The organism is Planctomycetota bacterium, from assembly GCA_035384565.1.
Taxonomy (GTDB): Bacteria; Planctomycetota; PUPC01; order DSUN01; family DSUN01; genus DAOOIT01.
On the sequence record DAOOIT010000005.1, the window covers coordinates 43,893 to 136,502 of the forward strand.

At 68.9% G+C, this 92,610-nt stretch carries 68 protein-coding genes; 33 read left to right on the plus strand and 35 right to left on the minus strand.

From position 1 onward, the window contains the following. Positions 1–695 precede the first annotated feature (695 nt). Positions 696–1,754 carry a DUF2961 domain-containing protein gene (locus tag PLE19_03170; GenBank protein ID HPD13918.1) on the minus strand — a complete coding sequence of 353 codons (1,059 nt, stop codon included), beginning with the start codon at positions 1,752–1,754 and terminating at the stop codon, positions 696–698. A gap of 179 nt (positions 1,755–1,933) precedes the next feature. Between PLE19_03170 and PLE19_03175 the strand changes: the two genes are divergently transcribed. From PLE19_03175 to PLE19_03185, 3 genes are read left to right on the plus strand one after another with little or no spacing between them, the layout of a single operon-like run. Continuing rightward, complete coding sequence (locus PLE19_03175; GenBank protein HPD13919.1) at positions 1,934–2,248, plus strand: hypothetical protein; 315 nt, start codon at positions 1,934–1,936, stop codon at positions 2,246–2,248. A gap of 50 nt (positions 2,249–2,298) precedes the next feature. Continuing rightward, positions 2,299–3,459: a serine hydrolase domain-containing protein gene (locus tag PLE19_03180; protein ID HPD13920.1), complete on the plus strand. Its 1,161-nt coding sequence runs from the start codon at positions 2,299–2,301 to the stop codon at positions 3,457–3,459. A 56-nt stretch (positions 3,460–3,515) separates the two neighbouring features. Then, positions 3,516–3,992, plus strand: a complete 477-nt coding sequence (locus PLE19_03185; GenBank protein HPD13921.1) for a hypothetical protein — start codon at positions 3,516–3,518, stop codon at positions 3,990–3,992. A 150-nt stretch (positions 3,993–4,142) separates the two neighbouring features. Here PLE19_03185 and PLE19_03190 read toward each other — a convergent pair whose 3' ends face one another. The 7 genes from PLE19_03190 to hemL form a co-directional block, all read right to left on the minus strand. Further along, positions 4,143–5,132: a DUF1080 domain-containing protein gene (locus PLE19_03190; protein HPD13922.1), complete on the minus strand. Its 990-nt coding sequence runs from the start codon at positions 5,130–5,132 to the stop codon at positions 4,143–4,145. A gap of 89 nt (positions 5,133–5,221) precedes the next feature. Continuing rightward, the gene (locus PLE19_03195) at positions 5,222–5,845 is read right to left on the minus strand and encodes a tetratricopeptide repeat protein (protein HPD13923.1); all 624 of its coding nucleotides are present in this window, start codon (positions 5,843–5,845) and stop codon (positions 5,222–5,224) included. A 73-nt stretch (positions 5,846–5,918) separates the two neighbouring features. Next, complete coding sequence (locus tag PLE19_03200) at positions 5,919–6,224, minus strand: hypothetical protein (GenBank protein HPD13924.1); 306 nt, start codon at positions 6,222–6,224, stop codon at positions 5,919–5,921. 30 nt (positions 6,225–6,254) lie between these two features. Next, positions 6,255–7,127, minus strand: coding sequence for a type II secretion system protein (locus PLE19_03205; protein HPD13925.1), 873 nt, complete (start codon positions 7,125–7,127; stop codon positions 6,255–6,257). Positions 7,128–7,217: 90 nt separating this feature from the next. Further along, positions 7,218–8,717: an Asp-tRNA(Asn)/Glu-tRNA(Gln) amidotransferase subunit GatB gene (gene gatB / locus PLE19_03210; GenBank protein HPD13926.1), complete on the minus strand. Its 1,500-nt coding sequence runs from the start codon at positions 8,715–8,717 to the stop codon at positions 7,218–7,220. Continuing rightward, positions 8,714–10,204 (minus strand): Asp-tRNA(Asn)/Glu-tRNA(Gln) amidotransferase subunit GatA, encoded by a 1,491-nt coding sequence (gatA, locus tag PLE19_03215; GenBank protein ID HPD13927.1) that lies wholly within the window; start codon positions 10,202–10,204, stop codon positions 8,714–8,716. Before gatA ends, gatB begins: the two co-directional genes overlap by 4 nt. Before the next feature lie 76 nt (positions 10,205–10,280). Continuing rightward, positions 10,281–11,585, minus strand: coding sequence for a glutamate-1-semialdehyde 2,1-aminomutase (hemL, locus tag PLE19_03220; GenBank protein ID HPD13928.1), 1,305 nt, complete (start codon positions 11,583–11,585; stop codon positions 10,281–10,283). Positions 11,586–11,737: 152 nt separating this feature from the next. Between hemL and purM the strand changes: the two genes are divergently transcribed. The 3 genes from purM to PLE19_03235 are packed head-to-tail and all read left to right on the plus strand — an operon-like array spanning position 11,738 to position 15,157. Continuing rightward, positions 11,738–12,778 (plus strand): phosphoribosylformylglycinamidine cyclo-ligase, encoded by a 1,041-nt coding sequence (gene purM / locus PLE19_03225; protein HPD13929.1) that lies wholly within the window; start codon positions 11,738–11,740, stop codon positions 12,776–12,778. A 37-nt stretch (positions 12,779–12,815) separates the two neighbouring features. Then, a complete protein-coding gene (locus PLE19_03230) occupies positions 12,816–13,760 on the plus strand; it encodes a hypothetical protein (protein ID HPD13930.1) in 945 nt (314 codons plus the stop codon). A 17-nt stretch (positions 13,761–13,777) separates the two neighbouring features. Further along, entirely contained in the window at positions 13,778–15,157 is a 1,380-nt protein-coding gene (locus PLE19_03235) for a hypothetical protein (protein HPD13931.1), read from the plus strand. On the opposite strand, the gene PLE19_03240 is transcribed toward PLE19_03235, so the two are convergent. Beyond that, the gene (locus tag PLE19_03240) at positions 15,154–16,392 is read right to left on the minus strand and encodes a Gfo/Idh/MocA family oxidoreductase (protein ID HPD13932.1); all 1,239 of its coding nucleotides are present in this window, start codon (positions 16,390–16,392) and stop codon (positions 15,154–15,156) included. The two genes, PLE19_03235 and PLE19_03240, sit on opposite strands and share 4 nt — an antisense overlap. Before the next feature lie 240 nt (positions 16,393–16,632). Beyond that, positions 16,633–17,763 (minus strand): Gfo/Idh/MocA family oxidoreductase, encoded by a 1,131-nt coding sequence (locus PLE19_03245; GenBank protein ID HPD13933.1) that lies wholly within the window; start codon positions 17,761–17,763, stop codon positions 16,633–16,635. A 351-nt stretch (positions 17,764–18,114) separates the two neighbouring features. On the opposite strand from PLE19_03245, the gene PLE19_03250 reads away from it, so the two are divergent. The 3 genes from PLE19_03250 to PLE19_03260 are packed head-to-tail and all read left to right on the plus strand — an operon-like array spanning position 18,115 to position 22,105. Further along, the gene (locus PLE19_03250; protein HPD13934.1) at positions 18,115–20,412 is read left to right on the plus strand and encodes an Ig-like domain-containing protein; all 2,298 of its coding nucleotides are present in this window, start codon (positions 18,115–18,117) and stop codon (positions 20,410–20,412) included. Positions 20,413–20,424: 12 nt separating this feature from the next. Continuing rightward, complete coding sequence (locus PLE19_03255; GenBank protein HPD13935.1) at positions 20,425–21,111, plus strand: hypothetical protein; 687 nt, start codon at positions 20,425–20,427, stop codon at positions 21,109–21,111. Then, positions 21,101–22,105 carry a site-specific DNA-methyltransferase gene (locus tag PLE19_03260; protein HPD13936.1) on the plus strand — a complete coding sequence of 335 codons (1,005 nt, stop codon included), beginning with the start codon at positions 21,101–21,103 and terminating at the stop codon, positions 22,103–22,105. Before PLE19_03255 ends, PLE19_03260 begins: the two co-directional genes overlap by 11 nt. A 388-nt stretch (positions 22,106–22,493) precedes the next feature. Here PLE19_03260 and PLE19_03265 read toward each other — a convergent pair whose 3' ends face one another. The 16 genes from PLE19_03265 to PLE19_03340 form a co-directional block, all read right to left on the minus strand. After that, complete coding sequence (locus tag PLE19_03265) at positions 22,494–24,080, minus strand: radical SAM protein (GenBank protein ID HPD13937.1); 1,587 nt, start codon at positions 24,078–24,080, stop codon at positions 22,494–22,496. Between the two features lie 40 nt (positions 24,081–24,120). Beyond that, a complete protein-coding gene (locus PLE19_03270; protein HPD13938.1) occupies positions 24,121–25,677 on the minus strand; it encodes a radical SAM protein in 1,557 nt (518 codons plus the stop codon). A gap of 136 nt (positions 25,678–25,813) precedes the next feature. Next, on the minus strand, positions 25,814–27,361 hold the full coding sequence (locus tag PLE19_03275; GenBank protein ID HPD13939.1) for a radical SAM protein: 1,548 nt from the start codon (positions 27,359–27,361) through the stop codon (positions 25,814–25,816). After that, positions 27,361–28,212 carry an ATP-dependent sacrificial sulfur transferase LarE gene (larE, locus tag PLE19_03280; protein HPD13940.1) on the minus strand — a complete coding sequence of 284 codons (852 nt, stop codon included), beginning with the start codon at positions 28,210–28,212 and terminating at the stop codon, positions 27,361–27,363. The genes PLE19_03275 and larE overlap by 1 nt, the downstream gene beginning before the upstream one ends. After that, complete coding sequence (locus tag PLE19_03285) at positions 28,209–30,575, minus strand: sulfurtransferase TusA family protein (GenBank protein ID HPD13941.1); 2,367 nt, start codon at positions 30,573–30,575, stop codon at positions 28,209–28,211. Before PLE19_03285 ends, larE begins: the two co-directional genes overlap by 4 nt. Further along, complete coding sequence (locus tag PLE19_03290; protein HPD13942.1) at positions 30,569–31,402, minus strand: hypothetical protein; 834 nt, start codon at positions 31,400–31,402, stop codon at positions 30,569–30,571. Before PLE19_03290 ends, PLE19_03285 begins: the two co-directional genes overlap by 7 nt. A gap of 28 nt (positions 31,403–31,430) precedes the next feature. Beyond that, a complete protein-coding gene (locus tag PLE19_03295) occupies positions 31,431–31,580 on the minus strand; it encodes a hypothetical protein (GenBank protein HPD13943.1) in 150 nt (49 codons plus the stop codon). 55 nt (positions 31,581–31,635) lie between these two features. Then, positions 31,636–32,436, minus strand: coding sequence for a sulfide-dependent adenosine diphosphate thiazole synthase (locus PLE19_03300; GenBank protein HPD13944.1), 801 nt, complete (start codon positions 32,434–32,436; stop codon positions 31,636–31,638). Between the two features lie 113 nt (positions 32,437–32,549). Continuing rightward, a complete protein-coding gene (locus PLE19_03305; protein ID HPD13945.1) occupies positions 32,550–33,854 on the minus strand; it encodes an O-acetylhomoserine aminocarboxypropyltransferase/cysteine synthase in 1,305 nt (434 codons plus the stop codon). Further along, positions 33,844–34,728 carry a PEP-CTERM sorting domain-containing protein gene (locus PLE19_03310; GenBank protein ID HPD13946.1) on the minus strand — a complete coding sequence of 295 codons (885 nt, stop codon included), beginning with the start codon at positions 34,726–34,728 and terminating at the stop codon, positions 33,844–33,846. The genes PLE19_03305 and PLE19_03310 overlap by 11 nt, the downstream gene beginning before the upstream one ends. Next, positions 34,725–35,633 carry a HesA/MoeB/ThiF family protein gene (locus PLE19_03315; protein ID HPD13947.1) on the minus strand — a complete coding sequence of 303 codons (909 nt, stop codon included), beginning with the start codon at positions 35,631–35,633 and terminating at the stop codon, positions 34,725–34,727. The genes PLE19_03310 and PLE19_03315 overlap by 4 nt, the downstream gene beginning before the upstream one ends. A 14-nt stretch (positions 35,634–35,647) precedes the next feature. After that, positions 35,648–36,637 (minus strand): cysteine synthase A, encoded by a 990-nt coding sequence (gene cysK, locus PLE19_03320; protein HPD13948.1) that lies wholly within the window; start codon positions 36,635–36,637, stop codon positions 35,648–35,650. Then, a complete protein-coding gene (locus tag PLE19_03325) occupies positions 36,634–37,407 on the minus strand; it encodes a substrate-binding domain-containing protein (protein ID HPD13949.1) in 774 nt (257 codons plus the stop codon). Before PLE19_03325 ends, cysK begins: the two co-directional genes overlap by 4 nt. A 31-nt stretch (positions 37,408–37,438) precedes the next feature. After that, a complete protein-coding gene (locus tag PLE19_03330; GenBank protein HPD13950.1) occupies positions 37,439–38,155 on the minus strand; it encodes a phosphoadenylyl-sulfate reductase in 717 nt (238 codons plus the stop codon). A gap of 16 nt (positions 38,156–38,171) precedes the next feature. Then, positions 38,172–38,489, minus strand: coding sequence for a DUF2061 domain-containing protein (locus PLE19_03335; protein HPD13951.1), 318 nt, complete (start codon positions 38,487–38,489; stop codon positions 38,172–38,174). Positions 38,490–38,655: 166 nt separating this feature from the next. After that, a complete protein-coding gene (locus PLE19_03340) occupies positions 38,656–39,105 on the minus strand; it encodes an Rrf2 family transcriptional regulator (GenBank protein ID HPD13952.1) in 450 nt (149 codons plus the stop codon). Positions 39,106–39,633: 528 nt separating this feature from the next. Here PLE19_03340 and PLE19_03345 point away from each other — a divergent pair. The 5 genes from PLE19_03345 to PLE19_03365 all read left to right on the plus strand — a co-directional run bounded on the left by PLE19_03345 (position 39,634) and on the right by PLE19_03365 (position 47,431). Further along, positions 39,634–40,521 (plus strand): sugar ABC transporter permease, encoded by an 888-nt coding sequence (locus tag PLE19_03345; protein HPD13953.1) that lies wholly within the window; start codon positions 39,634–39,636, stop codon positions 40,519–40,521. 75 nt (positions 40,522–40,596) lie between these two features. Next, the gene (locus PLE19_03350; GenBank protein HPD13954.1) at positions 40,597–41,799 is read left to right on the plus strand and encodes a carbohydrate ABC transporter permease; all 1,203 of its coding nucleotides are present in this window, start codon (positions 40,597–40,599) and stop codon (positions 41,797–41,799) included. Positions 41,800–41,811: 12 nt separating this feature from the next. After that, the gene (locus PLE19_03355) at positions 41,812–42,873 is read left to right on the plus strand and encodes an exo-alpha-sialidase (protein ID HPD13955.1); all 1,062 of its coding nucleotides are present in this window, start codon (positions 41,812–41,814) and stop codon (positions 42,871–42,873) included. A 54-nt stretch (positions 42,874–42,927) separates the two neighbouring features. Next, complete coding sequence (locus tag PLE19_03360; GenBank protein HPD13956.1) at positions 42,928–44,400, plus strand: sodium:solute symporter; 1,473 nt, start codon at positions 42,928–42,930, stop codon at positions 44,398–44,400. Positions 44,401–44,524: 124 nt separating this feature from the next. Next, a complete protein-coding gene (locus PLE19_03365; protein ID HPD13957.1) occupies positions 44,525–47,431 on the plus strand; it encodes a prolyl oligopeptidase family serine peptidase in 2,907 nt (968 codons plus the stop codon). A gap of 191 nt (positions 47,432–47,622) precedes the next feature. Here PLE19_03365 and PLE19_03370 read toward each other — a convergent pair whose 3' ends face one another. From PLE19_03370 to PLE19_03380, 3 genes are all read right to left on the minus strand, one after another. Continuing rightward, the gene (locus PLE19_03370) at positions 47,623–47,757 is read right to left on the minus strand and encodes a hypothetical protein (GenBank protein HPD13958.1); all 135 of its coding nucleotides are present in this window, start codon (positions 47,755–47,757) and stop codon (positions 47,623–47,625) included. A 26-nt stretch (positions 47,758–47,783) separates the two neighbouring features. Beyond that, on the minus strand, positions 47,784–48,701 hold the full coding sequence (locus tag PLE19_03375) for a S49 family peptidase (GenBank protein HPD13959.1): 918 nt from the start codon (positions 48,699–48,701) through the stop codon (positions 47,784–47,786). Between the two features lie 300 nt (positions 48,702–49,001). Then, on the minus strand, positions 49,002–51,101 hold the full coding sequence (locus tag PLE19_03380) for a PQQ-binding-like beta-propeller repeat protein (protein HPD13960.1): 2,100 nt from the start codon (positions 51,099–51,101) through the stop codon (positions 49,002–49,004). 384 nt (positions 51,102–51,485) lie between these two features. Between PLE19_03380 and PLE19_03385 the strand changes: the two genes are divergently transcribed. The 4 genes from PLE19_03385 (at position 51,486) to PLE19_03400 (ending at position 58,762) form a co-directional block, all read left to right on the plus strand. Next, a complete protein-coding gene (locus PLE19_03385; protein ID HPD13961.1) occupies positions 51,486–55,691 on the plus strand; it encodes a hypothetical protein in 4,206 nt (1,401 codons plus the stop codon). 1 nt (position 55,692) lies between these two features. Next, positions 55,693–56,742, plus strand: a complete 1,050-nt coding sequence (locus tag PLE19_03390; GenBank protein ID HPD13962.1) for a prenyltransferase/squalene oxidase repeat-containing protein — start codon at positions 55,693–55,695, stop codon at positions 56,740–56,742. Positions 56,743–57,402: 660 nt separating this feature from the next. Next, positions 57,403–58,140: a PEP-CTERM sorting domain-containing protein gene (locus tag PLE19_03395; GenBank protein ID HPD13963.1), complete on the plus strand. Its 738-nt coding sequence runs from the start codon at positions 57,403–57,405 to the stop codon at positions 58,138–58,140. Positions 58,141–58,471: 331 nt separating this feature from the next. Beyond that, positions 58,472–58,762: a GlsB/YeaQ/YmgE family stress response membrane protein gene (locus tag PLE19_03400; protein HPD13964.1), complete on the plus strand. Its 291-nt coding sequence runs from the start codon at positions 58,472–58,474 to the stop codon at positions 58,760–58,762. 54 nt (positions 58,763–58,816) lie between these two features. Here the strand turns inward: PLE19_03400 and PLE19_03405 are convergent, their stop codons facing one another. After that, positions 58,817–59,308 carry a hypothetical protein gene (locus PLE19_03405; GenBank protein ID HPD13965.1) on the minus strand — a complete coding sequence of 164 codons (492 nt, stop codon included), beginning with the start codon at positions 59,306–59,308 and terminating at the stop codon, positions 58,817–58,819. Positions 59,309–59,470: 162 nt separating this feature from the next. On the opposite strand from PLE19_03405, the gene PLE19_03410 reads away from it, so the two are divergent. From PLE19_03410 to PLE19_03455, 10 genes are all read left to right on the plus strand, one after another. After that, the gene (locus tag PLE19_03410; GenBank protein HPD13966.1) at positions 59,471–60,286 is read left to right on the plus strand and encodes an aldolase/citrate lyase family protein; all 816 of its coding nucleotides are present in this window, start codon (positions 59,471–59,473) and stop codon (positions 60,284–60,286) included. Between the two features lie 519 nt (positions 60,287–60,805). Further along, entirely contained in the window at positions 60,806–61,804 is a 999-nt protein-coding gene (locus PLE19_03415; protein HPD13967.1) for a MoxR family ATPase, read from the plus strand. Between the two features lie 122 nt (positions 61,805–61,926). Continuing rightward, positions 61,927–62,868 (plus strand): DUF58 domain-containing protein, encoded by a 942-nt coding sequence (locus tag PLE19_03420; GenBank protein HPD13968.1) that lies wholly within the window; start codon positions 61,927–61,929, stop codon positions 62,866–62,868. Further along, positions 62,868–65,927 (plus strand): PA14 domain-containing protein, encoded by a 3,060-nt coding sequence (locus tag PLE19_03425; protein ID HPD13969.1) that lies wholly within the window; start codon positions 62,868–62,870, stop codon positions 65,925–65,927. Before PLE19_03420 ends, PLE19_03425 begins: the two co-directional genes overlap by 1 nt. After that, a complete protein-coding gene (locus PLE19_03430; GenBank protein ID HPD13970.1) occupies positions 65,924–69,145 on the plus strand; it encodes a hypothetical protein in 3,222 nt (1,073 codons plus the stop codon). Before PLE19_03425 ends, PLE19_03430 begins: the two co-directional genes overlap by 4 nt. Before the next feature lie 72 nt (positions 69,146–69,217). Then, entirely contained in the window at positions 69,218–69,607 is a 390-nt protein-coding gene (locus tag PLE19_03435) for a hypothetical protein (GenBank protein ID HPD13971.1), read from the plus strand. A gap of 1 nt (position 69,608) precedes the next feature. Beyond that, positions 69,609–71,576, plus strand: a complete 1,968-nt coding sequence (locus PLE19_03440; protein ID HPD13972.1) for a hypothetical protein — start codon at positions 69,609–69,611, stop codon at positions 71,574–71,576. Between the two features lie 193 nt (positions 71,577–71,769). After that, the gene (locus PLE19_03445; GenBank protein HPD13973.1) at positions 71,770–72,744 is read left to right on the plus strand and encodes an aldo/keto reductase; all 975 of its coding nucleotides are present in this window, start codon (positions 71,770–71,772) and stop codon (positions 72,742–72,744) included. After that, complete coding sequence (locus PLE19_03450; protein ID HPD13974.1) at positions 72,737–73,918, plus strand: Gfo/Idh/MocA family oxidoreductase; 1,182 nt, start codon at positions 72,737–72,739, stop codon at positions 73,916–73,918. Before PLE19_03445 ends, PLE19_03450 begins: the two co-directional genes overlap by 8 nt. A 28-nt stretch (positions 73,919–73,946) precedes the next feature. Next, positions 73,947–76,964, plus strand: a complete 3,018-nt coding sequence (locus PLE19_03455; GenBank protein HPD13975.1) for a hypothetical protein — start codon at positions 73,947–73,949, stop codon at positions 76,962–76,964. Positions 76,965–76,977: 13 nt separating this feature from the next. On the opposite strand, the gene PLE19_03460 is transcribed toward PLE19_03455, so the two are convergent. After that, complete coding sequence (locus tag PLE19_03460; protein ID HPD13976.1) at positions 76,978–78,078, minus strand: DEAD/DEAH box helicase; 1,101 nt, start codon at positions 78,076–78,078, stop codon at positions 76,978–76,980. Between the two features lie 310 nt (positions 78,079–78,388). Between PLE19_03460 and PLE19_03465 the strand changes: the two genes are divergently transcribed. Then, a complete protein-coding gene (locus PLE19_03465; GenBank protein ID HPD13977.1) occupies positions 78,389–80,641 on the plus strand; it encodes a pyruvate formate lyase family protein in 2,253 nt (750 codons plus the stop codon). After that, on the plus strand, positions 80,638–81,534 hold the full coding sequence (locus PLE19_03470; GenBank protein HPD13978.1) for a glycyl-radical enzyme activating protein: 897 nt from the start codon (positions 80,638–80,640) through the stop codon (positions 81,532–81,534). The genes PLE19_03465 and PLE19_03470 overlap by 4 nt, the downstream gene beginning before the upstream one ends. Positions 81,535–81,541: 7 nt before the next feature. On the opposite strand, the gene PLE19_03475 is transcribed toward PLE19_03470, so the two are convergent. Further along, positions 81,542–82,468, minus strand: coding sequence for a metallophosphoesterase (locus PLE19_03475; GenBank protein HPD13979.1), 927 nt, complete (start codon positions 82,466–82,468; stop codon positions 81,542–81,544). A gap of 163 nt (positions 82,469–82,631) precedes the next feature. Between PLE19_03475 and PLE19_03480 the strand changes: the two genes are divergently transcribed. Beyond that, positions 82,632–84,239, plus strand: a complete 1,608-nt coding sequence (locus PLE19_03480; GenBank protein HPD13980.1) for a hypothetical protein — start codon at positions 82,632–82,634, stop codon at positions 84,237–84,239. 4 nt (positions 84,240–84,243) lie between these two features. Further along, positions 84,244–85,359: a sialate O-acetylesterase gene (locus PLE19_03485; GenBank protein HPD13981.1), complete on the plus strand. Its 1,116-nt coding sequence runs from the start codon at positions 84,244–84,246 to the stop codon at positions 85,357–85,359. A 381-nt stretch (positions 85,360–85,740) separates the two neighbouring features. Here the strand turns inward: PLE19_03485 and PLE19_03490 are convergent, their stop codons facing one another. Continuing rightward, a complete protein-coding gene (locus PLE19_03490) occupies positions 85,741–86,544 on the minus strand; it encodes an amidohydrolase family protein (protein ID HPD13982.1) in 804 nt (267 codons plus the stop codon). Next, positions 86,531–88,444, minus strand: coding sequence for an oligopeptide transporter, OPT family (locus tag PLE19_03495; protein HPD13983.1), 1,914 nt, complete (start codon positions 88,442–88,444; stop codon positions 86,531–86,533). Before PLE19_03495 ends, PLE19_03490 begins: the two co-directional genes overlap by 14 nt. A 239-nt stretch (positions 88,445–88,683) precedes the next feature. On the opposite strand from PLE19_03495, the gene PLE19_03500 reads away from it, so the two are divergent. Next, positions 88,684–90,888, plus strand: a complete 2,205-nt coding sequence (locus PLE19_03500; protein ID HPD13984.1) for a glycoside hydrolase family 2 TIM barrel-domain containing protein — start codon at positions 88,684–88,686, stop codon at positions 90,886–90,888. Positions 90,889–90,916: 28 nt separating this feature from the next. Here PLE19_03500 and PLE19_03505 read toward each other — a convergent pair whose 3' ends face one another. Then, positions 90,917–92,227 carry a Gfo/Idh/MocA family oxidoreductase gene (locus PLE19_03505; protein HPD13985.1) on the minus strand — a complete coding sequence of 437 codons (1,311 nt, stop codon included), beginning with the start codon at positions 92,225–92,227 and terminating at the stop codon, positions 90,917–90,919. Between the last annotated feature and the right edge of the window lie 383 nt (positions 92,228–92,610).

The following is a 92,610-nucleotide window of genomic DNA, read 5'->3' on the forward strand; positions in this document are numbered from 1 at the left end:
TCCCGCGGGTTGCCAACCCGCGGGAGGTTGGGGTCGGGAGGTTGGGGTTGGACGCAGGAGCGTCCGGATCATCGCCCCCACGCGGAGCGTAGGGGCGAGAAGGAGAAGGTGACGGAGCATAGGGGCGAGAAAGAAAACCTCCGCAAGTGGGACGCTTGCGGCTGCTCTCCCTCGTCCCCGCGCTCACCCCCCTTTTTCCTCGTCCCTACGCTCTGCTCCTTTCTCTCGTCCCAACGCTCTGCGTGGGGACGGGCCTCTTGGCCGCTCCGCGGCCTCTTCGTCAGCGAAAAGAACCTCCCGCGGGTTGCCAACCCGCGGGAGGTTGGGGTCGGGAGGTTGGGGTTGGACGCGGAAGGGCTGTGCCGAGCGGCTGGCGGGCGCCGCCTGCCCATGCTGTATCAACCCTGTGAGGAGGAAGGTGATACAGCATGGGTAGATGGGCGAGAATGGGCGATTCTCGCGGTTCCGGCCATGCTGGCTCATCTGCGGGATGAGCCAGCATGCGGCGGGGAACGCCTTGGAGCGTAAGGCGTTGCGGCATAGCGAGTTATGTGGCGGCCCTCGCCGGCGCCGCAGCACCCGCGCCATGCTTCCCGATGGCGGCTGCGCGGGGGTGCCAAACCCTGATGAGCCCAAGTCCAGATGGCCGTTTCGTGTGCCGCGCGGGGGCCGTCTCGGCGACCCTGCCGCAGCCCTCACCGCGAGTAGCGCTCGTGCACGGCAGGCATGGCGGGGAAGGGGGCGTGCGGCTCGGCCTGGTACCAGTAGGCCACCGAGGCAATGTCGTCGGTGAGCGGCTGGAACTTGCCGCCCGGCCACCAGCCCAGGGCCTGCATCGTGACCTTCAGGTCGCGCTTGAAGCGGATGGGGTCGAGGATGTGCCAGCGGTAGAGGCCGTGCCGCGGCACCTGGCCCTCGGGCTTGCTGTAGAGGGGATAGCCGAGGAACGGGGTCGAGTAGGTCTGCCCGCCGAAGCCCCAGGCGCCGCAGAAGTAGTCCTCGGTGCCCGTGCCGCAGATCGTCGGGAATCGGCCATCGCCGTCCATGTAGAACTTGATCTCGCCCTCGCCCCACCAGCCGTTGGAGAGCTGGGTCCAGGCCATGAAGGTGCCGACGTAGTGCCCCCGCCCCTTCACGCCGTCGAGCAGAACGTGCTCGGGGTACTCGCGGGTGGTGAGCGAGCGGCGCCATTGGGCGTGGAGGTAGGCTGCCTCATCGGGCACGGGCTGGAGGGCGTAGGTGATCTGGTAGAAGAAGCCGCCGATGGCCTCCCAGCGCTGGTTCTCGATGGTCACGCGGGCGCGCCGGCGGAAGGGCATGGGGAAGTAGCAGTTGAAGCCGCCCGAGGGGTTGACGCAGATGGGCAGCGAATTCACGTTGTAGCGCAGCGCGTGGCCGTTGCAGAAGAAGTCGCCCAGGGGCACCTCGATGGAGGGCGCCTCCTCGCCGTCCCAGGCGAAGCGCAGCAGGCAGTCGCGATAGGCCTTGGGGTCCACCGTGATCCAGATGTGCTGGAGGACGCCGGGGCCTTGGATGTCGGCAAGAGTCACGGTCTGGCCCGGCTCGAGGGTGATGCAGGGCCGCACCTTCCAGCCCTGCCCGAGCATGGAGGCGGGGCCTTGGCCATGGGGGTCCTCCTTCGCCCCGCCGCCTTTTTCCCCGGTGGGGTTCTCCGCCGAGATCGAGCGCGTCTCGGCCTCCGACAGCAGCGGCAGCGTTCCGAGGCCCAGGCCCAGGCGAGGCAGTGCGTCCATCCGGCATCCTCCAGCAGCAGGGGGAGTGTCTGGCAACACGCGTGTAGGGTTACCACAGGATCTCTCCGCTGTCAAGACGCGGATGGCCGTCTGCGTGAGAGTCTGCTTGACCCTGTACGCCATCGGGTGTTGACTACATGTAGCAGAGGAGAACGGGCACAGCCGCAGGAGGGTTGGCCATGAGGATGATGCTGAGGGTGAACTTGGCGACCGAGAGGGCCAATGCGTTGGCTCGGGCAGGGAAGCTGTCGAGCACGATTCGCTCGATCCTGGACGACTTGAAGCCCGAGGCCGCCTATTTCGTGGCGGACGAGGGCCAGCGCACGGGCTTCCTGTTCATCAACGTCGCCGACAGTTCGGAGATTCCTCGCATCGCCGAGCCCTGGTTCCTGGCGCTCGATGCAGAGGTGGACCTGCGCCCGGTCATGAACACTGACGACCTGGCCAAGGCCGCCGCGCACATTGACCAGGCCGCGCGCAAGTATGGCGCGTAGGCCGCCGCGCGCTCCTTGACTTCCCCGTACCGCGTGGTATCCTGGCAGGAATGACAGAGGGAGTATCCGCTTCAGTCGTCTGTGCCCTCGCCGCCCTGCTGGCGGTCGCGCCCCGGGCCATCGCCGCGGGGGCGATCGCGGGCACTGAGGGGCCGGCCCCGCTCGCCGACGTGCTCGAGCCCATCCGCGCGAAGCACAAGCTGCCCGCCCTCGCCGCAGCCGTGGTGCTCAAGGGGCAGGTGGTCGCGCTCGACGCTGTCGGCGTGCGGAAGGCGGGCACCGACGTGGCCGTGACGCGGGACGACCAGTTCCACATCGGCTCGTGCACCAAGGCGATGACGGCCACGCTCGTCGGCCTCCTGGTCGAGCAGGGGAAGCTGAAGTGGGAGACGACCCTGGCCGAGGCGCTGCCCGGCCTCGCCGAGGCCATGCACCCCGACTTCCGCCCCGTGACGATCCGCCAGCTCCTCTGCCATCGCGGCGGCGTCCACCCCAACCTGCCCGAGGGCAAGTCGTGGGCCGACGCCGCGCAGGGCGACACGCCGCGCGAGCAGCGCGCCCACTTCGCCCGCGCCCACCTCACCCAGCCGCCCGCGTACAGGCCGGGCACAAAGTACCAGTACTCCAACGCGGGCTATGGCATCGTGGGCGCCGTCCTCGAGCAGCTCACCGACACCCCCTTCGAAACGCTGATGCGCACGAGGCTCTTCGAGCCGCTGGGCATGGCCTCGGCCGGCTTCGGGGCCATGGGCACGCCCGGCAAGGCGGACCAGCCCTGGCAGCACCGCGTGAACGAACGGGGCGAGGCCGTGGCCATCGAGCCCGGGCCGCGGAGCGACAACCCCGACCCCCTCGGCCCCGGCGGCAAGGTGCACTGCTCGCTGGCCGACTGGGCGAAGTTCGTGATGGAGCACCTGCCCACCAGCCCGCGCTCGCCCCGGCTGCTGAAGCCTGAAACCCTGGCCACGCTGCACGAGCCGCCCGAGGGCGGCGTCTATGCCCTCGGCTGGAACGTGATGGGCCGCCCCTGGGGCGGCGGCCGCGTGTTCATGCACGCCGGCAGCAACACGATGAACTACGCGGTGGCCTGGCTGGCCCCACTGCGCGACTTCGCCGTGCTGGTCGCGACCAACCAGGGCAACGGCGGCGCCGAGAAGGCCGTGGATGAAGCCGCGGGAGCGCTCGTGCGCAAGTTCCTGGAGCCCCGATGACCACCCGCCGCCGCATCCCCCGCGAGCAGAGGGACTGAGAGCACGCCGAGCCGGCCGTGCGCGTGTGGGTGCAGTACGCCGAGCGCAAGTTCGGCGTCGAGTTCCGCCACCACGAGTGCCAGGTGCATCTCGACGAACTCGTCGCCACCCAGTCCGAGATCGAGCGGGTCAAATACCAGCTCGTCCGCGACGAGGGCTATCGCGCCGACGAGCCGATCATGGTCTACCGCGGCCGCCTCGGCACACCGTTCATCGTGGACGGCCACACCCGCGCCCGCGTGAAGTGGGACCTCGGGGAGCGCGTGGTGACGGCCATCGTGCTCTCGGCGACGAACGTGGAGCTCGACGCGGAGTTCGCCCGTATCGCCGAGGCCGTAGGCGGCGGCAAGCCGATGCACATCCGCGACGTGCCGGTGGTGGACCGCATCGGCGAGGGCACCGAGGCCTGGGCGAAACGCCGCGCCGAGCTGCACCGCGAGCGCGAGCGCGGCCTCGCCCGCAAGCGCGCCGCCTCCCAGCAGCGCCAGAAGTAGCCGCCACCGCCGCCCCACCCAGGCCGAGCGAGCAGCCGCCCCGAGCCTCTCGCGGGGCGCGGCGCACTTCTCCTGCGGCCCCCAGGCCCCGAACGCGCCGGCGCGCTCCGCCCGCGTGCACTGCCGGGCTTCGCCACTCGGGGGGTGAGCCTACATTTCGCCCTTGGTTTCGACGACCCAGATGTTGCGGTACTGGACCGGGTTGCCGTGGTCCTGAAGGTGGATGCCGCCCGGCTCCTTGGGGTCGCCGCCCCAGTGCGCGGCCGTGGGGTTGGGCACCTCGGTCTTGTCCTGCACCAGCACGCCGTTGTGGAGAACGGTGAGGGTGGCGTTCTTGATCTTCTTCCCCTCGGCGTCGAAGCGCGGGGCGGTGAAGGTGATGTCGTAGGTCTGCCATTGCATGGGCGGAGCGCACATGTTGACGAGGGGCCGCCCGCAGCCGTAGATGCCGCCGCACTCGTTGCTCTCGCCCGAGAGGCCATAGCTATCGAGCACCTGCACCTCGTAGCGTCCCTGGAGGTACACGCCGCTGTTGCCGCGGCCCTGGCCGCGGGCCTTGGGCATGAAGGGGGTGCGGAACTCGAGGTGGAGCTTGCAGTCGCCGAACCTCTTGCGCGAGATGACGCCGCCGCCGCGCACCTCCATCGCCTTCTCCTCGGGCAGGAGCTTCCAGGGGCTGTCCTTGCCGTCGCGGGTCTGCCACTCGTCGAGGCAGGTGCCGTCGAAGAGCACCACGGCGCCCTGCGGCGGCTTGGCGCCCAGCGTGGGCGAGAGGCGCACGACCTTCTTCATCTCGAACGTGCCGCCGGGCGTGCCCTGGATGGTTCCCGTGAATCGCTCGCCCTCGATCGTGCCCGTCCACTCGGTGCCTTTGAGCTTGCCGTCGGCGGCCTTGCCACTGAACGCCACCTTGCCCTCGGCCTCCTTGCCCTGGAGGACGACGAGGGCGGGAATGCGCTTGTCGAACTCGTCGAGCAGATTGGCCTGATAGGCGCCGTCGCCGAGCGCGATCACCTGGGCCACGAGCGGCGCCTGGGCGCCGTTGGCCGACTTCCACGTGCCCTGCCAGTCGCCCATCGCGGCGTCTTGGGCGAGGGCGCTGCCCGCCATCAGAGCCACGGCTGCCAGCACGGTGCGCATCGTCTGCCTCCTGTCGTGTGAGGGAACTTGCCTGGGCCGCGGTGCTAGGGTACTGGCCGAGGCCGCGCGTGTCAAGCGAGCGAGGGTTCTCAGGGGGCTTTGGCCTTGGGCGCGGCGGGGCCGGGGCCGAGCGCGCCGAGCAGCGCCTTGGCGCTCTCGACGAAGGGCGAGGAGGGGAACTTGGCGACGACCTCGGAGAGCCGCAGGCGCGCGAGCTCCGGCTGGCCGATCCGCAGCAGGCTCTCGCCCCCCCAGAGCAGCGCGAGCGGGCGGAAGGGCGACTCGGGGTGGCGGCGCAGGAACAGCTCGTAGCCGTCGGCCGCCTCCTTGGGGCGTTTGGCCAGGGTGTGGCATTGGGCGATGCGCAGCAGGGCCATTTCGGCCGGGCCCCCCTCGGGCCAGCTCTCGAGGAAGTGGGTGTAGGCGGCGATGGCGGCGTCGAAGAGCGATTCGCTGGCGAGCGTTTCCCCAGCCTCGAGCAGGCGGAGCGCGTCGGGGTCGGCCGGCGTCGTCCGCTCGTTGAGCGGGGGCCATAGGGGCGCACGCTCGGGCCCGCCTGCCGTCCCTTTGCCGGGCGAGCCGGCCGGCCGCGTGAGCTTGGGCCGGGAGCGTGAGGCGGCGGCGCCGATCGGGGCGGTGAGGAACCGCACCGTGGCGCCCAGGATGACCAGGAGCGCCAGGATCAGGACGACGATGAGCTCTTTCCTCGCCATGCTCGGCGACCCTGAGGGGGCGGAGCGGCCGGTTCCCGAGGCGCACCCAGGCTACCAGAAGCGTCGCGGGCGCTCAAGGGCCGGGCGTGGCCGGCTCGGCGCCGCGGGGGTCCAGGGGCGCGCGCACGTAGCGCCGCTGGCAGGCCATGCAGAGGTCGAATCGGAACTCCTTGTAGACGCTCTCCTCGAGTTCCTCGGGGTCGGCGTGCCGCAGGCGCGCGAGGAGGGCGCGGAGCTCGCCTCGCGTGTCGCGCCGGAGGTCGTCGGGGGTGAGCTCCAGCGGGTCGTAGGCGGCGTAGACCTGGATGCGCGCCTCGTAGCGGGCCGGCTCATCGGCCAGGAGGGGCTTGCCGCACAGGTCGCAACTCAGGTGGTCCATCGAAGCCCGGCGCCGGTGCGCCGCACGGGGTCACTGGGGCTTCTCGGAGAGCCAGTACCAGCAGTTCTTGTCGTGGATGGCGGTGAGCGTGAGCCCCTGGGCGTGGCCGTCGAAGAAGGCCCAGTTGCACTTGCGGTTGTCCATTCTGCCGGAGCCGTGGCGCGCGACGACCTCGCCGGCGTAGATGCTGCCGCTCTTCGTGAAGTCGGTGGCGAGGCGCGGGTACTTGGGCTTGACGGCCCAGTGGCTGTCCCAGTTCTCGCCGATGTAGAGGGTGTTGGTGGCGTCGGGGATAACGTCAATGTGGCCCGCCGCGATGCGCCCGTCGTCGGCGTCGGGGTCGCGCAGCCGCTGGGGATTGGTGAACATGGCGGTGTAGGCATTCATCCCGTAGTACTGCATGCCCACGGCGCTGTAGGGCGGCGGGCTGTAGACGACCGTGCACTTGAGCACGGCGTAGAGGTCCTCGAAGGCGGCCTTGACCTCGTAACTGCCGCCCTTGGCTTTGAGCGCATCGCTGACCTCGACGCCGCGCGCGCCCAGGTAGGGGATGATCTTGCCGCGCCAGTTGTGGGACTTGTACCAGTAGTACGTCGTGCCGCTGTCGGTCACCTCGGTGCGGTCGCCGTAGTAGTAGGTGGCGTTGTCCACCGAGTCCCTGGGCTGGGTATCGGCATAGGGCGGCGAGGGGAGCCAGCCTTCGTGGCCCACCGAGTAGGTGATGATGGCCTTCACGACCTGGCCGACGTTGGACAGGCAGCGGGCCGCTCGGGCCGCGGCGCCGCCCGAGAGCAGGGCGGGCATGAGCATGGTGGCCACCAGCATGATCAGGGCGATCACCACGAGGAGCTCGATCAGGGTGAACGCGGACCGTCGGCGACGCGATCTGTGTCCGAAATGCATCATCCGCTCCTAGTTGGGCTCAGCGGGGGCGTGCGGCGGGCGTCGTGCCTCCATGAACATGTTACCATAACGCCAGGGTTTTGCAAGCGCCTATGCCGGGAGATCGGCCAGCTTCTTCGCAATGAGCTCGCCGACCACCTGGGGATTGGCCTTGCCGCGCGTGGCTTTCATCACCTGGCCCATCAGGAAGCCCTGGGCCTGCTTCTTCCCCTCGCGCAGGTCAGCGGCGGCTTTGGGGTTCTCCCGGAGCACTCGGAGGACGACGGACTCGAGTTCCGCGGTGTCCGAAATCTGCCGCAGACCGCGGCTTTCGATGATCTCCGGGGCGCGGCGGCCGGTGGCCGCCATCTCGGCGAAGACCTCCTTGCCCGTGTTGGGGGCGATGGTGCCCGCGCTCACGAGCCCCATCAGTTCCACCAGCGCCGCCGGCGGCACGGCCAGTTCCCCGATGGCAAGGCTGCGCGTCTTCAGCTCGCGCAGAACCGGGCCCATCACCCAGTTGCTCGCGGCCTTCGGCTCCGCGCCCAGCGCGACGCAGGACTCGAAGTAATCCGCCAACGCTCTGTCGGCCACGAGCACGCCGGCATCGTAGTCGGGCAGGCCCAAGGCCGCAACGAATCGCCGCCGCCGGGCGGGGGCCATTTCGGGCAGTGAGGCCCGCACGCGTTCCAGCCACGCCTCGTCGATCTCCACGGGCACGAGATCGGGCTCGGGGAAGTAGCGGTAGTCCTGCGCCTCCTCCTTCGAGCGCATGGGAGCCGTGCGGCCGGCCGCGTCGTCCCACAGCCGCGTCTCGCGGGCGACCTGTTCGCCGTGGGCCAGGCGGTCCGACTGCCGCCGGGCCTCGTATTGGAGGGCGCTGGCGACCGCTTTCATCGAGTTGACGTTCTTAATCTCCACCCGGTTGCCGTACTCGCGTGCGCCCACGGGCCGCAGCGAGATGCTGGCCTCGAAGCGCAGCGAGCCCTCCTGCATCTTGCAGTCGCTCACGCCCAGGTAGAGGAGCATGCTGGCCAGCGTTTCCATGTAGACGGTGGCTTCCTCGACGCTTCGCAGGTCGGGCTCGGTTACGATCTCCACGAGCGGCGTGCCCGCGCGGTTGAGGTCCACCAGTGTCGCGCCGGCCAGCGCCGCGCGCTCCGCCTCCGACAGGTCGAACAGGGTGGTCTGCTGTAAGTCCTCAGGGTGCAAGAGCTTGCCGGCATCCTCTTCGATGTGGACGTTGTGGATTCGCACGCGCCGAGTGCGCCCGCCCACGTCGAGGTCCACATGGCCATTGACGCCGAGGTTCCGGTAGTTCTGCGAGATCTGGTAGTTCTTCGGCAGGTCGGGGTAGTAGTAGTTCTTGCGGTCCAGCGCCGTGTTTCGGCTGATCGAGCAATTGAGCGCGAGGGCGGTCTTCAGGGCGTGCTCGAATGCCGTGCGGTTCAGGACGGGCAGCACCCCCGGGTGGCCGGTGCACACGGGGCACGTCTGGGTGTTGGGCGGTGCGCCGAAGCGGGTGCTGCATCCGCAGAAGAGCTTGGTCTTTGTGGCCAGGTGCGCGTGGGCTTCCAGGCCGATGACCACCTCGTAGGTGCTCTCGCTCACAGCGGCGGCCTCCGCAGATGGTGGTCGGTGGCCCGCTCGTGCGCGCGGGCGAGTTGCAGGAGGCCCAACTCATCGAACGGCTTGCCCAGAAGCTGGAGGCCGATGGGCAGGCCCCCGCTCGTGAAACCACAGGGCACGGCGATGCCGGGGATGCCGGCGAGGTTGCACGAGATCGTAAACACGTCTCCCATATACATTTGCAGCGGATCATCGGCCCTCTCACCCACGCGGAAGGCCGCCGTGGGCGCAGTGGGGCAGGCGATGGCATCCACCTTCTTGAACGCCTCGTCGAAATCCCGCTTGATCAGCGATCGCACCTTGGAGGCCTTGAGGTAGTAAGCGTCGTAGTAGCCGCTACTTAGGGCGTAAGTTCCGAGCAGGATGCGGCGCTTGACCTCGGGTCCGAAGCCCTCGGCCCGCGACCGCGAGACCATCTCGATCAGATCCGCCTGGTCACCGGCGCGGTGGCCGTAGTGCGCGCCATCGTAGCGCGCCAGGTTCGAGCTGGCCTCGGCCGTGGCGATCACGTAGTAGACCGCCACGGCGTAAGCCGATAGGCTACCATTCTTTACGTCAATCCTGCTGTGCGGCAGCGATATCTCGGTTACCTCGGCGCCCTGCCCCGCCAGCACCTCGACCGCATGACGCACAGCGCCCTCCACGTCGCGGTCCATGCCCTCGATGAAGAACTCCCGCGGCAAGCCGATTCGGCGGCCACGGATGTCAGCCTCCAGTTGCCCAACGTAGTCGGGCACGGGCTCGGGGGCGGAGGTGGAGTCGCGCGGATCATGCTGCGCGATGACGCCAAGGAGGAGCGCCGCATCGGTCACATCGCGTGTCATCGGGCCGACCTGGTCGAGCGATGAGGCGAAGGCGATCAGGCCGTAACGCGAGACGCGGCCATAGGTTGGCTTCATGCCCACCACGCCGCAGAAGCTGGCCGGCTGGCGGATGGAGCCGCCCGTGTCGGAGCCGAGGGCCATCGCCGCCTCGCCGGCGGCCACGGCCGCGGCCGACCCCCCGCTCGAGCCGCCGGGCACTCGGTCGAGGTCCCACGGGTTCCGCGAGGCGCCGAACGCTGAGTTCTCGGTGGACGAGCCCATCGCGAACTCGTCGAGATTGGTCTTGCCGACGGGCACGGCCCCCGCGGCAAGGGCTCGCTCGACCACGGTGGCGTTGTAGGGCGGCACGTAGCTGGCCAGCATCTTCGATGAGCACGTGGTGCGGGTGCCGGCCGTACACAGGTTGTCCTTGATGGCGATCGGGATGCCGCACAGCGCCCCGGGCTTCTCGCCTCTGGCCAGCGCCGCGTCAATTTCCCGTGCCCGCCGCAGCGCCCCTTCGGCGTCCACCGACACGAAGGCGTGGAGCTTGCCCTCCACCGTCCCGATGCGCTCCAGGCATGCCCTCGCCGCCGCCTCGGCCGTCAAGCCGCCGGCGACGATCTTCTCGCGTATCTGGTGTCCGGTCAGTTCGTGGGGTGTCAAGGTTCAGCCCAGCCCCTTTGCCTTCTCTGCTCGCTCTCTTCGTCCTCTCCGCTCTGCGTGCCCTGCGTGAGACTCTTCACGCCTTCGCGATCACGCCGAGAACCTCCTGTGCCGCCGCGATGGTGGCGTCAATATCCGCCTCGGTGTGCGCGGCGGAGACGAAGCCTGTCTCGAACTGCGAGGGGGCGAAGTAGAAGCCCCGGTCGAGCATGCCGTGGAAGAAGGCGGCGTAACGCCTGACATCTGCTCGCTTTGCGTCGGCATAGCTCCACACAGGGCCTGGACAGAAGAAGGTGCAGAACATGGACTGCACCCCGACGCCATGCGTCGTGAGGCCAGCCTTGGCGGCGGCCTCGGCCATGCCGCGGCACAGCCGTTCGCAGAGAGCGTTGATCCTCTGGTAGACCGCGCCATCGCGGAGGCGCTCCAGCGTGGCCAGGCCCGCCGCCACGGCGATGGGGTTGCCCGACAGCGTGCCCGCCTGATACGTCGCGCCTACGGGGGCCACATGGTCCATAATGTCCGCCCGTCCGCCATAGGCACCCACGGGCAGCCCGCCGCCGATGATCTTGCCCAGGGTCGTCAGGTCGGGCGTCACGCCGTAGAGCGCCTGCGCCCCGCCCCAGGCTGCACGGAAGCCCGTGATCACCTCGTCGAAGATGAGCAGAATCCCGCGCTTCCTCGTGACCTCCCGCAGTCCTGCCAGGTAGCCGGGCTTCGGGGGGATCAGCCCGACGTTGGCCGCGATCGGCTCGATGATGATGGCCGCGATCTCTTTGCCGCGGGCGTCGCACAGGGCCTTCACCGCATCCAGGTCGTTGTAAGGCAGCACGAGCGTGTGCCGAGCGAAGTCGGCCGGCACGCCGGGCGAGGTGGGGATGCCGAACGTCAACGCCCCCGACCCCGCGGCCACCAGCAGGCCGTCGGCGTGGCCGTGGTAGCAGCCGTCGAACTTCACAATCGCGTCGCGGCGCGTGAAGGCCCGGGCCAGGCGGATCGCGCTCATCGTCGCCTCGGTGCCCGAGTTCACCAGCCGCACCTTCTCGATGGACGGCACGGCCTCGACGAGCAGTTCGGCGAGGCGCGTCTCGGCCAGCGTGGGCGCGCCGAAGCTCGAGCCCTTCTCGGCCGCCGCCTTCACCGCCGCCACCACCTCGGGCGCGGCGTGGCCCAGAATCAGCGGGCCCCACGACGCCACGTAATCCACGTACGCGTTGCCGTCAATATCCGTCAGCCGGCAGCCCTGGCCGCTGGCCATGAAGACCGGCGTGCCGCCCACGCCCCCGAACGCCCGCACCGGGCTGTTCACCCCGCCAGGGATCAGCTTGCGCGCCGCCTCGAAGGCCGCCGCCGACTTCGCATGCTCTTGCCTCTCGCCCATACGGTTTCCTCGCCCGGCCGGGTTGGGAGTCGCGGATGCGACCGATCATACCCCGCTGGGCGCTCGCAGTCAAACGGGCCGCCTGGCACTTGGCATCCCTCCCCTCGCCGGATACAATGGCGGCGCCCCTGAACACGAAAGGCGCCGCCCCCATGGACGACAAGCTTTCCTACCAGAAGTCCGGCGTGGACATTGATGTGGCCGACGCGACGAAGCGCGCGATGGCCAGGAGCCTGGAGACCCGCGACCCCCGCGTGCTCAACCGCCTGGGCGCCTTCGCATCGCTCTTCGACGCGTCCTTCCCCGACCTCCGGCACCCCGTGCTCGTCCTCAAGATCGAGGAGCCGGGCAGCAAGCAGAAGCTCGCCTTCCAGCACCGCCGCCCCGTCGGCATCGCCTACGACCTCATCAACCACCTGGTCAACGACATCATCGTACTGGGCGCGCGGCCCCTGGCAGTCCTCGACGTCATCATCTGCGGCAAGCTCGAGAAGGACGTCGTCGCGCAGTTCGTGGACGCCCTGGCCAAGGCCTGCCGCGAGCAGGACTGCTCGCTCGTGGGCGGCGAGACCAGCGAACAGCCGGGCGTGGTCGAGGCGGGCGTCTACGTGCTGGCCGCCAGCATCGTGGGCGTGGCGGACCGCGACCGGGTGATTGACGGCTCGAAGATCGCCCTCGGCGACACCGTGCTGGCCGTCGCCTCCAACGGCCTCCACACCAACGGCTACTCCCTCGTCCGCGCCCTGATGGCGAAGAAGCCAGGGATTCTGGAGAAGCAGGTCGGCGGCGAGAGCTTCCTCGACGCCATTCTCCGCCCCCACAAGTGCTATTGGCAGCCGTTCCGCGACCTCTTCGCCTGGCCCGAGCTGCACGGCCTGGCCCACATCACGGGCAGCGGCATCGCCGGCAACCTCAACCGCATCCTCCCCCCTGGCCTCGACGCCTCGATAGACCTCTCCGCCATCCGCGTCCTGCCCCTCTTCAAGCTCATCCGCGGCGAGGGCGGCGTGGAGGACAGCGACATGCTCCGCACCTTCAACCTGGGCGTGGGCATGACCCTCGTCGTCGCCCCCTCCGCCGTCCCCCGCATGCAAGCCCACCTCGCCGCCAAGGGGTGTGAGAGCTATCCCATTGGGGAGATTGTCGAGGGGAGGCAGGAGGTCACATACCGTGGCAGCATCCAGTGGTCATAGGACCTGGGCAACCCAATACCGTGCCAGGAGCGCTTCAATGCGGAAGTGGTCTGTGTGGGCACTCTCAGCCGTCGCAGTCGCGCTCGCGTTCACCCCGGGCCCCTCGCCCGCCGGCGAGGCCGATCCCTGGGCGGGCGAAAACGACGAGACTCGTGAGAAAATGGAGGAACTGGCGGAGGAGGAGATCACGGGGCGACTCGACGACGAGCAGCGCGACATGGTCCACAAGTACTGGGCCAGCCATCTGCGCCGTTGCGCGATGGACGGCGTGGACTCGGCCCGCTACTCGATCGCGGAGCTGAAGCTCCAGCGCGGCGATGCCAAGGGCGCCGTGGCGGCGCTGGGCGAGATCGCGGCCAGCACGGCGAACGCCGAGGTGCGCAGCCTCGCTCACCTGAACCTCGGCGAAATCCACCGCCGGCACCTCAACGACGCCGATGGGGCGGTGAAGCACTATCTCCAGGTGGCGGGCGTCCAGCGGCACATGGCCCGCCACTGCCTGCTGCGCATGTGCGACGAGATGGGCAAGGCCGACGTGGCGGCGAAGGCCGTGGAGGCCATCCTGCCCGGCGTGAAGGAGAAAGGCGAGAAACTCGCCCTCCTCCACCAGCTCGCCGCGCTCTACAGGCGCCTGAACCAGGCCGACCAGGCCCTGGCCACCTACGAGCGCATCGCCAAGGAGTTCACTGCCGCCGACGCCAGGGAGATGCGCGAGGCGGCGGTGCGCGAGGTGCGCGAGGCCGTGGACAAGATGATCGCCCTGCGCCAGCGCGACCGCGACGGCGATGATGAGGCCGCCGAGAGGATTGCGGAGCAGCTCGAGGCCCGCCGCCGCGAGCTTCGCCTCGCCCGTCGGATGGACGAGTTGAAGGCCTTCGAAGAAGCCATGGAGCAGGGCGAAGCAAAGCTGCGCAAGGCCGAAGAACAGCGCGAACGCCGCGAAGAAGAGAAGGACGCCCCCAAGAAGGAGGGGGAACTGTAAGAGCGCACAATGGGGGAATGACGGTGCCGAAGCCCACGATTCTGGTTCTCGGGCTCCTGGCGTCCTTCGCCTCCGCGACGGAGCCCTGCCGCATCGAGGTGGTGGAGAAGGGCAGCGGCTGGCCCGTGCCGCTGGTCGAACTCCGCACGACGCATCAGGTGCGATTCCTCACCGACAATGCGGGCGTGATCGCCTTCGACCTGCCCGAGCTGATGGGGCGCGAGACGTGGTTCGACGTGCTCGGCCACGGCTACGAGGCGCCCAAGGACGGCTTCGGCTACCGGGGCGTCCGCCTCACGCCTCAGCCCGGCAAGACGCTCAAGGTCGAGGTGGCGCGCACCATCATCGCGAAGCGCCTCGGCCGGCTGACGGGCGGCGGCCTCTTCGCCGAGAGCCAGAAGACGGGGCGCGAGGGCGACTGGCCCGAGTCGGGCGTGCTGGGCTGCGACAGCGTGCAGAACGCCGTCCATCGCGGCAAGCTCTTCTGGGCCTGGGGCGACACCACGCTGGCGCACTACCCCCTCGGCATCTTCCACATGAGCAGCGCCACCACGGCGCCCCAGCCGCTCGCATCGTTCGAGCCGCCCGTGCGGCTGAAGTTCGACTACTTCCGCGACGCCCAGGGCCGCCCCCGCGGCGTAGCGCAGATGCCGGGCACCGGCCCCACCTGGGTGAGCGGCTACGTGAGCCTGCCCGACAAGAGCGGCGCCCCCCGCCTCGTGGGCGCGTACGTGAAGATCAAGCCGCCGCTCGAAGCCTACGAGGCCGGCCTGTGTGTGTGGAACGATGCGGCCTCGGCCTTCGAGCGGCACAGGGTCGTCTGGACGAAGTCCGACGCCGAGCCGAAGAAGCCGCCGCTGCCCGAGGGCCATCCCGCCCTGTGGAAGGACGCGGCGGGCCAGGAGTGGGTGCTCTTCGGCGACCCGTTGCCGAGGCTCCGCTGCCCCGCGACGTTTGAGGCGTGGGGCGACCCGTCGCAGTGGGAGCCGCTCACGCCGCAGGAGAGCCTGGTCGCCGCCTCCGATGGCAAGCCCGTGAAGCCCCACAGCGGCTCCATCGCGTGGAACGCCTTCCGCAAGCGCTGGGTGACCGTGTTCATGCAGCACTTCGGCCAGCCGTCGGCCTTCGGCGAGCTGTGGTACGCGGAGGCCGACTCGCCCACCGGCCCCTGGGGCAAGGCGGTGAAGGTGCTCAGCCACGACAACTACACCTTCTACAACCCCCGCCTGCACCCGGAGTTCACGCCCGCCGAGTCGCCGATTCTGCTCTTCGAGGGGACGTATACGCAGCAGTTCGCCGACAAGCCGCACCCGACGCCCCGCTACGACTACAACCAGATTCTCTACCGGCTCGACCTCGACGACCCGGCCCTCAAGCCGGCGCGCCAGGCGCGCTAGAGCGCCCACGGCTCGCGCATGGGCCGCCGCATCAGGCGGTTCGCGTCGGGGTCGTCGAGGAACTGCTCCTTCACGGGGTCCCAGCGCAGCTTGCGGCCGAGGCGAACGGCCAGGTCGCCCACGTGGCTCACGAGGTCGGAGCGCACGGCGTCCTCGATGAAGCTCACGGGGTCCACGCGGGTGCGGACGGCCTCGAGGAAGTTGCCGCCGTGGCTGTGGCTGACGGGCAGGTGGATTTCGTCGGGGCCGATGGGGCTCTTGAGCAGTTCCTCGGGCTCGGCCTTGAGGTAGCCGCGCGAGATGCCCACCCAGCCCTGGGTGCCGATGAAGCGGGTGTGGTCGCCGCCGGGGGTGAAGCGCAGCCGGACGCCGTTGCCGAAGGTGATGCGCACGTCCCAGTCATAGACGGCGTCGTGGCGGCCCTCGGAGGCGATTTTGCCGGTGGCCTCGACCTCCCAGATGCCGGCCTTGTGGATGTCGTAGCCCCACACCAGGATGTCGAGGGGGTGCGCGCCCCAGCCGGCGATGAAGCCCAGGGCGTAGTCGTAGCAGTGATACCAGTTGCCGCCGCCGAGCGGGCAGCCGGTGAACGGCGTCCAGCGCGCGGGGCCGAGCCAGAGGTCGTAGTCGAGTCCCTCGGGCACGGGCATGGGCTTGGTGTTGCCGCCGGGGCCGCTGTTGGGCGCGATGACGATGATCTCTTTGACCTCGCCGATGCGGCCGTTGCGCACGAGTTCGCAGCCGTAGCGGCAGTGGGCGCTCGAGCGCTGCTGGGTGCCGTACTGGAAGATGCGGCCGTAGCGCCGCACGGCTTGCCGGCACACGAGGTCCTCGTGGATGCTGACGCCGAGGGGCTTCTCCACGTACATGTCCTTGCCCGCCTTGGCGGCGGCGACGGCGATGGGCACGTGCCAGTGGTCGGGCGTGCCGATGGTCACGGCGTCGAGGTCCTTGCGGTCGAGCAGTTCGCGGAAGTCGGCGTGCGGCGTGGCGCCCATGCGCTGGGCGAGGTTCTCGCGGCGGTTGCGCCACGTGTCGCACACGGCGAGCACGCGCCCGCAGCCCAGGCCGCCGCCGCGCCCGCCGCAGCCGATCATGCCCACGGCCACCTGGTCGCTGGCGGGCGGCTGCCCCTGCGCGCCCAACGCGCCCGAGGTGAGCGCATACGGCGCCACGAGCCCCGCGCCGCCCAGGGCCAGAAACCCCCGACGACTCATCGCGCTCTTCCCTGCCATCGCCTCACCTCCTGCACTGCCCCCCCCAACCCAAGCAAAGCACATTGCCCTGTGTGATGCAAGTGCGGGGGAGGAAGCCCCTCTTGCAAGAGGGGCTTCCTCCTCCGAGCCCCTACCTTCCCGGGAACTCTCACTCGGGCTGTCGCCTTTGAGCCGCTCAAAGGCGGCAGCCCAATCTGAGAGTTCTTGCGGAGGGGTGCGGGGAGGAGCTTCTTGCAAGAAGCTCCTCCCCACATCTCTTCACACCCGCACCGCTTGGCCGCACTCGCGGCTCTGGATGCCGGCGTGGGCGAGGCGGCTGGCGGCCAGGCCGTCGCGGGCCGTGGCGTTCTCGGGCGTGCGGCCTGTGAGGACGCACTCGGCGAAGTGGTCGAGCGCGGCGAGCCAGCCTTTGTCCACCATGTAATTCCACATCTGGCCGCTCTGGAGGAAGCGCTGGCGTTCGGCGTGGTCGGGGAAGGCCTCGGGGTGCTCGGCCGTGGCGATCTCCCAGGCCGTGCGGCGCATCGCGTAGAGGGCCTCGGCGCCCACCTTGGCGAACAGGTGCTTGTGCGAGTACTCGCGGTCGGGGTGCGAGTGGCCGGCGTAGCGTGCGACCGGCTCGACGCCCCGGAAGCCGAACGCGCGCAGCTCGACGAACTCCTCGACGATCACCGTGCCCTGGTCGCTGATGAGTTCGAGACGTTCCTTCGGCACGTCGGTCGTCACGTAGCCGCTGCTCGTGATCGAGGCCACGCAGCCCGACGCGAAGGTGAGGGTGAAGATCTCATCGTCGTCGCGCGACTTGACGGTGTAGACGGATGCCACCTCGGACCGCGTGAGCCAGCGCAGCAGGTCGAAGACGTGGCAGACCTCGTGGATGACGCGCACGCCGGGCGGGCAGCCGCGCCCCCAGCCGCGGACGTAGGTGTCGCTGATGCGATAGTGGATGTTCCGCGGCCCGCCGTCGCTCCAGGCCAGCTCGGCGGCGCGGCGATAGGCGGGCGCGAAACGGCGATTGAAGTCCACCGCCGCCCACTTGCCGGCCCGCTGCTGCGCGCGAACGACCGCCTCGCAGGCCTCGACGGTCTCGGCGAGAGGCTTCTCGACGTAGACGTGTTTGCCCGCCTCGAGGCACTCGATGGCGAGCGGCGCCTGCTGGTCCTCGCGGGTGGCCACCACCACGGCCTGAATCTCGGGGTCGGCGAGCAGGCGCCGGTGGTCGGTGGTGCGGTGGGGGACGGCGTACTTGTCGGCCATGGCGGCCAGCAGGTCGCCGCGGAGGTCGCAGGCAGTCTTGAGGCGGGCGTGGGGCGCCCGCGCCAGGTTGGGAAGGTGTTGCGACTGCGCGATGCCGCCGACGCCGATGAGGCCGAAGATTGCCTTGTCCATGGCGCCCCCGAGGAATGAGTGCGGGACGGCCTCCCGCTTTCATTCTAGAGTCGGCGCGCCGGATGTCAAGAGATGCAAGAAGGGAGAGACCGCGAATCGGGCGAATCAGGCGAATGGAGACAGAAGAGTCTCACGCAGAGCACGCAGAGGCGGATGGGAAGGGGCCGCAGCGAGGAGAAGGCAAGCACGGAGGGCACGAAGGGGACTTGACCGGCCCCATGTTCTGTCGGCGCCTGTTGTGGCCTTGCGCACGGTCGCTGCCTCACTTGACATCCTCGGCTTGACACGGTATCCTCACCTCACCTTGAGTGGTAGGGTTGGGGCTGTCACACCGGCGCGGAGGTCAGGCACGTGGCAGATTTCAAGTATACGCCAGACGATGAGATCCCGATCCACCGCGAGGGCGCCATCAAGCAGCTCTGTCGCCCCTTCCTCTCGCACGAGAATGGCCTCCCAGAATGGGTGAAGAACTCCGCGGCAGCCTATCTGAGGGATGGGCGGGGACCCGGGGAGCGGGTGGTTGTAGTGCTCTTCTGCCATGGACGGGGGGCAAGGCCGGCCACTATCGCCTGTCTCGATCTCGTGGGCATGACCAGCCTTCAGATAGAGAGAGACTTTAGGCGCTGGGCGGATCCCGAGGCCGCAACGCGTTCATCAGACACCAAAGTGCGCCTCGGGGAACTTGGTGGTCATGGTAACGGCGGGAAATGTTACATGACCCAGATGTTCGAGGACCACTGCCTCCTGTACACCGTCAGGAGCGGCCGGGGCTGTCGGTATGGAGTGGCAGGGGGACACGTCGCTTTCGGCTATGTACCGGACGCCCGGACAGGCAGGGATTTCACGGTGGACGATGTTGCTTCGGAGATCAACATATGCCTGGGAACAGCCGGAGCAACCCTGAGTGATCTGCCGCAAGCTGCTGCTGAGGCGGTCAGAAGGGCATCGGGCTTCTCATTCATATGTGGTTTCAGGCCCCGGGACTATGGTAGCAGAATCCCGGTTCAGAGCCTAGTCGAGAGCCTGCTTTCGCACCCGCAGATGGTCAGCCCGCTGCAGCTTTGCAGCATCTATGTCCTCGCAAACGGACAGGCGTACAATGCCGGGCACCCCTTGTCGTTGCCTGTAATCGAGCCCATGCACGGGTACGAGGAGCCAAGGGTGATCGTGATCCCCGGTTCGCTGAAGGACCCAATGTCGGGGCAAGCAGTTCCGATCACTGCGGAGAATGGCGGCACCCAAGGTAAGCTTGAGATCCGGACGTCGGAGAAGAACATGCGCGTCGGTAGGGGGGGCAAGCGGAAATGGCGCCACACAGTGACATTCCACACGCTGGAATCAGGCGTGATAGGCAGCATCCCGATGACGAGCCTCGTTGTCGACTCCAGCTTCCGGGACTTCATGTACTGCGACTGCTACTTGGAAAGTCTGGATAGATACCAACGCAATGAGCGAGGCGCCTTGGCCGAGAGCCCGTTGACACGTGCCGTGCAAGACTGGATTTCCGGACAGGTTCGCGCATACTGCCGAGAGTTTGAGGTCAGGGAACAGCGAAGGCTGCGAGATCAGGACCGCGACGAACTCAGCCGCATCAACGAGTGGCTTGACCAGTGGAAGAACCAGTTCATGCAGGAGTTCATGCATGGCCTGTATGGACAAGGTGAAGGAGCGGCTCAGCGCGAAAGGGCTAGCCTACCGTCTGGAACACCTGCCTCGATGGAGCTTGGTGGCGTGTACCCCAGAGCCGGCCTGGGGGTCTACTTCAGGCCATCCCTCAGGTTCTTCGACAAGGACCGACGTCGAATCAGGCCGGTCCCCTACAGATGGGTCAGCGAGGATAACAATGTGGCCATGGTCGACGAGGATCTCAACCTGATTCAGACCTTCGCGTTCGGCAAGACAGGAATCTTCGCCCAAACATTGGACGGCCAGCTCTGCTCCAACCAGATTGCTCTGGAAGTCGTGAGGATCATCGATATACGAATCGTCCCCCGAGAACTGGTCGTCCCGGCTGGCACCCGGAACAAGCTCCAGGCAATGTGTCGCCTCCCAGACGGCACGGAGATACCGAACGTTCACTTGACCTGGATGGAGGCGAACTCGGCGGTCGCGAGGGTGAGTTCCAGGGGCATGGTCTACGGTTTTGCCCCGGGCGAGACTGAGGTGACGGCTCTTGATGAGAGCTGCAGATCCGACGCTCCGGCTCGGATCACCATCACGCCGTCGGATGGCAGGGGGGCCGGCAATCAGAGAGGCCGTGGTTTCCCAAGGATCCTGATCTCCGAGATAGACTGCCTCCCTGGCGAGGCTTCGCCACCGCAGTTCCGCAAGGATGAGCCACCCATATGCCAACGTGTCCAGGACACTGATGCAAACGTCTGGTGGATCAACCTGGCCTCACCATTCGCTCGGCTCTACTCCGATCAGGAGGGAGGCTACGGCGTCAAGTCTGAAGCATGGCGCATGTACCACGTCGAACGTCTCATTGACGTGATCATCCAGATCGCGCTGACGCATGGCCCAGATAGCGACCAGTCCCTGGATTCCAACGACTGGGCGTTGCGTGCTGCGGAGATCGAGGCGGAGATTCGGGGCAAGGCCATCGAGTCACTCGTACACTTCATAACCTCTGGCGAAACCGAAGACTGACGGGAAGAGCCAGTGACCGGACAACTCACTATCGGTGATAAGCTCCTTGCTGCTGCACTCGCGCTGGAGCAGTCAGGGAAAAACCACTTCTCGGCAGAGGACCTCGTGGTAATGGCCTGGCATCGGTTCCCACATGCCTTCGGCCTCAGCGGCCACATGGACCAGCATGGGACGCCCATGTACCCTGACTCCAACAGAGTCTACATGGAAATCATGGGAAGCAAGCCCCTACGCAAACAGGGTCTTCTGAGGAAGGTTGGCAGTAAGCTGTACGCGTTGACTGATGCTGGCCGTCAGCGCGCAGCGATGGTATCAGAAACTCCTCAGGAGACGTTGCCTGAGAAGTGGTCGCTTGCCAGAGAGAAGATCGATCAGATACGGAGGCTATTCGATTCGAGAGCCGCTGCCAAGCTCAGAGAAGGGCAACCCGAGGAACTCTCGTTCTTCGATGCGTGTGGCTTCTGGGGGATCAACCCCAGGAGCCGGGCCAAGGATCTGTGGAGCCGTTTCGCACACATCGAAGCGCTTCTTGACGCTGCGATCGAGTCGCTTGGTGACAGGGACCGCGCGGCCTCGCGCCATGGCTCTTCATCATATGGTGTTGAGGACATTCGCACGTTGCGGCGGACACATGACTTCCTCTGCGATAGGTACTCCAGGGAGATCGCCGTGATCAAGGCAAGGACAGATGAACGATAGCCCCGCAGGGCAACAGAACTGCCCACCCATCGAGCCCACGCCATGCTATGAGACGAAGTACGGGGGGGCCTTCTGCGCTAACTCTCTTGAGTTCATGGCCGGCCTCCCGCCGCAGTCGGTGAACCTCGTGCTTACATCCCCGCCGTTCGCATTGCGTAAGAAGAAGTCCTACGGGAACGTCTCAGCTGACCAGTACATCGACTGGTTCATGCCATTCGCTCAGCAGATTCACCGCATCCTGAAACGAAATGGTAGCTTCGTTCTGGATATTGGGGGCTCCTGGAATCAGGGGCAGCCGACGCGGAGCCTCTACCATTTTGAGCTGTTGCTCAAGCTCTGCGGCGAGAAAGGGTTGTTCAGCTTGGCTCAGGAGTTCTACTGGTACAACAGAGCCAAGATGCCAGCTCCCGCCCAATGGGTCACGATCGAGCGTGTCCGCGTGAAAGACGCCGTCCAACCGATCTGGTGGCTTTCGAAGACGCCCCGTCCGTACGCCAGCAACACACGGGTTCTAACTCCGTATTCGAAGAGCATGAGGAACCTGCTGAAGCGGGGGTACAATGCGGGTCCAAGGCCTTCGGGTCATGTAGTGTCAGTGAAGTGGGGCAGAGACCAGGGCGGGGCCATCCCTACGAACCTCATCGAGGCGTCGAACACGAGCAGCAGTGATCCATACCTGAGAGCGTGTAGACAGCACGGGCTCGTTGTACACCCAGCTCGTTTCACAGAGAAGGTCCCCGAGTTCTTCATAAGGTTCCTCACCCGACCGGGCCATCTCGTTCTTGATCCCTTCGCCGGCAGCAACATGGTTGGGGCGGTTGCAGAGAGGCTTCGCCGCCGATGGGTTGCTGTCGAGATCAATAGGGATTACGTGGTAGGGTCCGCCTTCCGCTTCGACGGGGTGGGTGTGTCTTTCGTCGCAGGGGCGCTCTGCCGCGGCGATGTCCCCCAAGGGGCGCAAGCCGCTCCTGCGAAACCGGAGTGTATGTGCTAGCCTCGCTGGGGCGGCTGACACTACTCCCGCCCAGTCGACAACGCCTTCACGAGTCCTCTCTCGGAGCCTCGACGAAGTTCACCCTGAGCGTAGTCGAAGGGCTCGGGCCGGGGTCTCGCGGGCGGGCTCTTCGGCGTCCATCGGTCGTCGGCTTCTTCTCTGCGTGCTCTCGCCGGCGGCCTCTGCTGGCTCTGCGTGAGACTCTTGCCGCCTTGATTCGCGGCGATTGGCGAGATTCGCGGTCGCGGAGCTCATGTGTGCTTGGGAGCTAAGTTGTAAGTTGCGGCCTGACCCCCTGGGGCGCGAAAACCGGGAAGTCTGGGAGACTCTGGGAGACTTAGGACATGTTGTGGTGCCCCCAGGATGCAGCCGCTACCTGTAGTGGGGCTCATGCCTGGGGCGTGGCGGCGACTTCGGCCGGCTGCTCGGCGGGGGCCTGGGCGCCGGCGGCGTTGTAGTGCTCGGCCAACTCCTTGAGGATGGCCTTGTTGAAGAGCCGCCAGGAGCAGACAGGCACGTACTTGAACTCCTGGGTCTTGGGGTCTATGTAGACGTGTACGCTGGGGCAGCGCTCGAGGCGCTCGGTTTCGAGGATCGGGTCGTCCTCGAGGGGCAGGATGACGACGCGGAGCATTTCGCGGGCGAGCATGTGGCGGTCGCGGACTTTGCTGGACTTGCAGCCGACGGCGAGCTCGAGCATGGTCATGAGGCCGTGATAGAGCTTGCCGAGGCCCTTGCCCTTGAAGAAGCGGCCCAGGCGGATGTGAGGGCGCAGGGTCCTCACCAGGCCGATCTTGCCGGAGAGGTGGAAGAGGGCGTTCCGCAGGCGCAGGGCGCCCAGGAACCTGCCGAAGGCGTTCTTCTGCCAGCGCTCCTTGCGGGCGAGCAGGCGGTTTTCGAGGGCGATGAAGGCCTCGACGACCTTGTTGAGCGGGACCTTGAGGTAGTGGTCGGCGGGCAGGTAGCGCTCGCCGTTCGAGACGAGCAGGTAGAAGCTCTCGCAGTTGGGGTGGCCGCCGTAGTAGGGCATGGGGTCGTGGCCCAGGCACTCGGCGAGGGCGACGAATTGCGAGGCGAGGCCCAGCGAGATGAACTGCACGTCGTAGTCGGGGTAGCAGTCGGCGAGGAACTGCTCGACGTCCTCGGTGGTCATGCGGGGGGGCTGGAACTCGAACTTGCTGGGGTCCCAGGTCTGCACGAGGGGCATGAGGTAGATGCCGTGGAGGATGCGGCGTTGGCGGTGGCAGAAGTCGAGGATCTCGGGCAGGTCCTTGTCGTTGAGGCCCCAGGAGAAGCAGGTGACGTAGCTGACCTTGGCTCGAGGGAGCTTGTTGAGGTTCTCGATGGCCTTCTGCTTCTTCTCGAGCACCTTTTCGTTGGCGCGGAGCTGGAGGTAGGTGGACGGTTTGCAGCCGTCGTACGAGACGAGCAGGTGGGGCCGTGCGGCGACGAGTTCGCGGCAGAACTCCTCGTCGGCGAGGCGGATGCCGTTGGTGAGCACGCGGGTCTCGAAGCCGTAGGAGCGCGAGAGCTTGACGATGTCCACGATGTCCTTGCGCACGGTGGGCTCGCCGCCGAAGAGGGCGACAGCGGGCAGGGGGTCGAACTGGGCGAGGTGGTCGAAAATCCTGCGGAAGTGCTCCATCGGCGGGTCGAAGCTGAAGCCGTGGCCGGGCACGCTGTCGGCGCACATGGGGCAGTTGAGGTTGCAGCGGTTCGTCACGTCCACGAAGGCGTAGCGTGGGCGGCGATGGTGGTTGCAGGTGGCGCACTTGACGGCGCCGCAGGGGGTGAAGCGGTGGCCGGGGTCGAGGTCGCGCTTGGCGAAGTGGCGCCTGGCGTCGGACGAGAGCAGGTTCTCGTTGGTGCCGCAGTCGGGGCACTCTTTGATGAGGTAGACCTTGCCGTCGCGCTGGTCGCGGCGGATGGGGACGAGTTTCTTGCAGGAGTTGCAGAAGCCTCGGTTCTTGGCCATGTTGTCTCCTCGTTCGTGGCGGGTCTTCAGGTCGGATGACTCAGACGGCGCTCACGGCGTCCACGGGCTTGGGCTCGGGGGCGCCGCCTTGGCTGTAGTGGCTCATGATGGCGCGCATGACGGGAGTCTTGTGGATGCCCCAGGCGCACACGGGCACGTGCTTGACCTCGCCGTCGCGGGGGTCCCAGAAGGCGAAGCCGCTGGGGCAGCGCTCCAGGCGCTCGGTCTCCAGCGTGTAGCGGTCCTCGAAGGGCAGGACGATGATCTGGAGGACGCCCTGGACGTTGGTGTGGCGTTCGAGGGCGGTCTGGCTCTTGCGGCCGAAGGCGAGGGCGAAGGGCAGCGCCAGGGCGTGCCAGGCCTTGCCCAGGCCCTTGCCCTTGAGCACGCGGCTGAGGCGGCCGTGGCGCAGCATGACGCGGGCGACGGCGAGAATGGTCCGCAGCTTGAGCAGGCGCTGGCGGAACGTGGGCTTGCCGCCCTTGGCTCGCACGAGGCCCACGCGCAGGTCGCGGCGGGCGAGGCGCTCCTCGACCTTGGTGAGGGCGCGGGCGAAGTCCTCCACCGGACTCTTGAGGAAGTGGCCCAGCGGGCGGTAGCGCTCGCCGTCCGAGACGAGCATGTACATGCTCTCGCAGTTCGGGTGGGCCCCCGCGAAGGGCAGCGGCTTGACATTCAGGTACTTGACCAGCGTGGGCACCTCGCCCAGGAACATGGCCGGCAGGAAGTGCACGGGGTCGCCGGGGAAGGCGTTGGCGATGATCTGCTCGATGTCCTCGCCCGTGATGCGGTCGGGCTCCAGCTCGAAGCGCTCGCGGTTCCAGGTGTGGGCGAGGGGCATGAAGTAGATGGCGCGGATGGTCTCGCGGCGGTCGTGGCAGAACTGGAAGAGGCTGGGCAGTTCCTCGTCGTTGAAGCCCTTGGCCGCGAGGCACATGAGGGTGACCTTGGCCTTGCCGATGCGCTGGATGTTGTCGAGGGCCTGCTGCTTGAGGTCGAGCGCCTTCTCGCTGTTGCGCAGGACGCGGTAGGCGTCGCGGTTGGCGCCGTCGTAGGCGATGAGGATGGTGGCCTTGGTCTCGATGAGGGCGCGGCAGTAGGCTTCGTCGGCCAGCTTCAGGCCGTTCGTGACCACGCGGGTGGCCAGGCCGTACGAGCGGGCCTTGCGGATGATGTCGAAGAGGTCGTTCCGCACGGTCGGCTCGCCGCCGAAGAGCTGGATCGAGGGGGGCGGGTTCATCGCGGCGTAGTGCTGAAAGACCTTGTCGAAGTACTCCAGCGGCGGCTCGAAGAGAAAGCCCATGCTCGGCGTGTTGTTGATGCAGATCGGGCAGTTGAGGTTGCAGCGGTTCGTGATGTCCACGAACACGATGTTGGGCTTCTTGTGGCGGCAGCCCAGGCAGTTGAGCCCGCAGCCGTGGTAGTCGAACCCGGGGTCGAGGCTCCGCTTGCGCTGGTAGCGCGCCGCGTCGCCCGAGATGAGCGTCTCGGACGTGCCGCACGCGCGGCAGCTCTTCACCAGGAACACCTTGCCGTCGCGCTCGACGGTCGAGGCAGGGACCAGCTTCTTGCAGGTATTGCACGTGCTTTGGTTCAAGCGACGGACTCCTTGTTCAGGCGACGAACACAGCCGATGCATTCAAGGAGCAGAACCGGTCGGACGGGTCGGACTCGTCCGACTCGTCTGCCCCGTCTGACTTGTCGGGCCTTCGGGCCACGGGGCGCCGCGCCCGCTACCTCGCCACCGGCGCGGCCTCCTTGGGGGCCGGCGCCGGGCCGGGGACCGGGGAATACTTGGCCGCAATCTTGCGCTGGACCTCGGTGCGGTAGAGCGACCAGGCGCACACGGGGATGGTCTTGATCTCGCCCGTGTCGGGGTCCTCGAAGACGAAGCCCGACGGGCAGTTCTCCAGCCGCGCGCCCTCGATCGAGTGGTACTCCTCGAAGGGCAGCACGAGCATGTGCAGCACGGCGTCAATCGTGGTGTGGCGGCGGAGCTGGTCCTTGAGCCGGCGCCCGAGCAGCACGCCGCCCAGGATGCGCAGCAGCGCCCACGCGGGCCGCCCGCGGAAGATGCGGCGCAGGTTCAGCGACCGCCGCGCCGGGCCCCACAACGTGCGAACCACCGCGATGCGGCCGCGCAGGCGCTGGAACCCCTTGGCGGGGTTCAGCCCCGCCAGCCGCTTGTCCAGCTCGCGGCCCAGCACCACGATGTCGCCCGCCACGTCGTCCACCGGCCGCTTGAGGTAGTGGCTCAGCGGGCGGAAGCGCTCGCCATCGGAGAGCAGCATGGTCATCGACTCGCAGTTCGGGTGCGCGCCGCCGAAGGTGAGGCGCGGCGAGCCGAAGAAGGCCATGGCCGTCTTAAGGTAGCTGCCGATGCCGGCCGACATGAACTCCACCTTGGCGTCGGGGAGGGCCTCGGCGACGATCTGCTCGACGTCCTCGATGGTGGTCGTGACGTCGGTCTCGAACTCGCCCTCGCCCCAGGTTTCGGTGAGGGGGATGAGGTGCATGGCCGAGATCATCTCGCGGTTCTCGTGGCAGAAGGCGATCAGGTCGGCCAGATGCCTGTCGTTGATGTGCCGGGCGACGCAGCACATGATGATGTTCTTGCGCTGGCTGTGCTTCTTGAGGTTCTCGAGGGCCTGGAGCTTCTTCTCATAGGCCCCGTCGCTCTTGCGCAGGCGGCGGTAGATCTCGGGGTCGCGGCCGTCGAAGGCGATGAGCACCGGCACCTTGAGAGCGCAGACCTTCTTGCAGTACTCCTCGTCGGCCAGGCGCAGGCCGTTGGTGACGATGCGCACGCGCAGGCCGTGGCCGCGCAGCAGGTCTATGATCTCGAACAGGTCGTCGCGCACCGTGGGCTCGCCGCCGAAGAGCTGCACCGTGGGCTTCGGGTCCATCGCGGCCAGGCCGGCCGCCACGTGCTCGAAGTAGGCCAGCGGCGGGTGGAACTCGAAGCCCATGCCCGGGATGTTGGCGATGCAGATCGGGCAGTTCATGTTGCAGCGGTTGGTCACGTCCAGGAAGACCATCTTGGGCTTGTGCTCGCGGCGGCAGCGCTCGCAGTGCAGGTGGCAGGCGAGGGCCGCCTGGTCGTCGTAGCGCCAGACCTCGCGCTTGCGCTTCCACGTCGCCTCGTCGGAGCTGACGAGCGACTCGGTGATGCCGCACGCGGGGCAGTTCTTGGTGACGTAGACCTTGCCCTCGCGGAACGTGTGGGTGATGGGGATGCGCTTGCTGCATTTGACGCAAACGCCGTAGTTGGCGGAAGCCATCAGCACTCCTTTCCCGCGGCCACGAGGGCCGGCGCCTCCGGCAGCGTGGCGTTCATGCTGCCGGTGCGGTAGCCCTCGAGGTCGAGAGTCACGTAGCGGAAGCCGAGCGACCTGGCGAACTCGACGATGCCGTGGCGGACCTCCGGGCGGGCGATCGCCGCCATCTCGGCCGGCCCCAGCTCCAGGCGCACGAGGTCGCCGTGATGGCGGGCGCGGTAGACTCGGAAGCCCAGCCCGTGCAGCAGGCCCTCGAGGGCCTCGACCTGCGCCAGCTTGTCGCGCGTGATGGCCGCCCCGTAGGGGAAGCGCGAGGCCATGCAGGCCATGGCCGGCTTGTCGGCCATCGGCAGATGGTAGACCTCGCGGGCCAGGGCGCGGATGTCGGCCTTGGCGAGCCCGGCGTCGCGCAGCGGCGTGAGCACGCCCAGCTCGGCGGCGGCCCGGGCGCCGGGCCGGTAGTCGCGCGCGTCGTCGGCGTTCGTGCCGTCGGCCACGTGGGCCAGGCCGCGCACCGCCGCCTGCTCGCGCACCTTCGTGAACAGCTCGCGCTTGCAGTGATAGCAGCGGTCGGGCGGGTTGTCGCGGAAGCCGGGGATGTCGAGTTCCTCGGACTCGATGACAACGTGGGGGATGCCGCGTTCCTGCACCCAGGCCACGGCGGCTCGGCCCTCGCGCTGCGCGTAGGTGGACGAGGTGGCGATGACGGCGAGACACCGGTCGCCGAGCACCTCGCGCGCGGCGGCGAGCAGCAGCGAACTGTCCACCCCGCCCGAGAAGGCGACGGCGCAGCCGCCGGTGTCGCGGAGAATCTGCCGCAGGCGTTCGAGCTTGGCGGCGAGAGCCGGGGTCATCGGCCGCCCCCTTTGCGGATCACCAGGCGGTTGCCCTCGGGCAGGCGCGTGAGCGAGACCACCTGGTGGCCATCCGCGATGGCGCTGGCCGGCACGTTCGCCAGCCCCTCGTCGCCGAGGATCAGGGTGAGTTCCTCGCCCGGCTGCATCTTCTCGAGGGCCAGCTTGGCGCGCACGTAGTTGAGCGGGCAGGCCACGCCGCGGTAGTCCTCGGTCCTGCCCTCCGCCGCGGCCGGGCCGGCCACCGCCGCCTCGGCGGGCGCGGGGGGCTTCGGCGGGGTGAAGCGCAGCGAGTTGTCCATGTTCTCGTACAAGGCCTTCACGGCTTGCACGAAGACCGCTACCACGTCAGACCGCACAAGGAATGAGCTCTCGGGGTCGGGGTCCGACGCGACCTGGATGGCGTTCTCGACGATCGGCGCGAGCGCGGCCTCGACGAGGCCTGGGGCCACGAAGTGTTCCTGGAAGAGCTTGAGGGCGTCGCGGTCGTCGCGCGGCTGCACGCCGCGGGTGACGAGCAGGGCCCGGGCCGCGAGCACGGTCGCCGCGTGGCGGTGCCCGCGCTCGAGGGCCTGGGTGGCGCTGGCGAGGTCCACCTCGATCAGGTCGAACACCCCGGCGCTGCATTCGCCCGGGCCGCGGCCGGCCAGCGAGAAGGGCGAGCACGAGCCCCAGTCGTACTGGGGCCCCGAGCAGCAGGCGCAGGCGTCGGCGGCCTCGCGGCGCGGCCGGCCGAACCGCGCGAGCAGCGTTCGCACCGCCTGCCGGCCGCCGGAGTCCAGAAACGCATGGAAGTCGGGGTGCTCGGGCGACCGCTCGAATTCCCCGAGCAACTGGGCGAGGAAGGCGGGCACGTTGCGCGCCGGGATGGCGGTGGTGCCCTCGGCCAGGCGGGTGAGCCCTTCGCCCACGCGGCCGCCGAGCTGCACGACGTAATGTGGAATCAATTGGCCGTCCACCCGCCGCGCGGCGCCGTAGAGGCCGATGTCGCCCACGGGGTGCCGCCCGCAGGCGTTGGGGCAGCCGCTGATGCGGATGCCGAGCGGGCCGAGGCCGTCGAGGTCCAGGCCGTCGCTCGTCAGCGTCTGCTCGATGGCCTGCGCGAGGCCCCGCGACAGGCAGATGCCGAGCCGGCAGGTCGAGGCGCCGGCGCACGCCACGAGTTTGCGCAGCACGGCGGGCCGCGGCTCGGCCAGGCCGAGCGCCGCCAATTCGTCGTGGACCTCGGGCAATTCGTCCTCGGCCACGAACCGCAACAGGCCGTTCTGCTCCTGGGTGGTGAGGAGCAGCCCCTCGCCGTGGCGTTCGACCACGTCGGCCAGGCCGCGCATCGTCTCGGCCCGAATGTCGCCGAGGGGGAACGGGACCTCGACCAGGAACCGCCCGTCCTGCTTCTGCGGTTGCACGTGGCGGGCGCGCCAGGCCGCGAATGTCTTCGCGGCGGCCGCCGAGGGGCGTGGGGGCCGGGTTCCACGGTGACCCTCGGCGGCGCCAGCGAAGTCTCGGGGCGGCGGGCACGCGGGCGCCTCCCGCCGCAGAATAGCCATTTCCGCATCGTAGAGCGCGCGAAAGCCGTCGAGGCCGATCTGTTCCAGCACGAAGCGCAGGCGCGCGCGGTTGCGGTTCTTGCGGTTGCCGTGTTTGTCGAAGACGCGCTTGACGGCTTCCGCGACCAGGTGGGCTTCGCCGACTGGGACGAACTCCTCGAGCAGGTCGGCCACGCGGCTCTGGTTGCCCATGCCGCCGCCCACGTAGACGGCGAAGCCGCGCTGCCCGCCCCGCGCGCGGGCGATGAAGCCCACGTCGTTCACCGTGGCGCTCGCGCAGTCGCGGCCGCACCCGGAGAACGAGAGCTTGAACTTGCGCGGCAGTTGGTACGACAGCGGGTCGGGGAGGAGAAACTCGGTGACGGCCACAGCGTAGGGCGCGACATTGAAGGTCTCGTGCGGGCACACGCCGGCGTGGGGGCAGGCGGTGATGTTGCGCACGGTGTTGCCGCCGCCGCCCTTGGTGGCCAGGCCGGCCTGCGCCAGGCCCTCGAGCGCCGGCGCCACATTCGCCAGCGGCACGCGGTGCACCTGGATGTCCTGCCGCGTGGTCACGTGGAGCGTGCCGTTGCCGTAGCGCTCGGCCGCGTCGGCCATGGCGCGCATCTGGTGGGGCAGCACGCCGCCCGCGGGCACGCGGATGCGGAGCATGAAGGTGCCGTTCTCGCGCTGCTCGTAGACGCCCATCGGCACGCGGAAGGCGCGCAGGCGCTCGGGCGCCAGGTCGCCCGCCTGCACCTGGGCGATCATCTCGCGCAACCTGGCCAGGTCGGCGGCCAGCGATTCGGGAAGCTGGTAGGTGCTCTGTGCTAGCATGAAGCAAAGTCCTCGGTCATCCGGCCCGGCCCGGCCTGCCAGGCTTCGAGCATCTGCGCATGGCGCGGGCAGAATTCGCTGCCTTCGAGCTGCGCGGCGAGCATCTCGCGCTGCCAGTGGGCGTTGAAGAGGCGGCAGCCGGCCTCGTCGCAGAACGGCTCGCCCGTGAACGCATAGAAGAGGGCCTGCATGGCGTAGCCCTTGGCCACCTCGGTGGTGCGCGGGTCCTCGTGCCGCAGCGCGCGCTCGCCCGGGTCGGCTCCCTCGCCGAGGCCGAGACGGCGCGCGAGGTAGAACGAGCGCTCGCGCGCGGGCGCCTGGACCATCCCCTCGGTCGAGAGGATCGAGGGGAAGCCGTAGAGGCTCACCCGCGCGTGGTAGCGGCGGTCCGCCTCGTCCCACGTGGCGATGAGGCGTTCCGTGAGCCACAGGTGCACGGCGCGCTGATGGCGTTCGGTCTCGGGCAGCACGTTGAAGGCCAGGCGCTGAAGCTCCAGGCCGTCGTAGGTCACGCCCGCGGCGGGCCGGGCGGCGCCCGTGATGAGGCGCCTCTCGTAGTCGAGTTCGGGCTTCAGCGGGCGCCTCCGCCGCTCGGCCCACGGGCGCATCGGGTCGTGCACGCGCACGCGGCACAGGTCCTCGGCCAGGCCGGCCAGCGCCTCGTGGCCGCGGGCCGCGAGGAGGGCGTGCTGGAAGACATCCGCGCGCACCTCGACCCGCAGCCACGGCAGCCAGCGCGCCACGTAAGCGGCCACGGCCGCGGCGTCGAACCACGGCTGGCGCACCCCGTCGTACAGGATCACGTGTTCGGCCCCCGGCGCGGCCATCACTGTCTCCTCGGCACCTCGCGCGCGCTCACGGCTGCGCCGTGAGAGGCCGGCTGGCCGACGGCTCGGCGGCCGCCGCCCCGGAACCCAGCCGGAGCGACCGGCAGTGCGAGCAGCAGCCCTGGGCCGCCAGCGCCAGCGTCAGCAGCAGGCCGACACATACGTAGACGAATCTCATCCGACATCTCCTTCGTCGCTGCGGGGCGCCGCCCGGAGCCCCGGGCAAACCTGTGTCACTTCTGCTCGAGCAACGCCGCCACGACCTGGGCGCCGCGCTGGCCCGAGAGCAGCATGGCCCCGAACGTGGGGCCCATGCGCGGCAGGCCGAAGACGGTGGACACGGCCATGCCGATGGCCACCAGCCCGGGCTGGATTTCGCCCGTGTGCTCGACGACGGCGTCCTCGGAGCGCTCGACCCACATGGGCGCGCAGCCGGGCAGTTCCAGGAGGCCCCGGTCGGCCAGCGTGCGGCACACCGAGGCGTCGTGGCCCGTGGCGTCCACCACCACGCGGGCCTCCATGGCCACGGGGTCCACGCACGTGATCTCGCGGGGCATCGCCTGCACGGGCGTCCAGTTGATCACCACGCCGGCCACGCGGCCGCCCTCGCGCAGCACCACGTCGTCCACGCTCGTGAGGTTGGCGAACTTCACGCCGGCGTCGCAGGCGGCGCCGATGAGCTTCGAGCAGGCGTGCGGCCCGTCGGCCACGTGCAGGCCGGGGCTCACGCGGGTGTGCGGCACGCCGAGCGCGTCGAGCACCTGGTCGGCGGGCTCGCGCACGGTGACCTTGTTCATCAGGTAGCCGCCGATCCAGAAGCCGCCGCCGAGGTAGTTGTTGCGCTCGACGATGAGCACCTTGCGCCCCTGCTCGGCGAGCAGCTTGCCGCACATGAGGCCGCTGGGGCCGGCGCCGGCGATCAGCACGTCGCTCTCGACGTAGGTCTCGAGCTGCTGCGCGAAGGCGCGGACGATGGCCCGCGTGACATCTTTCTCGCCCGCCTGACTGAAGATGGGGGCGGCGTGGTCAGCCATGCGATCGGTCTCCTTATCGCGTAGAGAGCCGCTCGTGGCCCCGCTTTAGCGTAGCCCTGGGCCGGGAAAGGGCCGCGCCGACGCGCGGGGCCACGAGCACAGCTCGGTGTTTCTCACTCCTGCGACGCGCGCAGGGCCTGGTCGAGATCGGCCAGGATGTCCTCGATCTCCTCGATGCCCACCGACAGGCGCACGTACTCGGGCGTCACGCCCGTCCGCGCCTGCTCCTCGGGGGTGAGCTGCGAGTGGGTGGTCGTTGCCGGGTGAATGATGAGCGACTTGGCGTCGCCGATGTTGGCCAGGTGGCTGAAGAGCCGGACGCGGTTGATGAGCTTCTTGCCGGCCTCTTTGCCGCCCTGGATGCCGAAGCCCACGATGGCGCCGGCGCCGCGCGGGAGGTACCGGCGCGCGCGGGCATGGTCGGGGTGGCTCGGCAGGCCGGGGTAGTTCACCCACGCCACGGCGGGGTGTTTCGAGAGGAATTCGGCCACCGCCTGGGCGTTGCGCGCGTGGCGCTCCATGCGCAGAGGCAGCGTCTCGACGCCGAGCAGGGTGAGGAACGCGCCGAAGGGGCTCTGGCAGCCGCCCGTGTCGCGCAGCCAGTGGGTGCGGATGTGGATGATGTAGGCGATGTTGCCCACGGGCCGCAGGGCTTCCTCGAGCACGACGCCGTGGTAGGCGGGGTCGGGGGCGCAGAGCTCGGGCCACTTGCCCGGGTTGGCCGCCCAGGGGAACCGCCCGCTGTCCACAATCGCGCCGCCGATGTGCACGCCGTGGCCGGCGAGGAACTTGGTGGTGGAGTAGACCACGATGTCGAAGCCGTGCTCGATGGGGCGGAAGAGGGCCGGCGTGAGCACGGTGTTGTCAATGATCGCGGGCAGGCCGTGCTGGTGCGCGAGGCCGGTGATCTGGCGGTAGTCGGGCACGTCGTTCTTGGGGTTGCCGGGCGTCTCGAGGTAGACGGCGCGGGTGTTCTCGTCCACCAGGGCGCTCAGGGTCTCGGGCTGGGCGGGGTCGAAGAAGCGCACCTCGACGCCGAGCTTGGGGAAGGTCTGGGTGAACAGCGTCCAGGTGCCGCCGTAGAGGCTGGTGGCGGAGAGGAAGTTCTGGCCGGCGTGGGTGAGGGTGAGGATGGCGGCGGTGATGGCGGCCTGGCCGCTGGCGAAGACGAGGCCGGCGGCGCCGCCGTCGAGGGCGGCGAGGCGCTTCTCGAGCACGTCGTTGGTCGGGTTCATCAGGCGGCTGTAGATGTTGCCGAACTCTCGGAGGGCGAAGAGGTCGGCGGCGCGCTCGGTGCTCTTGAAGCAGTAGCTGGTGGTGGCATAGATGGGCACGGCGCGGGCCGTGGTCGTGGGGTCGGGTTCCTGCCCCGCGTGGAGGGCGAGGGTGCCGAGACCTGGGGTGCGCTCAGCGGTCATGGTGGTCTCCATTGGGGCGGCTGGCTCGGCGGCGTCGGCGCCAGGCGGCGAACGCCAGGCCGGCGGCGACGAGCGTGCCGGTGGCTGGCTCCGGGATTGCGTCTTCCTCGAGCACACGGGCAATCTGCGTGCGGAAGATGAGGAACTCCTGGTGGCCACCGGGGCCTTCGCCGCTGTACGCGAAGGGGTTGTTGAAAGTGAGGGGGTTCTTGTTGTACCACATCCAGCGCGAGTTGGAGGAGATGCCCTGGATGATCCAGGAGTTCACGCCCTGGAAGCCGGGGAAGTCGTTGTAGTCGCCGAGCGCCAGGGCGCCGACGCCGGGGTTGTTGCTCGGCATCATGCCGAACTCGTCCACCCAGCCGATGCTGGTGCCCGCCACGCCGGCTTCTGCGTTGGCGATCGCGATCTGGCTGTTGATGAGCGGGAGGTCGGCCACGGTCAGCGTGTCGCCCTCGATGTAGGAGTTGCGGTTGATTCCCGTGGCGAAGACCTGCCAGGTGCCGGTGCCGCTGAGCAGCGGGCCGTTGGGGAGCTGGAAGCCCGCCAGCGCGCCCTGGTAGCTGTTCTTGTCGCTCCAAGCCACCAGGTACACGTAGTCCAGCACCGAGGGCAGGGTCAACTGGTAGCGTTCCGGCCCTACCCCGGGGTTGGTGTAGGGGGGGACGGAGGGTCCGGCGAAGAGGACGGGCGGGCCGGTGAAGATCTCGCCGGCCGTCACGTTGCGAATGCCGCCGAAGTACGAGGTCATCTGCGTGGCGTCGCCGAAGCCGAAGCCGTAGGCGTTGTCCGCCGTGATCACCACGTCAATCTGCACCGCCCAGGCCGTGCACGCGAGGAATGCGGCCAGCATACCCAGTAGCGCCCGCCTCATGTCAGACACTCCTTTCTTTCCCCTTCCGGTGGAATGCCGGCCCTTGAGGTCTCGTTCGGCCAGGGCCGCGCCCGTCGGGCGGCCCCCGTTTCGTCGCCGCGCGCAGCGCAGCAGGGGGCCTCGCGGGATTCGGCCGCGTCGCGGCTCGCGGGGCTGCCGCCGCACAGGGCGCAGGCGGGGCGGACGGCTCGCGGCGCGCGGAGGAAGCTCCAGTCGAGGGCATCCACCACGAGCGTCGCGTGGGTGAGCAGGTCGCCGAGGCCGAGCAGCAGTTTGAGGGCCTCGGTGGCCTGGAGGGCGCCCAGTGTGCCGGCCAGCGGCCCGAGGATGCCGGCCTGGCCGCAGGTGGGCACGGCCTCGGGCGGCGGGGGCTCGGGCAGGAAGCAGCGGTAGCAGGGGTTGCCCTCGCCGGGCAGCACGGTCAGGAGCTGCCCCTCGAACTGCACGCAGGCGGCGGAGACGAGGGGCACGCGCTCGAGCCAGCAGGCGTCGGCGACGGCGAAGCGGGTGGCGAAGGTGTCGCTGCCGTCGAGAACCACGCTGTGCCCTCGCACAAGATGGCGGGCGTTCCGGGCGTCCAGGCGGAGCGGCAGCGCGCGCACCCGGCAGTCGGGGTTGATCCGGGCCGCCGCTTCGGCGGCCGAGAGGGCCTTCGGGCGGCCCACGTCGGGCGTGCCGTGCGCGATCTGGCGGTTGAGGTTCGAGAGGTCCACGGAGTCGCTGTCCACCAGGGTGATCTGGCCGACTCCCGCGGCGGCGAGATAGAGGAGCGCGGGCGAGCCGAGGCCGCCGGCGCCCACGAGGAGGACGCGCGCGGCGAGGAGGCGCTCCTGGCCGGCGCCGCCGACGCCGGGCAGCAGGAGATGGCGCGAGTAGCGCTCGGTTTGCTCCGCGGTGAACGGCACGAGGGGGCTCCTGGTCAGCGGGCGGCGGCGCGCTCGAGCGTGGCGGCGAACGGCCGCGGGTCGTGGGCCGCGGCGCGCGGGCCGCCGTTGAAGGTGTCGGTCGTCAGGTAGCGTTCGCCGGTGTCGCACAGGATGGTGACGATGAGCTTGCCGCGGCTCTCCTCGCGCCTGGCCACGTCGAGGGCGGCGCGCACGGCGGCGCCGGCCGAGATGCCGGCGAAGATGCCCTCCTGGAGGGCCAGCTCGCGCGCGGCGGCTTTGGCCTCCGGGGTGGTCACGTGGAGGACCTCGTCAATGATCTCGCGGTCGAGGACCTTGGGCACGAAGCCGGCGCCGATGCCCTGGATGCCGTGGGTGCCCGGCTTGCCGCCGGCCAGGATGGGCGACTCGGCGGGTTCGACGGCGACGGCGCGGAACGAGGGCTTGCGGGCCTTGATGACCTCGGCCACGCCGGTGATGGTGCCGCCCGTGCCCACGCCGGCCACCACGATGTCCACCTGGCCGTCGGTGTCGCGCCAGATTTCCTCGGCCGTGGTGCGGCGGTGGACCTCGGGGTTGGCGGGGTTCTCGAACTGCTGGGGGATGAAGTAGCGCGGGTCCTCGGCGGCCATGGCGAGCGCTTTCTGGACGGCGCCGGTCATGCCCTCGGTGGCGGGCGTGAGGACGATTTCGACGCCGAAGGCCTTGAGGATGCGCCGCCGCTCCTCGGTCATGCTCTCGGGCATGGTGAGCACGAGCTTGTAGCCGCGCGCGGCGCACACGAAGGCCAGCGCGATGCCGGTGTTGCCCGAGGTGGGTTCGAGGAGGATCGTGTCGGGCTTGATTCGCCCGGCGCGCTCGGCCGCCTCGATCATGGACAGGCCGATGCGGTCCTTCACGCTCGAGGCGGGGTTGTAGAACTCCAGCTTGCCGGCCACGCGGCCCGGCAGCCCGGCGGCCAGGCGGTGCAGCCACACGAGCGGGGTGTTGCCGACCAGTTCCGTGATGTCGCCCGCGATCTTCATTCGGTTCTCCTCTGCCGCCCGTTGGGCACGACCCAGCCGAGGCGCTCGTAGCAGGCGCGCGCCGCGGGAGTCGTGAGAAACTCCATGAACCGCCTCGCCGCCTCGGGCTGGCGCGCGAAGCGCAGGAGCCCGATGCCGGTGCCCCGGTGCACCTGCTGGGCTTCGGGCAATTCGACGATCTCGATGCGCCCCGGGGCCAGGTGGGCGAAGGCGGACCAGCCGAACGCCGCGTCCACCTTGCCGCCGGCCACGGCCTCGACGATGGCGATGCAGCCGTTGGCGCGGAAGGTGATGTTGCGCCGAATCCCCTCCACGAGGCCCAGGCGCGTGGCCACGTCCTCCCACAGGCCCTTCAGGCAGTCGAGCACCGAGATGCCCACGCGCACGCCGGCGCGGGCCAGGTCCTGCACGGTCCGCACGTTTTTCGGGTTGCCGGCGGGGACGATGATGGCCGACCTGCGGCACGCAATGGTGCGCCGCTCTCCCGTTGCGACAATGCCTCGCACCTCGCCATCATCGAGCAGGAACTCGGCCCCGCCGATCGCCAGGTCGTGCACGCCGGCCTCGGCGATCTCGTCGAGGAAGTCGTGGCGGCCGTTCTGGCCCGCGGCCTCCTCGGCCACGGGCTGCGCGCAGTGGCGGCTGCACACGCTGACGGCCACGCGGATGCCCGAGTTGCGCTCGAAGAGGCGCGCGGCCTCCTCGAGCGGCGCGGCGCACGCGCGCGCCGAGAAGACCTTCAGGGTGGTTTCGCTGGCTTGCGCTGTCATCCCGGCCTCCAAGTGCCTGACCGCCTGCGGGTCAGATCTGGTAGTTGCCCTTCAAGGGGCGGGTGTGGATGCCGCACTCGCCGCCGCACTTGCTGGTGCCGATCCAGCGGCCGGCGCGTTCGTCGGGGCTGCTGCTGATGTGGGTGCAGGGGGCGCACCCCAGCGAGCGGTAGCCCTTGAGGTACAGGGGGTTGACCGGCACGCGGTGGAGGGCCAGGTACTGCCAGATCTCGCGCTCGTACCAGATGAGGATCGGGTTGAGCTTGAGGAGGCCCTGGTCGCGTTCCTCGATCTCCTGGAAGTCGGTGCGCGTGCGCCCCTCGGTGCAGCGCAGGCCGGTCACCCAGCACGTCACGCCCATCTCCTCGATGGCGCGGCGGGTGGGCTGGACCTTCAGGATGTCGCAGCAGCGGTCGGGCTCGGTGGCATAGAGCTTGTCCGGGATCGGCTCGTTGTTCTCGAAGACGCGCAGTTCGGGGTAACGGGCCACCTCTTCGCGCATGAACTGCTTGGTCTCGGCCGGCTTGAAGCGGGTGGTGACCACGAAGCCGCGGATGGCGGGGCTCACGCGCTTGGCCAGGTGCCACACCACGCTGGAGTCCTTGCCCAGGCTGTTGGCCACGACGAGGCCGTCGCCGAACTCCTTGTGCGCCCACTCGATGAGGTCGAGCGAGCGCTCGACCTTCTCGGCGAAGTTCAAGCCGTCCACCAGCGCCTTGATGTCTTCTTGCACCGCCGCCACGGCCATACGTCAGCTCCTTTGCTCAGATTTGGTACTCGGGCGCTTCGTGCAGGTACTCCGCCTCGGCAAGGAGGCGCCGAATCGCCTCGATGTCCTCCCGGTCCAAGTCGGGCCGCAAGGTGAGGTGGGCGAGAGGATGGACCTTTCGCCCCCAGGTGATGCGCTCCCAGGCCCGCTCGTGGAAGTAGTAGAGAAGGAAGCGCAGGGTCTGAAAGATGCTCGTGATGCCCAGGGTGTTGCTCCAGTCGCGGGTGAAGGCGTAGGTGATGAAGAGTTGCATGATGATTCCGATGATTCGCCAACTGACAGACTTGGTCAGGCTGCGGAGTCGGGATTCCATCGGTGCCGCCCTATATGATTATCCCGACTGGCATAGTCGAGATAGTCTCCCAAAACAAGACGCGCCCAGCCTGGCTCCCGAGGCACAGCCTCACGTCGCCCACCGTAGCCCAAGACCGTCGCCCGGCGACGGCCTCGAGGCGTCCCCCGCGCGGTGAGTTGATGCCTCAGATCGCATAGCTGGCCACGTACTCCGCGGACCTGCGGGCGTCTTGCTCGACCAGGCTCTGAAAGGTCGTCTGGTCGTAGACGCCCGAGACGGCTGACCGGACGCGCTCCCACATGGGCAGGAACACGCAACCCCCGTAGAGCGGGCACTCGTTGTGGCTGCTGCCCATGGCGCACACGACGGGACCGACCGGCCCCTCGATGAAGCGGATCACGTCGCCCACAGCCAGTTCGGCCGGCGGGCGCGCCAGCGCGTAGCCTCCTCGGCTGCCACGCTGCGAGACCACGAAGCCCGCCTGCTTGAGCTGGTTGAGGATGACCTCGAGGAATCGGGCGGGGATGGCCTGCGCCTCCGCGATGTCTGCGATGCGCACGGGGCCGGCGCCATAGCGCTTCGAGAGCTCGAAGACGGCACGGACCGCGTACTGGCATTTCTGCGAGACGAACATCGGCGCTCCATCCTGACTAAATCTATCGAGATTGTATCAACGCTGCACCGCCCTGTCAAGCTTTTTTTCTGCAAGCCGCTCACGGAGGGTACTTGGGCATCTCAAGAATGGCTTTTCGAGGTGTTGGCGGTCTCGACTCGACTGGCCTGGTGCGGGGTGCGAGCGTGCCTGCCCTCTCCGGGCTTGGCGGTTCTTGCGGGGGCTCTGCCGAGTGGCTGGCGGGCGCATTCTGCCCATGCTGTATCAATCCTGAGAGGGGGAGAGTGATACAGCATGGGTAGACGGGCGAGAACTGGCGATTCTCGCGGCTCCGGCCATACTCGCTCACATTGGGGATGAGCAAGTATGGGGGCTGGAACGGCCTGAGCGCGTAAAGCATTGCTGCATATGTGGTTATGTGGTGGAACCCGCTGGCGGTGGGAGACCCGTCCCGCGCTCCCCGGCAGCGGCCGCGTGGCCTGAGGGGAGCGAGCGCGAGGAGCCAAATCGCGCTTGAACCGGGAGGGGGCTCTCCGTATGATACGCGCCATGACTCGGAACCAGCGACGCGATCTGCGCAACGGCCTCCTCTTCATCTCGCCCTGGATCGTGGGCTTCTGCGTGTTCATGGTCTACCCCGTCGCCTCGTCGCTGTACTTCAGCTTCTGCGACTACTCGGTGCTCGAGCGCCCCGTGTGGATCGGCGCCGAGAACTTCACGGAGCTCGCCCATGACAGCGTGTTCTGGACTTCGCTGGGCAACACCCTCTACTATGCGGTGATCGCCCTGCCGCTGGGGATGATGCTCGCCATCGGGGTGGCGCTGCTGCTCAACACCAAGGTGCGCGGCATGGCCGTCTACCGCACGATCTTCTTCCTGCCGTCCATCGTGCCCGTGGTGGCGATGGCCATTCTGTGGCTGTGGATTCTCAACGGGCGCTACGGCGTGCTGAACTACTCGCTGACGCTTCTGGGCCTCCCGGCAAAGAGCCTGCCCGCGTGGCTCGAGAGCAAGCACTGGGCCATGCCTGCCCTGATCCTCATGGGCCTCTGGGGGATCGGCCACGCCATGGTCATCTACCTGGCCGGCCTCCAGGACATCCCGGTGCACCTCTACGAGTCGGCGGAGATTGACGGCGCGAGCTGGTGGCAGAAGACGGTGCACATCACCCTGCCCATGCTCTCCCCCACCATTTACTTCAACCTGATCATGGGCATCATCGGCACCTTTCAGATCTTCGCGGCCCCCTACATCATGACCAACGGCGGCCCCGAGCGGGCCACGCACTTCTACACCTTCTATCTGTATAACCTGGCGTTCGAGGACCTGCGCATGGGCTACGCCTGCGCGATGGCCTGGATTCTGTTCCTCATCATCCTGGGGCTCACGCTGCTCGCGACCAAGGTCTCGGCGAAGCACGTGCACTACGAACGCTGACGGCGAGCCCTGCGCTCGCCCGGCGGCAGGGCAACCGCCGCCCGTGCCGAAGCGCGGCCGAGTTGGAACTTGCGTATGAAACTCACGACGCCCAAGCGCATCGCCATCCACGCCGCCCTCGTCGTGGGGTCGTGCATCTTCATCTTCCCCTTCGTCTGGCTCATCACCACGTCGCTGAAGCCGGTCGAGCAGATCATGAAGATGCCGCCCGACTGGCTGCCGCGGGCCTACTACGCCCCCGTCGAGGGCCAGCGGCTCAAGGTGGTCAAGGAGCGCGAGATAGGCGAGCCCTCGCTGATCGTCCACTATGCTGTGGGCGGGACGGCTCCGTCCCGCGTCCTCCTCCCGGCCTCCAAGTACGCCGACGGCAGGGCCGAGGTGGAGGTCCGCGTGGCCGACCGCACGGAGCTCGTGCGCGTGCCCGCGGTCGTCGAGAAGGAGGTCCCGGGAGGCTGCTGGCTGGTGCGCGAGAAGCTCGAGCGTCTGCCCCAGGACCCCGGCCCGCCGGCCCGTTGGGACTGCGTCAGCCCCGCCCAGATCGAGGAGAGGATCGAGCCGGCCTGGTGGAACTACCGCGGCGCCATCCGCTACACGGGCTACTACGAGGGCTCGTTCCTCGGCCTGAAGTACCGGGTGCCGATGTTCCTCGTCTACCTGCGCAACACCCTCCTCGTGGCCATACTGGGCGTCATCGGCACCACGCTGTCGAGCGCGCTGGCCGCCTACGGCTTCGCCCGCATCCCGTGGCCGGGGCGCGACAAGGTGTTTCTCGTCGCCCTCTCGACCATGATGGTGCCGTTCGCGGTCACGATGGTGCCGCTGTATGGGGTGTTCCGCGCGCTGGGCTGGATCGGCACGCTCAAGCCGTTGTGGGTGCCGGCCTTCTTCGGCAGCGCCTTCAACATTTTCCTGCTGCGCCAGTTCTTCCGCACGATTCCGCAGGACCTCTCGGAGGCGGCGCGGATTGACGGGTGCAGCGAGTTCGGCATCTTCTGGCGCATCATGCTGCCGCTCTCGAAGCCGGCCCTGGCCGTGGTGGCCCTCTTCCACTTCATGTGGGCGTGGAACGACTTCATGGGCCCGCTCATCTTCCTCACGAAGCAGGAGACGTATACCCTGTCGCTCGGCCTCCAGTTTTACCAGAGCCAGCACGGCGGCTCCGAGTGGCATTTCCTCATGGCCGCCTCCACCCTCATGATCCTGCCCATCGTGGTGCTGTTCTTCTTCACCCAGCGCACCTTCATCCAGGGCATCTCGACGACGGGGATGAAGAACTGAGGAGGCCCCGCAATGCTCCTTGGCCTGCTGTGCGCCGCGGCAGCGGCGATGCCGGCCGCCTCGCCGGCCATCGTGAAGGCGGAGTTCATCTACGACAGGGCCTCGTTCCCCCAGTGCCACGCCTCGACGATTGCCGAGTCGGGCGGGGGCCTCGTGGCCGCATGGTTCGGGGGCACGGCCGAGGGCCGGCCCGACGTGGGCGTCTGGCTCTCGCGCCACGACGGCCAGGCCTGGTCGCCGCCGGTCGAGGTCGCCACGGGCGAAGCCGCTGTGGGCGGGGCGTCTCTGCCCCGCGAATCCGCCGAGAAACGCTTCCCCTGCTGGAACCCCGTGCTCTTCCAGCCCAGGGGCGGGCCGCTGATGCTCTTCTACAAGGTCGGACCGAAGCCCAGCGCCTGGTGGGGCATGGTGATGGCGTCCCACGATGGCGGCAAGACGTGGTCGAAGCCGGCGCGTCTGCCCGACGGCATCCTCGGCCCGGTGAAGAACAAGCCGATCCAACTGGCGGACGGCACGCTCCTGTGCGGCTCGAGCACCGAGGATCAGGGCTGGCGCGTGCACTTCGAGCTTTCACCCGACCTGGGCAAGACCTGGCAGCGGATCGGCCCGGTCAACGACGGCAAGGCGTTCGGGGCCATTCAGCCCACGCTGCTCACGCACGCCGATGGCCGCATCCAGGCCCTGTGCCGCAGCCGGCAGGGGCGCGTGGTCGAGGTTGCCTCGTCGGACGGCGGCAAGACGTGGGGCGACATGGCCGCGACCGCGCTGCCCAACCCCAACGCGGGGATTGACGGCGTGACCCTCGCCGACGGCCGCCACCTGCTCGTCTACAACCACACGCCGCGGGGGCGTTCGCCGCTGAACGTGGCGGTCAGCCGCGACGGCAAGACGTGGCAGGCCGCGCTCGTTCTCGAAAGCGAGCCGGGCGAGTACTCCTATCCCGCTGTCATCCAGGCCGGCAACGGACTGGTCCACATCACCTACACCTGGAGGCGGCAGCGGGTGCGGCACGTCGTCCTCGACCCCGCGAAGTTCGTCCTCCGCGACCTGCCCGACGGCCAGTGGCCGAACTGAACCCTCTTGCCCCCCTCCCGAGCCCCAATGCCCTCGGGAGGGGAGAGTTCGCCCATGCACGAGCTGCCGCTCCTTGATGTCGTGGTGCTGCTCGCATATACGGCGGGCGTGGTGGGGCTGGGGTGCTGGTTCGTGCGGCGGAGCCAGACGACCGACGCCTTCATGGCCGCGGGCCGCCGGCTGCCCGGCTGGGCCGTGGGCCTCTCGATCTTCGGCACCTATGTGAGCAGCATCAGCTTCCTCGCCCTCCCCGGCAAGGCCTATGCGGCGAACTGGAATCCCTTCGTCTTCAGCCTGTCGCTGCCATTGGCGGCGTGGCTGGGCGTGCGGTTTTTCGTGCCCTACTACCGCCGCCTCGGCAACGTGTCGGCCTATCACGCCCTCGAGGCCCGCTTCGGCTCCTGGGCGCGCCTCTATGCCGTTGCCTGTTACCTGCTCACCCAGGTGGTGCGCGTCGGGGCGATCCTGTTCCTCGTTGCCCTGCCCCTCGAACGCCTGCTGGGCTGGGACATGCGGCTCATCGTCCTGGCCACCGGCGTGCTGGTGACGCTCTACACCCTCCTCGGCGGCATCGAGGCCGTGATCTGGACCGATGTGGTGCAGAGCCTCGTGCTGGGCGCCGGCGCCCTCGCGTGCGCCCTGCTGCTCACGTTCGACATGCCGCAGGGGCCGGGGCAGCTCTTCGAGATCGCCGCGAAGCACGCGAAGTTCAGCCTCGGCAGCTTCGGGCCGAGCCTCGCCGAGGCGACGTTCTGGGTCGTGCTCATCTATGGCCTGTTCATGAACCTCCAGAACTTCGGCATTGACCAGAGCTACGTGCAGCGCTACCTCACGGCCAGGAGCGACCGCGAGGCCCGGAAGTCGCTCTGGCTCGGCGCCTTGCTCTACCTGCCCATCTCGGCGCTGTTCTTCTTCATCGGCACCGCGCTGTTCGCTTACTTTCAGGCGCGGCCGGGGCTGCTGCCCGAGGGGCTGAGCGCCGACCGCGTGTTTCCCCACTTCATCGTCGAGGGGCTGCCGCAGGGTTTCACAGGCCTGCTCATCGCGGCCATCTTCGCCGCCGCGATGAGCTCGGTGGACAGCAGCCTCAACTGCTCGGCCACGCTGACGCTGGCGGACCTCTGGAAGCGCCACGTCCGCCGCGAAGCGTCCGAGCGCGAGGCGATGTGGGTGTTGCGCATCAGCACCGTGTTCTGGGGCGTGCTGGGCACGAGCATCGCCCTCGCGCTGGCCGTCTTCCACGCCGACGAGAGCACGCTCGACCTGTGGTGGAAGCTTTCGGGCATCTTCAGCGGCGGCATGCTGGGCCTGTTTCTCCTCGGCCTGATCGCTCGGCGGGCAGGCAATGCCGCGGCGGCGGCCGGCGTGGCCTGCGGCCTCGCCGTCATCGCTGCCATGACCTTTCTGCGCACTCCGTTCCACACCTTCCTGGTCCCCGCCTTCGGCGCGACAAGCATCGTCCTTGTCGGCTGCGCTCTGGGCGCGCTCACCCGCGCCGCGCGCGGCGGGGACGGGAGCCGCGCTTGAACCCCGCGCGGGGCGCTGGTAGAGTGGCGGGGCGTGGAATGAGCGAGGAGTCTCACGCAGAGGCAGCGGAGGGAGCAGAGGACAGAGAGGATTTGGGTTGAAATCGCAGATTGCAAATCGCAAATTGCAAATCCCCACAGTCGCGCTCTGTCTCACGGCAGCGCTGGCCAGGATGTGCCCGCTGTCGTGGGGCGGGGCGGCGGAGGCACCCGCCGAGGTGCTCTTCGCGCCCGGCGCGGCGGGCTATGTGACCTCGTGGCTGGTGGCCGGGCCGTTCGGGTTCTTGCGCGACTCGCAGCTCGACCAGGACTTCCTGGGCGGCGAGGCGACCGTTCGCCCAAGGGATGGGGATGTGGTGGGCGGCGTGTCCCCACGCCGCGATCCGCGGGACGGAGACGTCCCGCCCACAGTTCCCGAGAAGCGCGTCGCGTGGCAGGCGGTCGCGTTCGCCGACCCCGTGCTGAACTTCAAGGAACGCTGCCTGCCGCTCGGCAGGTCGGCCTTCTACCTCGCGGCAGCCGTCGTGGCGAAGAAGGACGTTGACCTGGCCCTCGTGCTGACCCACACGGGGCAGGCACGGGCGTGGCTCGACGGCAAGGAAGTGGTGCGAAGCGACAAGGACGCCTACAGCCTGGGGCCGAAGACGGTCGAGCATGCCTTCGCGCTCAAGGCGGGCCAGCGGACGCAATGGCTGCTGAAGCTGGGCTCGGATGGGCGCTACCTCCAGATCCTCGTGCGGCTGAAGTCGGGGCCACGAGCGGCGCAGGCCGACGAGGTGGCCATCGCACTGCCGCTGGCCGCCGGCGCGAAGCCGAACCCCGAGGCATTCCTCCTGCCCTCGTTGAGCCTGGGCCTGCCCCGCCAGCGCTTCGTGGAGCCGGGCGAGAAGGCCAACCTCGCCTTCGGCTTCGAGGGCAGCTACCCGCTGTGCGAGGGGCAGGTGGCCGCGGCCATTGCCGTTGCGGATGCGAAGGGCCAGACGGCCGGCAAGCTCGAGGTGCCGGCGACCAAGCTGCCCGAGCTGGCCCTCGCGCCCGCCGAGGTGGCGTGGACGCCTCCCAAGGAGGGCGGCTCGCCCTTCTTCACCCTCACGGCACAGGTGACGCTCGACGGGCGCAGCCTCGGCACGGTGGCCAGGAAGGTCTACGCCCCCGCCAACATCGGACACTGGACCGGCGACCTGCACAAGCGCCTGCTCGCCCTGGCCTCGGCGAAGAAGCTCGCCTCGGACGACCTGGCCTGCGTGCTGCTGAAGATCGAGAAGGCGGCGATGCTCCAGCAGGGCGGCGACGTGCGCGCCTTCGCGCCCGACACCGTGACCGAGCAGCTCGATACCGCGAGCGACTGGCTCGCGCGCCTCGAGGCAGGCCAGGGTCTGCCGCCCCTCGAGCCCGGCGTGCACGAGCTGGCCTACCTCGCCCCGCAGGACGACTCGGCCCAGCCCTACTACCTGCACGTGCCGCCCGCGGCCAGGGACGCCAAGCCCCTCCCCGCCATCGTCTACCTGCACGGCTACGCCCCGTGGCTCGACAAGACCAACTGGTACGAGGTCTCGGCCGGCCTCACCGCGCAGGCCGACGCCCGCGGCTACGCCGTCATCGTGCCCTTCGCCCGCTCGAACACCGACTTCCAGAGCATCGGCGAGTGGGACGTGATGCACGTGCTCGGCCTCGCGGAGAAGCGGCTCAAGCTCGACCCCGACCGCGTGTTCCTCATCGGCTACTCGATGGGCGGCGCGGGCGTCTACACGCTCGCGGCGCACTACCCCGATCGCTGGGCCGGCGGCATCGTGATGTGCGGCCGGCCGCGGAACTACCTGTGGAAGGACCTCGACCCCGCCAGGGTCGAGCCCTTCAAGCGCCACCTGCTCGACCTCGAGTCGGGCGCGCCCCACGCGCACAACTACACGTACCTGCCGTTCCTGGTGTTCCAGGGCACAGCCGACGTGCTGATCCAGCCCGAGCAGGCCTATCGCTTCGTCGAGGACCTCACTCACCTGGGGCTCAAGGCCCAGCTCGTGAAGCTCGAGGGCCAGAGCCACTGGATCGCCGACGAGGTGTTCTCCACGCCCCAGGTCTTCGACTGGATGGACGCCCGCCGCCGCGAGCCCGCCCCGCGGAACGTGCGGTTCAAGACCCACTCGCTGCTCTACGACCGCGCCTGGTGGCTGACGCTGGACGCCTTCGAGCGCTGGGGCGAACCGGCCGAGGCCAACGCCACGCTCGAGCCGGGCAACAAGCTCGAACTCGCGACGCGCAACGTCGCCGCCCTCACCCTCCGCCCGCCGAAGGAGCTGGCCGACCCCAAGGCGCCCCTGGCGGCGAAGGTGAATGGCAAGGAGGCCCAGCTTGTGCCCGACGCCGAAGGCCGATTCGTCGTCGAGCTGTCGCCCAGACCCGAGGGCCCGCTGCGCAAGAAGCCGACCCTGTGCGGCCCCATCAAGGACGCGTTCAACCGCCGCTTCCTCTTCGTCGTCGGCACGGCGGGCGACCAGGAGGCGACCGAGCGCAACCGCACCCTCGCCCGCCAGATGCAGAAGGAGTGGTACGCCTTCGCCAAGGGCATCCGCCAGATCGCCTCCGACACGGCGATCACCGACGCCGAGATGGCGCGCTCGAACCTCCTCCTCTTCGGCACGCCCAAGACCAACGCCGTCCTGGCCAGGCTGGCCGACAGGCTGCCCATCCGCTTCACCGACGAGGGCTACGAGATCCTCGGCAAGACCTACAAGGCAGGCGAAACGACCGGCCTGATGTTCATCTATCCCAACCCGCTCGCGCCCGAGCGCTACATCGTGGTCTGCGATGGCCAGCGCTACGGCGAAAAGCTCGGCGAGAACCACAAGTACGACCTGCTGCCCGACTTCATCATCTACAGCGCCGAGCCCGACTACGACGACACGAACTGCTTCTACGTGGCGGGGTTCTTCGACGGCGCGTGGAAGCTCGATCCGAAGCTGGCCTGGACGTCGGACGGCCGGCCCAAGCCGCGGCCGACGCTGGCGCCCCCCGCGCGCCCCGACGGGTTCTAGGCAACGCGCCACGATTGCCATTCAGAGCGCCAGGGACGTCGCCCCACCACACCCGTGCAGGCCTGTGGGCGGGGGCTCTGTCCCCCGCGAATCTACTGTAGACGGGGGCCGCGGTAGAGAGCCGAAGAGCCGCGGGGCACGGAGGCCCCGCCCACACGGATCTACAATCGCGGCGTGTGGCTTGGCTGGCGTCACTTCTCCCCGATGCAGTAGAGGAACTTCTCGCCGCGAATGTAGAGGCGGCTGCCGTCGAAGACGGGCGGGCCGTTGGCGACGATCTCCTGCGGCGCCCAGGGCCAGCCGTGGTTCCTCTCATACAGCCCCAAGCTGGCAAGTTCCCTCGCAATGAGGGCTACTGCGCTGGGCCTTGTACGACGACCTGATGTGCAATCTGTATGAAGGCCCTGCCGAGGTGGTTCTCGATGATCTTGATGGCTGGGGTCGCACCCAAGGTGTGGATGCACGCATGGTGGACGGATAGGACCGCATCCTGTAGTTCCTGGTTATCCTCCAGGCGCCGGACCCTCAGCCCGATCTTCTTGCAGCGGTCGTAGGACAGGTGTCGCGCATGCGACTTCGAGAGCGCGTGGTCCGTCAGGTCACGAACGATTCCGTCAGCCATTTTCCTCTTCTTCACCGTCGTTCTGCCTGAGAACATGCCGCCCATAAGCCAATCTGAGACCATCTCCTTCGCCCATTTCATTGCCTTCTCGCACTCCCCAATGAATGCCGGAGGATACTTGGCCAGGATGGGTTGCCATATCGGGATCTTGCTCGGGTCCTTCCCAATCTCCTCCCTTGCACGCTCGAATTCCTCCAGCACCCCGTGGGCAGGAATCCCACGGAACTGAGGGTCGATCGGCCCGAGACTAGACTGCTTGCCCATCCAGATCTCTCGACACGCGCATGCTATCATGGTCCCGGCTGATAGGGCCAGTTGCGGCACAAACGCCCGAATGTCACTGCCGAACATGGCTCTGAGGTAATCCACCAGAGACTCTGTAGCAGCCGTCTCACCTCCCGGCGTATGCAGGAGAAGGTCCAGACCCCTGGAGCGGTCAAGCTGATGCACCACAGTCATCAGCCCGTTCTTGTCCGCGTCGTTAACCTCGACTCCATCGAGGTTGCGCTTCTGGAGCCACCCGGAGTAGTAGAGGATCACATTCCGGCCGGTAAGGTCGGATAGGAGGCGCAAGTACTTACGCCGAATCAGGTCGTGAACGCCGCCGGCGGCCTTCAGCTCGTTGAGGAGTTCATTCCAGTCCGGCATTGGCAGGGCTCATGGCGCTGAACGACGTAGTCCCAGCCTCGATGAAGACGGGGGGCTTCTCCTTCTCCACTTGGTCACTTCGAGAACCCAGGCTCACAAGGTACGCTCGCACCTCAGGCGACTCGATGCCAAGAGTGCGGTACACCCTGTCAATTCTGGTCTGCCGCCTCTTGTCCGTGCGTGCCTTGCCCATCTACGTCACCCCAGCGCAAGTGTTCGATCTGTCGCTTCCGGAAGCAAGGCTATCACATCTATTCCCCCCTGTCAAGCAGCACCGAACCGACAGCTCCCATTCGTCGCTCACTTCTCCCCGATGCAGTAGAGGAACTTCTCGCCGCGAATGTAGAGGCGGCTGCCGTCGAAGACGGGCGGGCCGTTGGCGACGATCTCCTGCGGCGCCCAGGGCCAGTAGCGGTCCACCACGGTCTCGATGCGGTTCACGGCCACGGGCTTGCACGCCGGCCCCTGCTCCAGCACCACGCACATCCCCTGGTTGTCCATCACGTAGATGTGTTTGCCCCCGAGGGCCGCGCTGGCGCCGATGCCGATGGCATTGTAGGTGTGCAGCTCGTCGAAGCCCAGGTCCTGCGCGTAGTGGGTCTTGCCCGACGGGATGTCGGCGGCGTAGAAGAAGCCGTACTGGTCGGGGATGTAGTGGGTGTCGCCGACGATGAGGGGGGAGGCGGGGGTGAAGCGGTCGAGCCATTCGCCGTTGGGCCGGCGGTGGTTGCACTGGACCTCGATGCCGCGGAACTCGGGCTGCCAGGCGTCGCCCTCGCACTTGGAGAAGTCCGCCATCAGGAGGCCGGCAACGCCGCACCAGGCCAGATACATGGTCTCGCCGACGACCACGGGGGCGGCCCAGCCGAGGTCGCCCTGGGTGATGCGGGGATTGGCCCAGAGCTGCTTGCCGTCGGAGGCGCGGTAGCACACGCCTCGCCAGGTGAAGACCACGTCGGTGCCGCGAATCGTCGCGGGGATCAGCGACGCGATGCTGTGCCCCTTGGGATCGCTCCAGACCGTCTTGCCCGTCGCGGCGTCGAGGGCGTGCAGGCCGTTGAACACGACGCACAGCTTGTCGCCGACGAGGGCCGGCGAGCACGAGTAACTGATCTCCTTCGGCACCTCGAGGCGGCGAATCCACTGGCGGTTGCCGTCGAGGTCGTAGCAGGCCACGACGCCGAAGCCGGTGAAGGCCCACACGTGCTTGCCGTCGCTGACGGGCGTGGTGGTGAAGCCCACGATGCCGAAGTGGCCCTCCAGGTGGCCCTCGAGGCGCATGTGGTACTTCTTCTTGTCCACCTCGAGCAGGAGGTCGCGCATCTGGCGGCGAATCTCGAGGCCCTTCTCATAGTCGGCCTTCGCCAGCTCTTCCGCGAGCGGGGCGAGCTTTTCCTTGAAGACGGGGCTGGCGGCGCGGTCCTCCTCCGTTGTGGCCTCGTAGAGGCTGTTGAAGCGGCGCCAGAGCACTTTGCCGGTCGTCTTGTCGAGGCACAGGAGCTGGTCGGGCTCGGCCGGGGTGAAGATGCGGTCGCCCACCACGAGGGGGCAGGCATTGGTCCGCTCCGGCATCTCGGCCATCCAGACGATGTTCTTCTCCTCGTAGGGCGTCGGCTCGGCGTCCATCAGCACGGGCGCGAACCACAGCGCGCGGCCGTTGGGCCCCGTGTAGGTGCACATCTTGGCGAGGAGCTGGTTCCAGCCCTGCTTCAGGTCGAGCGTGATGCGCGGCGAGCGGCCGTGGGTGAAGGCCAGCTTCTGGCGGCTGATGCCGTAGTGGCTGCCATAGCCCATCGCCATCTTGGGCGCGCAGTAGACCTGTTCGCCGTTGAAGAAGAGCTTGAGGCCGTAGATGTGGTCCACCGTGAGGGTCACCTTGCCCGCGCGTGCGGCGTGGAGGTAGGTGTGCGCGTAGGCCACGTGGTTCGGCTTGTAGTCGAGCGCCTTCGCGAGGTCCACAGCCTCATCCAGGTCCACGCGGCCCCAGCGCTCGTAGTCAGGCGCGCGCTTCATCTCCAGGCGCTTCCAGGCGAGGCCGCCCACCTGGTCGCCCTCGGCGGGCGCGAGCTTGGCCTCGCCGGGAATCTGCTCCTTGTCGAAGTCGTTCACCGAGTGGGTCACGGGCAGCAGGCCGACGACGAGCCAGTCGCGGAGGAGGCCGTGGCCTGTGGTGACGGGCGTGGTGCCCTTGGCCGCGTCGGGGGCGGGCTTGGCCGCTTGACACGACAGCCCGGCGACCACGCCTTTGGCGATGCGGCCCCAGGTCGTGGGCGGCGTGGCGTCGGGATAGAGGCCGGTCCAGTTCCCGCGCCAGCCATAGGTCGTGGGGGGCGCGGCGCCCGCGGCGGCGAAAGCGCTGACGGCGGCAAGCAGCAGGCACGACGGTGCGATGTGTCTCACGGCGGTCCTCTCTCAAGCGCTATCCAGCGGAAGAAGCGAATAGATGCAGCATAGCGACTGCGGAGCGGGAGAGCAAGAGCAGATCGTAGCCGCACGTCCGACGCTCGTAGCGGCACACGGCACTTTCTCGAACGGAAACCATGACCACGCACGCTAGACACGTACTCCCGTGTGCGGAAGGGCCGGGCGCCAGCGCCCCGAGCAATCCAGACGACACACGGGACGTGTGTCGCCACTAAGGAGCCCAGAGGCCGTAGGGCCAAGGTTACAATCTATTACGATCCGAAACGGCTTGCGACGGGCCGGGGGGTTGCAAAGCCGATGGGCCGGGGCTAGAATGGGCGCGTACGCTCCCTGCCCCTCTCGGTTGCGACGGAGGCCCCCATGAAGGTCGCTGATCTCGGCGCGGCCGGCGTGATCCCCCAACCCATCGTGGACAAGCTGATCCGCCTGATCCGCCGCGTGCGCTGGCTGATCGTGCTCCGCGGCGCCTGCGCCACCGCCGTCACCGCCATCGGCACGCTGCTGGCCGTGATGGCCATTGACGCCACGGTGACGCTCTTCTCGCTGACGACCCGCTGGGCGCTCACCCTCTCCGCCTACGGGGCCACGGCCTTCGTGGCCGTCTGGTTCCTCGTGCGGCCGCTGGCCCGCAGCCTGACCCTGGCGGGAACGGCCCGCGCCATCGAGACCCACCACCCCGAGCTCCAGGAGCGAATCAGCTCGGCCGTGGAACTGCTGACGAGCCAGGACGCGCCCGAGCTGCGCGGCTCGGACCAGCTCATCCGCGCGCTGGTGATGCAGGCGGCCGACAGCGCCCGCGGGCTCTCGCCGCGCCGCGAGGTCACGCTGCGCGCGGCCCGCCCCTACCTCGCCGCGGCGGCGGCCGTGGCGGCCCTCTTTGCCGCCGTGTTCGTGTTGTGGCCCGACCAGGCGCGCTTCCTGCTCGCACGGGCCTCCGCGCCCTTCATCAACCTGCCCAATCTGCGCGCCCGCGACCTGGCCGTCACCCCCGGCGACGTGGTGATCCTCGAGGACCAGCGGCTCCAGGTCGAGGTGGACGTGCCGATGCGCAACGTGCGCGGGGCCTACTTCCGCACCGTGGCGCCCGACGGCTCGGAGACGGCCGAGGAGATGACCCCCCTGCTCGCCGGCACCGGCGGCGAGCGGCGCTTCGCCTTCACCTGCCCGCCCGCGACTAAGACCTTCCGCTACCGCATCCACGCGGGCGACGCGTTGAGCGCCTTCTACACGGCCACCGTGGTGGCCCGCCCGGCCATCGAGCAACTGAGCTTGCGCTACGAGTTCCCCCAGTACACCGAGCGCGAGCCCGCCGTGGTCGAGAAGGCCGACGGCGATATCAAGGCCCTCCCTGGCACGGTGGTGACGCTCACGGCGCGGACGAACAAGCCCATGGCCGCGGCGCAGATGCTCGTCAACGGCCTGCCGCCCGCCGACCCCAAGGGCCAGCCGCTGGTGCAGACCACCCTGGTTGCGCAGGGCGAGGGCGCGCCCGCCGTCCTCTGCCGATTCACCCTGGGCCACGAGTTGGCCGGCAAGTGGACCCTCCAGCTCACCGACGCGCACACGTTCACCAGCTCCACCGCCGAGCACGCCATCCAGGTGGTGCCCGACGCAGCGCCCACCGTGGCCATCATCAAGCCCGAGGCGAAGCAGCTCCGCCTGCCCCCCACCGCCCCCTTGCCCATTTCCTACACGCTCGAGGACGACATCGGCCTGGCAACGGCCGAACTGCTGATCGAGGTGGACGGCCGCGGCCGCCCCCCAAAGCCCATCGCCCTGCCGCCCAGGGGCAAGAGCCCGACCCGCGCCGTGGCGAGCGACACGGCCCTCCAGCTCGGCACGATGGACCTGCGGAACGCCAAGTACGTCACCTTCCAGCTCAAGGCCACCGACAACTGCCCCAAGGAGTTCAAAGGCCCCCATAGCGGCCTCTCGGACGTCTATCGCATCGAGCTGGACGTGCGGGCGCCCTCGTTCGCCGTCGCCGAGCTCATGAGCCAGGAGAAGAAGCTCAAGGAGAGCCTCGAACGAGTCAAGAAGGACCTCCAGGCCGCCAAGCGCGACAGCGAGAAGCTCCGCGAAGACCTGCCCAAGCAGGACACCCCGCGCGAGAAGGACCAGAAACGCATTGACGACATGCGCAAGGCCCTGGCATCGGCCGACTCCGCCGCGCGCAAGGTCGCCCAGGAGATGGAGGGCGGCTACTTCGACAAGCTGGGCGAGAAGGTGAAGGAACTGGCCGACGAACACATCGCCAAGGCCGAGAACCTGGCGGGCCAGACCAAGCTCGCCGAACAGGCCGCCGAACGCGGCATGCTCGCCCGCGAGACCGACCGCACGATTGACCGCTCGATCAGGATGGTCGAGGAGCTCATGAAGCAGGTCGAGCCGGTCTCCGACGTGGTGCGCAAGGCCATCGAGATGGACGAGATGGCGACGCGCGAGGCCGACCTCGCCCGCGAGAAACTCGCCGCGGAGCAGGCCGCCGCCCAGGCCAATATGACGCCCGAGGAGTGGCAGAAGGCCCAGGAGGCCCTCGCGCGCGAAATGGCCGAGATGCTGAAGGACATGCCCGGCGGCGAGCGGGCCGCGCTCCAGGCGGCCCAGCAGATGGCCGCCAACATGGCCGCCGAGGCCCGCGAAATGGCCAGGGAGCAGGCCGCCCTCGCGGGGCAGAACCCCCAGCTCGAGAAGATTCAGGCGATCGACAAGGCCCTCGCCGACATCGCGAAGCAGCAACAGCAACTCGCCAACGACGCGGCCGCAGGCGCCGCCAGCGCCCCCCAGGCACAGCCGATGGCCAGGGCCGCCGAGAACATCCAGGCAGGCAACCTGCCCCAAGCCGTCCAGAACCAGGCCGCGGCCGAGAATGCCCTGAATCAGGCCGCCCAGCAGATGGCTCAGGGCCAGCCGCCCGCCACGCCGCCAGGGGGCGACGCGGCCCAGGCCGCACCCCAGAACGCCCAGCAGGTGGCCGACCTCGCGAAGCGGCAGGGCGAACTCCGCAATCAGACTCAAGCCCTGATGGAGCAGCGCGCCCAGCTCGCGGGCGAGCACGCCCAGGGCCAGATGGAGCGCCTCCGGAACGAGCAGGCCGCCGTCGCCCAGCAGGCCGAGGCTCTGGCCGAGAACGTCAATAACGTCGCCCCTCAAGCCGCCCCGGCGGGCGATCAGGCGGCCCGGAACGCTGGCGAAGCCGCAAAGGCGCTTCAGAACAACCAGGTCGGCGAGGCCGCCAAGGCCGCCACCGAGGCCGGCAACCAACTCGGCCAGCTTGCCGAACGCCTCGAGAACGCCGCGGCCCAACCCTTCACAGGCCAACCCGCGCCGAACCAGGGGCAGCCCGCCGCCGAGGCCGGCGCCCAACCGCCAGGAGAACACGGCGCCCCCGCCCAAGCCCAGGCCGCCCAGCCCGGAGCGGCCGAAGGCCAGCCCTCCGCCCAAGGGAACCCAAAGGGAGCAGGAGAACAGGGGAATCCACCGCAGGAGGCCGGCGGCGCCCCGCCCGCCGCCGGCAACGAAGCGCAGCCCCAGGGAGCGCAGAATCCCGAGCCGGGCGGCGCCCAGCCGCCGCAGGCCGCGGGCGCCCAGGGAGGCCAGCAGCCCAACGACCGCGGCGCCACGGCGCAACTGGCGCAACAGGCCGCCGGCCTCGCCGAGCGCCAGCAGCAGCTCGCCCGCGAGATGCAGGCCCTCGCCGGCCAGAACCCCCTGGGCCAGGCCGCCGCCGAGCAGGGCGCTCTCGCCGAACGCGCGGGCGACCTCGCTCAGGCCGCCGCGGCCCTTCAGCAGCAGGCGAGCCAGCTCGGCGCCGGCCAGGGCCAGGCGGCCGACGCCGCTACGCAGCTCGGCCGAGCGCAGGCCGAGGCACAGAATGCGGCCAATCAGCTAGCGAATGCCGCCGCGCCGCAGGGCCAGCCCGCCCAGGCGAATCCCGGGCAGGGGGCACCGAACCAGGGCGCCCCGGCCCAAGGCCAGGCAGGGCAGGGCCAGCCCGGGCAAGGCGCCCCGACGCCCAGCGCCGCCTCCCCGGCGCAGCAGTCGGCGGCCCAAGCCATGAACGCCGCGGCCAACGCCCTCGCTGCCCTCGGCCAGGCCCTCGGCAACGCCGCCGCTCAGGCGTCGTCGGCCGAACCCGGCACCCCCGCCGCAGCGGGCACCCCGGGCCAGATGGCTCAGGCCCACCAGTCCGCCAACCAGGCCGCCGCCGCTCAGTCCGGAATGGCCGCCGCCCAGGCGGCGGGGCAGATGTCCGCGATGGCCTCGCAGGCAGCGGCCCAGGCCATGGCCTCGGGCGGCAACCTGCGGAACCAGCCCCACCCCAAGAGCATGGGCAACCCCACCGAGGGCACCGGCACGCAGACCACTGACCTCTCGGAGTCCAAGCTCCGCGACCTCGGCATCAAGCTCGAAGACTGGGCGCGCCTTCCCGGCGAGCTCCGCGACCAGATTCTCCAGGCCGCCAACGACCTCGGCCCCGACGAGTACCGCCCCCTCATCAAGCGCTACTTCCAGGAAGTCGCCCGCCGCGGCGGCATCAAGCCCGCCAAGCCCGAGGGAAAGTGACATGCGCCTCCGCCGCCTCTTCCTTGCTCTGCTCCTCGCCCTGCCGCCGTTCGCCCGCGCCGACGAGGAATCGCCCGCCCTGGCCAAGTTCCGCGAACCCGTGGACCAGGCCATCGACCGCGCCCTCGAGTTCCTCGCCGACAACCAGGAGAGCGACGGCTCGTTCCGCAGTTCCTCCATGCGCCGCTCCACCGCCATCGCCTCGCTCGCCGTCATGGCCTTCCTCGCCAAGGGCCACACCCCCGGCCAGGCCCCCTACGGCGACGTGCTCAACCGCGGCATTGACTTCGTGGTCGGCGCCCAGCAATGGAACGGCATGCTCGTGGGCGACACCTCCACCCACGGCCCCATGTACTCCCACTGCATCGCCACGCTCATGCTCAGCGAGGTCTCGGGCATGGTGGACCCCGACCGCCAGCGCCGCGTGGACGCCGCGCTGGGCAAGGCCCTCCGCCTCATCCTCGCCGCGCAGAAGATGCCCAAGCCCCAGCACCACAAGGGCGGCTGGCGCTACCAGCACAACTCCAACGACTCCGACATCTCCTGCTCCGGCTGGGCGCTGATGAGCCTCCGAGCCGTTCGCAATGCCGGCGGCGCCGTCCCACGCGAGGCCATCGAGGACGCCATCCAGTTCGTCCTCAACTGCCGCCAGCGCGACGGCGGCTTCGGCTACCAGCCCGGCGGCGGCAGCGGCCTCGCCCGCACCGGCACCGCCCTCCTCTGCCTCGAGCTGTGCGGCCGCCACCGCACCAAGGAGGCCCTCGGCGCCGGCGACTGGATTCTCCGCCACATGCGCGATGGCGACTCCGACGGCTTCTTCTACTACGGCATCTACTACACCTCTCAAGGCATGTTCCAGCTTGGCGATGAATACTGGGAGAAATTCGCCGAACACATGTACAGCACCCTCCTCAAGATGCAGGACGCCAGCGACGGCTCCTGGCACGAGGGCCGCGGCAACGAAGCCCGCGCCGGCCGCTGCTACTCCACGGCCATGGCCGTCTTGGCCTTGACCCCAGCGTACCGTCAGTTGCCGATCTACCAGCGTTGACCCCTCGTCTTCCGGCCCTCCGCCTCTTCGCCCCCACCACCGAACACCAAACACCGCTTCCTCCCTCTTCGCGCCCCCGCCTATCGCCAACTGCCGACCTACCAGAGATGATACGTGCGTGGGGGGAGGAAGCCCTTCTTCGCAAGAAGGGCTTCCTCCCCCCACGCCCACCGTCATCCCAAGAACTGCCACACTAGGAACCTGTCCAAGAATCCCCGTAGGCTGCGTTGCCGGCGCCAGCGGGGCGGATGCAAGGCGCGGCTCCGCAGGCGTTGCTGCGGAGCGCATCGCTGAGGAGACGCAACGCGGCAGACGCCCCGCTGCCGCCGCACTTCTCAACCACCGATGTAGTGCTCGGCCCAGGGCATGTTGATAGCTGTTCTGGACATGTTGCCGACTGCCAACATGGGCTCAAGCTCTTACTCCCACGTAACTTACGATTGGTTGACGCTCCACTTTGCCTCTGCCTAGTTGCGTTCAGGCAACATGGGAGGGCGCAGACGGCGACGCCCGAGCCTCTGCCAGCCAGGGTGTCTATGCGTAATCAATTGCCCACGCATCACTTACACATCTGGAGCGCAGGGCGATGTTCTGAGCGTAAAGCGGCATAAGAATTGCTGCGAAGTATTTGTGTTGTTGGGCATAGGTGAGGTAATCCAGTTGAAGACGCTGACACGCAAGCCCCATTCGCTCGCCGCGCTTGCCCTCCTGGTCTGCCTCGCGGCGTTCGCGCGCCCGGCCCAGGCGATGCTGATCCGCGGCATAGGCACGGGCGCGCTCGTGGGCGGCGACCTGACCGACCCCGAGAATGACATCAACGACAACGTGCCGCTCAATCCCAACGGCGGCTCGGGCTTCAACTGGGTCGCGAGCATCGCCACGAGCAGCAACTTCTTCACCCCGGGCAAGAGCCCCGGCGAGGGCGCACTCGACCTCTTCGACAACAAGGTCGGCGCCGGCGAGGCCAAGTGGTACGACGGCAGCGTCCTCCCCAGCCCGGGCTACCGAGTCGCCGTCCAGTTCCCCGTGCAATACGCCCTCACGCGCTTCACCGTGGCCTCGGCCAACGACGTGCCCAGCCGCGACCCGGACATCTGGCGCATCATCGCCTCCGACGACGGCTTGACCTGGGTGACCATCTTCGCCCAGAGCAACGACGGCGTGTCGGTGTGGGGCGCCACGCGGCTCCAGGTGAACCAGTGGGACGTCGGCACCGATTTCCCCGGCCAGCGCGGCTACCTGTGGTACGGGATCGAGGTCACCTCGGTGGTCTCGGGCAGCGACCCGCAGCTCAGCGAGGTCGAGTTCTTCGGCACCCTGGCGCCCGAGCCGGCGTCGCTGGTGCTGCTGGGCGCAGGCGTGGCCGCAGTGGTCCGCCGACGGCGTGCGCGTCGCTGACCCTCTCCCCCTTCCGCCTCGTGCCCCTTGCGCAAGCGTTCGAGCATGGTCCGGCTCTCAGGCGAGCCTGCTGAAGTGAATGTGGCACAGCCGCCCTCGGCTGTGCTGTGGGTGTGTTGTGGGCGGGATGTCCCCATCCCGCGTATCGAGGCGTGGGGACACGCTGCCCACAATGCCCACCCCAGGACACCGCCGCGGGCGGCTATGCCGCACGTTCTGCCCTCAGACGGAGCCCACTTCATTCGGCTGAAGCATGGCGATTGTGGCAGGGGCGGTGCGCGTTCGACTCGATGCGACTGCCTCGCTACACAACATATCGAGGAGGAACCCGATGCCGCTTGGCCAGATCATCTCGCTGCTGATCGTAGGCGCCGTGACGGGCACCCTCGCGGGCGGGCTGGTGACGCGCCGCCGCGAGGGCTTCGGCCACCTGTTGAACCTCCTGTGCGGCGTAGGGGGCGCGCTGATCGGCGGGGGCCTGTTCAACCTGCTTCACATCAACCTGGGTTTCGGCAGCATCGCCGTGAGCCTGGAGGACCTCGTCGTGGCCTTCGTGGGCGCGCTGCTCCTGCTGGGGATTGTGGCGCTGCTGCGCGGCCCATCGAAAAAGCCCAGAAAGTAAGGGCGGCCCGAAAGCCGCCCTCACGAGCCGATGAGCGGGACTCGGCAAACGCCGCTACTGTGACGGAGTGGGCGGCGCCTGCTTGCGGAGGGTGACGTAGAGCGTGGCATCGCCCCGCGGGGGCACCGACGCCTGCCTCGCAAGGTTCGCGTTCACCGTGGTCGGGCTGAGGGTCCACATCGCGCCGGTCAGCGGGTCCACGATCAACCAGCCGATCAGGCCGCCGATGAAGAAATTCCCCACGATGTACCACCCGCCCAGCGAGCCGGAGATGGTGACAATGGCGGGCGTGTAGCCCTCGTGCTCGATCTGCACGCGGTACTCGCCGCTGGAGAAGAAGCCGCTGCCCCGCTTGAGCTTGAGCGTGCAGGGCGTCGCCTGGGCCGTGACCACCGAGCCCGAACTGTCGTAGATCGTCACCCGGCTGCCCGCAGGCGAGGCGAAGATCGAAACCGATTGCCGCGTGCCATTGACGATGGACGCGCAGCCCGAGCCCCCGATGACGGCCGCCAGCGCCACCAGGCCGCAGATCAACCCGCTCCTCATGGGGTGCAATTCAGCCGACCCGGCGAGCATCCTAGCGCGAGTTCCGCGGCCCGTCAAGCGTCATTCGCCCCGCATCGCGCCTTGCGCCCGGCGACGGGAAGCGCTATCAACAAGGCTGCTTGAACGGCCATCGAGGCGCCCCGGCACGAAAGGAACCCCCCAATGAACGGACACGACCTGGCGCAGGCGTTACGAGCAGGGCGGCGCGTGTATGGCACCTGCATTACCGCGCCCTCGCCGCGCTGGCCCGGCGTGGTGAAGGGCCTTGGCCTCGACTTCGTGTTCCTTGACACCGAGCACGTGGCCCAGGACCGCGAGAAGTTGTCGTGGATGTGCGGGGCGTACCGCAGCCTGGGCATTGCGCCCGTGGTGCGCATCCCCGAGCCCGACCCGTATCAGGCCTGCATGGTCTTCGACGGCGGGGCCGAGGGGGTGATCGCGCCCTATGTGGAGACGGCGGCCCAGGTGCGCGCCCTCGTCGGCGCGGCCAAGCTGCGGCCGCTCAAGGGCGAGCGCCTCCATGATCGCCTGGAGGGCAAGGCTCCGCTCGAGCCCCAGTTGGAGAGCTACCTGGCCGAGCGCAACGCGGGCAGCGCGCTGATCGTGAACATCGAGAGCACGCCCGCCCTCGCCGCGCTGGACGAGATTGTCGCGGTAGCCGGCCTCGACGCCGTGCTGATCGGGCCGCACGACCTCACGTGCAGCCTGGGAGTCCCCGAGCAATACCAGCACCCGCGCTTCGACGAGGCGGTGCGCACCATCGTGCGCAAGGCCCGCGCCGCGGGCGTGGGCGCGGGCATTCACTACTGGCTGGGCACCGAGCAGGAGATCGCCTGGGCACGCGACGGCCTGAACCTGGTGATCCATAGCACCGACAGCGTGCTTTTCGCCAACGCCTTGCGGGCCGACCTGGCGACGCTGCGGGGCGCGCTGGGCGATAGCGCGGCCGCGCGCGCGCCTGCCGAGCCCCAGGTGTAGGCATCCGAGGGGAGATCGGCGCACGAGCCTCGCTCCGCAACTGCTGCTCGCGCCGTGTGTTATGGCTGCGCAGGAGAAAAGTTAACGCGAATTAATTTTTTCCTTGCATTTCCTGAACAGGGTGGTATAATCACGAGCGTCCAAGGATGAGCATTCTTGGGCGTTCTTCCAACCGCGAATCTGCTCGGTTTGGCCGCGTCCCAAAGACGCGGCCAAGTCGTTTAAGCCTGCCCCGCAAGCTTCCCCACCCACGCCTCAGCGCTGGCGGAGAAGGCGCCGCGTGTGATGAGTTGTCGCGCCCTGTCACCCAGTGTAAATCGCGCTCCGGGGAACGCCCTGAGTGATTGACTCTCCCGCGGGAAAGCGTATATTCGGGTCGTGCGTCGCGCGCGGACCCTCGCGCGCGGCGCCTGGCGTGTGATCGCCCCGCACAGGGAAAGGAGAGACCCCGTGGGTTCCGAGGCCGAAGCTCTGACGCCCGAAGAGGCCCTCGCCGCCATTGACGGCGAAGACATCCAAATGGTGAAGTCGCTCGGCGCGGCATACGGGAAGCTCACCGAGCAGATCTCGCGCGTCATCGTGGGCCAGCAGAGCGTGATCGAGCAGGTGCTCGTGGCCGTCTTCTGCCGCGGGCACGCGCTGCTCGTCGGCGTGCCCGGCCTCGCCAAGACGCTGCTCGTGAGCACCATCGCCCGCGTGCTGCACCTGTCGTTCAAGCGCATCCAGTTCACCCCCGACCTGATGCCCAGCGACATCACGGGCACCGACGTGCTGGAGGAGGACCGCACCACGGGGCGGCGCGTCTTCCGCTTCGTGCGCGGCCCGCTCTTCGCCAACATGATCCTGGCCGACGAGATCAACCGCACGCCGCCCAAGACCCAGGCCGCGCTGCTCGAGGCCATGCAGGAGCGCATGGTCACCGTGGGCGAAGAGGACTACAGGCTGCCCGACCCCTTCTTCGTGCTCGCCACGCAGAACCCGATCGAGCAGGAAGGCACCTATCCCCTGCCCGAGGCTCAGCTCGACCGCTTCATGTTCATGATCATGGTGGACTACCCCTCGCCCGACGAGGAGTTGAGCATCATGAAGATGGTGACCGGCACGTACGAGGCGGACCTCGGCATCGCCCTGACGGGCGAGGACATCGTGAAGCTCCAGCAGATTGTGCGGCGGGTGCCCGCGGCCGAGCACGTGTTTCAGTACGCGCGCGATCTCGCCCGCGCCACGCGGCCGAACCAGCCCGAGGCGCCTGGGTTCGTCAACGAGCTCGTGCAGTGGGGCGCCGGGCCGCGCGCCAGCATCTACCTGATGCTCGCCGCCAAGGCCCGCGCCATCCTCCACGGCCGCTATCACGCCACCACCGAGGACGTGCGGGCCATGGCCCTCCCCGTCCTGCGCCATCGCGTCATCACCACCTTCAATGCCGAGGCCGCCGGCATCAAGGCCGACCAGGTGGTCGAGCGACTGCTGGCCGAGATCAGGCCGAGGGTCGAAGAGCCTGTGGCTGTGGGGCGCTAGCTGACAGGACCTCCGCTGGGCGGGCCCGACTGGTTTCACTTGTCCCACAGGTCCCACCCGTCCCACCGGACCCGTGGGACTCCTAAGACCAGTGGGACCCGTGAGACGAGTGAGAAGCATCCATGGCCGAACCAACGACTGCCCCGAAGTACATGCGCCTCCTCGACCCCGAGGCCCTCTCGAAGATCGGGCGGCTCGAGCTGCTGGCCCGCGGCGTAGTCGAGGGCTTCGTGGCCGGCCGCCACCGCAGCCCCTACCGGGGCTTCTCCGTCGAATTCGCCGACCACCGCGAGTACGTCCCAGGCGACGACCCCGACGACCTCGACTGGCGCGTCTACGCCAAGTCTGACCGCTATTACATCAAGCGCTACATCGAGGAGACCAACCTCCGCTCGATCATCCTGCTCGACGCCTCGGGCTCGATGAAGTACACCGGCGACCAGGCGGCCCGCCGCAACGGCAAGCGCCTCTCGAAGTTCGAATACGGCCAGTACCTCGCCGCCAGCCTCGCCCACCTCATGATCCACCAGCAGGACGCCGTGGGGCTCGTGACCTTCGACACCAGGGTCCGCCGCTACATCCCCGCCCGCAGCCGCTCCAGCCACCTGCGCTCCATCCTCGAGGAGCTGGACAAGACCGAGCCGGGCGCCGAGACCGCTCTGCCGCCGATCTTCCACGACATCGCCGAGCGCATCCACCGACGCGGCCTGATCATCATCATCTCCGACCTCTTCGACGACCCCGAGCAGATGATCAATGCCCTGCACCACTTCCGCTACCGCAAGCACGAGGTCATCGTCCTCCACGTCATGGCCGAGGAGGAGTTCAGCTTCCCCTTCGACCGCTGGAGCCTCTTCCGCGACCTCGAGGTCGCCGGCCAGAAGGTGCAGCTCGACCCGCGCTCGATCCGCGCCGCCTACCTCGACGAGATTCAGAAGTTCATCGGCCGCCTCGAGAGGGGCTGCGGCCAGATGAACGTGGACTATGTGCCCATGACCACGCGCCGCGACTTCGACGTGGCGCTGACCACCTATCTGGCTCGCCGCAGGAGCCTGACGAAGTAATGAAGTTCAACAATGCCCTCATGCTGATCGGCCTCGTCGCAGTGCTCGTGCCGATCTTGATCCATCTGCTCAATCGCAGCCGGGCCAAGGTGCTCGACTGGGGCGCGATGCGCTTCCTCCTGGCCTCGCTCACGTCGCAGAACCGCCGCATCCTGGTCGAGGAGATGATCCTGCTGGCCCTCCGCTGCCTGCTCGTGGCCTTCGTGGTGATGGCCATGGCCCAGCCGTTCCTGCCCACGCGCTCGAGCATTCCGTGGGCCGTCACGCTGCCGGCGTTCCTCGGCGCCGCCATCGCGCTCGGGGTGGCAGCGGCGATGTGGAGCTATCGCCGCGCGCGCTGGCTGCTCCTCGCGGTCGCCCTCGTGCTCGGCGCGGTGGCGGGCGGAGCCTCCGCTCTGGAACAGTGGTGGCAGGAGCTCAAGTGGGCCGCCGGCCGCGGCGAGCGCGACGTGGCCCTCGTGCTCGACGCCTCGATGTCCATGACCCTCAACGTCGAGGGCAAGACGAACTTCGAGCGCGCCGTCGAGGAGGCGCGCACGCTCATCAACGGCTGCAAGCCGGGCGACGCCGTGTGCCTGTGGCTGGCCGGCCCCGTGCCGCGGGCCGTGGTGGCCGCCCCCACCGCCGACCGCCAGCAACTCGCCGCCGCCCTCGAGGGCCTCGCCCCCATGGGCGGCACCATGGCCGTCCTCGAAGCCATCAACGCCGCCGCCCAGTCGCTCGCCGACGGGCACAACGTCACGAAGAAGATCGTCCTCCTCACCGACGGCCAGAACGTGGGCTGGGACCCGCGCTCCGAGGCCCGCTGGCGCTTCCTGGCCGAGAGCCTCAAGGCCCTGCCGGTCCCGCCGCAGATCATCTGCCGCCGCCTGCCCTTGCCCCAGACCCTGCGCAACGCCGCCGTGGCCGACCTCGCGTTCTCCCGAAAGGTCGTCGGCACCGACCGCTCGGTCCGCATCAGCGTCAAAGTGATGAACACCGGCACCGTGCCCCTGCGGCCCGAGGCGGTCGAGCTGAGCGTGGACGGCGCCAAGGTGGCCACCGAGAAGCTCGCCACCGACATCCCGCCGAAGGCCGCCGAAACCGTACGCTTCGACCACCGCTTCGAGCAGGCCGGGCCACGCCTCGTCTCGGCCCGCCTCGTGCTCCACGACGCCCTCGCCGCCGACAACACGGCCGACCGCGTGCTCCACGTGGTCGAGAAACTGCCGGTGTTGCTGGTGGACGGCGTGCCGTCGCCATCCCCATTGGGCGGTGCGGCCGCCTTCATCGAGATCGCGCTGGCGCCACGCGGCACGCCCGAGGAGGATGAGCCGACGGCGCCCGACGTGCCCGACGAGGACCTGCCGCCCGAGGAGGCCGCCGCCCGTAAGGCAGCCGCGGCGCGCGAGGCGGCCGACGACTTGCGCTTCCTGGTCGAGGCCACCGTGGTGCCCGCCCCCGACATCGCGACGGTGAAGAGCTTCCGCGACTATGCCGTGGTGATCCTGGCCAACGTGCCGGCCCTGCCCACCGAGGTGGCCAAGAGCCTGGTGGGCTTCGTGCAGGCCGGCGGCGGCCTGCTCATCGCGCCCGGCGCGCGCGCCAGGCCCACCTTCTACAACGCCTGGGCCACCCCCGGCTCCGAGCCTGTGGCCCCCGCCAGCCTCGCCGCACGCGCCGACGTGCAGGAGAACCCCGCGCGGGTCGAGCCCAGGAGCTTCACCCACCCCGCGCTCCAGCTCCTCGCCGACCCCAAGGCGTCCGACGCCGCCCTCGCGCTCGTGAAGTCGTACTGGAAGCTCGACCCCGACGAGCGCGACCCCGCCGTGCGCATCGGCGGCCGCCTCGGTACCGGCGAGCCGTTCCTCGTCGAGCGCACGCTCGGCAAGGGCCGCATCCTGCTTCTCGCCACTTCGCTCGACCCCGCGGGCGGCAACCTGCCCGCCCTCAAGAGCTTCGTGCCCATGCTCCACGAGGCCCTCGCCTATCTCGCCACGCCCGTGATGCTCGACTCCAACGTCGCGCCCGGCACCGAGGTCGTGCTCGAGCTGCCCGAGCGCTCGGGCGGCGCAGGCGCCACACGCGGCAACGGCCTCCGGGGCGAATACTACCAGGGCAAGGACTTTCAGCGCCTCCGCGCCACCCGAGTGGATGCCACCGTGAACTTCGAGTGGAGGGCCGCGCGCCCTGCGCCCGCCGTGGAGGCCGACGGCTTTTCGGTGCGCTGGACCGGCTGGGTCGTGCCGCGCGAGTCGGGCACCCACACCTTTCACGTCCTCGCCGACGACGGCGTGCGCCTGTGGGTGGACGGCCGCCAGCTCGTGGACGCCTGGCGCGGGCAGAACCCGACCGAGTACTTCGCTGCAATGACCCTGGAGGCGGGTCGCCGCTACCCCATCAAGATGGAGTTCTTCGAGGACACGGGCGACGCCACTGCGAAGCTCTACTGGACGTGTCCGGGCCGCGGCAAGGAGATCATCCCGCAGGCGCAGCTCTATGCCGCCGCGGTCGGCGGCCCCTCGGCCCCCACGCGCGAGGACGAGGTGGCCGAGGTTCTCACCCCCTCGCAGCGCCGCTGCCCCGCGAGGCTCGCACGCGACAACGGCGCGTTGCGGGTCAGTTTCGCCGAGACCCAGGAGCCCGGCCTCTACCTTCTCACGTTGCCGGCCGGACTGGCCGAGCTTTACACACCGCCGGGCGCCGAGGGCAAAGGCATTCCGTTCGTCGCCCTCAGCCGCGTGGAGGAGAGCACCATCGAGCCTCTCACCGCCGCCGACCTGGAACTCGCGAAGCAGAGCGTGGACCTCTTCGAGACCGAGCTGACCGACGAGGTGACGGCCAAGGTCTTCGGCGGCGTGCCGGGCGAGGACCTCTGGAAGTACTTCATCATCGGAGCCCTGCTCGCGCTCCTGGGCGAGATCGCCGTGACCCGCTGGATCGCCGTCCAGCGTCGCCTCGGCGCCACGCCCACCGTGCTCTTCGGCTCCGAGGTCGTGGACGTTCAGACCTTCCGCGACCGCGCGAAACAACTCCTCGCCGTGCCCGGGGCGGCATCTGAGACTGTGAGCAAGCCGTGAGCCCAGTGTACGAGCCGCACAAGATTCTCCCCATCCGGTTGCCCGCCGCAGGGGCGCTGCTGCTCGCGGCGGCGCTGGTGGCCGCGTGGGTGATGGTGCATGCGCTGCGGCGGCGCAGCGACTCGCGCTGGCGCCGCGGCCTCCTGCTCGCGGCTGGGCTGGGCATCGGGTTCCTGGCGCTGCTCGCGGCACTCGACGTGCTCCAGCGCGTCGTGAGCTTCGCCACGAACTGGTGGCTGTGGCCCATCGCGCTCGGCGGGGCGGCGATCGTGGAGGCTCTGCTGCTGCTCTACGCGCTGGAGCGGCGCATCGTGCCGCGCCGCGTGGGCACCGCACTCGTGGCCCTCCGCTTGGCCATGGCGCTGCTCGTGGTGCTCATGCTCGCCCAGCCCGTGCGGTCGGTGGACCTCAGCCGCACGCTTCAGCGGTTCGTGGCCGTGCTGGTGGATGACTCGGCCTCGATGCACGTGCCCGACAGCCAGATGACGCCTGCGGAGAGGACGCGCCTGGCCGAGGCGCTGTCGCCCGACGTGCCGGTGCGGCCCTGGCGCCTCGAGCGGGCCGCCACGGCCGTCCGCCCGGCCCGCGAGAAGCTGGCCGCGCAGGCCGACTGGTTCGCCGCGCTGCGCGACGCGAAGCCCGAGGCCCGCCAGCGCCAGCTCGAGGGCAGCCGCAAGGCGACCGTCGCGGCTCTCACCGAGGTCCGCCAGGCCGTCGCCGATCAGATTGCGGCCATCGCAGCACCCCTTCAGGGCAAGGTCGCCCTCGACGCGCGCACGACCGCGGCCGCCACCGCGCTGCGCGATCAGCTCGCCACCGAGGTCCACGACCGCCTCGGCCAGGCCCTCGACCAGTTGGCCGCCGGCCGCCTGCCGATGGTCGCGCGCGACCCCGAGCCGGTCCTCGCGCTCCTCCGCGGCGCCGCCGAAAGCCTGGCGAAGCTTGGGCCGCGCCTGATCGCGCTCGGCGACGCGCTCGACGAGGCATTCTACAACTCCCTCGGCAGCGTGGACCGCGCCCGCATTGACGCCGTGGCGCTCAAGGAGCGCTTCGCCCTGGCTCAGGACCTGCTGCATCGCGCCGCGAAGGAGCCCGGCGCGCCGCGCCGCGGCCTCCTCGGCGATCTGAGGGCCGACTACGGCGTGCGCCTGTACACCTTCGCCGCCGCGCCGGCCGAGGTCAACGTAACCGAGGGCCTGCACCAGACACCGCGGCCCGCGCCCGCGAAGCAGGAGCCCGGCGCCAAGGAGCCGAGCCCCAAGGCGGCCGAATTGCCCGCCGAGCAACAGAAGACCGATATCGCGGCCGCCCTCGAGAAGGTGCTCACGGAGATGCCCGAGGACCGCCTCGCCGGCATCGTGATGCTCACCGACGGCCAGCACAACGCCGCCAGCCGCGTGGAGCCGCTCGCCCGCCGCATCGGCCTCAAGCAGCTCCCCGTGTCGTCCATCGTCTTCGGCGGCAGCGTGAAGCCCACCGTGGACGCCGCCGTGGTGGGCATCGAGGCGCCCGAGACCGTCTACACCAAGGACAAGGTCTACATCCACGCCGACCTCAAGCTCGACGGCCTCGCAGGCAAGACCGTGCGCGTGACGCTCTACGACGGCGACCAGCCCGTGGACTCCGACGAGGTGAAGGTCGAGAGCGACAAGCTCCGCACGCGCGTGCAGCTCGCCGACGAGCCGCGCGACTCGGGCCTCCACGCCTACCGCGTCAAGGTCGAGGATGTGCAGGGCGAGGTCCTCGCCTCCAACAACGAGCACGGCCTTTCCGTCAGCGTCACCGACGACCAGACCCGCCTCCTCCTCGTCGAGGGCCGCCCCCGCTGGGAGTTCCGCTACCTCAAGAACCTCTTCGCCAGCCGCGACAAGACGGTCAAGCTCCAGTACGTGGTGCTCCACCCCGACGAAATCCCCGGCCAGCCGCCGCGGCCCCGCGTCCACGCCTCGGCCGCCCGCCCCAAGGACGAGCCCGAGGCCACCCACCTGCCCGAGAACGAGGCCGAGTGGATGAAGTTCGACGTGATCGTCCTCGGCGATGTGGAGCCCGAGGCCCTCAAGGACGAGCACATGAAGGCCCTCCGGCGTTTCGTCGAGGACCGCGCGGGCACCCTCATCGTCATCGCCGGCCCGCGCCACATGCCTCACGCCTATGCCAACACCCCGTTGGCCGACCTGTTGCCCGTAACCCTCAAGGCCGACGCCCAGCCCGAGCCGTGGCTGCGGTCGCCCGACGACTCGTTCCGCATCGAGCTCACGCCCGAGGGTCGCGAGCACGTGATCACCCGCCTCAAGGTGGACCCCGCCGAGAGCCTCGAGGTCTGGGCCTCGCTGCCCGACCTGCACTGGCGGCACCCCATCGCCACCACCAAGGAGGGCGCGATGGTGCTCGCCTATGCCCTGCCCCCCACGCCGCCCGACTTCCTGCGCCCCAAGGCCGACTCCGAGGTCCCCAGCGAGGAGGTCATCCGGCAGCGGCAGCAGTTCATTCGCGAGCACGCGCTCCTCGCCATCCACAACGCCGCGCTCGGCCGCGTGATGTTCCTCGCCACCGACCACACTTGGCGCCTCCGCTACCGCGTGGGCGACACCCATCATCACCGCTTCTGGGGCCAGGTGCTCCGTTGGGCCACCGCCGACAAGCTCCCCGCCGGCACCAGCCTCGTCAAGCTCGGCACCGACCGCCCCCGCTACTCGCCCGACCAGCCGGTGCGCGTCCGAGCCCGCCTCACCCAGCCCGACCTCACACCCATCCAGAGCGACGACGTGTTCGCCGTGGTGACCCAGGCCGACAAGGTGGTGTTGCGCAAGAAGATGGAGTTCGTGCCCCGCTCGCAGGGCCTCTACAACGCCGACCTCGGCAAGCTCGACGGCGGCACGTACCGCGTCGAGCTCGAGGCCCCCGCCGCCAAGGGCCTCCTCGCCGCTGAGAACGTCGAGAAGGTGGCCACGGACTTCTACGTCGAGCCGGCCATTCCCGCCGAGCAGATCGAGCTGTCGGCCAACCGCGGCTTGCTGGAGTCCATCGCCTCGCTCACCAACGGCGCCGTGGCCGATGTGGCTCACGCCGCCGACGCCCTGGCCGCGCTGCGCGAGCCCAGGCTCCTCCTGCCCGACCGCCGCGAGTGGTCGCTGTGGAACTCCTGGCCGCTGCTCGCCCTCATCATCGCCCTGGGCGGCGCCGAGTGGTTCATCCGCAAGCGCGCCCGGCTCGCGTAATGCCCCTGTTGTGCCGCCGTTCCCATTGAGTACAATACGTTGGGTTGCGTCCCAAGCGAGCGGAGAGGCCCGATGGTTGCAACGCGCCTGGTCCGCCTTGCTCTTCTCTTTGGCGCGGTTCTGTGTGCGGGGGCGGGCTGCGCCCGGGTCGCGCGCCACGGCCCCGACGGGCCGATCATCTCCTGGCGCGACGCCGCGAAGCACACCGGCCAGTTCGTCACCGTCGAAGGCACCATTGTGCGCACCCGCAACACCGGCAAGGCCTGCTTCCTGAACTTTCACCCCAACTGGCGCGAGACCCTCGCCGCCGTCATCTTCGCCCGCAACTTCGGCGCCTTTCCGCCCGAACCGGAGAAACACTACCGCGGCAAGAGCGTCCGTATCCGCGGCGTCATTGTCGAGTATGAGGGCCGTCCCGAGATCATCCTCGAGTCCCCCGACGATATTGAGGTGCTCCCCTGAGATGCAGTTCCCCCGAATGGTCCGCGTCCGCCAGCAGCTCGACGACGAGCGGCTGGCCAGCCCCCGCGAGACGGCCCGGAACGAGACGGCCCGCCTGCTCGCCGGCGCGCCCATCCGCCGCGGGCAAACGGTCGCCGTCACCGGCTCCAGCCGCGGCATCGCCAACATCGCCGAGATCCTCGCGGGCGCAGTCGCCGCCCTCAAGGACGCCGGTCTCCAGCCCTTCGTGTTTCCCGCCATGGGCAGCCACGGCGGCGGCACCGCTGAACGTCAGGCCAACGTGCTCCACCACTACGGCGTCACCGAGGAGGGCGTGGGGGCGCCCGTCCGCTCCTCCACCGACGCTGTGAAGCTAGCCGAGACGCCCGAGGGCGTCCCCGTGCTCTTCGACCGCATCGCGGCGGGGGCCGACCACGTGTTCGTCGTGAACCGCATCAAGCCGCACTCGCACTTCATCGGCCCGTGCGAGAGCGGCCTGACGAAAATCCTGCTCATCGGCGCGGGCAAGCCCGAGGGCGCACGCCTCTACCACCGCGCCTTCGCCAGGTTCGGCTTCCCGCAGACCTTCCAGGCCGCACTGCCCGTCCTCCTCCAGCACATCTCCGTCCTCGGCGGGCTCGGCATCATCGAGAACGGCCTCGACCAGACGGCCCGCGTCGTGGGCCTCCGCGCCGACCGATTCCTCGCCGACGAGCCGGCCCTGCTCGAGGACGCCAAGCGCCGCATGGGCAAGCTGCCTTTCGGCGACCTCGACGTGCTGATCGTGGACCGAATGGGCAAGGACATTTCGGGCGTGGGCATGGACACCAATGTCATCGGCCGCGACCGCCCTGGGCCGCGGACACAGGTCATCTTTGTCCGCGACCTCACGCCCGCGAGCGAAGGCAACGCCAGCGGCATCGGCCTCGCCGACGTCACCGTCCGTCGCCTCATCGAGAAGATGGACCCCAAGGCCACCTTCCTCAACTGCGCGACAGCGCTTCACCTGCACCTGGCTCGGGTGCCGTATGCTTTCGACACCGACCGCGAGGCACTGGAGGCGGCCTTGCGGTCCACCATCGCCCCGACGCCTGCCGAGGCCCGCGTCGTCTGGATCCGCGACACCCTCTCCCTCGGCGAACTCGAAGTCTCCGAGGCCCTCCTTGATGAGGTGAGGGCAAACGAGCGCCTGAGTGTTTGCGGCGACGCACATTCCATCGATTTCCACCCTACAGGCTCTCTTGTGGATGCCTTTCCCTGCGCGGGTACGGGTGGAGATGAGCAAACCGTGAGCCACCGCCAGCCTGAGCAGATGGTGGCCGAACTGAATGCGATCCTCCAGGGTCGGAGGGAGTTCGTCTTCCGTGAGTACCCTAACATCCGGGGCGCTATGCGGGAGCCATACGGATGGCCAGAGTTCGACCCCTTGCGGCACGAAACATGTCTCGCGATTCTGTTCGGCTTGTACCAGGCAGCGATCACCCTAACCAACCATTTTCTCGAGAAGCTTCTTAGGACGGCCTTGACGTACCACGACCTCCTGAAGAACAAAGCCTCATTGGAGAAGTCAAAGACTGAGGGGCGCGCTCTGCCGGCTCTGATGGGGGCGCTGGCTGACGCCAGCAAGCCTTACGAAGGCAAGTCTCTGGAAGACAACATCAATCGAGCTTGTACCCTGGGGTTGATCACGAAGAAGCAGAAGAAGCAGTTGAAGGTGTTCAGAGATGGTCTCAGGAACGCGTACAGCCACGCTGATGCGGACAAGACATTAGGCGGTACGAAACTGCCCGCACACGCCATTAGGCTAGAGGATGGCACCTTTGTGCGCGACTCCAGCGGGGACGTGGAGGCATCGAAGTTCCTGCTCGCAACTGGCATCCTCCAGGTCTACCACGCACAACAGAATGCATGGCCTTATTTTGCGTACATCGATTCGTTGGCAAGGGAGGTTCTTGGCAAGCTCGCGCCGGCGGAAGCTGGACAGTGCTAGCCCATCCGGTTGAGACCGGATACTCATGAGTTCATAGCCTAGCGCGCGGCGGGATAGGGGCCGGCAGCGACAGGCTTCTTGGGGCGAGGGTTCACGACGGCGCCGAAACCCTCCAGGGTGCGCGGGCCGAGGATCGCCACGTCGCCGGGCTGGCCACACTTGACGCCCCCACGCGGCGGCGTATGATGCTGGCATGAGCACGATCACCCGCCGCGACGTTCTGAAGGCTTCTCTCGCCGCGGGCGCAGCGCTGCCGCTGGGCTGCGCGAGGCCCCAGGCGCCCACAATATCCCAGAGCGAGCTGCCGCGGCGAGTCCTGGGCAAGACGGGCGCCCGCGTAACGATCCTCGGCCTGGGCTGCGCCTGGATCGCGAAGGACCCCGCCACCCCCACCCGCGCCGTCGTGGAAGCCGCGCTCGATTGCGGCGTGCGCTACTTCGACACCGCGCCCAACTACGACCGCTCCGAAGAGAGCCTCGGCCCCCTGCTCAAGGGCGTGCGCGACCAGGTGTTCCTCGTGACCAAGCTCGACCACCTGAGCGCGAAGGAGGCCGAGGCCGACCTGCGCCAGAGCCTCAAGCGGCTGCGGACCGACCACGTGGACCTGTTGCTCCTCCACGGCGTGGGCATCCCGAACGGATGGGAAGACGTCCGCCGCATCACGGCCGCCGACGGTGTGCTCGCTTACCTTCGCAAGGCGAAGCGCGACGGGCTTACGCGCTTCATCGGGATGAGTGTCCACCCGCCGCACGGCCCCGCCCTCGAACTGCTCGACCGCGCCGCCGACCTCGACGTGGCGATGCCGTTTCTGAACGCCCTCGCCGTGGCCGAGCACGGCGCCGCTCTGGCAGAGCGCTGCCATCGCATGGGCATGGGGCTGGCCGCGATGAAGGTGCTGGGCGGCGAGGGGCAGTTGGCGAAGGACTACGACCGCGCCTTCCGCTATCCGCTGAGCCTGCCCGGCGTGGCGTGCGCCGTGGTCGGGGCGAAGAGCGCGGCCGAGGTGCGGCGCGCGGCTCAGGCGGCGCGGGAGTTCCGCCCGCTTTCCGCCGCGGAGATGCAACAGGCCGCGAAGGCCGGGGCGCGGCTCGTCGCGGCCGCCGCTGGCGACTATGCGCTGCTCCGCCCTCATTTCGCGCTCGATGCTGGAGGACACTGCCATGTCTGAGGCGTCCATAGGCCGTCGTGACTTCGTGGGAAGGCTGGGCCTGGGGTCACTGGCGGCGGTGGCCGCCGAAGGGCTGGCCGCGTCGGCGCTGGCGGGCGAAGCGCCCAGGAAGGAATGGACGCCGACCACCGACCGCAAGCTGCGCGTGGGCATCGTGGGCTACGGCGTGTGCAGCTTCGGCGCTCAGTTCGGTTTCCAGGACCACCCGAACGTCGAGATCGTGGCGGTGAGCGACCTCATTCCCGAACGCCGCGCCGCGCTGATGAAGGCCTGCCGATGCGAGAAGTCGTACGATTCGCTCGAACTCCTCGTGAAAGACCCGAAGATCGAGGCTGTGTTCACGGCCACCGACGCCCCGAGCCACGCGCGCCATTCGATGCTCGTGCTCAACAGCGGCAAGCACTCGATGACCGCCGTGCCCGCCGTGTGGGGCTCGCTGGAGGACGCCGAGAAGCTGGCCGAGACGGTGCAGAAGACGGGCCTGAAGTATATGATGGCCGAGACGAGCTGCTTCCACGACGACTGCTACGCGATGCGGCAGATCTATAACGCCGGCGGCTTCGGGCGGCTCGTCTACTCCGAGGGCGAATACTACCACTACGTGACGGCACCGATCGACTCGTATAAGGGCTGGCGGATCGGCACGCCGCCGCTGTGGTACCCCACCCATTCGACCGCCTACTACATCGGCGTGACAGGCAAGCGGTTCACCAGTGTATCGTGCGTCGGCTTCAAGAGCGACAAGCCGTGGTACCAGCCTGGCGCCAACAAGTACGACAACCCGTTCGGCGACGAGGTGGCCCTCTTCCAGACCAGCGAGGGCGGGGCGTCGCGCATGGGCATGTGGCACACCGTCTTCTCACGCATCAGCGAGACGGGGCGCGTCTTCGGCGAGAAAGGCTGGATGGACGGGATGAACTATCGCGGCAGCCTGCGGCCGCTGCCCGATCTCGCGCGGCCGCCCCTGCCCCCCGGCGTGCCGGCCGGCGGCCACGGCGGCTCGCACGGCAACCTGATGCACGAGTTCGTCACGGCCATCCTCGAGGACCGCGAGCCGATGGTCAACGTCTACGAGGCCCTGGCCATGACCGTGCCGGGCATCGTCGCCCACCAGTCCGCGCTCAAGGATGGTGAAACGCTCAAGATCCCGCAGATCGAGCGCCCGAAGGCCTGAGCACAGAGAGTCCCTCATGAGCCGAGCCTTGAGTCCCTTGGTTCTCTTCGGGTTGGCTGCCTTCTGTGTGGCCGGACAGCAGGCGGACCTCGAGGCGCGGAAGCGCCTCCGGGCCTCACCGCCGCCAGGCATTTACCTGCCCACGATCTTCGAGAACCCGACCACGCCCGAGACCCGTACCCTCACGCCCGCCGAGGCGGATGCCGCGCTGGAGCGAGACTGGCTGTTCCAGGCGATGGGCGAGCCGCTCCTCCAGCGCGCAGCCAAGGAGATCGGCTGGACGCGCAGCCTGGCGCAGCGCCTCGCCGCAGGAGGCAGTTCGCTCGGCTTCGCCGCAGAACTGGGCGAACTCCAGACGCTGGAGCGACGCCTGGCGGCTCTCGCCGCAAGCCCCCCTGCGCTCCCGCCCGAGGCGGCGGCCGGTGCGGTGCCGCACTGGATCTGGTTCCCCGAGGGCAAGCCCATCGAGGATGCGCCGGCCGAGGCACGGTTTTTCCGCCGCACGTTCGAGCTTCCAGCAGGCGAGGTGCGCCGCGCCGGCCTGCGCATCACGGCCGACGACGCCTGCGAGGTGTTCGTAAATACTGCCCACGTCGCGAGTAACGACACCTGGCAGCGCCTGGCCACCGTCGAGATCAGCAAACACCTGCGGCCCGGCAGGAACGTCCTGGCTGTGAAGGCGGTGAACAGGCCCTTCTCCGGCAAGAACCCCGCCGGCCTGATCGCGCATCTTGCCATCGTCTTCGCTGACGGACGCCAGGTGGCGATCGCCAGCGATGCTTCGTGGCGAGCAGAGAAGGCCGAGACGGCAGGTTGGCAGGAGCCGGCCTTCGACGACTCGGCCTGGAAGCAGGCCCTGGTGTCGGCACCCCTCGGCGGCGGCCCCTGGCGGGACATTGCGGGCCTGGGCGAGCCAGGAGATGCGGCCTCCGTCTATGCCCACGCCGATCCCGCGGCCAAGGAGCTCTATCTCGCCATTCGCAAGGTCAAGCGTCGCATCACCTTCCGGAATCCGGCGTTGGACTTCTCGCAAGTGCTCTTCATTGACCAGCCTTATCCGACCGGCCCAGAGACCCGCCACGAGGCCATTCACCGAATGGGTATCTGGGCCACGCCCGGCGGCCGTCTCCTCGTCCTGGAAGGGCTGCACCCGGGCGGCGCCGTGCGCAAGCTCGCCCCCGACGCGCCGGGCTCCTTCTGGCGGCCCGACCTATCGTTCGACGCCAAGAGGGTGCTGTTCTGCTATAAGTCACACGCCGACAAGAGCTTCCACCTCTACGAGATCAATCTCGACGGCACCGGGCAGCGCCAGCTTACCAGTGGCGACTACGATGATGCCGACCCCATCTACCTCCCCGATGGCCACATCATGTTCGTGACCACTCGCGGCAACTCTTACGTGCGCTGCGGCCCGTTCATATACTCTTATATACTGGCGCGTTGCGACGCCGATGGGTCCAACATCTACCTCATCAGCATGGGCGGCGAGCCCGACTGGACGCCCGCCCTGCTGCCCGATGGCCGCATTATCTACTCGCGCTGGGAGTACACGGATAAGCCCCTCTGGCGAGTGCAGAGTCTATGGACTACAAACCCAGATGGCACCAATACTTCGGTCTTCTGGGGCAACCAGAGCGTTTGGCCCGACCACCTCTCGGAGCCGATGCCCATCCCCAACAGCCGCCGGGTGATGTTCAGCGGCGTGGGCCATCACGAGTGGTGGAATGGCTCGATCGGCATAGTGGACCCCGAGAAGGGCCGCAACTTCCCCGATGGCCTGACGAAGGTCACTGCGGACGTCCGTTGGGCCGAGTGCTCGACCCCACCTGTTGACCCCATCGAGGCCGCCGACTATCACGCGTCCGGCCGCTTCACGGGCTACAAGACGCCGTATCCCCTTACCGAACAGGACTTTCTGGTGTCGGCGTGCGGCGCGGTGGGCAGGTTCCGTCTGTACCTGATGGACGTCCACGGAAATCGCGAACTGATCTACGAGGGTGCGCATAACATCCTGCACGCCATGCCGATACGCCCGCGCCGCACACCGCCCGTCATCCCCGACCGGGTGGCGTGGCCGGGCACGGGCAAGGACCGCAAGCCGCCTGAGCCAGGGGTCTTCTTCAGCCCGGATGTCTATGAGGGCGTGCCGGACCTGCCCCGTGGCAGCGTCAAGTACTTACGGGTGTGGCAGATGGACCACAAGACTTACTCGACCTGGCGCAAGACCTACCGCAACTCCGGCCCGCCCGTCTCCATCGTGCAGGAGGAGGGCGTGAAGCGGATCCTCAGCGAGGTCCCGGTCGAGGCCGACGGTTCCGTCTGTTTCAAGGCGCCCGCCGGCAAGGCCCTCCACTTTCAGCTTCTCGACGAGCATCGCCGGTGCCTCCAGACCATGCGGAGCTTCAGTGGCGTGATGCCGGGTGAGGTCCGCGGCTGCGTGGGCTGCCACGAGCTGCACAGCGCCACCCCGCCCTTCACCCAGGGCATCGCATTCCGACGCCCACCAACCGAACTCTCCCCTCCCCCGTGGGGAACGGAAAGCATTGGCTACGAGAGATTTGTGCAGCCCGTCCTCGATCGTTACTGCGGCAAGTGCCATCAGGGCGACGGGAGGGGGAGGGAGAAGCTCGATCTCACGCTGCGGCCGGGGGTGAGCGTGTTCAAGGAGCCGTATCTAACTCTCGTCGGTGCAGCAGGTTGGGGCAATCCTGCGCCGGGCAATCGCCCGGGCTATGGGATTGCCGCCGCGCTGCCTGTCGAAACGATGGACCCTTCTCTGAACGACCCGCGCGCTTACGCCACCTTCAGGCCGATGACCTATCTATCGTTCAGGTCGAAACTTATCGAGATTGCGATGGGCGGAAAGCACAACGATGTGAAAGTGGACCCTCTGAGCCTGCACCGTCTCATCGCGTGGGTGGACGCCTGTGCGCCCTACAATGGCGAGGAGGAGATCCGCGCGATGCCGGACCCCGATTTCCCAGGGATTGAGGAGCTGCCTGTCCGCCCCCTGGTCGGCACGGCGCCGGTCATCGAGCGTCCTTGATTGGGAGACCGCCTCAGGCGTAGGCGCGGGTGAGCTCGAGCTTGGAGCCGACGAGGCGCTCGACCTCGGCGACGTTGCGCCGCTGGTCGCGGGTGACGAAGCTCGTCGCCCGCCCGGTGGCCTCGTGGCGTGCCGTCCGCCCGATGCGGTGAACGTAGTCCTCGGCCGAGCCGGGGAAGTCGTAGTTGATGACGTGCTCGATGTCGGCGACGTCAATCCCGCGAGCCGCAATGTCGGTCGCGATGAGGATGCGGCAGCGCCCCTCGCGGAAGGCGTTCATGGCCTGGTCGCGCTGCGGCTGGGTGCGGTCCGAGTGGAGCCTGCCGACACGGTGGTGATGCCGAGAGACGGCGGCGGCGAGCCGCTCGGCGCCCCGCTTGGTGCGCACGAAGACGAGCACGCGGCCCTCGCTCCTGTCGAGCAGGTCGAGGAGCAGGCGGGTTTTCTCATTCTCGTTGACGGCGAAGAGTTGCTGCTCGGCGCGGGCCACGGGCGCCACGCGGCCGACTTGGATGCGTTCGGGCTGGCGCATGTTCCGGCGCGCGATCTGCTCGACGTCGGCCGGCATGGTGGCGGTGAACATCAGGGTCTGGCGCTCGCGCGGCAGGGCCTCGATGACGCGGCGGATCTGGGGGATGAAGCCCATGTCGTGCATCCGGTCCGCCTCGTCCACCACGAACGTCTCGATCTCGTCGAGCACCACGGTGCGCGAGTTGAGGTGGTCAATCAGGCGCCCGGGCGTGGCCACCAGCACGTTGGGCCACGAGCGCAGGGCCTTGTAGTCCTCGTCCATCGGGATGCCGCCGACAACGATGGCCGCCCGGATGCCGCTGGAGCGGCCGAGGGTCTCGAATACGCCGTGAATCTGTTGCGCGAGTTCGCGCGTCGGGGCGAGCACCAGGGCGCCCAGCTCGACGCGATGGGCCATGCGCTGGATGATCGGCAGCGCGAAGGCGGCTGTCTTGCCCGTGCCCGTCTGCGCCACGCCGATCAGGTCCTTGCCCTCGAGCGCGATGGGGATACATTGCGCCTGGATCGGCGTCGGGGTCTCGTAGCCTGCGGCGGCGATGTCCTGGCGAATGCTCTCGAGCAGCGGATAGTCCGCAAACCTCACGTTCTTCTGTCCTGTCACGAACTCTGCCTCTCAAACAAGGGGGCCAGACCGGTCGGGGTGCAGAGGGTGGGCGGGAGACGAATCGGCGGGTGGTCTTACCGGAAGGCGAGAATCAGCCAGAATGCGTCTACTCTTGCTTCGGCCTCTGACAACACGTTGTCCCAACCATCTACTCATCTGACCCGTTATCATAGCGGATCGGCGGGAGAATAGCAAGCGCGTTCCGGCGTTTGACTCGAGGAGGCGTGTGCGGGATGATATAGGGGAAGGCGGACGGGTCCATTTCGTGTCACACGGCAAGGGGTGTGAGATGCGTGATACGACGCGGCTGGCCGCCTTGCGGCGCCGCGTGCGCGCGGCGATGGAGCAGCCGCCCGTGCGGTGGGAGTGTCCCGCGCGCATCGCCGAGTGCTACATGGCCGAGCCGCTCGCGGTGCGCAAGGCGCGCGCCATCGCCCTCAAGCTGGCGGCCATGCCCACCGAGCTCTGGCGCGGCCAGCTCTTCGCGGGCTCGATGACGCTCGAGGAGCCGCGCGTGCACGCCGAGTGGGGCTTTCCCGACTACGCCACCGACGCGGAGCGCGACGCCGCCGCGGCCAAGGGGCTGAGCATCCGCTCGGTCTTCGGCCACGTGGTGCCCGATTATCCGACACTGCTCGCCAAGGGCCTTCGCGGCATCCGCGCCGATGCGGAGGCCCAGCGGCCCCTCGCCGCGACCCCGCAGGAGACGGCCTTCCTCGATTCGGTCGCCATCGCCCTCGACGCGGTGATGGACTTCGCGGCCCGGCTGGCGACGCGCTGCGAGGCAGAGGCCGGCGCCGAGTCGGACGCGGCCCGCGCGGCCGAGCTGCGGCAGATGGCCGCGAACCTGCGCCAGGCGCCCGCGGGGCCGTCGCTCACCTTCTGGCAGGCCCTCCAGAGCGTGTGGCTGCTCCACATGATCTTCCATTCGACGATGAACGGCAACGCGCTGGGCCGCCTCGACCAGTACGCCTGGCCGCTGCTCGAGGCCGACCTGGCGGCGGGCCGCCTGACCCTCGACGGCGCGGCCGAGCTGGTCGGCTGCTTCTGCCTGAAGTTCAACGAGCGCGCCAAGACCACCGACGAGCAGCGCCCCGAGGCCCGCGAGCCCGAGCCGCTCGACCCGGCCCGCCGCACCCGCCATTACACCTCGTCGCAGATCGGCACCCGCCGCGACGGCCTCGACGCCACGAACCACTGGCTCCAGAACATCGTGGTCGGCGGCCTCACGCCCGAGGGGGCCGACGGCACCAACCCTCTGTCGTTCCTTCTCCTCGACGCCTACGCGCGCAACGAGATGACCAATCCTCTCCTCACGGTGCGCCTGCACCGCGGCACGCCCGAGGCGTTGCTGCGCCGCGCCTGCGAGGTGCTCAAGGCCGGCGGCGGCATGCCGGCGCTCTTCAACGACGAGGCCCTGGTGCCCGCCCTCGAACGCCTCGGCATCCCGACCCCCGACGCGCGCGACTACACCAACGACGGCTGCTGGGAGGTGATCCTCCCCGGCCGCACCAACTTCGTGTTCCAGCGCCTCAGCCTGATGCTGTGCCTGCTCTGGGCGTTGGGCCGCGACCGCTCCGAGGCCGCGCCCGACACCGGCGACCCGCGCGCCTTCGCGTCGTTCGACGACGTCTGGCGGGCCTTCCTCACCCAGATGGACTCGATGGTCGGCCGCGTGGTGCGCCGTGTGGCGGACACCGTGAACGACCGCAGCACGATCGCGCCCGTGCCGCTGCTGAGCGCGCTGATGGACGGTGCGATCGCCGCGCGGCGCGACATGACGGCGGGCGGCTCGAAGTACCGCACCTTCGGCATGCTCGCCGAGAGCGCCGCGCACGCGATCGACTCGCTCGTGGCCATCAAGACCGTCCTCTTCGAGCAACGGGCAGCCACGATGGCCGAGCTGTGCGACGCCCTCGCGGCGAACTTCGAGGGCCACGAGGCGTTGCGGAGGCGGCTGCTCTGCGCGCCCAAGTACGGCAACGACGACGGCCGCGCCGACGCGGTGGGCCGTGACGTGATCGCCGCCTTCACCGAGGCCGTGGCCCGCCACGCCGAGGCCCACCGGGCCACTGTGCTCTTTCCCGCGGGCGTGGGCACGTTCTCCTGGTACATCGGCATCGGCGAGGGCCTGGGCGCGTCGCCCGACGGGCGGCTGGCCGGCGAACCCGTGTCGTCGAACTTCTCGCCCGCGCTGGGCCGCGACCTCGACGGCCTGCCGAGCGCGATCCTGTCGTATGCGAAGATGCACCCCGAGCGCCTGCCCGCGGGCGGCCCGCTCGACCTGCGGCTGGCCCGCCGCCTGGTCGAGGGCGATGCAGGCACGGCGCGCATGGCCGGGCTCGTCCGCGGCTTCGTCGAGAGCGGCGGCGCCATGATGACCCTCACCGTCGCCGACACCGAGGAACTGCGCGCCGCCCAACGCGAGCCCGACCGCTACCAGTCGCTCCGCGTCCGCATGGGCGGCTGGTGCGCCTACTTCACCATGCTCAGCCGCGAGCAGCAGGACCACCACATCCGCCGCCAGGAGGCCCGCTCGTGACGGGCGCCGAGGGCCTCCTCTTCGACCTCGACACCTTCGCGGTGCACGACGGCCCGGGCATTCGCCTGGCCGTGTACCTCAAGGGCTGCCCGCTGGCCTGCCGCTGGTGCCACAGCCCCGAATCCATCCGCCCCGAGCCCGAGGTGATCTTCCTGCGCGACTGCTGCGTGCTGTGCGGCCGTTGCGGCGCCGTGTGCCCGCGAGGCGTCCACGCGCTGAGCGGGGCGCGGCACGCTCTGGACCGCGACAAGTGCCTCGCCTGCGGGCGCTGCGTCGAGGCCTGCCCCTCGGGCGCGCTGGCGGTCAAGGGCGTGCGGATGTCCGCCGAGGCCATCGTGGCCAAGGCGGAGCGGCTCAAGCCCTTCTTCGACCACTCGGGCGGCGGGGTGACGCTCACCGGCGGCGAGGTGACGCGGCAGGCGGACTTCGCAGAGGCCATCCTCGCGGGCTGCCAGGAGCGCGGCATCCACACGGCGATGGAAACGTGCGGGGCCTGCCGCTGGGAAACGCTCGAGCGGCTCGCCGCGCGCAGCGACCTGGTGCTCTTCGACCTCAAGCTGATGGACGACGCCGAGCACCGCCGCTGGACGGGGGCGTCGAACCGCGGGATTCTGGCCAACGCCGCGCGGCTGGCGGGGCGCAACGTGGTGGTCCGCGTGCCCCTCATCCCCGGCATCACCGACACGGAGGCGAACCTGGACGCGCTGTTCGCGTTCCTCGGCGAGCGCGGGCTGCGGCGGGTGGAGTTCCTGCCCTTCAACCCCTGGTCGGGCGCCAAGTACGAGTGGCTCGGGCGAGCGGGCGAGGTGGCGGGCGAGCGCCAGAGCGCGGCGCGGCTCGCCGAGATCGCGCGCCGCGCCGAGGCGGCCGGGCTCGCGGCCTCAATCGCGTGACGCGCGCTCAGCCCGCCTTCTTCGCCTCCGCGGGCGCGGCGCGGTCCACGTCGAGCTTGCGCTTGAGGTCGGGGTGGCGGGCCTCGTAGAGGTCGCCTTTCTCGATCACCAGACATGCGGCGGGGCCGCCGTAGTACTCGCTCATCCCCACGTCCACGCGCACCAGGCGGCCGCCGGCCCGCACGAGCACGCCCTCGCGCGCCACGGTGTGGCCGATGACCATGCGTTTGGCCCCGTACTTGGCGAACACCTCGTCGAGCGCGGCGGCCACCTCCTCCTCGTCGCCCAGGGCGAGGAAGCGGGTCCAGAGCGGGCCGGTGTAGCTGAGGGTCAGGCCGCCCTCCTCCTCCTGCCCGAGCTCGCGGCGGACGGCGTCGTTGATCTGGCGGAGCGACGGCTTGGCCCACAGCGGCAGGAGGCCGGCGTGGGCGAACAGGGTGTCGTTGATCTGGATGACGGCGTTGTGGCGGCGGAGCCACTGGCCGTAGGCGCCCTCGGCGCTCATCGCCTGGCGGAAGTCGGCCGCGGTGCCGAACGCCTGGATTTCGCCGGGGTGGAGGTAGAACCAGGCGCCGGCCAGCACCATGGCCTCGTGGTTGCCGAGCAGGGCGTGCACGGCGCCCCCCGCCTTCGCGGCCTGGGCCTCCAGCTTCATCAACAGGTCCATCGCCCGGCGGGAGTCGGGGCCGCGGTCGAGCACGTCGCCGAGTTGCACCAGATGGGTCTTGCCGGCGGCCCAGTCGTTCCTGTCGTCCACCACGCCGGCCGCGCGAAGGGCCTTGACGAATTGGCCGAAGTCGCCGTGCACGTCGCCCACGGCGACGATCCGCTCGACGCCCTTCCACGTGTCCTGCTGCGCCTGCGCCGCCGCGGCCAGAAGGAGAATCAGGAGCCACTCGAGGGGAGCGAATGGCGTGACAACTCTCCGCCGCATTCCTGCGCCTCCGGAGACTCAAGACCGCCTGAAGGCGGGACTCCGAACCGGAGGGGCCCGCGTCGCCTGGAGTTCCGCCTTCAGGCGGTCTTGACGCGAATGAGCCAACCTGCCATCATTATGCCGTGGCGGGGGCGCCCGTGCAACGGGAATGCGAGATGAGATGAGGCGCGCGGAGGCCATCGCGGCGGGGGTGATCCTGGCGGGCAGCGCCGCGCTGCTCTTCACGCGGCTGGGCCGCCACGCCTTCTGGAACGACGAGGCCTACACGGCGCTGCTCGCCCAGAGCGTGTGGCGCACGGGCGACACCGGCGCCGTCATCGGGCACAATCTCCTCGCGTTCCAGGGCGGCGCGGCATTGGAGAACCTTCGCCACCGCTTCGACCCGCCGCTGGCCTACTACGTTGCCGCGCCGTTTCTCGGCATCCTGGGCGGTTCCGCCTGGGCGGGCCGCCTGCCGTTCGCGTTCTGCGGCCTGGCCACCGTGGCGCTGATGGTGCGCTGGGCGTGGCGGCAGAGCGCCCCCCCCTCGGCCTGGGGGGTCCTGGCCGTGGCGCTTCTCGGCAACGTGTCGCTGATGCTTTTCTCGCGCCAGTGCCGCTACTACGCCCTGGCCATGCTCCTCTCGACCGCGCTGGCGTACCTCTACGTGCACGGTCGCGAGGCAGAGACGCCTCGCGCGCAGCGCCTGCGATGGCTGCTGGCGATGGCGGCCCTCTCGGTGTGCCTGCTGGCGACGAACTACATCAACTACGCTGCGTTCTACGCCTGCGCGGCGGCGGACTACCTGGCCTGGGGCCGCCGGCGCTGCCGGCTGGCGCGGCGCGATCTGGCCCTGCTCTTCGCCCCGCAGGTCATTCTCGGCGGCCTGATCGTCGCCGTGTGGAACCCGCTCGGCAAGGCCGTGGTGCCCCACGAGAGCGCGTCCTGGCTCGCCGACAAGGCGACGCTGTTCTGGTGGAACCTGCGCGACCTGAGCCGATGCGAGTTCGGCGTGGCCGCGCTCATCCTTTCCGCCCCGGTGCTCTGCTGGGCGACCCGGGACGCCTGGCTCCTCCGCGCGTTCACGGCGCTGCTGGTCTACGTGGCGGCGGCCACCCTGCTCTCGCCCCAGCCCGTGAGCGTGACCAGCTTCGCCGATGTGCGCTACCTCGTGCCGCTGGTCCCGCTGTGCATCGCGCTGGGCGTGCTATGCGTTCGAGCGCTGGGGAGACGACTCCCCGCCGCCGCTGTGCCGCTGGCCGTCGCCGCCTTCGGCACGAACCTGCTCCAGCTCGGCCCGCACCTGGGCGACCCTGTGCGTTCGACCCTCGCCGAGTACCTCGGCGAGCTGGCCCGCCCGCGGACGACCGCCTACGGCGCCGCAGCGGCGTGGGTCAACGCGAACGTGGCCGAGGGCGAGAGCGTGTGGGTGCTGCCCGAGTACGCCGTCTCGCCGCTGATGTTCCACGCGCCGCGGGCGGTCTACGCCTGGCAACTGAGCTGGCCGCCGGCCGAGCAGTTCCGCGGCCTGCCCGACATCCATTTCAAGGACCGCGTGCCGCCCGACGTCATTCTCGCCTTCGGGCCCGTCGTCCAGCCGCTCCGCAGGATACTCGCCGCCTGGGAGAGTCGGGGCTGGCGCTATGACCAGGCGGCGACGCTGGACGTCTACTGGCGCGACGACGCCCGGCCCGAGCTCTTCTGGCATGCCTTCCGCCCCGTGGCGCGCTTCGACCGGGCGACGGAGGGCATCTGCATTTTCCGCCTCCACCATGGCGAAAGGAGATGAACCCGTGAACAGGCTCGCATACCTCCTCGCCGCGCTGGCGTCCGGCCTCGCAGGCGTCTCGGCGGCCGAGAGGGCCGACGCCGACCCCAGGCCCCAATTGCCCAGGCCCGACGCCAAGGCGCCCGACGTTACGAAGCCGGTCAAGGTGTTCATCCTGATGGGGCAGTCCAACATGGTCGGCATGGGGGAGCTGGGGCCGGAGACCACCAAGGGCACCCTCGCCTACCTCACCAGGAAGGAGGGCAAGTACCCGTGGCTGGTGGACGAGGCGGGCAACTGGACGGTTCGCACGGACGTCTACTACTACGACGCCCGCGTGAAGAAGGGCAGCCCTCTGAGCCCGACCTCGAACAATGGAAAGACGATCGGGCCGGAACTGGGTTTCGGTTACGTCATGGGTTACGTCCTCGATGAGCCCGTGCTCGTCCTCAAGTCGTGCATCGGCAACCGCAGCCTGGGCTGGGACCTCTTGCCGCCCGGCAGCGAGCGGTACGAGTTCGAGGGCAAGGTGTACGCGGGCTACAAGGATCGGCCGCCCTTCTGGGACATGGACAAGGAGAAGGGCACGGCGACAGAGCCTCCCGCGTGGACCGACAGGAAGACCGGGAAGGCCATAGACTGGTATGCCGGCAAGCAGTACGACACCGACGTGGCCGACGCGAAGGATGTGTTGAAGAACCTCGCCAAGTGCTGGCCCGACTACCGGGGCCAGGGCTACGAGGTCGCCGGCTTCGTCTTCTGGCAGGGCCACAAGGACACGGGCAGTGCGGCTCACGCCAGCCGTTACGAACAGAACCTCGTGCGGTTCATCCAGTGCCTTCGGAAGGATTTCGACGCCCCCGACGCCAAGTTCGTGCTGGCCACGGGGTGCGGGAACCCCGGACGCACGGGTCTTGGGCTCCAGATCGCCGAGGCGCAGCTCGCCATCGCCGACGCGAAGAAGCACCCCGAGTTCGCCGGCAACGTGAAGGCCGTAGATTCACGCGACCTGTGGCGGGAGGCGGACGTGTCGCCGAAGAACCAAGGCTACCACTACAACCGCAACGCCGAGACCTACCTGGAAGTCGGCCTCCGCCTCGGCTGGGCCATGGCGGATCTGCTGAGGAACAAGAAGGAATGACCGCCTGCCCGCACATGCGGTGCCAGGCACCTAATGAGGACATAAGTCCTTGTCATTATGGCGTTTATGGGCTGCGATGACATTTCGATGGATGCGCTGGGGGTGTCGGCAGGGGCGCGTGGCCCGGGGGCAAGTGTCCATACTTGCTCATCCCCAGGGGGAGAGAGTGAGCAAGTATGGACGGAAGCGGGAGAGTAGGCGATTGCCGCGGTTCCGGCCATACAGCGCCCGTCCGGGCGGTGAGCAAGTATGGGCGGAAGGGGGAGAATGGGCAATTCTCGCGATTCCGGCCGCGCCGGGCCCGTCCGGACGGTGAGCAAGTATGGGCGTGAGGCCGGGGGCGCGCGAACAGCGATGCGCGCGGGCCGGCCGCCGGCCTGTTCAACTCCTGGGGGGGAAGAGCTCGTCGGCGGTGCCGGCGAAGTAGCGCTGCTTGTGGGCCTGGGTGTAGCCGAGTTCGTCGAGGATGGCCAGGTCGGTTTCGATGTGCCACTTCTGGCCGGCGAGGCGGCCGGGGAGGCAGCCGTCGGTGCCGAACATGACGCGCTCGACGCCGCAGAACTCGAGGGCGTTGGCGAGGGCGGCCTTGCGGATGTGGGGCGGGGTGCCGCGGGTGGTGTCTATGTAGCTCTGCCAGCGGGTCTTGTCGTAGCCCGCCGCCGCGCGCATCCTGCCCATGACGGCCAGGGCCTCCTCGCACCAGGGCCAGGAGATGTGGGCCATGGCGAAGCGGATGTTGGGGTAGTGGAGGAGCTTTTCGAGCCAGAGCGGGCGGCAGAAGCGCGAGCCGTCGTCGTAGCCGTAGAGGATGCCGGTGTGGAAGAGGACGCGGGCCTTGAGGGCGTGCAGGCGCTCCCAGAAGGGCTCGAGGCGCTCTTCGTAGGCGTACCAGTGGTCGGGGATGATCTTGATGCCGGTGAAGCCGAGCTCGGTGACGGCCTCCTCGGCGAGGCCGGCGATGCCGGGGATGGTGGGGTTGAGCCAGGCCAGGCCGCCGATGCGGTCGGGCGCGCCGTCGAAGACCTTCCTGGCCGCGAGGAGATTCTCGCGCGTCTTCTGGAGGGAGACGCGCTCGGTCTCGGAGATGAGCAGGATGCGCTCGACGCCCAAGGCGTCCATCTGGGCGAGCGCCTCGGCGGTGTCGGTGGGGCCGGTCATGTGGACGTGGCAGTCAACGATTCGCATGGGGCACCTCCATTCGCGGGGGGCGGGTGGCGACGCGGAAGAGCGCGATGAGCACGACGTGGAAGAGCACGACGGCGGGCCATCGGAGCGGCCCGCCTGCGGGGCCGACGGCGAGGGGGTTCTGGCCGGCGTTGAGCACGATGGGGATGGCGAGGAGGATGCCGAGGAGGGCCTCGCCGGTGATGAGGCCGGCGGCCAGGAGCACGCCGTGCGGCTCGGCGGCGGGCCGGGCGCGGCGGCGGCGGAGCGTCCGTTCGCTCATCCAGGCGATGAGGCCGCCGGCGAAGATGGCCACGCCGAGTTCGAGCGGCAGGTAGATGCCCACGGCCACGGCGAGCACGGGCGTGCGGAAGCGGCTGCCGCGGCGCTCGAGCACGGTATCGAGCGCGGCCACCACGACCGCGGCCGCCGCGCCGATGGCGACCATGCCCCACGGCAGGTCGCGCGCGAAGACGCCGCGGGCCACCGAGGCCATGAGCGTGGCTTGCGGGGCGCGAAGCGGGCTCGGGTGCGTGGCCGTCGGCTCGCCGATGCCGTAGGCGGCGAGGAGCAGCGAGAGGATGGGCGCGAGCACCAGGGCCGCGGCCGCCACGCCCACGGCCTCCATCACCTGCTGCTTCCAGGGCGTGGCGCCCACGAGCTGGCCGGTCTTGAGGTCCTGGAGCACGTCGCCGCCGATGGCCGCGGCGCAGCAGACCACGGCCCCGACGAGAATCGCGGCCGCCGGCCCCGCCGCGCCGCCTACGCCGAGGGCGAGGAGCAGCAGGGCGGTCGTGAGAATCGTGGCGATCGTGACGCCCGAGATGGGGTTGTTCGACGAGCCGACCAGCCCGGCCATGTACGACGCCACGGCGGAGAACAGGAACCCGGCGAGGAGCATCACGACGGCGAGGAAGGCCGCGACCGCCGTGCTGCCCGCCAGGTGGCGGAACAGCGCGAAGAGGGGCACGACGGATGCCACGAGGGCGATGCCCACCCACGGCATCGGCGCGTCGCGCTCGGTGCGGGGCGTCGAGCCGCCGTCGCGCGCGTGGCGATAGGCGGCCAGGCCCGAGCGGATGCCGCGCACGAGGCTCGGCCACAGCCGCACGATGGCCCACAGCCCGCCCACGATCATCGCGCCCACGCCGATGTAGCGGGTCTGCGTCTTCCACAGGGTCCAGGCCAGCGCCGACGGCTCGGGCTCCGGCCCGGCTCCCTGCGCCGCGGCGGCGATGGGGATGGCGACGAACCAGTTGGCCGCGCCGCCCAGGAAGACGAGCACGGCGATGTTGAACCCCACGATGTAGCCGACGCCCACCAGCGCGGGCGCGAGGCTCGCGGCGAAGCAGAAGACGGAGCGCCCCGCCCGCGTCGCGGCCTCGACCGAGCCGGTCCAGAGGTGAAGCCCCGTCTCGCCGAGCTTGAAGAGCGCGCCCAGCCCCGCGCCGAAGACGAGGGGGCCGAGGCCGCCGCCCGCCTTCGCGCCCACGCGGAGCACGGCCGCCGTGGCCACGCCCTCGGGGAAGGCCAGCTTGGCCTCGACGACGAGCGCCCGCCGCAGCGGAATCGTGAACAGCGTGCCGAGCAGGCCGCCGAGGCCGGCGATGAGGGTCGTCTGCCAGTAGTCGAACTCCGCCCAGGCGCCCAGGATCAGCAGCGCGGGCAGCGTGAAGATCACGCCGGCCGCGAGCGACTCGCCCGCCGAGGCGGCCGTCTGCACGATGTTGTTCTCCAGGATGCTCGCGCGGCGGAAGCCGCGCAGCACGGCCATCGAGATGACGGCCGCGGGGATGGAGGCCGACACGGTCATCCCCGCCAGCAGGCCGAGATAGGCGTTGGCCGCCCCCAGCACCATCGAGAGCAGCACGCCCAGCACCACCGCCTTCACAGTGATCTCGGGGAGGTCAGGCTCGTGCATTCAGACTCCTCTTGGCTGCGAGAGGCAAATAGTGTATCCTATGACGCCGTTCGAGGAAAGGGGCAAATGGCATCGTGCCCCGGGAAGGATCGCCGAGTTCGCGGCGCGGGCTTCAGCCCGTACCTCTCCGGCCTGAAGGCCGCACTACCAACCTGAAGGAGCTTGCCGTGAAGGTGAGGTCGCTGGGGTTCGTCGTTGCGTTGGGACTCGCCGCATCAGCCCTCGCCGCCGAATGGCAGATGGCCAAGGGGCCATTGATGACCCGATGGGCGAAGGACGTTGCGCCCGACAAGGCCTGGCCCGAATACCCGCGCCCCCAGATGGTCCGCAAAGAATGGCAGAACCTCAACGGCCTGTGGGACTATGCAATCGTCGCCAGAGACGCCGCCCAGCCGACGGCCTGGGAGGGCAAGATTCTCGTCCCCTTCCCCGTCGAATCCGCGCTCTCAGGCGTGATGAAGAGGGTGGACGAGAAGCAGCGCCTCTGGTATCGCCGCACGTTCGATGTGCCCGCGGCGTGGAAGGGCAAACGGGTGCTCCTCCACTTCGAGGCCGTGGACTGGGAAACGACCGTGTGGGTGAACGGCAAGGAGCTGGGCACCCATCGCGGCGGCTACGACCCCTTCAGCTTCGACATCACCGACGCGCTGAAGGCCGACGGCGCGCAGGAACTCGTCCTCGCCGTCTTCGACCCCACGGACGCCGGCTTCCAGCCCATCGGCAAGCAGCGCAAGAACCCCGGCGGCATCATGTACACGCCGTCCACCGGCATCTGGCAGACCGCCTGGCTCGAGCCGGTGCCCGTCGCCTGGGTGGACTCGCTGCGGATCGATCCCGACGTGGACGCCGGCCTCGTGCGCGTGACGGTGAAGGGCGCGGGCCAGTGGCGCAAGCCGCCTACCGCCGAGATCGTCGTCCATTCAGGCGGCAAGGAGATCGGCACTGCAAAGGCCGTGGTAGACGAGACGGCCGAGCTGAGGATCCCCGACATCAAGCTCTGGACGCCCGACACGCCGTTCCTCTACGATCTCACGATCAAGCTGGGCGAGGACTCGGTCGAGAGCTACTTCGGGATGCGGAAGATCGCCCTGGGCAAGGACGAGGCAGGGATCACGCGGATGATGCTCAATGGCAAGCCCGTCTTCCACATCGGGCCGCTCGACCAGGGCTTCTGGCCCGACGGGCTGCACACCGCGCCGTGCGACGAGGCCATGCGCTACGACATCGAGATGACGAAGAAGCTGGGGATGAACTGCGCCCGCAAGCACACGAAGTACGAGCCGAGCCGCTGGTACTACTGGTGCGACAAGCTGGGCCTCCTGGTCTGGCAGGACATGCCCAGCATGTTCGTCGAGCCGCCCAGGGAGACGAAGGACAAGCAGGGCAACGTCCGCAAGCCCGGCCCCGCCGCCTTCGAGCGCTTCGAGCAGGCGAAGAAGAACTTCGAGATCGAACTCGTCCGCATGATCGAGTGCCGCCGCAACCACCCCTCCATCGTCATGTGGGTGCCCTTCAACGAGGGCTGGGGCCAGCACGACACCGAACGCTACTGCGAGCTGATCAAGAAGCTCGACCCCACCCGCCTCGTGAACAACGCCAGCGGCTGGACGGATATGAAGGTCGGCGACGTGCACGACATCCACGCCTACCCCGGCCCTGCCATGCCGCCCGTCGAGGAAAAGCGGGCCGCCGTCCTCGGCGAGTTCGGCGGACTCGGCCTGGGCGTGGACGGCCACACGTGGACGGCCAAGCACTGGGGCTATCGGGGCGCGGCCAGCCAGGAGGACCTCACGAAGCAGTACGTGAAGCTCCTCCAGCGCCTCTACCAGCTCCGCGACAAGGGCCTGTGCGCCGGCATCTACACCCAGACGAGCGACGTGGAGACCGAGTGCAACGGCCTGATGACCTACGACCGTGAGCTGGTGAAGCTCGACCTCGAGGCGGCGGCGAAGGCCAACCGCGGCGAGTTCCCGCCCCCGCCCGACGTCAAGGTCATCGTGCCCACGTCGGAGAAGGAAGGCATCGCCTGGCGCTACACCACCGAGAAGCCGGCCGACGACTGGTTCAAGCCTGACTTCGACGACAAGGGCTGGAAGGAAGGCCCCGCCGGCTTCGGCACCCGGAACACCCCCGGCACCACCGTCCGCACCGAGTGGCGCACGCCCGACATCTGGATTCGCCGCACCGTCGAGCTGCCCTCGACCAAGCTCGTCAACCCCGCCCTCTCGATGCACCATGATGAGGACGCCGAGGTCTACATCAACGGCGTGCTGGCCGTGAAGATCGGCGGCTTCACCACGCAGTACGAGGAGTTCGAGCTGACCAAGGAGGGCGCCGCCGCCCTCAAGCCCGGCAGGAACGTCCTCGCCGTCCACTGCAAGCAGACCATGGGCGGCCAGTACATTGACCTGGGCCTCGTGGACCTGGTGCCGAAGGCCCGGTAGCCACACTCTCGGCGCCGCAAGGGCTGTGTCAGATCTGCCACGGCTGGCGCATGGCGCGGCCGCGCAGGCGGTTGGCCTCGGCGTCGCCGGGGAACTCCTCGGCCACGGGGTCCCAGCGCAGCTTGCGCCGCAGCAGCATGCAGATGGTGCCCAGGTGCAGCACCGAGGCGCAGCGGTGGCCCACTTCGGCGGGGAAGTACGGGTCCTTGCGACTCTTCACGCAGTCGAGGAAGTTGCGGTGCTCGCCGGCCGGGCAGGTGAACAGGTGGACGCCCGTGGACGGGATCGGCTCGTTCACGAGGTCCATGTTGCTCGCCCGGATGGGGGCGCACCACGAGGGGCTTTCGGCCCAGCCGTCGGTGCCCTCGAAGCGGATGCCGGTGCCGCCGCTCTTGATGTTCAGCACCACGCCGTTGGCGTAGCGGTAGGTGAGGTCGTAGGTGTGGAAGGTGTCGTAGAGGCCGGTGTCGAAGCGTGAGCCGGTGCCCTCGACCTCGATGGGGCCGGTGCGCTCGGTGTCGTTGGCCCACTGGGCCGTGTCGCACTGGTGGCAGCCCCAGTCGGCGAGAATGCCGGCGCCGGTGTCGGAGACGTAGCGGAACTGGAAGTGCACGCGCCCCGGGCAATAGGGGGTCATGGGCGCGGGGCCGAGCCACATGTCCCAGTCGAGTCCCGCGGGCACGGGCTGGGGCGTGGGGTCGCCCGGGCTGCCGGGCGCCTGGGGCAGGGTGACGACGATGCGCTGGAGCTTGCCGAGGCGGCCGTTGCGCACGATCTCGGCGAGGCGATGGTAGATGGCGATCGAGCGGTCCTCGGTGCTGGTCTGGAACACGGCGGCGTAGCGCTTCACGGTGTCGGCCAGGGCGCGGCCTTCGGCGATGTTGTAGGTGGGCTTCTCGCAGATCACGTCCTTGCCCGCCAGGATGGCGGTGACCGACATCAGGCAGTGCCAGTGGTCGGGGGCGGAGACCATCACGGCGTCCACGTCGGGCCGCTCGACCACGCGGCGCCAGTCGGGCGTGGTGAAGATGGCGTCGGCCTCGGCGGTGCGGCCGGCGTTGTTCAGGGTGTTCACGGCCACCTGATGGCCGCGGCTCAGGCACGCGGCGTCCACGTCGCAGAGGGCCACGATGCGCGCGTCGCGCTGGCGGAGGAAGCCGTTGAGGTTCTGGCCGATGCCGTGGCCGCCGAGGCCCACGAAGCCCATGTTCACGCTGTCGCTGGGCGGGGGCGCGCCCGGTCCGCCCAGGGCGTTGGGCGACACGACGGCGGGCGCGGCCAGCGCCGTGGCGGCCGCGGCGCGCAGGAACTGGCGGCGTGGGATGCTCGGCTCTCGCATGATCGCTTCCTCTCCTTGGGGGACGGTTGGGGGCCACCCACGGCAGTGTAATCCCCGGGGAGATGCGCGTCAAGGCGTTTGCGCGCAACGCCGGGGCGATGTTCAGGGCCGGGGCCGGGGCACGCGGCCGCATGCTGTATCACCCCTGAGCGGGAGAGAGTGATACAGCATGCGATCCGCGGGGACAGAAGCCAGAGAATCGCCAAAGCGCCTTGCTGTATCACCCTTGGGGACGGGAGCGTGGTGATAGGGCATGCGGGCGGGGTGTCTGATTTCTAAGACACGCGCGGAGTCTGCCCGCGCGAGGGATTAGACTGGGTGTAGGCTCTTTCTGTAGGTAGCTTCTGCTGCGGATTCTCGTAGCGACAAGCGTCCCGCTTGTC

Coding starts and splice junctions, on each gene's coding strand:
- PLE19_03170 (HPD13918.1), bottom strand. CDS start 1,754: ATGGACGCACTGCCTCGCCTGGGCCTGGGCCTCGGAACGCTGCCGCTG.
- PLE19_03175 (HPD13919.1), top strand. CDS start 1,934: ATGAGGATGATGCTGAGGGTGAACTTGGCGACCGAGAGGGCCAATGCG.
- PLE19_03180 (HPD13920.1), top strand. CDS start 2,299: ATGACAGAGGGAGTATCCGCTTCAGTCGTCTGTGCCCTCGCCGCCCTG.
- PLE19_03190 (HPD13922.1), bottom strand. CDS start 5,132: ATGCGCACCGTGCTGGCAGCCGTGGCTCTGATGGCGGGCAGCGCCCTC.
- PLE19_03195 (HPD13923.1), bottom strand. CDS start 5,845: ATGGCGAGGAAAGAGCTCATCGTCGTCCTGATCCTGGCGCTCCTGGTC.
- PLE19_03200 (HPD13924.1), bottom strand. CDS start 6,224: ATGGACCACCTGAGTTGCGACCTGTGCGGCAAGCCCCTCCTGGCCGAT.
- PLE19_03205 (HPD13925.1), bottom strand. CDS start 7,127: ATGCATTTCGGACACAGATCGCGTCGCCGACGGTCCGCGTTCACCCTG.
- hemL (HPD13928.1), bottom strand. CDS start 11,585: ATGGGCGAGAGGCAAGAGCATGCGAAGTCGGCGGCGGCCTTCGAGGCG.
- purM (HPD13929.1), top strand. CDS start 11,738: ATGGACGACAAGCTTTCCTACCAGAAGTCCGGCGTGGACATTGATGTG.
- PLE19_03230 (HPD13930.1), top strand. CDS start 12,816: ATGCGGAAGTGGTCTGTGTGGGCACTCTCAGCCGTCGCAGTCGCGCTC.
- PLE19_03235 (HPD13931.1), top strand. CDS start 13,778: ATGACGGTGCCGAAGCCCACGATTCTGGTTCTCGGGCTCCTGGCGTCC.
- PLE19_03240 (HPD13932.1), bottom strand. CDS start 16,392: ATGGCAGGGAAGAGCGCGATGAGTCGTCGGGGGTTTCTGGCCCTGGGC.
- PLE19_03245 (HPD13933.1), bottom strand. CDS start 17,763: ATGGACAAGGCAATCTTCGGCCTCATCGGCGTCGGCGGCATCGCGCAG.
- PLE19_03260 (HPD13936.1), top strand. CDS start 21,101: ATGAACGATAGCCCCGCAGGGCAACAGAACTGCCCACCCATCGAGCCC.
- PLE19_03265 (HPD13937.1), bottom strand. CDS start 24,080: ATGGCCAAGAACCGAGGCTTCTGCAACTCCTGCAAGAAACTCGTCCCC.
- PLE19_03275 (HPD13939.1), bottom strand. CDS start 27,361: ATGGCTTCCGCCAACTACGGCGTTTGCGTCAAATGCAGCAAGCGCATC.
- larE (HPD13940.1), bottom strand. CDS start 28,212: ATGACCCCGGCTCTCGCCGCCAAGCTCGAACGCCTGCGGCAGATTCTC.
- PLE19_03285 (HPD13941.1), bottom strand. CDS start 30,575: ATGCTAGCACAGAGCACCTACCAGCTTCCCGAATCGCTGGCCGCCGAC.
- PLE19_03290 (HPD13942.1), bottom strand. CDS start 31,402: ATGGCCGCGCCGGGGGCCGAACACGTGATCCTGTACGACGGGGTGCGC.
- PLE19_03295 (HPD13943.1), bottom strand. CDS start 31,580: ATGAGATTCGTCTACGTATGTGTCGGCCTGCTGCTGACGCTGGCGCTG.
- PLE19_03300 (HPD13944.1), bottom strand. CDS start 32,436: ATGGCTGACCACGCCGCCCCCATCTTCAGTCAGGCGGGCGAGAAAGAT.
- PLE19_03305 (HPD13945.1), bottom strand. CDS start 33,854: ATGACCGCTGAGCGCACCCCAGGTCTCGGCACCCTCGCCCTCCACGCG.
- PLE19_03310 (HPD13946.1), bottom strand. CDS start 34,728: ATGAGGCGGGCGCTACTGGGTATGCTGGCCGCATTCCTCGCGTGCACG.
- cysK (HPD13948.1), bottom strand. CDS start 36,637: ATGAAGATCGCGGGCGACATCACGGAACTGGTCGGCAACACCCCGCTC.
- PLE19_03325 (HPD13949.1), bottom strand. CDS start 37,407: ATGACAGCGCAAGCCAGCGAAACCACCCTGAAGGTCTTCTCGGCGCGC.
- PLE19_03330 (HPD13950.1), bottom strand. CDS start 38,155: ATGGCCGTGGCGGCGGTGCAAGAAGACATCAAGGCGCTGGTGGACGGC.
- PLE19_03335 (HPD13951.1), bottom strand. CDS start 38,489: ATGGAATCCCGACTCCGCAGCCTGACCAAGTCTGTCAGTTGGCGAATC.
- PLE19_03340 (HPD13952.1), bottom strand. CDS start 39,105: ATGTTCGTCTCGCAGAAATGCCAGTACGCGGTCCGTGCCGTCTTCGAG.
- PLE19_03345 (HPD13953.1), top strand. CDS start 39,634: ATGACTCGGAACCAGCGACGCGATCTGCGCAACGGCCTCCTCTTCATC.
- PLE19_03350 (HPD13954.1), top strand. CDS start 40,597: ATGAAACTCACGACGCCCAAGCGCATCGCCATCCACGCCGCCCTCGTC.
- PLE19_03355 (HPD13955.1), top strand. CDS start 41,812: ATGCTCCTTGGCCTGCTGTGCGCCGCGGCAGCGGCGATGCCGGCCGCC.
- PLE19_03360 (HPD13956.1), top strand. CDS start 42,928: ATGCACGAGCTGCCGCTCCTTGATGTCGTGGTGCTGCTCGCATATACG.
- PLE19_03375 (HPD13959.1), bottom strand. CDS start 48,701: ATGCCGGACTGGAATGAACTCCTCAACGAGCTGAAGGCCGCCGGCGGC.
- PLE19_03385 (HPD13961.1), top strand. CDS start 51,486: ATGAAGGTCGCTGATCTCGGCGCGGCCGGCGTGATCCCCCAACCCATC.
- PLE19_03390 (HPD13962.1), top strand. CDS start 55,693: ATGCGCCTCCGCCGCCTCTTCCTTGCTCTGCTCCTCGCCCTGCCGCCG.
- PLE19_03400 (HPD13964.1), top strand. CDS start 58,472: ATGCCGCTTGGCCAGATCATCTCGCTGCTGATCGTAGGCGCCGTGACG.
- PLE19_03405 (HPD13965.1), bottom strand. CDS start 59,308: ATGAGGAGCGGGTTGATCTGCGGCCTGGTGGCGCTGGCGGCCGTCATC.
- PLE19_03410 (HPD13966.1), top strand. CDS start 59,471: ATGAACGGACACGACCTGGCGCAGGCGTTACGAGCAGGGCGGCGCGTG.
- PLE19_03415 (HPD13967.1), top strand. CDS start 60,806: ATGGTGAAGTCGCTCGGCGCGGCATACGGGAAGCTCACCGAGCAGATC.
- PLE19_03420 (HPD13968.1), top strand. CDS start 61,927: ATGGCCGAACCAACGACTGCCCCGAAGTACATGCGCCTCCTCGACCCC.
- PLE19_03425 (HPD13969.1), top strand. CDS start 62,868: ATGAAGTTCAACAATGCCCTCATGCTGATCGGCCTCGTCGCAGTGCTC.
- PLE19_03435 (HPD13971.1), top strand. CDS start 69,218: ATGGTTGCAACGCGCCTGGTCCGCCTTGCTCTTCTCTTTGGCGCGGTT.
- PLE19_03440 (HPD13972.1), top strand. CDS start 69,609: ATGCAGTTCCCCCGAATGGTCCGCGTCCGCCAGCAGCTCGACGACGAG.
- PLE19_03445 (HPD13973.1), top strand. CDS start 71,770: ATGAGCACGATCACCCGCCGCGACGTTCTGAAGGCTTCTCTCGCCGCG.
- PLE19_03450 (HPD13974.1), top strand. CDS start 72,737: ATGTCTGAGGCGTCCATAGGCCGTCGTGACTTCGTGGGAAGGCTGGGC.
- PLE19_03465 (HPD13977.1), top strand. CDS start 78,389: ATGCGTGATACGACGCGGCTGGCCGCCTTGCGGCGCCGCGTGCGCGCG.
- PLE19_03475 (HPD13979.1), bottom strand. CDS start 82,468: ATGCGGCGGAGAGTTGTCACGCCATTCGCTCCCCTCGAGTGGCTCCTG.
- PLE19_03480 (HPD13980.1), top strand. CDS start 82,632: ATGAGGCGCGCGGAGGCCATCGCGGCGGGGGTGATCCTGGCGGGCAGC.
- PLE19_03490 (HPD13982.1), bottom strand. CDS start 86,544: ATGCGAATCGTTGACTGCCACGTCCACATGACCGGCCCCACCGACACC.
- PLE19_03495 (HPD13983.1), bottom strand. CDS start 88,444: ATGCACGAGCCTGACCTCCCCGAGATCACTGTGAAGGCGGTGGTGCTG.
- PLE19_03500 (HPD13984.1), top strand. CDS start 88,684: ATGGCCAAGGGGCCATTGATGACCCGATGGGCGAAGGACGTTGCGCCC.
- PLE19_03505 (HPD13985.1), bottom strand. CDS start 92,227: ATGCGAGAGCCGAGCATCCCACGCCGCCAGTTCCTGCGCGCCGCGGCC.